Below are 112,061 nucleotides of genomic sequence, written 5' to 3'. Positions count from 1 at the left end.
TCTGCCCCGGCTCCAAGCGCCGCCCAACCATAAGTAGAAGGCAATAAAAAGTTATGGACAAAACAAGTCGGGGCGAATGTCCTCCTCCTTCTTATCAGATGTCAGACCACGCGCGCTCCGGGCAATCATCCCCGGTGAGCGCCTTCAGCCGCGCAGAGAATCTGTATTCTGAAATGTCCAGACGCCACAGTATTTCCAATGAGAAATGGGGACAGGCGGCACAGGCCGCCAAACAGGGTATTGTTATTGTGTATTCCCCCGTGCCCCTGCTGCAGGGGCGGGCTTTGCAACACTGGTGCGACCGCCTGGAAGCTGCCATGCTACCCTGGCTCAGCCCCTTGCAATTCGGGCATCTTCAGTGTTTTGGTTCCGGCGAGGCGGCGCTGAAGGCCAGATGCAGCCGCTTGCTTGCGCGCGCCCTGCTGGTGCGGCTGGTCATGGCTGCGGCCCATATGTCACAGGACACGCAAGGAGCCGACGAAACTGACGCAACGAAGCAAAAATCTCACGATCCGCAGCTGGCATGGTTAAGTCTTGAAGGTCTGGACATGGACTATCTGGGGCGTCCCGTTTTGCCGGGCTGGCGTGCGGCATTCAGCCACAGCGGCCAGGTGGCTTTTTGCGCAGTTCGCTACATGGGGTGCGAAAACAAATCTCACCAATGCCAGCAATCCCGCAACGTGCAGGAAAGTCAGGTACAGCAAGATTTTCGTCCTTGTCTTGCTGTTGACGCCGAATCTTTGACCAGCCTGCCTCCTGACCCGCGCGCATTTTCCAGCAAAGAACTCAACGCCCCCATTGCAAAAAATTTTCAGGATCGTGACGCGCTGCGGCGCTGGACCATCAAGGAAGCCCTGCTCAAATCTGCCGGGCTTGGCCTGTCGCGCGATCCGGCTCTGGTGCACAGCGGATTTTCCGGGCAGCGGCGCGGGCTTATGCAGTTTTGCCGTGAGGGCAGCACGTTTTTCTCCTCTGGAAAAAATTACCCCGGCGCGGCTGAACCATGTAGACAGATCGGCTGGCAGCTTGTGCCCTGTGCCGGGCACTGGCTGTGCGTCGCGGCCCCGGTACACCCTGGCAGTGCCCTTGTTGTGTCAGGCCGCCCGTTGCGCGCGCACTGGCGTTGCATTTTTCAAGGGCTGGTAGAGTCAGCCGGAGCAGATTAGCCCTGTTTTGGCGCATCGAAGCTGGCATTGCATCAAGGATAAGGATGTGGTTTCCAAAAAAGTTCACAGCATAGTATGAAGCGCGCCCGGCCCTTTTGCGCCGGGCGCGCTTCATTCAGCCCAGGCGAACATTTTTTACAACCCGCGCACTGCGGACCCCCTTGGTCAAAAGCGGCTTTACCAACCGGACGCGAATCCAGCGCGGGCAGACTTCCAGCTTTGCTAGGTAATAAAAAATAAGGGACTGCTGAATAACCAGCTCACACTGCCTGCTGATGTTAGTTGCAAACCTCTTCTTGCAAGGCGCGACGTTTTACGGCACTCTCCGCCCATGCCGAGTTTTCACCTGGTTTCGCTTTTTCCCGATTTTTTTCAGTCGCCCCTGTCCACCGCTCTTATGGGCCGTGCGCGGGAGGCTGGACTTGTAAATTTTTCCTTTCATGATCCACGTGATTTCAGTACCAGCAAACATCGGCATGTAGACGACCGCCCTTACGGCGGCGGTCCCGGCATGGTCATGCAGGGCGAACCTCTGGCTGCGGCCCTGCGCTCTATTGAGCAACCTGGGCGCATCCTGCTTATGGCTCCCGGGGGGCGTCCCTTAACGCAAGATATGGCGCGTGAACTGGCGCAGGAAGAAAACCTGACCATCGTTTGCGGCCGTTATGAGGGCATCGACGCCCGCCTGCTGGATCTTTTTTCCATTGAACCCGTAAGTGTGGGTGATGTGGTGCTTAATGGCGGCGAAACGGCGGCTCTGGCCGTTATCGAAGCGGTTTCGCGCCTCATGCCCGGCTTTATGGGTAAAGAAGAATCGGGGGAAGACGAAAGTTTTTCACACGGGCTTCTGGAATATCCGCACTATACGCGCCCGGAAGTTCTGGAAGGCCTGCCCGTACCCGAAGTGTTGCGAGGCGGCGACCATGCGCTTATCGCGCAGTGGCGGCGGCAGCAATCTGTGCAGGCAACCCTGCGCATGCGCCCCGACCTGCTCAATGCAGCGCCGCTGACAAAAGAAGACGTGCAGACCCTGGCTGAAATCCCGCGCGAAAGGCCGGGACGCAACCTTTCGTTCTGCCTGATGCACTATCCTGTGCAGCTGGATGCAAAAAAATCCGGCGCTTCCTCTTTGACAAACCTCGACATTCACGATATAGCCCGAATTTCCCGCAGCTATGCTATGGGTTCATTCCATGTAGTGACCCCCTTGCAGGACCAACTGCGGGTGCTGGATGAAATTTTGCGCCATTGGACGCGGGGCCCGGGCGGTTCAGGCAATGCCGACCGTGCGCAGGCTCTCGGTCTGGTTTGTCCCGCGGCTTCCCTGGACGAGGCGGTGGCGCATATGACCGCACGGCACGGCATCCGGCCCAGGCTGGTGGCAAGTTCCGCCGTCTGGCCCGGCAAAGGCAAGGGGCAGGCCCATAAAGGCCCGCTCATGACGCCACAGGAAGTGCGGCACTGGTGCAGTCAAGGACCAGTCATGCTTTGCCTCGGCACCGCCAAGGGGCTTGCCCCCGAAGTGCTGGAGCAATGTGATGGTCTTATTCGCCCTGTGCGGTTTTTGGGGTATAATCACCTTTCGGTGCGCAGCGCCGCCGCTATTCTGGCAGACAGAATTTTAGGCGACTATTGCTGACAAACAGGCGGCCTGAACGCATCGGCGCCGCTACGCAACGACGCAACAATCCGCCCGGATTTGCAAGGAGTTTACGATGGATATCATCAAAAAAATTGAACGGGAAAACATGCGCATGGATGTGCCCGCGTTTCGCTCCGGCGACACGGTGAAAGTACATCTGCGTATCGTGGAAGGCGAAAAACAGCGCATCCAGGTTTTCCAGGGCAACGTCATCCGCATCAAACGCGGCACCACCAATGCCACCTTCACGGTGCGCAAGGTTTCTGACGGCGTGGGTGTGGAACGTATCTTCCCCATCAACTCGCCCTTCATCGACCGTGTGGAGCTGGTGACTCAGGGCCGCGTGCGCCGCAGCCGTCTGTACTACCTGCGCGCCCTCAAGGGCAAAGCGGCGCGTATCAAGCCGCGTGGCCGCTTCTGATAGCCTGCTGAGGCATCAGAACACATACAGCGCCTTTTTGACGGCGCGCTGTGAGATGGCGGGCAACCGCCCTCATGGCGCGCCTCTTGTATGTTTGTCGCCCGATTTCGGAGAATGTGCGTGAAAAACCACCACTCCAAGCAGTCGCACCTGTCCAGCATGCAAGGCAGCCTGCTCTTTTCTGCTGCAGACATGATGGACTCGCGCACAATTGCGGGAATTGACGAAGCCGGGCGCGGCTGTCTGGCTGGCCCGGTGGTGGCATGCGCCGTCATTCTGCCCGCTGCCTATGATCTGCCTGGCCTTACGGACTCCAAAGCCTGCACTGCCAAGCAGCGTGATGCGCTTGCCCCCTGCATCAAGGCCTGCGCAGTGGGCTGGGGTTTGGGCGTCATCTGGCCGCGCCGCATCGACAGCATAAATATTCTTCAGGCCACCTTTGAGGCAATGAGCCTCGCTGTGCGTCACCTGCGCACAGCGCCGAACCTGCTGCTTGTGGACGGCAACAAGACCGTGCCGGAAGCTGTGCTGGCCCGCCTGTGGACGCAGAAGACCTCCGGGGCATTGCCGCCACAGCGTGCCATCGTAAACGGTGACGCCACTGAGCCTGCCATTTCGGCAGCGTCCATTCTGGCCAAGACTTTTCGTGACAAGCTCATGACCAGCCTGAACAAACGCTGGCCCGGTTACGGATTCGCAATCCACAAGGGATACGGCACCAAGGACCACTATGAGGCTTTACGCCGCCTTGGTCCTTGCCCGCAGCATCGGCTGACCTTCCGGGGAGTGTGCGGCGAAAAACCCACGGCTGCGCAACAAGGCAGTTTGCTGTGAAACTGCGCCGCCTGTTCTCAGGATTTTTTGACAAAAAAATCCATAAAGACCACCATGAGCAGAGCGGCTCTGGCGGCAATACAGACAAAAAGCCCGCAACAGCCTCTCACCTGCGGTTGGGCAAAGAAGGCGAGGACGCAGCAGCAGCCCTGCTGAAGCGTAAGGGCTATACGTTGCTTGACCGCAACTGGCGTCAGGCCCGCCTGGAACTGGACATGGTCTGCCGTGATGGCGACACGATTGTTTTTGTTGAAGTAAAAACTCGCGGCAGCGACAAGCACGGCGGCCCGGCCTATGCTATAAGCCAGACCAAGCAGCGAACCCTGTGCCGTGCGGCCCGCGCATGGCTGGCGGCCCACGAAGCGTGGGACCAACCCTGCCGTTTTGATGTCATCTGCGCCCTGCGCAATGGCTCTACCCTGCACCTGGAGCATTTTTGCCATGCCTTCGACTGCCCCCCGGCTCTGGATAGTAGCCACACCTCTTGGCAACCCTGGTGACCTCTCCCCCAGAGCGCGCGCCGTATTGACCGAAGCAGATCTTGTGCTTGCAGAAGACACGCGCCGCACAGCCCGCCTTTTTCGCGATTGCGGCATTGAAGCGCGCCGCCTGCAGAGCTTCCACGACCATAATGAAGCCGAACGGCAGGAAAGTGTGCTGCGCGCCCTGCGCGAAGGGCAAAACGTGGCTCTTGTTTCTGATGCGGGCACCCCTCTGCTGGCCGACCCCGGCTATCGCCTGGTGCGTGCCTGCCGCAAGGAAGGGCTAAGTGTTTCTCCGCTGCCCGGCCCTTCGGCCCCGGTCACGGCGCTTTCTGCAGCCGGCATACCGCCCCTGCCGCACAGTTTTCTGGGTTTTCTGCCACGAGACGCCTCGGGCCGCGATGCTCTTTTTGCCGCCTTTGCGCATGTGCCGGGATCTCTCATTTTTTTTGAGCGAAAAGACCGCCTGAAAGAAAGCCTCGCGCAGGCAGCTCGCCTGCTTGGCCCGCGCGAAGTGGCAGTTTGCCGAGAATTGACCAAGGAGCATGAGGAATTTATACTGACCCGGCTGGAAAACAGTGCGGATCTGCCCGACGACCTGCTTGGTGAAATCACTGTAATCATCGGGCCTCCTGAACAGGTGAGCCGCAGCCCTGAAAACGAAGTTATGGCCCTGCTGGAGCAGGAGATGGAAACAGACGGCCCGCAGGGCAAACCTCGCCAGGTCGCCCGCAGGGTTCAGGATATGGTGCGCGGCTGGAGCGGCAAAGAAATATACGCCCTGCTTACAGCCACAGACCGTCCCGGCAACCTCTAACCACCGCAACGCCGCCATTCGCCGCCATTTGGCCCGGCTGCCGCAGGGCACGCGCAAAAAATGCCCCGCGCGGCTTGAGACTGATTGGCAATACCTTCACACGGCGCGAGCGGGCAGGATTCGCAGATGTATCCCACGCTCGTAGCACTCAACTGCCTTGCCCGCACCTGCTGCATCAATGCGGCCACTACAGCCAGAGGCATGCAGCAAATAGGCCTGCTTTTTGTGCTGAGCCCAGCCTTGTGCTGGCTCTATCCCGAAGGCGAGGCCCGCGCCCGTGCCTTTGCCCGCTACAGCGGGCACAGCAATACCCACCCCTTCATGATCCCGCTCTTTGTGGGCATTCTGCTTTCTCTTGAAGAAGAAATAGCCAAGGGCGCTCTGCCCGAACACGCCGTAAGCTCGGTGCGCGAAACCCTGGCCACGACTCTTTCAGCCTTGGGCGATTCATTTTTCAGCGGAACCCTGCTGCCTTTGTGGGCGCTTGTGAGTGTATCCCTGCTGCTCTCCGGCTATGTGGCGCTGACAGGCATTATTGCTGTGGGATTTTTTCTTGCCCTGCTGATTTTCAGGGCGGGCAGTTTTTTTTCAGGCCTGCGCCACGGCATGCCCGTGCTGGTGCGCCTGAAACGCCTCAACCTCATCAACTGGGTAGACAGGCTCAAAATGGTCAATGCCGCGCTGGTGGCCCAGGTCATCTGGCACCTGCCCCTGAGCCGCATGAAGCCTTTTCCGTGGGATGTTTACCTGCTGGGGGCGCTGGCCGTACTGGCCGCATCCTGGCTCGTGGCAAGGCTTCGCCTGCCGCGCATTCTATTGTGGGGCATGACCCTTGGAGCGCTGATTCTCATGGACGTTGGCCTCATTGGTATGTAATATATATCGGACTGGCAAATTGATGGAGAGCGGATTGACGAGGCCCGGGCAGATATTTGGCGCTGTTGCGCCCGCCCTGATTGGCCTGACGGTGCTAAAAGGTGAGGAAATGGAAGAAACCATTGAAGAAACGTCACGCGGGCTGGCACTGCGGCTTTGCCTGAATTTGCGCAATGGCCTGCACGCCCGACCCGCAGCGCGACTGGCGCAGGAAGCCCAGCGCTACTCTGCGGCTATTCAGCTTGTCAGCGATACTGGCGAGGTTGACGCCAAAAGCATGCTCGATGTTCTTTCCCTTGCTCCGCCCTTCAATGCGGAACTGACTCTTCTGGCTCAGGGGCATGACGCCCGCGAGGCCCTCTGTGGCCTGGCCCGCCTTCTCAGCACCATGCAGGATTAACATGGCCCGCGCGGTACTTTTTGGATCTCCCGTTTCTCCCGGCATAGCCATTGGCCGGGTGCGCTTCATGCACAAGTTGCAGCAGGATGAAGAACGGCGCATCACGCCTTCTGAAGTGGAGGCTGAACAGGCCGCCCTGCGCCTTGCCGCCGAAGATGTGCGCGCATCACTGCAAACGACAATGGAAAACGTGCCCGAAGATCTGGCCGAATATCGTGATGTCATTGCCGCACAAATGGAAATGGCCCGCGATGCCAAGCTGCTCAACGCTACCCTCGCGCGCATTGAACAAAAACTCATTGCCGCGCCCTGGGCTTTGCGTCTGACGGTTGAAGAATTGTGCGCCCTGTTCAGGGGAATGGACGACCCCTATCTGCGAGACCGCGCGCAAGACATCCGCGCCGTGGGGCTGCGCCTGCGCGAACGGCTGTTCGCAGACCCCACTGAAACTCCCGGTTCGGCTGAACCCGCAGTGCTGGTAGCTGAAGATCTTTCCCCGGCTGACGTTATGGAATTGAATCTGGACTGCGTGCTGGGCATTCTGACTACCGAGGGTGGCCCAACCTCGCACACAGCCATTCTTTCACGCAGCCTGCATATTCCCTGCTTGTCCGGCGTTACCGGACTTGTGAGTGTGGCCAGAGAAAACGAACTGGTCATTATTGACGGCCTTGGCGGCAGCGTGCTGCTGGAACCGGACGAGGCGGATCTGGCCCGGTATGAAGCCCGCCGCCTCGAATACACCGGATGGGAAGAGCTGACCTTGCTGACGGCACGCTGGCCCGCAGAAATGTGCGACGGCGTGCGCGTGGTGGTTCAGGCCAACCTGGAGAGCAACGAAGAACTTGCCGCAATACCACGCAGCGGAGCAGACGGCGTTGGCCTGTACCGTACGGAATTCGCCTACCTCAAAGGCCGCCTGCCCGATGAAGAAGAACTGCTGGCCGAATACTCCGTTGTGGCCCAAAAGATTTCTCCTGAGCGCGTTGTTTTTCGCACACTTGACGTAGGTGCGGATAAAATGCTGCATGCCCAGGCTGCCCTCAAGGAACCCAATCCCGCCCTCGGGCTGCGCGGCATACGTTTTTGCCTGCGCCATCAGGGTCTTTTTCGCACCCAGTTGCGCGCGCTGATGCGGGCCGGAGTTCACGGCAACGTGGCCATCATGCTGCCTATGGTTTCAGGCCTGGACGAAGTGCAGCAGGTGCGCCGTATTATACAGGAAATGCATCAGGAGCTGACCGCGCAAAACCTGCCGCACGCGCCAGTGCTTCCCTTGGGCGTCATGATAGAAACTCCGGCGGCGGCCCTCATTTGCGATGCCCTTGCCAGGGAATGCGATTTTTTCAGCATTGGCACCAATGACCTCATACACTACATTATGGGCATAGACCGCAACAACCGCCATGTGGCATATCTTAATGAACCCCTGCACCCCGCTGTGGTACGCTCGCTCAAACATATTGTTGACGCAGCCCACCGCGAAGGCATAGGAGTTTCCGTCTGCGGCGAACTGGCCTCGGACCCCCTGGGCATGGCCTTGTTGCTGGGCATGGGGGTAGATACGATATCTGCGGCTCCACGCTTTGTGCCGGGCTTGAAGCACCTTATCCGCCAGCTCAGTGCCGAAACCTGCATGGAACTGGCCCACAGCGTGCTCCTGAGCACTGATGTTGCCGCGTCCCGCCGCATGGTTCGCGAGCAATTACACCAATCTCTTGGGCCGGAACTGGCCTTTCACACCACCAGCCTTTTGACACACAGCCAGCCATGAGCCAAAAAACATCACCTTCCACTATTGCCGTTAATAAAAAGGCCCGCCACCTCTATGAACTTTCTGAGTTTACAGAGGCTGGCATTATACTTACCGGCCCTGAAGTCAAAAGCATTCGCGCGGGCAAGGTCAACTTTATCGATAGCTATGTAGATTTTCGCCGGGGTGAAGCCTGGCTGGTCTCTCTGCATGTGGCTCCTTACTCCAATGCGGGCTACGCGCCGCAAGAGCCGGACCGCGCCAGAAAACTGCTGCTGCACCAGCGTGAAATTGCCAAGCTGGCAGGTCTTGTGGCCCAGAAAGGCCTGACGGTTGTGCCTGTTCGCCTGTACCTCAAACGGGGCAAAGTCAAGGTAGAAGTAGCCATAGGCCGGGGCAAGAAATTGCACGACCATCGCGAAAGCCTTAAAAAACGCGCTGAAGAGCGGGACATGGCCCGCGAACTGTCGTAAAGCATTTTAAGTTTAGGGAGGCACTGATTTAAAGAGCCTCCTGGAAACACGCAGTTATTTCGTTTGGCAAGGCGCGATCTTTTTTTGAAGCAGGAGTGGACTCTTTCGTCTTCCACTGTTTCAAAAAGAGTGCAACAACGCCGCCAAACGGGATAAATCAGCGGTTCCTTAGAAAAGCTTACATGTTCCAGTCAGCGTTGCGCCAAGCTTTCTTGCGCCGTCTAACGAGCCTTCGTGTAGTGGCCTGACCGGCAAGGCAGCAATACAAGGGCAGCCCCGGCAGCGGTGGAACAAAAAGATTTGTGCACAAAAAGCGCACAACACCTGTTTGAACAGAACATGATGGCAGAAGCTAGGCAATTGCGCTGATACCGTCGGTGCAGCCGACACAGCCAATGTATGACCCGCCGAACGGCAACCGATCGGCGGTTTTTTACGGGCACGAAAAGGTATGCGCTACCCGCCCCTGCAAGCCCCTTTGTTCTGGCAGACCTGCCTTTGCTTCTGGATAGGCGGCATTGCCTCTGCTGTGTGGCCGCAACAGACCCTTCTTTGCCTTTTTCTCCTGATTCTGGCTGACAGACGCCTGTGGCGGATAACCCGCCTTGCTTTCTGCTCAATGCTGGCTGTTGCCGGGCTGCTGACCGCACAGTGGCAATTGTTCGGCAGTCCGTGGCAACAGGGGCTTTCCAACCCGGAACAACTACTCTGGCTGGCGCAAGGGAGCAAAAACTTGCGCGTTTGCGGCACAGTCACTGACAGCCAGGGCTTGCCTGACCAGAGGTTACGGTTACTGCTCTCTGGCCTGATGCCTGAAATGGCAGAACAGGCAAAAGTTATCCCCGTCGGCCACGAGCAGAGCGAGCAAACAGCAGTTCCCGCTGAACAGGGTCCGGCCCCAGCGCCGCTGACCAGCCTTGCCGCGCTCACATGGGAAAATCCGCCTTTGCGGCCCCTGCCGGGGCAAAACCTCTGCCTCAATCTGCGGCCCATCCCCATGCAGGGGTTCGCCAACGTTGGGCAATTGCCGTGGGAACTCTGGTGGGCGGCACAGGGCGTACACTGGCGCATGTGGACGCAGGGCGAGCGCGCTGAACCTCTTTTGCAAGGCGAACCCGGACGTTCTGCCCATTGGCGTGAAATCCTGCGTTCGGATTTTCTGACGGCCCTGAAGGCCCCCCTGATGCAGCCTCCACTGCTTCATCCCAATGATGTTGCGCCTGACGTTTCAAATCCCCAATATGCCTCCGCTGGTTTCACTTCACAGTCTGGCGGCTCTGAACTGAGCCAGGGCAAGGCTATTCTTCTGGCCCTGCTTTTCGGAGACAGACAGTATCTGGATCAGGCAACCCTGAACAATTTCGCGGCCGCCACTCTTGTGCACAGTCTGGCTCTTTCAGGCCAGCATCTGGTTATTGCGGGTATGCTTGGGCTGGCCTGTGTGTTGACTCTGGCTCGCCTGCGTCCTGGCATCTACCTGCACCACCCCAAAACGCTGTGGGTCATACTGGCGTCCCTGCCTCCGGCACTGGCCTACTTATGGCTGGGAAACGCTCCGGCATCTCTGCTGCGGGCTACGGTCATGCTTTTTGTGGTAGCGCTATGGCTCACTATAGGCCGCCCGCGCACAACGCTGGACGCTTTGTGCGCGGCGCTTCTGTGCATCACCGTGGCCGCTCCGTTGAATGTTTTTGATACAGGGTTGCAACTCTCGGCCCTGTGCGTGGGAGCCATCGGATTGAGCCTGCCCTGGCTGCGGCAATTAACGCCGGAAGCAGATACTTTTTCTGCAAGAGGGTTGCGTGCACGCCTGTTCTGGTGGGGCCGTACGCTGCTGCGCATTTTTCTAGTCTCGCTCTGTGTGCAGGTGGTTCTGCTGCCGCTCAACATGCTTCTTTTCGGCAACGCCGGATTCTGGTTTCCTCTCAATGTGGCATGGCTGCCTGTGGCTGATCTTTTTGTATTGCCAGCCTCTGTTCTGGGTTTGTTATGCGCGGCAACGGGTATGGAGCCCGCTGCCCGCCTGATATTGGACGTGGCAGCTTTGCCGTGTCAGTGGCTGGTAGATATGCTGGACTGGCTGGCTGAAAGCGGCTTTTTGTCAGCTCCATCCATGCTGCGCCCGCACTGGACAGCCCTGCCCGCCTTTGCCGCCCTGCTTACGGCACTGGCTTTCAAGGCAGGACGCCCCACCCTGCCCAAAGCGGCACTTCGCCTCTTGCTGGCAGGGGGACTGCTGCTTTTTGCTGGCCCCATATTGCGGCTGTCAGAACGCCTGTCGCCAGAGATACGTCTGGACGTGCTGGATGTCGGCCAAAGTCAGGCCGTGGTTCTTCGCCTGCCGGGGCATGTGCGCATGATGTTGGACGGCGGCGGCAGCGCGTCACCACGGTTTGATCCCGGCCAGAACATCGTAGCCCCGGTCTTGCTCTACAACGATGCGCCACGCGTGAACGCGGTGCTGAACAGCCATCCCGATCTGGACCACATGGGCGGCTTGGTGCATATTTTACGGCAGTTTGGTGTAAGCGCCCTGTTTGACAACGGACGCAACAGCAGTGACGCCAGAAATGGCTGGGGAGAAATCTGGGCCAAGGTACGGCAAGAGCATATGGCCCAGCCTCTTGCGCAAGGCGACATTATACTTCTTGGCAATCCAGCCAATGGCCTGCAACTGGAAATTCTGCATCCGCCGCGCGCCAACAAGATCAGCCCCGTGACGAACAGCGCCGTCAACGCCGCATGGGAGGGCAATAACGCGTCCCTGGTGGCAAAGCTGACCCAGCATGGCAAGGGGCTGGCTATCATTCCCGGCGACGCCGAACGTAAAAGCCTGCGGCATATGCTGGATAAGGGGATGGACCTTCGGGCCGAAGTGCTGGTGCTGCCCCATCACGGTTCAGACAGCAGCTACCTGCCCGATTTTTATGAGGCTGTGCAGCCCAGAATAGTAGTTGCGGCCTGCGGATTTGAAAACCGCTACGGCTACCCAGGCAAAAAGGTGCGGGCTTGGTTGGACAACGCGGCGATACCCCTGTTGTTCACAGGGCGGGACGGGCAGGTAAGCCTGATCTGGCCAAGGGACAAAGGGCAGGATGCCAGCGTGCATGTTGAGACCCAGAGAGCGAGCCATGAGGAAGCAAAAGGCGGCAGAAAGGAAGCCAGCCGGGGCGGATCCCCAAGCCGCAAAGAACTTGCAGAAGATACAGACAAAATTAAAGATTAACAGATCGCAAGGTGAGAGCGCCAGGCAGCGTCGCCACGAGCTGGCCGAGTATCACTACTTCTGCTGGGCTGCGAATTCAATTTCCAGATGCTCTTTGCCCCACTGGTAAAGCCCTTTCAGTGTGGGAAGCAGTCGCCAGCCTTGCGCAGTCAGGGCATATTGCACACGGCGCACTTTGCCTTCAAGCTCTGTTCTACTGATCAGACCGTCAGCCTCCAGCTCTTTAAGGCATTTTCCAAGCATCATATTGGTGATTCCGGTCACTTCCCGGCCAAGGGCATTGAAGCCGCAACAGCCTGTATCTGCCAGATGCCAGAGAATAGGAAGTTTCCACTTGCCGCCAATGAGATTCAGTGCATGAATCAAGGGACAGGGAACTTCATAAACACTTTCTCGCGGTAAAACCGTGCTATAGCCAACCGCCACTTTTGCCTGCATAAGCTGGTGCTCCTTGAAATGCCTTCCTGGGCAGACATATTCTCTGCCTCTTTTGCCACGAACAAAGCCCGCATCTCAGGTTAGAAAAAACTGCGTACTTGTTTTTTAACCTGCGCTTCCTTTAGAATAGACGAACTTTGAGAATATACGTTCTCAAAGTTTAAGATACGCTAGCTGCGGCGCTTAGCAGCGCATAAATAGCGCTTACGCCTCCACGGCGAGCGTTTGCTCACGCAGCCACCTGAGCATTTTAAAGGTAAAATGCTTTAAAGTATGTTTGTCGATACAACGCACGGCGCAGATGTGCAAGAATGCCTCACGGCACTTTTTATTAGGAGAAAACCATGAAATTTTACGCTATTAACGGAAGCCCGAGAAAGAAACACAATACAGCCACGGTGTTGGCCAAAGCCCTTGAAGGCGTGTCGGCTGTTCTTCCTGATGCGCAGACAGAAATGCTGCACCTTTACGACTATTCGTACAAAGGCTGTATAAGCTGCTTCGAGTGCAAGCGCCTGGGCGGAAAATCGTACGGCAAGTGCGCGGTACGAGACGAGCTGGCCCCTGTGCTGGAAAAACTTTCTCTCGCCGACGGCATTATCTTTGGCTCGCCTATATACTTCAAAGGCATCACTGGCGAAATGCGTTCTTTCTTTGAGCGCTTTCTTTTCCCCTATCTCGTGTACGATGCCACCTATTCTTCCATCGCCCCCAAGAAAATGAAAACAGCCTTTATCTACACGATGAACGTCACAGACGCTGCCATGAGAGACATGAACTATCCTGAACATCTTGGCGGTATGGAGTATTTTACGGGCAGAATGCTGACGCCGCCTTCCGTACTTTATGTGAATGATACATATCAGTTTATGGACTACAGCAAATACAAGGTGGAATGCTTCTCTGAAGAAGCCAAACTGAAGCGGAAAAATGAGGAGTTTCCCAAGGATTGCCAAAAGGCCTTTGAACTGGGCATGGCAATGGCTCGCTCGTAAATATTTTACGCTGAAATATTTGTTTAACAGCCAAGTAGCATTGCTGTCTTCGTTATAATGAGCGAAACTGAAACTCAGAGCGGATAAGCATTACCTATGCTTATCTGCTCTGATCGTTTTAATGACCGCCTGTGCTCCGGGCGGCAGGTTGAGCCTGTTAGGCAGTGTCGCCACAAGCAGTGTCGCCACAAGATGAATTTTATTGCCGAGATGTCACAGACACTAGCCAGAACCGATGCTTCGGCAACAGCCTGATGGTCCGCTGAACCACCTTGTATAATGTCAGAACGATTTTTAAAACTGCTAACTCTGACAGTGTGAGCAGTAAACCGTGCTGCGTCCCGACACTTTGGCTTTTTCAAGGAGCCTACCGCATTTTTTGCATGGCTGGCCGCCGCGGCCATACACCGCAAAAGTATTTTGAAAAGCTCCTGCATCGCCGTTGGCGTCCCTGTAGTCGCGTATGGAGCTGCCGCACTGGGATATGGACAAATTCAGCACGTCCTGCAAGCACTTCAGCAGACATTTCGCCTGTTCGGCCGTAAGATCTGCGGCCTTGTGACGCGGATCAATGCCTGCGGCAAACAAGCTTTCGTCTGCATAGATGTTGCCGACCCCCGCCAGAATTTTTTGATCCAGCAGCACGCCCTTAATGGCTGATTTTCTGCCGGAAATAGCCCTGATAAAATCTTTTTTCGTCATGCCCAATGGCTCGGGGCCAAGCCCACTCCAGAAGGGCCAGCGCTCAAAAATATCGGAGGGTCCCGCCAGCATGAGACCGAAAGCGCGCACATCGTCAAAAAATAAACGGCGCGGCCCTTCATGCACAATACCAGCCTTACCCTCACGCTGCTCCAGCTCGTCTTTCGCCTGCTCTGAAGGGGTTTCTCCAGCGCACAAAACATCTTTACTTGTCTGCCCTTGCGCCGGGGGCATATCCAGATCAAGTATGCACCGGGTGTGGGTACCGGGCTCAGTGTGGGCAGCATAGGGCATAAGCCGCCCGGTCATACGCAGGTGCACGGCTAGCCGCAGGTCTTTATATTTGCGCACAGCTGCATTTTCAGCCTGCGTGGCGTCCAGATGCATAAGTAGCAGTTTTCCGCGCCGCCCTACTTCTACAATGCGGCATCCACGCAAATCTTCCAGCGGAACACTCAAAGGGTGCTGGCTGGTGGCGCGTAACACCTGCGCATTTGTGATAATGCATCCCTGCACATGAGGCCGCAGCGTTCTGACAATTGTTTCAACTTCTGGCAATTCAGGCATGATTTTCCTCGTGTTACCCAAAGAGATAAGGCATCTTGTGAGCGTGGCAAGCTGCCACAAGCTATTACTTGCAGTGCACACGTCATTGTCACCAAACGCATGCCCGACCACACGAAAAACATCAGCCCCTTGCTCAGGACGTAAACCAAAAGAAAAGGGCTGCCGCGCCTACAGGCAACAGCAGCCAATAAAATTTCGGTGTAAGGCGATAGCGCCCCAACAGCCATTACTTTTTCTCTGAAGTATCCGAGAGATAAATATCCAATAATCCTTCCGGTGGATCAATGACCACTGCCGGGGCATCCACATCAAAGCCCACGATGAATTCCGGTCTTGCAGGAAAAAGTACTTCCTTGCCGTCATCCGTCATGATGACCCACATTTCAAGATCAGCGGGATACTCGAAATGGTCAAGCGTACCAATGCGTTGCCCGTCGGGCAACAGCACATCGCCGCCAAGCAGGTCTTCCAGATAGACTTCGTCGTCTTCCGGCTCTGGCAGGGAATCTCGCTTGGTGAGCAGCTTATATCCACGAAAGTTTTCAGCAGCGGTGCGGTCTGCCACGCCCTCAAGCAAGAGCAGGGGACGCCCCTTGTGACTGCGAACGGCCAAAGGCCGGATACGACGCGGTTCAGCATCGCCCGCCTGAATCCAGAGAGGGGTAGTCAAAAGCAGGGGAGAGTCTGCATACCAGTCGATGCAGATCTCCCCTTTAATGCCGTGGGGCCTCGCAAGCGTGCCCATATGAATCCATGAATCCGCCATAGTACTCGGCGCTATTCCAGAATTTCCAGCACAGTGCGTTTTTTGCACTTGATGGATGCGGCGCTCAGAATGGTGCGCATGGCTCGTGCCGTGCGCCCCTGCTTGCCAATGACCTTGCCCAGATCTTCCTTGGCAACTTTGAGTTCCAGAACTGTAGTCTGTTCGCCTTCCACTTCGCTGACCTGCACTTCGTCGGGATGATCTACCAGGGACCGGGCAATATATTCGATCAGGGCCTTCATTGAGTACCTCCAAAGGGGTCTGCGCCGGAAAAGCCGGAGCAGTAAAGGCCGCGCGCAGTGCCGATATTGCCCAAAACGGCCTGTCCCAATATGCGTTAACATATTTGGGAGGCCGCAGGGCGTCTGCCGCCGTGGCGGAAGCTTAGCGGAATGCGCTAGGCCATGTGTTTCTTGATCAGGGAGCGCACGGTGTCCGTGGGTTCAGCGCCACGGGCCAGCCATTCCTTGATTTTATCCGCATCAAGCTTGACTTCGATCGGATCTTTCATGGGGTTATAGTAGCCCAGGAATTCCAGCGGACGGCCATCACGACGGGTTTCGTCAGTGGCGGCCACAACCCGGTAGAAGGGGTGCTTTTTGCTGCCGAGGCGGGTCAATTTCAACTTTACAGCCATGAGTCCAACTCCCTTTGAGGTGGTATGTTATCGTTGCGCCCGGGAAAGGGCAAGGGCAGAAAAGCCCTGGCGCAAAGAGGTGTTGCCGTTACGACGGCGCTCCTTGCCGCGAAATATTTACTTTTTTTTACGCTTTTGGCGCTCTTTTTTCTTGCGCTTTTTTGCTGCTGCCGATTTTCCGGTGCCAGAACGCCCGCCGGGCAGGCCTTCCATACCGGGCATTCCGCCCATGCCAGGCATTCCACCCATTCCGGGCAGACCACCAAGGCCGGGCATTCCGCCCATGCCGCCGGGCGGCGTCATACCGGGGGGCATACCGCGCATGCGGGGCATTGAGGGCATTTTAGCCCCTTTGCCGCCCATCATCCCCTTCATCATCTGGCGCATCTGCTCAAACTGGCGCACAAGCTGATTTACTTGGGCCACGGTGACACCCGCGCCCTTGGCTATGCGCGCCCTGCGGCTGCCGTTGAGGATGTCGGGGTTACGGCGCTCGGCCATAGTCATCGAACTGATGATGGCTTCGGTGCGCGCCATTTCCTTTTCGGGCATGACGCCGCTGGCTTCAGACAATTTTTCACGCAGGCCGCCAAGCCCGGGAATCATTTTAAGGATGCTGTCCAGCGAGCCGAGTTTTTTGATGCGGCGCATCTGGGTGCGAAAATCTTCAAGGTCAAAGCTGGCCTTCTTCATCTTGCGGGCCAGCTCTTCGGCCTCCTCGGCATTGATGGCCCCCTGTGCTTTCTCCACCAGAGTAAGCACGTCGCCCATGCCCAGGATACGCCCGGCGATACGGTCAGGGTGGAAAACTTCCATCTCCGACAGTTTTTCGCCCATACCCACAAATTTTACGGGGGCGCCCGTCACCGCGCGGATGGAAAGGGCCGCGCCGCCGCGCGCATCGCCGTCCATCTTGGTAAGCACAACGCCAGTGATGCCAAGGCGCTCGTTGAAGCTTTCAGCCACGGTCACGGCGTCCTGACCGGTCATGGCGTCAGCCACAAACAAAATTTCCTGCGGCTGCACAGCAGCCTTGATGGCCTCAAGCTCCTGCATGAGGGGCTCGTCCACATGCAGACGGCCCGCCGTATCCAGCAGCAGCACAGTGGCCTGCTCGCGCCGCGCCTCTTCCAGGGCGGCCTTGGCAATGTCCACGGGATTCATATCCACGGTGGAGGGATAGCAAGGCATGTCCAGCTGCTTGGCAAGTACGGTCAGCTGGTCAATGGCTGCGGGGCGGTACACGTCGGCGGGCACAAGGTAGGGGCGCATCTTTTGCTTGCGCAAAATATTTGCTATCTTGCCAGCAGAAGTTGTTTTACCCGAACCCTGCAAGCCCACAAGCATGATTACTGCGGGTTCGCGGCCCTGAAGGTCAAGCCCGGCGGTTTCGCCGCCAAGCAGGTTGACCAATTCGTCATTGACGATCTTGACCACCTGCTGCGCAGGACTTACTCCTTTGAGCACTTCCTGGCCAAGACATTTTTCGCGCACGTTTTCAACAAAGTCTTTGACGACCTTGAAGTTAACGTCCGCTTCCAGCAAGGCCAGCCGCACTTCGCGCAGGCCCGCCTGCACGTTTTCTTCGGTAAGCTGGCCGCGTCCGCTGAATGAGCGGAATACGCCGGAAAGTCTGTCTGAAAGGCTCTCGAACATGTAATCTCCACGGGGCCGCAGGGCGGCAAAAAGCAGTGCAGTCGCCCATTTCGCGCAGCTTTTACGCGAGGTGGCCGCACGGCGCACATGCCCCATAGGGGGCGAAGTGGTGATTCATAGGATGTTTGCCGCCTCACGTCAAGTCTTGGACGAAAAAGGCACGGCGGTACTTGCCAAGCACAGCTAAAAACTGTACGCGCATGCACCCGCTCAAAACTATGCTTGGCTGCTCTTTTTTCGCCAGACAGAACATTGATGATTTTGGCGGACGGTGTTTCCTTATTATAAGGAGATCAGGTCGCAAAGGCGCGGCCCGCATTGACATACGGCCCACAAGGGGATACCCTGTTAGACTACAATTTGAACAATTATTCCAGCACATTACGAGGAAGTCATGTTCACCAATCGCGGCAAGGCGCTGACCTTTGACGATATTTTGCTCATTCCCGGCTATTCGGACATCACCCCTGACGCCGTGGACATAGCCACCTGGCTCACCCCTTCCATCCCCCTGCGCATCCCCCTGCTTTCTGCCGCCATGGACACCGTGACGGAATCCGCCATGGCTATTTCTATGGCACGCATGGGCGGCATCGGCATCATTCACAAGAATATGACCGTGGCACAGCAGCGCCTGGAGGTCGAGAGGGTTAAAAAGAGCGAGAGCGGCATGATCCTCGACCCTGTGACCATTTCACCCAACAATACGGTGCAGGAAGCCCTTGACCTTATGTCGGACTTCCGCGTTTCGGGCCTGCCCGTTGTGGCGGATGGCCGTCTGGTGGGCATTCTTACCAACCGTGACGTTCGCTTCATTGAAGATGGACACGCTGTGCGCGTGGCCGACGTCATGACCAGCCAGAAGCTCGTTACCGTGCCCATGGGCACTTCGCTTGAAGAAGCCAAGCAGCATCTGCACGAACACCGCATTGAAAAACTGCTTGTTGTTGATGAAGAAGGCCATTTGCGCGGCCTCATCACCATGAAAGACATCGACAAAGTGCAAAAGTACCCCAATGCCTGCAAGGACACCGCCGGACGCCTGCGCGTTGGCGCTGCCATCGGCATTGGCAAAGACTGCGAAGCCCGCGCCGAGCAGCTGCTTGAAGCCGGAGCCGACGTTCTGGTGCTCGACTCTGCCCACGGGCATTCGGTCAATGTCATCAACGCCATCCGCATGGTCAAATCTGCCTTCCCCAACTGCCAGCTTGTGGCGGGCAACGTGGCCACCTATGAAGGCGCCAAGGCCATTCTTGAAGCCGGAGCAGACTCCGTCAAAGTAGGCATCGGTCCCGGCTCCATCTGCACCACCCGCATCGTTGCGGGCGTGGGCGTGCCCCAGGTGACCGCTGTTATGGACGGCGGCCGCGCCGCACGCGAAATGGACCGCTGCTGCATCGCTGACGGCGGCATCAAGTTTTCGGGCGACATCGTCAAGGCTCTGGTAGTGGGCGCGCACTCCGTCATGATCGGCTCGCTTTTCGCGGGCACGGAAGAAAGCCCCGGCGAAACCATCCTGTATCAGGGCCGTACCTACAAGATCTACCGTGGCATGGGTTCCATTGACGCCATGAAGGAAGGCAGCTCTGACCGCTACTTCCAGGAAAAGAGCAAAAAGCTCGTTCCTGAAGGCATTGTGGGCCGCGTGCCTTACCGTGGCCCCGTGATGGAAGCCGTGTACCAGCTTATGGGCGGCCTGCGCTCCGGCATGGGTTATGTGGGCGCACATAACCTCAAGCAACTGTTCGAAAATACCACTTTCTGCGAAATATCCCCGGCGGGCCTGCGCGAAAGCCATGTGCACGACGTGGTTATCACCAAGGAAGCTCCCAACTACCGTATCGAGAACTAGCCGGCGGCGCGCCTGCGCCGCATGCCTCTGCACACAGGAACCGTGCGCCCCCACTGGACGCACACAGATCATGAGGACGATATGCCCAGCAAGGTCATTATTATAGACTACGGTTCACAAGTTACCCAGCTTATCGCACGCCGCGTGCGCGAGGCCGGGGTATATTCTGAAATTCACTCCTGCGTGACCACCGCCGAACAGGTAGCGGCCATGAAGCCCCAGGCCGTTATTCTTTCGGGCGGCCCTGCCAGTGTTGGCGAAGCTGACGCGCCCGCACTGGACCCCGGCTTTCTGGAGCTGGGCGTACCCGTGCTTGGCATCTGCTACGGCATGCAGCTGCTGGCCCAGAATCTTGGCGGCAAGCTGGCCCAATCCCTCACCCGGGAATACGGTCCTGCCGACCTCAATCTGACCGCGCCCTGCGCCCTGTGGGAAGGCATCACCTCCCCCTCCCGCGTGTGGATGAGCCACGGCGACAAGGTTATGGTTCCGCCGTCCGGCTTTGCCGTCACGGCCAGCACCAGCACCCTTGAAGTGGCGGCCATGGCCGACGAAAGCCGCAAGATCTACGCTGTGCAGTTCCACCCCGAAGTGCACCACAGTGTGGACGGCGAGCGCATGCTGCACAACTTCCTGTTCAAGGTCGTGGGCATCAAGCCCGACTGGACCATGTCGTCCTTCGTGGAACGCGTGGTCAAGGAAATGGCCGAACAGGTGGGCGACAAACATGTGGTCTGCGCCCTTTCCGGCGGCATCGACTCCACGGTTGTGGCCGTACTGCTGCACAGGGCCATCGGCAGGCGCCTGCACTGCATCTTTGTGGATAACGGCCTGCTGCGCCTCGGCGAGGGCGACGAAGTGGTCAGCTACCTGCGTGAACACTTTGACCTCAACCTCAATTTTGTTCAGGCGCAAGAGCGTTTTCTCTCCAAGCTCAAGGGCGTGGAAGATCCGGAAAAGAAGCGCAAAATCATTGGTCATACCTTCATTGAAATTTTTGACGAAGAAGCCAAAAAACTCTCTGAAGTTGATTTTCTGGCCCAGGGCACCCTTTACCCCGACGTTATTGAATCCGTCTCGCACAAGGGCCCCAGTGCCGTTATCAAAAGCCACCACAATGTGGGCGGCCTGCCCGATACGATGAAGCTCAAGCTCATCGAACCCCTGCGTGAGCTCTTCAAGGACGAAGTGCGCAAAGTCGCTGCCGAACTGGGCATGCCCGACTCAATCGTGTGGCGTCACCCCTTCCCTGGTCCCGGCCTTGCCATTCGCGTGCTTGGCGAAGTGACGGAAGAACGCCTTGCCATTCTGCGTCAGGCAGACAAGATCGTGCAGCAAGAGCTGCGCGAGTCTGGCTGGTATCGCAAAGTGTGGCAGGGATTTGCCGTATTGCTGCCCCTCAAGACCGTGGGCGTGATGGGCGATGGCCGCACCTATGAGCATGTTATCGCCCTGCGCGTGGTGGACAGTGTGGACGCAATGACCGCTGACTGGGCCCGCCTGCCCGCCGAGCTCATTGAGCGCATGTCTGGACGCATCATCAATGAAGTCAAAGGCGTCAACCGCGTGGTTTACGACGTGTCCTCCAAGCCGCCCAGCACCATTGAATGGGAATAGGAGAACCCTATGTTCGGTATAGGCAGCACTGAACTTCTGGTCATCCTTGTGGTGGCCCTGATTGTGCTTGGTCCCAAGAGTATGGCCAACGTATCGCGCACTCTGGGCAAGGCCCTGGGCGAATTCCGCCGGGTCTCCACCGACTTCCAGCGCACCCTCAATGCCGAGGCTGAAGAGGAAGAGCAGAAAAAACGTAAAAAAGAAGCTGCCAAAGCTGCCAGAGAAGCCGCTGAAGCAGAAGCTGCAAAGGCCGCCACGCAAGCGGCTGAGGCAGCGGCTGCGACCTCGGCTGTGGCAGACGGGCAACAAGCTCCTGGCGAAGGCACGGCAACATCCCCGCAGGAAACTCCTGCGGCGGAAGCTGTGCTGGACACCACGGCTGTGCATCCCGGCGAGGCTACGGCGCAGGCTCCGGTTGAAGGGCAAGCTGCCGTGCAAGATTCGCCGGAAACCGCACCAGCCGCAGAGCAGCCACAGGCTCCCACTGCTTCCGGGGCGGCAACGCCTTCGGTTGAAGCTGGCGTGCCTGTTCCGCCTGCAGGCAGCCCGCTGGCCGAAGCCCTTGCCCGAACTGAAGCCGAAGTTCGTGAGGCGGAGGCCCGTCTGGCCCAGACCGCAACAGTTTCTGACAACGGCGGCAAGGCATGACCGAAGAGAAAAAAGCACCACTCGAACAGGCATCTACTGACAGCACGACTGCTACACACCAGGAGTCTGATCAGACGGCGGAAGCATCCGCCGCCCTGTCTGTCATCAACCATATCGACCTTGAGGCCGCCAGTCAGATGGCGGCCTCTGCCGCGTCTTCCGAACAACAATCCGTGCAACCCGCTGAAGCGGATTCCGGCGCTGTTACGGAAAATGCCACAACAGAACCTGTAAAAGCCACGGCAGCAGACGCATCGGCAAATGTTGCGCCAGACATTTCGTCAAATGCATCACCTAGCGCATCACCTGAAGAGCAGCAGGAATCCCCTGCGTCTCAGCCCGCCGACGGCGCAGCCACGCAAGAATCTTCTGGAACGGCTGATGCTGCTTCTGGCGTAAATGCACCAGCCCCCGCTTCGGGCGGCCAGCCCCCCCTGCCTCCGGCGAGTCCTTTTCCGCCCACAGGCACGTCTGGGGATGATCTTCCCATTCCCGCAGCACCGGGCGGCCAGCTTCCTGCGCCCACTGATGACGATGAAGATGACGACGAGGACGAGCAAGGCAAGTCAATGGGCCTTATGGACCACCTTGGTGAACTGCGCGGGCGCATTGTTCGCTGCTGTATTGCCATCGCTGTTGGCTTTTTTGCTTGCTGGGCCGTTGTTGATCCCATCTTTGACGCTCTGGTGAACCCCTTGCTGGCTGTTTTGCCCAAGGGTTCGCACGCAATTTACACCACCCTGCCCGAAGGCTTTTTCACGCGCATGTATATCGCTGTGGTGGCAGGCGTATTTGTGTCCAGCCCGGTGATTTTCTATCAAATATGGTCCTTTATTGCGCCAGGGCTGTACGAAGAAGAAAAAAAATACATTATTCCCATAGCGGTCATGTCGGCTGTATTTTTCGTGTGCGGCGGGGCATTCTGCTACTTTGTGGTATTTCCCTACGCGTTCAGCTTCTTTGTGAGCTTTGCCACTGAAGAAATTGTGGCCATGCCCAAGGTCAGCGATTACCTGAGTTTTGTGCTCAAGTTAATTCTGGCTTTTGGCATTATCTTTGAAATGCCGCTGTTCGCCTTCTTTTTAGCGCGCATGGGCGTCATTACCGCAACGATGATGCGCAAAGCGCGGCGCTACGCCGTTTTGGGTATTTTTATCGTGGCCGCCGTTCTTACGCCGCCGGACGTGGTTTCACAGCTGCTCATGGCTTGCCCCATGCTTGTATTGTATGAAATAAGCATATGGGTGGCTGCCGCCTTTGGGCGCAAGCCCAAAAAGAGCGAAGACGAAAAAGAAGACGGCGAAGCGGCTTCAGGTGAAGCATCTGAAAGTTCGCAAAAAGCCAAGGCAGCCCATCCTTCGGAGGAAGCATGACCAAAGCTCCGCGCATGTCCACCCAGACACGCACCAGCGCCGAAACTGACATCCGCCTTGAACTGACCCTGGACGGTCAGGGCAAAACGGAAATCAGAACGGGCTTTGGCCTGCTGGACCACATGCTGACCCTCACTGCTTTCTGGGCGGGCATGGATCTCACCCTGATTTGCGAAGGCGATATGGAAGTGGACGCCCACCACACAGCCGAAGACGTTGGCCTGACCCTGGGCAAAGCGTTACTTGAGGCTCTGGGCGACCGTGTAGGAATTGCCCGCGTTGGTTACGGGCGGGTGCCTATGGACGAGGCCCTGACCGAAGTGACAGTGGATATTTCAGGTCGTCCCTGGCTTGAATGGCGCGGCGACGAACTGCTGCCCCCAGTACTTGCCGGTGAGGAAAAAGACCTCTGGCGTGAATACTACAAAGCCCTTGCAAGTGGCGCACGCTGCAATCTGCATGTGGACATGCGCTACGGCAAGAATGGGCATCATCTGCTGGAATCCGCAGCCAAAGGCCTGGGGCTTGCCCTGGCTCAGGCAGTGCGGCGGCACGGCACAACCATACGCAGCACCAAGGGAGGCCTTGATTGATGCATACTCGCCTGAATATACTGCTACTCATCGTACTGAGTCTTGTTCTGGCTTTGGGTGCCTGCTCCAAACGCCCCCGCAGCACGGCTGACGTGCCGCGCAACCTTTCTGGCACCTACACCGTAACGGTTGCTCCCTTTACCCAGCCCATCAACGCCAGCCAGCTTATTATGGGGCGCATTCCTGAAAATCAGGGGCGCACTCCCGAAGATATGCTGATGGCTCTGGACATGCGCCTGCGCCACGTCCTCACCACCGACACCAATCGGCAGTACAAGTTCATCAGCCTGCGCACCCTGCCCAAAGACCTGACAACGTTCCACAGTTCAGAACAGCCCCAGGCCCTGCCCCGCTGGATCGAATACGGCAAAAAGCAGGGCGCACAGGTGCTGCTCATTCCTCAGGTGCTTGACTGGCATGAACGCGAAGGCTCCACGGCTGGCGTGACCCAGTCAGCCCATGTGCGGGTAGAGTTCTTTTTGTTGCGCGTTGATACGGGCAGCATAATGGACCGCTCTGTCTTCGAAGAAAAGCAGCTGGGTCTGACGGAAAACCTGCTCAATATGGGCTCCTTCTTGAAGCGTAAGGGCCAGTGGGTCAGCGCTGAGGACCTCACGGTAGAAGGTATGCGCAAGGCAGTGAAGGATTTGGGATTATGATTCTTTTTCCCGCGGTAGACATTCAAAACGGCAAAGCCGTGCGCCTCAAGCAGGGCCGCGCCCACGAGAGCACGGTTTTTGCCGAAAGCCCGGTTGACGCAGCCAAGGCATGGGAAGAAGCCGGCGCCCGCTGGCTGCATGTGGTGGACCTCGACGGCGCTTTTGACGGCGCTGCCCAAAGCCGCCACATCGTACGTGATATCTGCACCGCCCTTGCCATTCCCGTGCAACTTGGCGGCGGTATCCGCGATATGAAAACTGCTGAAGCCTACCTTGAAGCCGGAGTCAGCCGCCTTATTATCGGCACTCTCGCGCTTGAACAGCCCGAGCTTTTTGCCGCAATGTGCAAGGCCTTTCCCGGTCAGATCGGTGTTTCGCTTGATGCTGAAGGCGGCCGCCTCAAAAGCCGTGGATGGGTGGAAGATACTGGAATGACCGTAGATTCGGCCCTGCCCCGCCTGCTTGAAGACGGTGCGGCCTTTGTTATCTATACAGACATTGAACGCGACGGCATGCAGTGTGGCGTTAATGTGGCTGCTCTGGAACATCTGGCGCGGCTTTCCACCGTGCCCGTCATTGCGGCGGGTGGCGTGGCCACGCTTAAAGATGTGCAGAATCTCTATCCCCTTACCCGCACCACCAGCCTTGCTGGCGCGGTGAGCGGGCGCGCCCTTTATGAGGGAACGCTTAATCTGGCGGAAGCCAATGCCTGGATAGATGCCCAGGCTGGCGCACAAAAATAGCTATAGAATATCAGCAACTATTTACCCCCGGCTTCATTTGAAGCCGGGGGTTTTCTTTCAAATGCTGTGAGCAGATGCGCAAAATCGCAGTAACCGTTCAATTGGCGGCTGGTTTGCTTTTAGGGAGTGGATATACGCCTGAGCGTAAGCCTGCTCTTTCAATACCGCCCTCGCAACATACCATCGTTTGTTGACGCATGATCTGTAAACCAGAGCATTTTAACGTTGAAAAAGCCCACATGTTCAAAAACTACACAAGAGTATTATGCGCCGTAATATGCGAGGATTCTGCCTGAACTTGCAGCCTTTGGCAGAATGGTAACGTTAAAGTATAAAACGCTTTCCAATCAATCTGCTCCAGATCTCAAAATATCTGCACTTGAAATTCGCTGCCACAGTACGCCCTTGCCAAGCTATCTGGCAGTACATATACTATAAATATGAAGCCAATTTTTGATCACCAGTATAACCAAGGCCGCTCGTTTTGCGGCTACCCTGAAGAACGCTATTGGCGGTCCTTTCTCTAATTCCTCGCAGGCAAAACTTCCCTTGGCGTGATGCCACAACAGGTGGCCAGCGCCTTTTCTGCTTTCGGTCTCGGGTAAAATTCAGTGCAGAACAACTGCCCGGGAAATTTACCTGAGAATCTGCTTAAAAAAATCCCCAATTTGCCAAATTTGCGAGGACACAATGCTTGTGACCAAACCTTATCACTGGTTCTGCCTTATGGGAGCCATTGTTTTTGAAGTAGCCGGAACCACAGTTATGAAAATGGCCCAGGGCTGGAGCTTTGCCCACGCCGCCCTGCTGGGGCTGGCGCTCATGTGGCTGGCCATCGGCCTGTCGTACTATATGTTGGCCAAGGCCACCACGGGCCTGCCTGTAGGCGTGGCATTCGCCTTTTGGGAAGGGCTAGGGCTGACCCTCATCACCTTGTGCAGCGTGGCCCTGCTTGGCGAAAGCATGACGCTGAAGCGCGCCCTTGGCCTCGCCTGCGTGCTGGCCGGGGCCCTGCTGGTTCACCACGGTACCGGGCATGGAAAGGAAGACAAGAACGATGGCATTCACCCGGCGGCACGGCCCACTTCCGCCGCAGGGAGCATGCATAGTCAATCCAGAGCCGGGGGGGACGCATAATGCAAGCCGTCACCTCGTTTTTCAATCTTTCTCTGCTGCTGGTTGTGCTGGCTGCCGCTCTGGACGTGCTGGCAAATCTTCTGCTGGCAAAATCCGGCGGGTTTCGCCGCCGCTGGCTGGGTTTTTTTTCTCTGGCCCTGGTGGGTCTGGCTTTTTACTGTCTGTCGCTGGCTGTGCGCAATATGGACCTGGCCGTGGCGTATGCCATGTGGGGCAGCTTCGGCATCCTGGGCACATCCCTTGGGGGCTGGCTGTTTTTCAGCCAAAAGCTTCGGCCCTGCGCCTTCGCAGGTATGGGCCTGCTCATGACAGGTATGGTGCTTTTGCATATGAGTTGAGGCGGGGAAACCTGCCGGGAGGCAATTGTGGGTAAAAGATTCTGGGATTATCTTGAGAAATGGCGGGGGCTTTTTCCGCGCCGCAAGAACTTGCGCTGGCGAGACGGCTGGCTGCAAAACGGCTACTGCGGCGGTTGCCGCTACTGCTGCGGGCCTCAGGATTCCAACGAACCCTTTCCTATGGCTTTGCTGCCCCGGCAACTGCACCCCAGAATAGAAAAAGACTTTTGCATGCTCAACGCCGACACGGCCTATATGGATGGCCGCGGCTGCAAGTCCTGCACATCAAAGGGTTGTGGGCTGCCCCGCGAAGGGCGGCCCGTGGCCTGCGGCCTCTTCCCCTTTGTGCTCATCAACGGCAACCTGTACGTCTACAAAACCTGCCCGGCGATTCTTTTCACCCCGCTGGCGCAACTGGCCCCGCTGGGGCTTGAGGCTGCACGCTGGCTCACCAGTTTCAGCCATGAAGAATTGCGCCATTTGTCCCTTGATATGTCCCCTGCCGTATTGGCAGAAAAGTATATTTCATTGGGCATTCAGATTTTTGACGAAAACGGCGTGAATTTGCAATTGCGGTAAGAGCAAAGCATTTTATTCGTGAAATACCCCCCGGGATTTGTTCTCAAATTCCGGCAGCAAAACAGGCGCAGGCGAGATTCACTCGCCTGCGCCTGTTCTAATCAATTACCCTTGCTCAACTCTAGAGCGGGTTAACTTTAAAAATATATCCAAAGTTTAAGACACGCTGGCTGTGGCGTTTAACCACGCCAATAGCTAGCAATACTGTCTTACTCCGTAGCAGTGCTGTCCTGCCCCATAATACGGTCCCGTCTAGGGTCCAGCCAAGCCCTTATAGGCCAACGGCTGAAGCTGCACTTACGTCTCCACGGCGGGCATCTGCTTACGCAGTAGCCTGAGCATTTCAAAGTAAAAGTGCTCTAAAATATCAAACGAAGCAGGCAGGCTCGCCAGCGCTTACCATTCAGGCACAAAGGTCTGGCATGCGTATTCTTGCGGGATGCGCAGCACATCGTTGAGCGGTAGCGCCATGTAGTAGGCCAGCAAGCTGCGAATAACGCCCGCATGCGCCACAACCAGCAGCGTACCTGTGGGGTAATGCCGCCGCCAGCGGTTTACGGCATCAAGTGCGCGGTTTTGCAACTGCGCGAAACTCTCGCCGCCTTCGGGGCAATAATGGGGGAAATTCCGGCCACGAGCGTCGTATTGACCGGGAAAGCGCTGTTCAATTTCGGCTTTGGTGAGGCCCTGCCACTGGCCCAGATTCAGCTCGCGCAGGTCTGGTTCCAGATGTATCGGGGGCGGGCTGGCGGCCCATTCATTTCCGGTCAGAAGAATGGACGCGGTTTCACGGCAACGCCCCAGGTCCGAGGACACCACTGCCGCCAGTCTTCCCGCCAATATGGGCATGAAGTCGCGGGCCAGAACGCGTATCTGCTCCCGCCCGGCTGGACTGAGAGGGATATCACGATTCCCCACGATACGCCGCTCCGGGTTGGGCGGCAAAGCACCGTGGCGCACAAACCACATGCCGTTCATTAAAAATCTCCAGCATTTTTTCTGTAGCACGGCCCGCAAATTTGAGGCAAGACTTGACAGCTTTTTTCCATCATCGACTAAAATCCATATTACCTCGCCAGTGCCTGCTGGCCGGGGTATGCAAAACTATCACCTGAACGCAGATTCGCAGATTACCCTTGAAATACCCTCAAGGACTTATTTCTCAAACCATTTCTGACAATGGTACTTGGCGGCCTTTGCCCACCGTAAGAGAAGAGGCCAAGAGTTACGCGCTTCAACTGCTCTGAGCTGCCATCTCTGCCAAGGCACTGCGCGCAATGTCAGCCGGATGAACCGGATATGCGGGATAAAGGGAATGCAGGCTCTCAGCAGAAGCAGCTTCTCGCCCACAATCTGCGGCCTGAGTGTGCAGCGGCCCGTCAGCGATGCAGCCCAGTTCACGGGCAAGCCGGGCCTCCAGAGTCAAGGCGCGCGCCATGCGCCCCTTGATGGCTTCTGCCGCGTCACTGCCAAAAATTTCCAGCTTTTGTTCAAACCGTTGGCGCACAGGCACATAGCTTGAACCGTAACAATATTTATCAGCCAAAAAAATCAGTTCACGTTCTGTAATGGGCTGCTCGGCGGGCAAAGTCAGGTCACGGTGATCTTCCACCAGATGCGCCATTACGGGCAGATGCAGGCTGCGCAACAGGCGTCCGGCGGCGGCTTCATGCCTTTTTTCACCCTTGCATATGTCGTGTAGCAGGCCTCCTGCAAGAGCAAAGTCTGGAACAAGCTCTGGAGTAAGACCCGGGGCAAGGCCAGCGGCCTTAGCAGCATGGGTATTTCGGGCAGAGCGTGCGCGCTGTAACGCCCTTGCCAGGGCCGCAGCCACAGTGCCCACAGCGCGGCCGTGACGCAGCCCCTTTTCAGGCACGTCGTGCAGATGCAGCAATTCCACAGCTTCATCAGGCAGCAACACATCCCGGTATTGCGCCAAAAGCCTGATGTTTTCATAGTCTTCGGGCCTGTCCATATCCAGCAGCATCAGCTTGTCTGCTACGGGTATTCTGCGCACAGGCAGCCCTTCCAGAGCTCCCCGCAAGCCGTTTTCACCATTGGACTGCGCATGCCGCAGTATGTGCTCCATATGGCAGGCGGGCAAAAGCGGCGGATGCCCTTCTGCACCGGCAAAAACAGGCACAAAAACATGTTCAGAATCAGCCTCATGAGCTTCAAGCAATGCCTGTACTGTCATTGGCCGCACCAGTGGCACATCCACAGGCAGCACCAGCACAGGGGCTTGGGGCAATGCGCTATTGGCGTCGGCCAGCGCCCGTAGCCCCGCGCAGACCGATGAAAACATACCGTCTTCCGGCCTGGGATTACGCACGACAGCAAGGCCAATATCCTGCGCCGCCAGCTCCACACTGTCCGCATGCCAGCCTGTGACAACAGAAATATGCTCAATACCCACAGAGCGAAAAAGACACGCCAGACCTTCCAGGGCCGAGCACTCGTGCCCCGCCTCGCCTAGAGGAAGAGGCAGAAGCCCCTTGACCTTGCCCATGCGCGAAGCCTGCCCCGCCGCCAGTATCAGAACACGCGCGTTCACATCCAGTCTCCCCAGCCGCCAGTAGCGCAGTGTGGGCCTTTGTGAGCAGTCACTCCAATTTGATTGCCATTGGCAGGCGTGTTGCCGCCGCCCTTGGGCATCTGCACCACACGCACACGGCTTCCGCACCGTTCAAGCCTGCCCCGCACCGGGCCAAGGCGTGGCAAAGGACTGCCACAGGCGCACGGCCCAGGCAAAATGCTGGCCACGTCGCCTGTGCGGTAGCGAATAAGCGGCATGGCCTCGCGTCCCAAAGTGGTAATGACTACCTCGCCCGCTTCGCCCGGAGGCAGGGGTTCATCACCGCAAAAATCCACAATTTCCACAATCATATCCAGCAGACGCATATGATAGCCATCGTGAGCGGCGCATTCCACCGCTCCGCCGTAGCCAGTTTCCGTCAGGCCGTAGTGGTCAAGCACAGTGCAGTTCCATACAGTAGCCAGTACATGACTCAGCACAGAGTCAAGACGGTCTGCACTGCTGAGCAGACCGCAAAGCCCGGGAGGCCCACTTTTGGGGTAATAGCGCAACAAGCCTTCAAGCTGACCGGGCGCGGCAACCAGACAATGGGGCTGTACTTCCGTCAGCCATTGGGCCAGCTCTGGACGTACCTCAATCGATGAAGCCGTAAACGCGTGAACATCTACAGACGGGCATTGCCCACATGCGCGGGCAGGCGAAACATCCTCTGGCGTAGATCCAATAACCTCCGGCGTGGATTCAACCACAGGCAAGGCTTCCGGCCTCTCACCCACCAGAGTTTTCTGTGGCGCATCTGGGGGAGCCAGCAATTCCGGCGGTGGCGCGCACACCTCCACACCTTCTGAACGCAGCGACTGGCGCAGCAGATCTGCCACACCATCAGGCCGTGCGGCTCCCGGCAGCAGCACGGCCAGCTTTTGCCCTGCGCCGACCAGTTGCGACATGCCCACACGAAAAAAATCCACAGTGCGGGCAAGGTCGGCCTCGGTAAACGCCAGCCGCTTGGGGCCGCCAGTGGTGCCCGACGTATGCAGCGTCACCATGCGCTGCACGTCACCGCGCGAAACACAAAGAAAATCCTCCCACCGGGCCAGATCTTCCGCCGTGGTAAAAGGCAGGCTGTGCAGATTTTCCAGGGTGATGCGGCTCAGATTGCACCCGGCCAGCCTGTGGGCATAAAAAGCACTGCGCGTTGCCGCGTACTCCAGACACTGCGCTAAAGCGCGTGTGCGGGCTTCACGCAGTGCACGCACAAAACTGGCGGCATCCGCCCCCTGTGCGCCACACTGCTCGGCCAGCCAGTTATCCAGGGGGTTGCCAAAGCCGGATGCCCGCCTGACCCCCTTGGAAGAAGGGGAGCGTGAAGCACCGCGCGATGCAGAACGGGGACGCGCGCTCATGAAGGGTCCTCCGCGTACAGCCGCGTGCCGTCTTGTGCCGTAAGATTATGCAGGCAAAAGGGTATCATGCGCCCGTCACGGCGCAGCACATGAATGCAGCAGCCCCGCACACGCTCAAGATCCAGACTCAAGGCGTCCTGAAAAGCCATGCCAGACAGCGTAAATCTGCGCTCGGCCCCGGCCTGGCTCAAAAAACGGCTGAAGCCGTCCACTTCCGCACTGGCAGCGCCAAAACCCTGCGTTCCTGTTGCTTCCTCCGGCGCAGCGCCGCCATTGCCCCGCCAGTGCAGGGCCACAAACTGCTTTGCCTTGCGCGCGCCCTCTTCTGCTGACAGCGGCAGGCCAGCAGCAGCCAGAGAAGCTTCGTGAGAGACCGCTGATGAAGCTTTTTGTTGATCCGCCGTCCCGCTTGCACCTGTTGCGCCCATTACAGATGGGGCCGCACCGCCAGCACTCTGGGAGCGTGGAGAACAGCAGGACTGCCCTGCGTCCGCCAGCCATTGCAGTGTGGTCTGAGCGTCTTTTTCGGCCGCAGCATTTCCGTTTGGTATACGCGCGGCATCAACGCGGCGGTATACGGCGCTGAAAGAGCACAGTTCGTTTTCGCAGCCCGGCGGGTGCATATGCTCGGGGCGCACAAATTCGGGTGCCTGCCGGGTGAAACAGGACATAACCTCTGGCAGGGTGAGCCGTGGCGCTTCGTCCAGACGCCAGGGGTAACGCCCGAAAAACGCCGCAGGCTGAACATGCAGCCCCCGCACCGCTGGCCCCAATTGCAAGGCCAGCCGCAACAAATCGCCGGCTTCGCCATCATTGACGCCCCGCACAAGGGTAGCCACCAGCACCACGCCAAGTCCGGCCTTGGCACAGGCTGCCACGGCACGGCGCTTGAAATCCATACACGGGCGGCCCCGCAGTGTTGTGAACGTTTCGTCGCTCACGCCGTCCCACTGCAGATAAACGGAATCCAGCCCGGCTTGCCGCAACTTGGCGGCATAGCCCTCTTCTTCGGCCAGCCGCAGGCCATTGGTATTGACCTGCACAAGACCGAAGGCCCGTTCGCGCGCAAGCCGGATGATTTGCGGCAAATCTTCACGCACCGTGGGCTCGCCACCGGAAATCTGCACATTGCACGGGCCAGACGCAGTTCTGAGCGCGTCCATCTGGCTGGCAATGCAGGCAAGGTCAGGATCGCCGCCAGTTTTCCGCCCTGTTCCGCCCGCGCTTGCGTAACAGATGGGGCAGGCCATATTGCAGCGCATGGTCACTTCCACAAGGCCCGTACAGGTATGCTGCACATGGGACGGGCACAGGCCGCAGTCGAAAGGACAGCCCTGGTCTATGGCAGTTCGTGGATGCAATGGGTAGGAAGGACTTTTGGGCCGCGACCAGGACTCAAACGCGGGCACAGGCGCGTTGCCCGGTTCGCCTGTTTTCGGCTGGCCCGCAACTTCTGTTGCGGTTGATGGAAGCGTACGCCATACAGGCACGCTGAACTGGCCGTGATCCGGGCATGTTTTGCGCAACTCCACGCAGTTTGGATCGTTCTGCGCCAGCGCGTATACTGCGTCCAGGCGACGCAGACAGACCGGGCATAAACTCTGGGTGCGGCGCAAAATCATGACGCAGGCATGATGTCCAGATCATAACTCTGGACCAGTTCAATAATCTTTTCCCAGCTTTCAGCCAGCAAATCGCCACAGGCCACGGGGTTGGGAACCTCGCCCGGCGCGCCCGAAGTAGCGCCAAGCCCGGCGGCAATCTGGCTGCAGCTTTGCCCGCCATAAAGATTTGTGCGCTCGTAAAACCAGGTGGCGTAGTCGTTAAGCAGGGGACTAAGCATGGCGTGCGGCGTTTCGCTGGCCGCGCCCTTGCCCGCCACCAACGCCAGAGCGCAAGCGCCGCCCGTGAGCAGGCCGCAAGGCCCGTCCGACTGGCCGATACCGTGGCAAAGGCCGTTAATCGCCCTCACCAGATCAGGATTTTCCTGATCGCGGGCCTGAAGCATAAGCAATACCAGCAACTGGCTGCAACAATAGCCCTCGTGCACCAGAGGCAGAAGCTCCATCATCATTGGATTCATGCTTTCTCCTTTTGTGCTATCCACAATCCATAGCCGTACTTGCGCCCGCCGCCAGAAGCGATGCAGGAGCAGCCGCCCGAACCCCCTTTGCTCTCTGAACCGGAATCTCCATACCAGACCATGCGGGCTGCCAGCTCGACCAGCGCCCTGCTATGGTCTTCGTAATGCACTATCTTGAATCCGGCCTGCTGCAGATGCTGCGCCCACAAATCTGCCGGGCGTGCGCCGTCCATGCAGGATGAACCTTTTTCCTGCTGGTCTGAAAAAACTTGGCGTTCTTCTGACGGAGCTTTTTTACAAGCTGCAAGCCCGCCGGAATTGCAAGGGACGGCTGAGTTTGCGCGCAAACCCGGTTCCCGCCGCGTGAGATCGCTGAACAGCAGCACCCCGCCGGGACGCAGCACACGCAGGCATTGCAGCAGAAAGGCCACAGGATCTGCCAATAGCGAGAGCACGCATTCGCACACAAGGCCCCCGGCGCAGTTTGCAGCCAAGGGCAGGCGCGCCATATCCGCCTGAATGATCTGGCTGTTGCACTGGCCCGCTAAAGATACGGCGTCCGGCTGCACTTGCCTGTCCAGCCCCAGAACACGATAGCCAGCCTTGTGCAGCAGCTCCACAGTGGCCCCGCAGCCGCAGCCCAAATCCAGCACCAGCTGGCCGGGCGCAAGACCACAACGCTCGCGGCATACCTCAAGCGCCCTGGCAGTCAGGGCCGTGCCGCCGGGCCGCCATACGTTGCCAGCCACACGGCGGAATGATTCACTTTCCCACAAAGCGCTCATTTGTCTTCCAGCAGTGACTCCACTTCAACCATCTTGCCTTCGGCCAGAGATTTTGGCACCTGCGTCAGCCCGCACTTGGGACAACGCGGCAAGGTAACGTCAAAAGCGCTGTTGAGGTAAAAAACCGGAACCTTGCCCTGCTCCAGAGGCACACGGCAACGTCCGCACACCCATTGGCCGCCGTCTGGTCCATAATTGGGTCCCATGCTCATGACTGAACCCCTCCTTGGCCACCGCGCTGCCCGTCAGTGCAACACTGATGGCTGTTGATGACATCCACGGCTTCGTGTCCGCCGGAACCGGGCACCACCATGCGGTGGCACCATGCGTCGTGGAGAATGAAATTTTCGCCCTGCGGTTGATACTCTACCCAGAATGTTACCTGACGGGGACGCCAGGAGCCGAGAATGTGACCGTTTTCAAGATTTTCAAAGCGATGACCGCTGGCTTCGGCTCCAACCACCGCCGATTCAATGTCTCCCAGCAGAATGTGCCTCTCTTCCAGCCGGGTCAACATTTCCTGGCTCATGAGCACCCGCCCCTTGCCGGGTTCTGGCGCGTCCTGGCCCAGCCATTCCCTCAGCAGACGGCGGCGCAGGGCCGCACGGTTGGCACGCCGGGCCGACAGGCCGGGACCTTTTTCCGCCCCGGTGCCTGCATGGGCGCAGTCAGGAAAAAGCAGGTCGAGCAAATGCCAGCATTCTTTGCCGCTTGCAGCCATTCTGTCGCGGCACATGATGCAGGAGGCAAGGCCCGCGTGGGGCAACTCTGCGGAGCGATGCGCGGCCATTTCGTCAGCAAGTTCTGGCTGAGCGCACCACACAAGGCCGCCATAGCCACAGCAGGCAGTGGACGCTCCGCTGAGGCGCGGCTCTTCAATGCGCGCTCCCGCCCGCCGGGACAGGCTGCGCACAGCCGCGAGCCACGCGCTGTCGTGCCGTGCCGTGCAGGGATCCTGAATGGAAAAAACTTCAGGCAGGTTGATGGCCGTACCTTGCCCGGTCACAGGCTGGCCGTTGCCGGACTTATCAACTTCATCAACTGACGGAGCCAAAGAAACCAGAGGCCCGTCGGGCAGGCCCATCTGGTCCAGAACCTCCCAAAGAGACAGCGCTTCCGCCTCAGGCAAGGCTTCGCGCAAGGCTGTGAGGCAGGAAGAACACGCCGCCATTATGCGCGGTTTACCAAGGTCTATCCAGGCTTGGCGCAATTTTTCCATATGTTCGGCAAAAAGATTGGCCCGCCCCGCCCACCGGGCCGGGATGCCGCAACAGGAAAGCATAAGGGCCACGCCGGGGTCGGCACTTGCGGCCATGCGCTCGCGCAACAGGGCGTAAACCCGCGCCACCTGTTCGCCACGCGAGGCAGCAAGCTGGCAACCGGGAAAGAACAGCCATGACGGGCTAGCACCAGACGGCAAGGAAGTGTCGGGCAATACAAGGACGCATTCCGCGCCAGAGGCGTTTTCCATATCCTCCAGAGCGAATTCGTGGGCCGATGGCGGCATGTAGCCGTTTTCCACCATATCTTCGCGGGCGGAAAGGCAAAGCTCGGCCATAGAAAAATTCTCGGGGCACAGCTCTTCGCACTGGCCGCAGAGGGCGCAGCCGTTAATCAGGGCGTTGGCAGTATGCAGCCCTTTGACTATGGAGGCGTTGTTGTGCACCTGCCGCGCGTACACCCGCGGATAGCCCTTGTATTTTTGCAAATACACGCATTCGCGCACACAGATCATACACTGGCATTGCAGACAACGGGCGGCCTCAGCCACGGCCTCGTCGGCAGCATATACGGCTTCGGCTGGCTCCACACGAGGCACGGGGGCAATGCCCTTCACATCGGTATGCAAGGCTCCCTGTTCCTTGTTGCGCGCGGCGGTAAGCGACACGCCACTGGTCACGCGCTCCAGCGTCTGGGCTGCGCGCCTTCCCTGCCCAGCCTGCCGTGATGACGAGGCAAAAGCATGCCCTGTGGGCGTTTGATTACACCAGCCCGCGCAGCAGATATTATCCCGCCAGTGCAGGATTTCTTCGTCCAAATCAGCCAGAACAGGCACCAGAGACGGAACCACGCCAGCATCCACAAGTACGCCAGCATATTCCGCCGCCACCTTGTCCAGCAGGGACTGGTCCAGTGCAGCTTCAACAAACTGCACCTTCTGGCGGGCCAGAAGCTCCATATCCTCGGCAAGAAAATCCTTGGGGCAAGCCGCGTCGCCGTGGCTGCCGAGCTGCGGATAGGTTTCCAGCACTGCCTGACTGGGCGTTCCGGCATAAAATACCGTTACAGGATAAGCCTTGCGTGAAAGATCCCAGGCCGCCGCCAGGCCAGCCAAGCCAGCGCCCATAACCGCTATGCTGAAACGCTTGGGCGGCAAGGGCAAGGGACGGCCCTGCGGCCCCACCGCCAGCATACAGGCAAGCTCAAGGCCATGCATGGCCACGCTGCCGCCAAGATCGCGCCGCAGACAGACGTTTTCGCAGGGGGCGTCGCAAATGCGCGCCATAATGCCCGGCAGGGGCAGGTGGCGCTCCATCAGCTTGCGGGCTTCCCCGGGTTTGCCCTCGGCCATGCGCGCCATAAAGGTGCGTACGTCCAGATCAAAAGGACAAGCTTCACGGCAACGCGGAGGGCTCTCCTGCGTGCAACGGGCTTCAATCTCGTGCAGGCGCTTCTGATCCATCATGGCGTAAACTCACTGAAAACCGATTGAAAGTGCTGAAAAACATAAAAAGACGTTTTATCGCCGCCCGCCAGCATTTTTCACGGCAAGCCAGCAACCGCTTTTTTCTCGCTCCATCGTATCAGCGGGGTTTTCAGGCTACCCCCGAAAACCCCGCTGCCGGAAAATTCGCAGTACGGGCCTGTGGCCCCTGCGCCTTGAAAAAACAGTGAACTTTGCGGGTGAAGGCCCGGAAGGAGGGATTTTCTTGCAGCGGCCTCAACAATGTGAGCCATTCTGCAGGTCCCCCTTCCGGGTTTCTTTGGCTATAAACCTACCCTACTTGGGCATGGCCTCCAAGACCTTTTCGGGACGCGCGGGCAGGTGCCGGATGCGCGCACCGCAGGCATTGTAGATGCCGTTGATGATGGCCGCATGCGGCGCGGTGAGGGGCATTTCGCCCACGCCGGATGCGCCGAAGGGACCGTCCTTGCGGTGGGTCTGCACATAGATGATTTCCATATCGTCGGGAATCACCTTGATGCTGGGAACGCCCGAGCCGCCCATGGTGCTGTGCTTCTTGAGGTCTTCGTAGTCTTCGGTAAGCGCAAGGCCAACGCCCTGGGCGAGACCGCCGTAGATCTGACCATCCACCACAAGCTTGTTGCAGAGGGTGCCGATATCGGCCACGCAGACGATCTTTTCAACGGTGGTTTTGCCCGTAGCCTTTTCAACAGCCACTTCCGTAAGGAAAAGACCGTACATGTAGCAGGCAAAAGGCGAACCCTGACCCTTGAGGTCGCAGTCTTTGGCAGGGGCGGTCCACTTGCCTTCATAGCGCAACGGACGGCCTTCAGCCTTCATTTCGTCAGCCGTAAAGAAGCCGCCGCCGGGTTTACGCATGCCCTCAATGAGCATTTCGCAAGCCACGCGAATGGCGTTGCCAGTGACCACTTGCGAACGTGAACCGCCAGCAGGGCCGGAGTTGGGGGTCTTGCTGGTGTCGTTCATGACAAGGTGAATATTTTCAGGCGCAATATTCAGGGGACGCAGCGCTTCGTGGGCCGTGCCCAGCGAACCGGCGTCCGCACCCTGGCCGTGGTCTTCCCAGGAGTTGCCCAGGGTCACACTGCCATCCATATTAAGCTCTACCCAGGCTTCGGAAGTATCCGGCCCGTCAAGACCCGCACCGTACACGCCAAGGGCCACGCCCACGCCGCGCTTTACTTCGGCAGTGGAACGTTCCTTCACGCGCTTTTTGGATTCTTCGTAGTAAGGACGCATTTTGCTAAACATTTCAGGCAGGCTCATGACTTCAGGAACCTGACCCGTAGGCGTGGTGTCGCCTTCTTTATAGCAGTTGAGGGCGCGCAGCTCGAAGGGATCCATGCCGAGCTTTTCTGCCAGTTCGTCCATCAGCACTTCAGAGGGGAACTCGGATTCCGGCGCGCCGTAACCGCGGAAAGCCGCGCCCCAGCAGTGGTTGGTGGCAACCGTGCGGCCTACGCCACGAATATTGGCAATGCCGTAACCAGCGCCGATGTACTGCGCACCGCGCAGGGTCAGCAGGTCGCCGAATTCGGAGTAAGGACCGTGGTCAACGCTCCAGTCCGTATCCATAGCGAGAATCTTGCCCTGCTTGGTGGCCGCGTAACGCAGCGTGGTCCAGAAAGGCGAACGCTTGCCGGTGTAGTTCTGCTGCTGCTCGTAGTTGTAGCGCAGATGGCAGGGACGGCCAGTGGCCATGACGGCTACGCCGATCAGGGCTTCCATAGTGGGGCTGAACTTGTAGCCAAAGGTGCCGCCAGCAGTGTTCTGCACCAGCACGAGATCCTTGGGGAACTCCAGACCAAGACCGGGGGCGATCATGAGCGCGTGCAGATGAAGGCCGATGGATTTGGAGTGGATGACCACCTGGCCCTGCTCGTTGATGTAGCCGTAACCCACGTCGGGCTCGATGGGCAGATGCGGCTGACGCTGGGTGTAGTAGCTGCCTTCGATCACCACATTATTGGGATCGTTGAAGAAGGGGGCAGTATCTTCGCCCTTTTCTTCAAGCTGGTCATAATAGACGTTGGGCGTGCCGGGGTGAATTTCAATGGCGTCAGGAGCCATAGCTTCAGGGGCGCTCATGTATTCTGGCAGCAGTTCCAGATCAAATTTTACCTTTTCGGCGGCAGCGCGCGCATTGGCTTCGGAGTCAGCGCAAACGATGGCCAGAGCGTCGCCGTACTGGAAGATCTTGCTGTCGTTCAAAATGGGGCGTTCCCAACCGTCACCCTTGTTGGTAGGGAAGGTGATGAGGCCCGTGATGCGATTTTTGCCCTTCACGTCATTATGGGTCAGTACCTTGAACACGCCGGGCATTTTTTCGGCTTCGGAGGTGTCAATGCCCTTGATGAGCGCGTGGGAAACCTTGGCCTGGGCCAAAGCCAGGTGCAGCGTGTCTTCAGGCATACGCACAACGGCGTCGGCGCCGTATTCAGCCACGCCTGTAACCTTGGCTACGGCGCTGGGACGAGGAATGCTGGTACCCCAGATGCGGCCGTCGGCGGGCATCTTGAAGCTGATATCTTCAACGGTTTTTTCGCCGCGCATAATGGCGGCAGCGTCCATAACGGCGTCCACAAGAGGCTTGTAGCCCGTGCAACGACAGATGTTGTGGTGCTTCTGGAACCAGTCGCGCACGTCTTCACGGCTGGGCTTGATATTTTCGTCCAGCAGGGCCTTGGCCGACACGATGAAGCCGGGAGTGCAAAAACCGCACTGCGCCGCGCCGTGCTGTATCCAGGCGTGCTGCAGGGGATGCAGGCAGGCGGGGGTGCCAATGCCTTCAAGGGTGGTCACGGCTGCGTTTTCTGCTACGCGGCTCATCTTGATGATGCAGGCGCGCGACACTTTGCCGTCCAAAAGAACGGTACAAGCGCCGCACTGCCCCTTGCCGCAACCCACTTTTACGCTGGTGAGCTGCAACTGGCTGCGCAGCACGTCCACCAGCGTGTCATTGGGGCTGACCAGCAAACGCCGGGGAATGCCATTGACTACAAGAGTTTTAGGTTCCATGCGCGACTCCTTTGTTGATGGATGCCTGTGTATATGCCGACGCGGGGTATCCGCGCTCAAGGCCGTAGCTGGACGGCGTATGCGCCGCTCTGCTCCATCTGATAAAAAGTGAAAGCTTGATTGTGATACCAGAGCACCCGCACCTTTACTTGCCGAAAGGGCAAATGGGGTAGGTACATTCGGGGCAACTGGCGCAAAAGCCGCCATGCCCCATGCCCGCCACATCTTCAGCGGTAACCTCCAGGCCAGCCAAAAGACGCGGCACCACCAGATCAAAAATACTGGCCTTGTGGTACATGACGCAGCCTGGCAGCCCCAGCACAGGTACACGCCCTCGCGGGCCTGTGGCGTGAGCAAGAAGAAACATGGCCCCCGGATATACCGGAGCGCCATAACTGACAATTTCTGCGCCGGAAGCGCGAATGGCGGTAGGCGTGCGGTCGTCGGGGTCAACGGACATACCGCCAGTAACCACAATCATGTCCGCACCCTGATGCAGAAAATCCACAATGGCGGCGGCTGTCATGTCCACTTCATCGCTGGTGAGGGTCTGGCCCATAACACTGCTGCCCAGTTTGGCGAATTTTTTTCGCAGCACCGGGCCAAAAGCGTCTTGAATGCGGCCATAGTAGACTTCGCTGCCTGTGGTCACCACGCCCACTTTGGCGTGGGCGAGGGGCAGCACCTCCACAACGGGATGGCTGACCATCTCTTCCATACTGCGCAGCTTTTCCTCTTCAATCATAAGGGGAACAACGCGCATACCAGCCACAGGCCGCCCTTTGGTCACAAATTGCAGGCTGTGCAGGGTGGCTACGGTAATTTCGCCCAGACCATTGATTCTTGCGAGTGTGGGCACATCAATTTTCAACAGGCCGTCACATGCGGCAGAAAGGTTGATGCGCCCTTCTTTGGGCTTTCCGGCAGTAAGGTTGCTTCCTGCCGTGGCAGCCACAATGCGGGCAGCTGCGTCATTTTCGTGCACCATGCCTGGCAGTGGCTCGAAAACATAAAGATGCTCCTTGCCTACTTCGAGCAGCACCTTGATATCTTCGGGGCGCACCACATGGCCCTTGCTAAAAACCGGCCCTTTGCTCTCGCCGGGCACAATCCGTGTTATATCGTGACAAAGAACACTACCAACTGCCTCATGAACATGTATGGTTTTCATACAGGCTTTTGTCATGGATTCTCCTGAAACGATGCATGACCTGATGCTCAGATTGTGCGAATAATAGCACCCTCACAACAAAATGCAAAATAAAATTCAGGATTTATAAAGTGTGGACACCATAAGCTTATGGTATCTTATGTGTTTGGTTTTAATTTTCCCTATTTTAACAAAAAGCGTGACTATTACCTCAAACTTGAAAGGTATTGCCCGCTACGGCAATTGACAGAGGGCGCGTTCTCTGCGACAGGGAGTGAAAGAAAATGATCCGCATTCACGTCAGATGATCATGGCGCAACGGTTCGCCGCCGCCAGGAGTCCGTATGAACACATCCCTCTGTACTACGCGCGCATCGCGCCTCAGCCGTCTGGCTACTCTGGCCGCCGCACTTTTTCTTACCTTACCTTTGGCCGCCTGCGGCCTTGGCGAAACCCCGCAAAGGGAAGAAACGCCCCCTGGCCCCGTAGAAAGCTTCATGATAGTTTCCACTCCCGGCCAGACCACTGTTGTAGATGACATACAGTTTGGCCAGGGCGTAAGCGTGAGCGTTGACGAAGTTTTCACCTCGGCCAAGGGCGAAAACTGCAAACGGGGCACAGTACTGGCCGGGCAAAAGGAAGCCGAAGTGGTGGTTCTTTGCCAGGACGGAACGGGGCGCTGGGTCATGGCTCCCAGAGTATGGGGCCAGGGCATCTCCAAGCCATAATTTCAGCGGGGCGCTGCCCCGTAACTATTGCAGGCGCGCGGCGCGGCTTGGCCGCGAAACCGCGCGTCTCATCCTTTGGAATACCATGCTGCAAAAAAACTATTTTTTCGTCATTCTGGCCTTGCTGACCCTTTGCGGCACAGCCCAGGCCGAAGACAATGTGCGGCCGTACGCGGCCAATCTTTTTCAGGGTAATTTTGCCCAAAACAAAGAAGGCTCGGTGATCGCCCCCGGCGACCGGGTGGTGGTGCGTTTATGGGGCGGCGACCTTAATGTGGACCGCACCCTGACCGTGGGCCCAGACGGGCACATGAACCTGCCTGAAGTGGGCGACATGCCCGTGGCCGGGCTTGCCTACGACAAGCTGATCGACGCGCTGCGCAGCAAACTGGCCGCCAACGGCCACCCCAACGCGCAGATCTACGCTGCCCCTCTGGATGCCCGCCCCGTGGCCATTTTTGTGACGGGCGGCGTGACCCGCCCCGGAAGCTACACTGGCGGCCCCAATGACCCGCTGCTGAGCTTTCTGGACAAGGCAGGCGGCCTTGACCCTGTGCGCGGCAGTTACCGCGATATACACCTAATGCGCGACGGCAAGTCGGTAGCGAACCTTGATCTCTACCCCTTTGCCCGCAAGGGCGTGCTGCCCGCAGTGCGCTTGCAGGACGGCGACACGCTGGTGGTGGGCGAAAAGGGCCCCACAATTACAGCCACTGGAACCGTACGCAATTCGGCGCTTTTTGAATTCCCCAAAAATCAGGCAACGGGCGCGGCTTTGATCGAACTGGCCGACCCCGAGGGCCGCACATCGCACATTGCCCTCAACGGCACGCGCAACGGAGCGCCTTACAGCACCTACCTGCCCCTCAAGGATCTGCGCAGCCTGCGCCTTGAAGACGGCGATAAAATACAGTTTATCGCTGACGCGTCCGGCAACACCATAATGATTGAAGTGCAGGGCGCAGTACGCGGCGCTTCGCGCTTTCCAGTACGCCAGGGCGCACGCCTGCGCGACGTGAAAAACTTTATTGCCGTGGAGCCCGAGCGCGCCAATCTTGATGCTATGTACATCAAGCGCAAAAGCGTGGCCGCCCGGCAGAAAAAGGCCATAGCCGACTCATTGCGCCGTCTGGAAGAAACTGCCCTCACCGCCTCTTCGGCCAGTACTGAAGAAGCGCAAATTCGCGCCAAGGAAGCCGAAATGGTTTCCAAGTTTGTGGAGCGCGCCAAGGCTGTGGAACCCGAAGGCGTGGTTGTTCTGGACGGCGGCACCAACAAGGCCGACCTGAGTCTGGAAGAAGGCGATATTATCGTCATTCCCACCAAGAGCGATGTCGTTCTGGTAAGCGGTGAAGTTATGGTGCCCCAGGCCATGCTTTGGGCCAAAAAGAAAGACTCCAGCGACTACATCAAGGGCGCGGGCGGCCTGACCAACCGTGCAGACAGCGACAAGATTCTGGTCATGCACCAGAACGGTTCTGTGACGCAGGGCGGGGACGACATCATGCCCGGCGACCAGATACTCGTGCTGCCAAAGGTTGAATCCAAAAATATGCAGGCCATCAAGGACATCTCTCAGGTGCTCATGCAGGTGGCGGTGTCTGCCCGTGTGCTGCTGGGGCTGCCTTCGCTATAATATTGAGGACGCACCACGAATCATGTTTGACGTAAAAAAGCCCGGAAACGGGCTTTTTTACGTCATTACGACCTCGTTAATTCCTGCCCGTCTCGAAAAGACGGCATTATCCCACATTGCTCATAATCCTTCGTTTGCCTTTGGCCCAACCGCATCGCCCCCAATGCCAACCATATCTGCCAATCAAAAAACCGATGGTGCGCCAGTTCTCTGAAGCCTGAAAAGCTTTTTACTTTGGGTGCATGCGATTTGGGTAAAGCCAAACTTAGTGATGTGCATTTTATCCCCTTTTGTGTATACTGACTTCAAACGCGTCATAATCGGCACTGGTCTTTGGTGTCGATTTTCTCCAATAATGGATGGAAGGAATATGGATCAGGCCCTGAAAAACTGTGACCTTTTTGCCCATATGAGCTCGGATGACGCCAGGCTATGCCTGGGATGCAGCGGAGCTGTTGAAAAAAAATATGGCAAGGGCGGCATGGTTTTTTGCGAAACTGATTCCCCCAACCGGCTGTTTGTCTTGCTTGAAGGGTCTGTCACTGTTGGACGTGACGGCGCAGACGGCAGGCGCGCGGTCATGGCCCGCATCGACCGGCCCGGCGACCTCTTTGGCGAGGTATATGTTTTTCTGGACCAATCCACCTACGGCTGTAGCGTGCAGGCTGAAAGCCCGGTGCGCGTTCTGGCCATACCCGCCAAATTTTTTTATTCCACCTGTGAAAAGCGTTGTGCCATGCACGCGCAGATCATCCGCAACATGCTTTCTGTCTTTGCGCGCAAAGCCTTTTTTTTGACCCGCCGGGTGTCGCTGCTCTCATCGGGCAGTCTGCGCCGCAAAATCGCCGCCCTGCTGCTTGAGCACCGCTCCCCGGACGGTTCGCTGGTTCTGGGAATGAACCGTGAACAGATGGCAGACTTTCTGGGCGTAACGCGCCCCTCGCTCTCGCGCGAGCTGGCAGCCATGCGCGACGAGGGTTTGCTGGACATACACGGAAAAGCCATCGCCCTGCCCCACCCTGAACGGCTAAAAGAATTTTACGATTATTTTGTTCCGTAACATTTGTTACGGACGCAGATACTCCCCCTTGCTATACAGGAATCGTCAAAGCCAAGGAGGACCCCATGCAACACTTCCTCAGAAATCTCGATTACGCCACCGCTCTGCCCCTTGCAGCGCAGGTGGAGTACCAGCCCGGCCAGATAGCCAGCAAGACGCTGATTCAAAATGCTGCTGTGGGAATGACACTCTTCGCTTTTGACAAGGGAGAGGAAATCAGCGCCCACACCTCCACGGGCGACGCCTTTGTACTGGCCCTGGATGGTCAGGCTCAGGTCAACATCAGCGGACAGGCCACCTCCATCAAGGCGGGCGAAGCCATCGTGATGCCCGCAGGGCAGCCTCACTCCGTCAGCGCGCTGGAGCGCTTCAAGATGTTGCTGGTTGTCGTTTTTCCCACTGAAATTCAATAGATTCCAATGCTGCCGTGCCCGCCAGGTGCGGGTTCACCCTAGCCTCCGCCGCAACGGAGCTGCAATAAGGATACTACCATGAGTAATGCCATGTTCTGCTATCAGTGTCAGGAAACCGTAGGCAACAAGGGTTGCACCCAGGTTGGCGTGTGCGGCAAAAAACCTGAAACCGCCGCTCTTCAAGACGTGCTGGTGTATGTGAGCAAGGGCCTTGGCCAGATCACCACCCGCCTTCGCGCCGAAGGCAAGGCCATTGACCACAAGATCGACCAGCTGGTTGTGGGCAACCTTTTTGCCACCATCACCAACGCCAACTTTGACGACGATATTCTGGCCCAGCGCATCCGCATGACCTGTAGCGCCAAAAAAGAACTGGCCGCCACTCTTGGCAACAAGGCCGGACTCAGCGACGCCGCCCTGTGGGAAGCCGACGACAAAACCGCCATGCTCGCCAAGGCCGGAACCGTGGGCGTTATGGCTACCACTGACGACGACATGCGCTCCCTGCGCTGGCTCATCACCTTTGGCCTCAAGGGCATGGCTGCCTACGCCAAGCACGCCGACGTGCTTGGCAAGCATGAAGACAGCCTTGACGCCTTTATGCAGGAAACCCTTGCCAAAACGCTGGACGACAGCCTGAGCGTCGGCGATCTCGTAGGCCTGACCCTTGAAACCGGCAAGTTCGGCGTGTCTGCAATGGCCCTGCTGGATGCCGCCAACACCGGCACCTACGGCCACCCCGAAATCACCAAGGTCAACATTGGCGTGGGCACCAACCCCGGCATCCTGATCTCTGGCCACGACCTGCGGGACCTGGAAATGCTGTTGCAGCAGACCGAAGGCACGGGCGTTGACGTGTACACCCACTCTGAAATGCTGCCCGCCCACTACTACCCCGCATTCAAGAAGTACGCCCACTTCAAGGGCAACTACGGCAACGCGTGGTGGAAGCAGAAGGAAGAATTTGAAAGCTTCAACGGCCCCCTCCTGCTGACCACCAACTGCCTTGTGCCCCCCAAGGAAAGCTACAAGGACCGCGTGTACACCACGGGCATCGTGGGCTTCACGGGCTGCAAGCACATCCCCGGTGAAATCGGCGAACACAAAGACTTCAGCGCCATCATCGCTCACGCCAAGACCTGCCCCGCGCCCACGGAAATTGAAACCGGCGAAATCATCGGCGGCTTCGCGCACAATCAGGTGCTGGCCCTGGCCGACAAGGTTATTGACGCCGTGAAGTCCGGCGCTATCAAGAAGTTTGTGGTCATGGCCGGCTGCGATGGCCGCGCCAAGTCCCGCGACTACTACACTGAATTCGCTGCAGGCCTGCCCAAGGATACGGTCATCCTTACCGCTGGCTGCGCCAAATACCGCTACAACAAGCTCAACCTCGGCGACATCGGCGGCATCCCCCGCGTGCTGGACGCCGGGCAGTGCAACGACTCGTACTCCCTGGCCGTCATCGCACTCAAGCTCAAGGAAGTTTTCGGCCTTGAGGACGTGAACGACCTGCCCATCGTTTACAACATCGCCTGGTACGAACAGAAGGCAGTTATCGTGCTGCTGGCCCTGCTCAGCCTTGGCGTAAAGAATATCCATCTTGGACCCACCCTGCCTGCCTTCCTTTCGCCCAATGTGGTCAAGGTACTGGTTGAGCAGTTCAAGATCGGCGGCGTCTCCAATCCGCAGGACGACCTCAAGGCCTTCCTCGGCTAGGTAGCTCACCACGGCATACCCAAACACGCAGAAAGGCGCGCCCCTCAGGGGGCGCGCCTTGTCTTTTTACGCAATTATCCTTCGACAACATCCGGGGCCAATGGCGCCCTGCGTATTGCAAAATCCGTAGGCCCTGATCTGGATTAGATCATGTAACCTTTTTCAAGGTTACTCTGCTCCAGGGGCTGTCTCTATAGTCAGGCTTTGTACCTATTTTGCCAGAAGAACCCAGGCTGGTCCCTTGGCGTCCAGATGGCTGGCCACAAAGTTACCGCGCTCTTCGCCGCCACAAAAGACGTCGATACGGTTTTTCTTGATGGCCCCGCCCACGTCCTGCGCAAAGCCAATACCGCGCAGGGGCACTTTGCCGCGCTGCTGGTCAGGAATGTTCACGCCATAGGCCACGATGGAGCCAAGGGGAATAAAGGTGCGGTCTGTGGCCAGGGAAAGCCAGTCGTCAACCACATGGCCCATAGCCCCCGTGGGGCCACGGCTGCCGTATTTGAAAAAGACATAGCTCGGGTTATCGTTAAGGATTTCGCGCACACGGTGCGGGTTGTCCTTGAACCATTGCCGCTGCTCAAAAATGTCGCCCTGTTTGAGCAGCCCTTTTTCGCGCATGATGCGGCCCGAACTTTTGTATTTGTGCCCATTTTGTCCGGCATAGTTGATGTATGCCTGGGTGCCGTCGTCAAAAACCAGCCTGCCGGACCCCTGTATCTCCAAAAAGAACACGTCCACAGGGTCAGCGGCCCAGGCCAGTTCAAGCCCCTTGCCCGCAAGCACCTGCTTTTCTTCAATGGTCCTGCGGTCATGATAGCGGCCACGTTTGGCAACCACAGACTTGAGATCCGGCGGCAAACCGTAAATCGCCTGGGTATAACCCGGCTTGCGTGTACGACTGGCGCGAACCATAGGTTCATAGTAGCCCGAGTATTTTATACCGTCAGGCACCTGCACCCATGTAAAGTTGGCAAGAAAAAGCTCCGGCTCCTTGTCCAGGCGGGGCAGCAACTCTTGCAGACGCGTAAGTGTGCGCGAAAGTTCACCCCAGGTAACGGTAAGGCCGGGCCTTTGCACTGCAATAGCGCCCTGGGGCTTGCTGTTGACATAGCGCAAAGACTTTCGCACGGTAGGGGCCATGTCCTTCCAACTGGTCAAATCCTGGTTGCGGGGTACCAGACAGCTCACAAAAAATTCTGGGCTTTCAAAGCCCACAGGCGGCCCCACAGGCTCCGGCGCGGGCGGGGTTACTGTTTTGGCGCAAGCGCCCAACACCAGGCACATAAGCAGCAGTAACGCCAGGCCAGACCTTTGGCCACGCTGGCTCCAGGCCGAATCAGAGCTGCAAGATACATATAAACAAGGAGCTTTTTCGTGCATGACACTTTCCCCATTCCTAATATCTGGATGCCCCACCGCGTTTCTTACGGAGAAACGGACACGATGGGTGTTCTTTATTACGCTGAATATCTGCACCTCTTTGAACGCGCCCGTGGCGAATACATCCGCCGCTGCGGCATGAGCTACGCCGAGGTGGAAAAAAAGGGCATCATTCTGCCCGTTCGTGAGGCGCAGTGCCGCTACCGTTCGCCAGCCCATTACGACGACCTTTTACAGGTGCGCGCTGGCATCAGCGAATGGACACGTGCCTCCTTGCGCTTTGTATATGAGTTATGGAACGAGGACAAGACGCGCCTGCTGGCCACGGGTATGACTCAGCATGCGCTGGTGAATAAGGAAGGCCGCCCTGTGGCGGTGCCGGACTGGTTCAGAAATCTCACCTTTTCAGATTAATAATGTTCTTCCGGCGCAATGCCTTTCAAGGGGGATTTCAGCGGCCTTGATTCTTTTTTTAAATGGCAGCTGTGGCAGCCCTTGCGGCCACGCTGAACGGCCAGTGACTGGCCTTGCTGTTCTGAAAAAACATCTACGCTGAATATCGCCTGCCTGCCGCACACAAATAAGCATATGTGCGCCCTTCTCTAGTAATGCTTGCGCAACCAAAGTGACGGCCCCGGAGAAAACTCCGGGGCCGTACTATCTCGCAGTCAGGTGAGGCACGGCAACACCAGACTGCGAGCGGAGGGGCGATGATAAAGAAAAAACTTTGCCGGATTACCGGAGCGGGAGCAAACCATATGCTTGAAAACACAGTAGCAACCAGCCGGATGGAGACCAGAAGACGTTTCAAGCAAGGCATGGCCGACAAAAATCTTCCTTGCCTCTTTTAAGAGCAGATTAACAAAGCTAAAAGCCTAGCTGTCAGCCTTGCGTCCTGAATCAATACGCGAAGCTTCCAGGCGTTGAGCGTCAGCGTCTGTAGTCTTGCCCGAGCAGCAGCAAGACATTTCTTTTGGTTTGTCAGGGCTTCCGCAGCCACCGTCGCAGCCGCAACCGCACTGGCCTTTATTTACGGCCCGCACCATACGTCGAATAATAAAAAAAGCCGCGCCTGCAATACAAAGTGCTACGACAATCAGTTGTGTGTCCATGTGAATCACCTCATGAAAATATTTTGCTCTTGACGAAAATGAAAGTCAAGTTCGCAAGCAAAAGACTCGACAACGCCTTTGGGCGTTGATCGAGTTTCTGTGTATTAGTGGGGAGAATGTTATCCAGATTTGCCCCATATGCGGCAAATCAACTGGGAAGACAGATGCTCAAAACCTGAACATGCCCACGCATGGCTGAACAACGCAAAAACCGTTTGTGTCTTTGGCGTAAACCCCAGACAAACACGGTAATTTCACACCGCTACGGTTTTTGATGCATAGAGCACAGGAAGGGTAATGCAGCCCCGCCTGACGGAAGCGAAAACCTAAATATCTTCCGCGGCGGCCTCAGCCCGGCAGGATTCGCACAGCCCATAAAGATTATGCACGTGCCCGCGAAGCTTGAACCCATACTTTTCAGCCATTTCACGCTGAAGCTTTTCAATGCGCGGATCGCAGATTTCCACAATCTTGCCGCACTGCAGGCAGACAAGGTGGTCATGATGGCTGTCCGGCTTGGCGACTTCGTAGCGGGTGATGCCGTCACTGAAATGGATTTCCATAGCCATTCCGGCGTCACAAAGCAGTTTCAGGGTACGGTATACCGTGGTCCGCCCGATACCCGGATCGCGTTGCAGAATGTGCTGATAAAACTCTTCAAGAGAATGGTGGCCCGGCAGCTCAAAAAAGGCTTCGGCTATGATACGCCGTTGCGACGTGGTGTTCAGTCCCTTATGGTTCATGAACTCCAAAAAGTCCGCCAGGCAGGCGTTGCGCTGTTTTGCTGTCATAATTTGCCTACCCCCGGTTGCATAATAAAATATTTTTCCGTCTCGCGCCATGTAAAAACAGAAGATGCTTTTGGGGCGGATTCAGCTTGAGTTTCAATATACACAGCATTACTTGTGACGTACTTTCAGGTAAAAAGCAATGGATTACAAATGCCTGATTCAGCCGAATATCCCGAAAGCGCAAACACCGTGAGCACATTGCCCCATTGCCGTGAGCCGCATAGCCTGTGCAGAGGGATGAAAAAACAAAGGATTCATAACGGGCTTCAATTTAGAGCGCATTTCAAATACCATTTGTCCTGACTCTGCTGATTCACTTGACAGACATATTGAGACTGAATACTGTTTTCAAAAAAGAGCAAACCTCACCTTTGCCGGACATTGAAACCGTCCGCAGAAAAAAAGGAAAACATCATGTCCAATCTGATCAACACAAAGGTAGAACCCTTTTCTGTGCAGGCCTATCAGGCTGGCGATCTGAAAACTGTCTGCGACCTCGACCTGCTCGGACACTGGTCTGTATTTTTTTTCTATCCGGCGGACTTTACCTTTGTGTGCCCCACGGAACTCGAAGACATTGCTGAAATGTACGACGATTTTAAAAAGCTTAACTGCGAAATCTACTCTGTTTCATGCGATAGCGCCTTCGTACACAAAGCGTGGGCAGACGCTTCACCCAGTATCGCCAAAATCAAATACCCAATGCTTGCCGACTGCGCAGGCACTCTTGCCCGTTCGTTCCATGTTCTGATTGAAGAAGCGGGCCAAGCCCTGCGCGGCAGCTTTATTGTTAATCCTGAAGGCGTCATCAAAGCCTATGAAGTGCACGATCTGGGCATTGGCCGCAATGCCGAGGAACTGCTGCGCAAGCTCGAAGCCGCCCAGTTTGTTGCAGAACACGGCGACCAGGTGTGCCCCGCCCGCTGGAAGCCCGGCAAAGCCACCCTGAAACCGGGCCTGGACCTGGTGGGCAAGCTATAGCCCCTGTTTTTCTCAGCCCCATAAAACCGTACACTCCTCCTCTTGCTTGACCTTCTGACAGAGACCACCCGCACTGGCGGGTGGTCTCTTTTTATACATAGAGTGACTTGCGCAGTTAAACGCCGTAACGAGCGCGGCTTGACGTTTGGGAATGTATATCCGCAAAATTAATCTGTCCTAGGGGCTGTTTCTAAATAACTTTGTGCCAAGGGCAAGGAAAAAGGTCGTTTCTACGGAAGAAGTGTACTCTCACGGTACATGACTGGAGTAAAAATGGCCTTTTGACGCAGACAGTTGGACAAAAGAATTATTTAGGGACAGGCCCTAGCTGACGCGCCGTTTAACCCGGTCCAACCTTTCCTGCATAAGAAAGCTCCCGGTGACGGAGTTGGGGTCGGCCACAATGGCCTCAGGCGTTCCGGCAGAGACGATCAACCCGCCGTTCTCACCACCGCCCGGCCCCATATCCAGCACATGGTCAGAAGCCAGAATCATGTCTGTATTATGCTCAATGACCACCACACTGGCACCCTTGTCCACCAGGGCGTGCAGCACCTTGATGAGCTTGCCCACCTCATGCATGTGCAGGCCGGTTGTGGGTTCGTCCAGAATATACATGGTGCCCGGCAGTGAACGCTTGCCCAGTTCACGCGAAATCTTGATGCGCTGCGCCTCCCCGCCCGAAAGTGTGGTGGCGGGCTGACCAAGCCGCAGATACTCCAGCCCCACTTCTTCCAGCACGGCAAGACGGCGTTCCAGCGTCGGATAATTCTCGAACAGCTCTCTGGCCTGCCGCACCGTCAGATTGAGCACCTCGGCGATGTTCAGGCCCTTGTAGCGCACCTCAAGGGTTTCGTGGTTGTAGCGTTTGCCCTTGCACACATCGCAGGTTACGTAAACGTCAGGTAAAAAATGCATTTCTACCCGAATCTGACCGTCGCCGCCGCAGGCTTCACACCTGCCGCCGCGCACGTTGAAGCTGAACCGCCCCGGCTTGTAACCGCGCTTGCGGGCGTCCTGCGTCATAGCGAAAATATTACGAATTTCGTCAAATATCTTGGTGTAGGTGGCCGGGTTTGAGCGCGGCGTGCGCCCGATGGGCGTCTGGTCAATGGCCACTATGCGCTCAACGGGAACAGCACCGTTCTCATAGGCCAAACCGCCGATGGTGCCGGGCTGATCCACGCGCAGGCCAAGGTTCAAGGCCAGATGCTTGTAAAGCGTGTCCACTACCAGCGAGCTTTTGCCGGAACCGGAAACCCCGGTCACGCAAGTCAGCACGCCCAGGGGAATACGGCAGTCCACATTTCGCAGGTTGTTGGTGGTCACATTGTGCAGCACCAGCTCGCCCTGCGGCTCACGCCGGGCGTCGGGCAAAGCGATGGTGTCGTCACCGCGCAAATAGCGGGCCGTGAGGGTGTCTGCCTTTGACAGCAGGTCGTCCACGTTGCCCTGAAACATGATATCACCGCCGTGCGCGCCGGAACCCGGACCAAGTTCAATAACCGTGTCTGCTTCGCAGATGGTGGCTTCGTCGTGTTCCACCACCAGAACGGTATTGCCGCGCGCCTGCAACGACCGCAAGGTGCCCAAAAGGCGCTCGTTGTCACGCGGATGCAGACCGATGGAGGGTTCGTCCAGAACATAGGTCACCCCCACAAGGCCGGAACCCAGCTGGCTTGCCAGACGGATGCGCTGCGCTTCGCCGCCGGAAAGGGTGGACATGGACCGCCCAAGGGAAAGATATTCCAATCCCACACTGCGCATGAAGGACAGACGGTGGGTCAGTTCCTTCATAAGCGGTTCAGCGATGACCACATGGCGGCCCGTAAATTCACGTTTTTCCAACCACTCCAGAGCACGCTCGACAGACAGGCTACAGAAGGACGCAATGTTGAGATCGTCCACACGCACGGAAAGCGCGTTTACATTGAGCCGTGCCCCCTTGCAGTCGGGGCAGTCCATTGTCTGGCGGTAGCGCGAAAGAGCCTCGCGCCAAGCGTCGCCATACTGCATGCCGCTTTCCAGCAAGGGCACAACGCCCGGCCAGCGCTTGTCATTAACGCTCACATCACCCGTGCTTCTGGCTGCGGTGAAGTGCTCGCTTTGATAGTCGCCCCCGGCTCCGAGAGCCACGTTGCCGCCCATCCAGTTACGGCGCAGTCCCAGAGAAGACCGCGCGGGCTTTCCCTTTTCGTCCTCGCCATAAAAAAGCGCGGCCAGTGCGTCTTCAGAAAAATCTTCCAGCGGAGTGGACAGCGTGAACTTGAAGCGCTTGCCCAATGCCTTGAGTGCGTCTTCGTAACGGCTGAACATTTTGTCCGTTGCCCAGGGCAGAAGCACGCCAGTATTGAGCGAAAGCCCCACATTGGGAGCAATGAGGCGGGGCTCAAAGTAATCGACCCCGCCAAGGCCCACGCAACGCGGGCAGGCCCCCTGCGGCCCGTTGAAGGAAAAAAGCTGTGGGCTGGGCGCTGGCAGCGAAATACGGCAGTGCGTGCATACCGAAGACGTGGAGTGCACGGTATCGGCATCCTCGCCCGCTGCGGCCTTGTCGGGCATGTGCACCACAAGACGGCCTTCACCGTAGCGCAGGGCCAGCTCTACCGAATCCGCCAGGCGTCCCCGGATGCCTTCCTTATTGACCAGACGGTCTACCACAAGGTCGATGCTGTGCTTTTTGTTTTTGTCCAGAACAGGCACATCATCCAGCGTATAAAAAACGCCGTTGACGCGCACCCGGGCAAAACCTTCGGCCTTGAGTTTTTTAAACTTGTCCTGATGGGTGCCCTTTTGCAGTTCTACCAGCGGAGCCAGCACCATAAATTTGGAACCCTGCGGCAAGGCAAGGATGTCAGAAATAATTTCGTCTGCGGCGCGGGCTTCAATGGGGCGTCCGCACTGGGGGCAGTACATGCGGCCAAGCCGGGCAAAAAAGACGCGCAAAAAGTCGTAAATTTCTGTAACCGTGCCCACTGTGGAGCGCGGGTTGCGCGACACGCTCTGCTGCTCAAGAGAAATGGCAGGCGAAAGACCTTCAATTTTTTCCACATCAGGCTTGTCCATCTGGGGCAAAAACTGGCGGGCGTAGGCCGAAAGGGATTCCACATAGCGTCGCTGGCCTTCAGCGTACACAATGTCAAAAGCCAGTGTGGATTTTCCCGAGCCAGAAGGCCCGCAAATGACCACCAGTTCATCACGCGGGATGTCCAGGCTGATATTTTTGAGGTTGTGTTGGCGGGCCTTTTCGATGTGAATGCAGGGCTTGTTGGTGCTGGTGTTCATGAGGGCATATGTAAGCGTGCCGAGGCCGATTGGCAAGATGGCCCGGCTCTTTTGCCCCTGGCCGTGGGATGAAGACTGATCCAACACGCCGATTTTGATAGAAAAACAAAACTGAATAACTCCTGCCGCCCTTGCATGGACAATAAATGGCAAAAGCGGTATAAAAATTTTTACGAGCGCGGGCCCATCAAACTGACCCGTGCAGGGAGTATATTATGATTTGCCAGCGCGCACGCACTCTTCTTTTTGTTTTGGCGCTTGCCGTCATTTCGGCTCTGGCCCTCGCCCCCGCTGAATCCGGGGCTACCGGGCAAGAACGTAATGCGCGGGAGGTTTTTGCCAGCCTGCCCGAAAGCATTTTTGAAAACACCCCTGAAGGCCTGAGTTCACAGGAAAAACAAAAGTTGCTGGCTAAAGGTCAGTCCGATTTTTGGGAAGTGGCCGGTGAAACCGAAGACATCATGGTTTTCGCCAATCTGCCCTTTCATGACGTGGCAGTAGCCCTGCGCCTTTTCCGGCACAGCAATGACGAATCTCTGGACGCTGCCATAGGCACTCTGGGGGGTACCGTCTGCACGGTGGAGCTGTGGCGCATGGACGCTTCCGGCCGCCTTGTGCCTGTAGATACGCCCGCTGAACCCGCCATTGAAGAATTTTTGGCCAAGGATCAAAAATTGCCGCCAGATGTGCAGGCGACGGTTATGATCTGCCTTGGCCTTGGCGGTCTGCGTGCGCAGCCCCTGTTCTGGACCAGCACTGGCATGGCCCATGTGCCTGTGGCCTATGACATTGGCTACCAGTGGAACGGCAAACTTTTTGAAAAGCATGTGCAGCCGAGCAGCGACGCGCAATAGAGTATTTTAGCTTTTTCAAAGTTAAAATGCTCAATTGGCTGTTTCCAGATAAATGATTTTGCGCCAAGGGCAAGAAAAAAAGGCCTTTTTTACGGAAGAAGTGTACTCTCACGGTACATGACTGGAGTAAAAACGGCCTTTTGACGCAGCCAGTTGGACAAAAGAATTATCTAGAACTGCGGCGGCGCAAGGTCTTGGGGCCTTGCGCCTAACCGTCTGCAACTCTGCTTTTGCCCCAGCGACAGCACGAACAGCGGCAGGAGCAAGCGCCAATACTGCCCACCAGCATTGTTCGGGCATGACTTCTATCAGCCTGCCCTCTGCCATGCCTGTCTTGTTCCGCCTGCCCCCGCCAGCTCTGATCTGGTTTACGCGCCGACCCCATCAGCTTTTATCTGTTCCGTCTGTTACGGCGGAACGTGCCGCCAGCAAGGCTGTCGCATTTATGCGAACCTGCCTGTTGGCCTCGCCCAGCGCGTCGGACGTGCGCGCCAGCATGTGTGCAAAGCGCTCCAGATCTTCTTGCGGGCTGGCCTTCAGCCTTTCCCACAACATATCTTCCGTCAGGTCATGCAGAGTGCGGCGCAAACCCGCCGCCCGCTGCCCTTTATCCGTAAGAGCATAGAGCTGGCTCTTTTTGTCACCGGGCATTTTACGAGGTTCCACAAGTCCCGCCACCTGCAATCTGGCAGCTATTTTAGATATTCCGCCCCGAGGCATGCCCAGTTTTCTGGCTGCGGTAGCGCCGTTCAGCGGCCCTTCATCGGCAATAAGGGTCAGAAAATCCATTTCTGGCTGAGTCAACTTCCCAAGTTCCGCCTCGCCAAGGCTGGCCCCGGCCTTGTCAAACAGCCCGTTTACCTCTTCCATACGCTGCGCGATGCTTAAAATGCCGCCAATGACACGCTGCCGCAGTTGCTCTTTATCTGACATGAGATTTCACCTGTTTTTCCTGGCGCAAGCGTAGCAAATTTTTTGGGTCCAAAAACAACATATTTTTGTTCCTGACCTGATTTCACGGCACATGCACAAGCGCCGCCTTCCTGTATGGAAAGCGGCGCGTATGAACCAATATCAGGACCTGTGGGCTATTTTTCAAGCCATTCCTGTAATTTTTCTTCCAGAGCCGCCGCTTCCATATGCGGGGCGTCGTACATGCCCGCATTGCCACGCTGGCGCGCGGCCTCGGACAGAATGATGGCCGCAGCCACCGAAACGTTAAAACTCTGGATCATGCCGTACATGGGGATGTAAAGCTCGCCGTCAGCCTGCTCAAGCAGGTCCTGCTCCACTCCGCTGTGCTCGTTGCCCATAATGATCGCCGTGGGCTTGGTAAAATCCCATTCCCTCAAGGGCCGTGCCGTGGGAGAGCAGGAAGTGGCGAGCACCTGCATGCCCTGGTCGCGCAAGTTTTCCATAAGGGCGGCACTGTCTTTGTGGCGCACGCTTTCTACCCATTTACGGGCGGAAGCCGAAGTTTTGCGTCCAAGCACGGGAAAGGGCGTGTTGGTGTAGTACAGGTTTACCCGGCTGACGCCAAAGGCATCGCACGAACGATAGATGGCCGACACATTGTGCGGATCATGAATATTCGCCAAAACCAGCGTCAGGTCAGGCTGGCGATGGCTCAACACTTCAAGCAGGCGGGCCTTGCGCCTTGCCGTGGGTTCCTTGGGCATGTGGTATTCCTTTGCTGTTCTGTTCTGGCCTTGTTATGTCTCAAAAAAAACAGCTCCAGGCAAGCGCATTGTCTACATGGCCTGTCCAATATATACTGCCGCGAAACTGCAATCCCCAAAATACATGCCGGAGCCTTATAATGAAAATTCTAGCGCAGCTTATGGCGCTACTGCTGGCCCTTTGCCTACCCGCTGCCGCACTGGCAGCTCAAGGACACCCTAATCTGCCCGGAGCCGGGCTGGACATCCGCTGGGCCATTCCTTTCGCCTGCATGCTGTTATCCATAGCCATCATGCCTCTTGCGGCCCCGCACTTCTGGGAGCAGCATTTCGGCAAGATTTCCGTATTCTGGGGGTTAGCTTTTCTGTTACCCTGTGTTCTTGTTTTCGGCCCTTCAGTGGCGCTGTACGAGTTTTTGCACATTATCATTCTTGACTACATCCCGTTCATTATTTTGCTTTTTTCTCTTTTTACAGTGGCAGGCGGCGTGCGCCTGACGGGCTCGCTAACGGGTACGCCTCTGGTCAACACGGCTCTTTTGGCCGTGGGTACGGTTCTCGCCAGCTGGATGGGCACCACAGGAGCGGCCATGCTGCTCATCCGTCCATTGCTGCGTGCCAATGCCCACCGCCGTTACAAAGTACACAGTGTTGTGTTTTTTATCTTTCTTGTGGCCAACATTGGCGGATCACTCACGCCATTGGGCGACCCGCCGCTCTTTCTGGGCTTTTTAAAGGGCGTCAGCTTTTTCTGGACCACAACCAACCTCTTTTTAAAAACACTGCTGCTCTCTGCGGCTTTGCTGCTCATCTATCTGGCGCTTGATGCAATACTGTTCGCCAGGGAAGGCAAACCCGCTCCTGTTCAGTCCCACACGGAACACACGAAAAAGCTGGGGCTAGAAGGCAAAGTCAATCTGCTGCTTCTGCTTGGAATTGTAGTGGCTGTGCTGTTGTCCGGCCTGTACCCGCTGGGCACTGTTGCCGAGGTATATGGAGTGCCAGTTGAAGGGCAAAATTTCTTGCGTGATCTGACGCTGCTTATCCTGGCAGGGCTTTCCTTGCGCCTTACCAGCAAAGCCAGCCGGGAAGCCAACGGATTTTCCTGGGCACCCATTGAAGAAGTAGCCAAGCTTTTTCTGGGCATTTTTGTGAGTATGATTCCGGCCATAGCCATTTTGAAATCCGGTACGGACGGCGCACTTTCCGGCCTCATACAGCTTGTCTCCAAAAACGGACAGCCCGATAACGCCATGTATTTCTGGCTCACGGGCGTGCTTTCTAGTTTTCTGGATAACGCGCCCACCTATGTGGTCTTTTTCAATACCGCCGGGGGCGACGCTCAAAATCTCATGTATAATGCGCCGGCCACCCTGGCCGCCATATCAGCAGGGGCCGTATTTATGGGTGCCAATACCTATATCGGTAACGCGCCCAACTTTATGGTGCGCGCCATTGCCGAAAACCAGGGAGTGCGCATGCCGAGCTTTTTCGGCTATATGATGTGGTCTGGCTGCATTTTGCTGCCGCTCTTTTTGCTGCTCACTTGGCTATTTTTCTAAGGAAACATTGCTTAAAGAGCCTCCTGGAAACGCGCAGTTATTTCGTCTACAAGGCGCGATCTTTTTTGGAGCAGGAGTGGACTCTTCCGTCCTCAACTGTTTCAAAAAAAATGAAGTAACGCCGCCAAACGGAATAAATCAGAGTTCCCCTAAAACAACCTGCACTACAGCTACGCAACATGCCCCTAAAGTTTTTGCTTTAGGGGCATGTTGCGTTATGAAAAAAACAAATCAATCAAAAACAATTGCGGCAACTTACACATAGTTAGGCAGCAGCATCCTTTCGTTTTTTTTTGATAGATAGCACTGGCGTAAAAACTGCCTAGAAAGCCTTGGACTTGAACATGTCTGTCCACGAAGACTCCTTGGGTGCCGGATGGCTGGGATCAACCCAACCCAGCACCTGACGGCCCATATCCCAGGCAAGGGCGCGGGCAATAAGGCTTGAAGGATCTTCGGGATTCACTTCCGTTACGGAGAAAAGGTAGAAGTCGTGCACCTGACGCGCATCCATAAGGCCACCCTGCGCCATTGACCACAAAAGCGTGCCCGTCTTGGCGTCATATACTTCCATTGCCAGCGAAAGCGAACTGGTGCCGCCAGAACCACCGTCCATATAATGATTTATGTATCCGCCCACCAGCATGTCCGCTCCCCGCGACCGGGCAATGGCAAGGGCACGCTGCGGCTCAAAAGGCCCGGCATTGGCATCGTACTCAAGAGTGGAAAAAGCATTAAGCGACAGCCATACCTGCCATATCTGGCGTGAAAACATGTTGCTGAAGGTAACGGCGTTGGACATCTGCTGCACTGTTCGCAAAGGCACAAAAAGCGCCGTGGGCCTGTAGCCCAGAGGCTGCGTGGGGCGAACATAAATGGCAGGCGGCTGACGGCGCACAAAATTGTTCACCTGTACCTGTATGGGCGTTTTTAAATCGCCCGTGAGCGAATACGATGTGCGGCTGTCGTCCGGTGCTCTGGAACACCCCAAGAGCAAAAAAAGCAGCAGAAAAAATGCTGCGGTGCTAAAAAGGCGCAGCAAAGACCAGGCGATATCTGCCGGGTTTTGGCCGCGCCATGTGCCTGAAACAGATGGGCAGGTGTACATATTTTTCTCCTGGCTTAAGGCCAGCCTAGCTGGGTGTCCTCAGTGCAGAGCAACATTGAAATATTCGCCCGGTCAGCGCAAACCTTTCAATAACGCGCCATAAAGCTGTATAAAGCGTTCCCGGCTTGCGGACGTGCGCTTGGCTCGTGACGATTCAAAAAAACAGCGTGTGGCGCAATCACGGTTTCGCAATCAGCAAATGCTCAAAAAAATTCTATCAACAGGCGCTGTGTAGTACAAATATCGCCAAGAATCCGGTGTGTATCGGAACAGTGCCAGTATATTGGCATTTGCTAAAAACGTGCCAGAGCGCAAAATAGCCGTTCCATACCCCTGCGGGTTGCTGGAACGGCTATGACACGTTCATGCGGAACGAACGCAGGTGTCAGCTCACTGTTACATGCTCGCAGCCTGAAAAATCTGGAGAACCAGAGGCGCAATCAACAGAATCACCGGGGCCAGTCCCATAAGGGTCTGTGGCCAGGTAAGCCTGAGCGCCGCACGGCAGCCTATCAGCACACAAGCCACCATCCAGACAAAGCCCACCAGCGAACCCAGCAAGGGCACCACGCACAGCAGGGTGGGCGCAGCGGAATAGGCCAGCACCTGAAAAACCTGACCGAAATCAGTACGGCTGCCACGCACAAAGCCATAGGTAAAGTTGATAAGCGCGCTGAGCACATAAAGCTGAATAACGGACATGCCCGTTTTGATCAGCAGGATCATTGGCAGGCTCATTTGCGGCGAAAGCATAATGAGCATTTTTTCCAGTTGCGGGTCAGAAGCCGCACTGGGCGCGATGAGGGACATGAACACCCCAGACCATATGCGCTCAACAATGACCTGAACTACACTCACCAGCAGGTAGAAAATCAGGGCACGCATTTGTGAGCCGTCGGGCTGCACCTGGCTGAAAACACGTTGTGCCCCAAACATGACGCGCATGCAGGTATGGTAAAAGGCCGCAAGCCAGCCGTCCGGCTCCGGGGCTGTTTCCCAGGGAATAGCCCCCTCGGCATGTTCGTCATAATGCTCGTCATCGTCGTGATGGTCATCGCTGTTGCGGTCATCCGCATCTGCGGCACGGCGCTTGCGATCATACGAATGGTCATCGTCTTCGTAACGACGGTTTTTCTCACGCTCATAGGCGCGGCTGGCTTCTACACGCGGGTCTTCATCGGAATCATCAGGGTTTTCAATTCCGGCCCTGTCAGAGCTGCGCCATTTCTCCTGAACACTAGGCCGGGCATTGCCCGTATCCCGATCGCGGCTTTCTTTTTCGTGCTGCGGGGCATCTTCTTGCGCAGCCTTGTCACGCGACCATGTAGGGCTGCCGGGCACAATTGCACCGGGAGGCAGGGGATCGTCCTCACCCGGATCGCGCGAAACCTCTGCTGTGGAGTCCCGAGAGTCGTCGGCATTCGTATAGTCTTGAGAAGCAGGGCCCGCGGCCTGGCCCTGTGCCGTATCCCGATCCCCGGCCTGAGGCGCATCCGGCAGAACTTCCTGCACGCCAGTATCTGGCGCGAAGCGGAAACGGCAGGAGCATTGGGGGCAGGTGGCGATAACCGCACGCGCAGGCAGGCGGTTGGCGGGCACTTGGCGGCTGAAGCCGCAACGCGGACACGTAATATTCACAAAGATTCTCCTGGTAGGCTCATCTGCAGTGCGAAAAATTCAGTATATACTATCCACAGGCCCGAACGCTGGCAAGAGCCACCTGTGCAGCCAGGCGCAACATAGCCCTTCAAGCTCGAATACCGCACGCACAAATGCTTCCCGCGTAGTGCCGCCACAAGCGCTTTTCCAGTTATCTCTGGAGCAGACTAACTTTGAAATGTACGGCATTTCAAAGTTGTCATTCTGCAAAAAATACGATTTTCTGCGAAATCCACGCCGTATTGCGTCGCGCTGCACAAGAATGCAGCGTTAGAACATTTAAATTTCTCCAAAGTTAAAATGCTCTAGGGGCTGTTCCCCAATAAATGACTTTGCGCCAAGGGCAAGAAAAAAGGCCTTTTTTATGAAAGAAATGCACTCTTACGGTACATGACCGGAGTAAAAAAAGGCCTTCTGACACAGCCAGTTGGACAAAAGGATTATTTAGAGACAGCCCCTAGGCGCACATCACCCTTTATTCTGTCGCGTAGCCTAAAAACGCCCCTCGTGAAACTGGCTTGTTCTTCCTGATATAACAAAGAATTTCATGCCGTGCCGCCCCGGCCCGAGAACAAATTATTCTGCCTCAATGACTACCAGCTATTATTCCTGTTCGCATAGCCCATACGGTTGACATCCCCTGCGGTGGACTATACCTTGACGGCACAAGGGGAGTAACTGGGTTCTTGAAACCCGGGCGGCATCAACAGCATGGCTTAGGCCTGGTGCCGTCGTCGGTTCCGCCGATTAGTGAGACCTTGGCGTCAACGCCAAGGTCTTTTTTTATTTTTAAGGAGACAACATGACCATTCGTGCCTTGCGGCCTTATATTCTGGCTGTGCTTATGACCATTCCCGGTCTGGCGCTTCACCTTGCTCCATCTGACATCTCTCCTCTGCTTGTAACGGCACTTGCCGGGATGGCCATCCTGGGAGCGTCGTTTCTGCTCACCTGGGCCTGTGAAGTGGCGCAGATGGACATGCCACAAGCGGTAGCTGTGGCAGTGGTCGCCTTTATTGCTGTGCTGCCCGAATACGCAGTGGATATGTACTTTACCTGGATGGCCGGCCAGCAGCCAGACAGCCCCTATTCACACTATGCCATCGCCAACATGACCGGAGCCAACAGGCTCCTTATCGGCGTGGGCTGGTCGGCAATTGTGCTTATCTTCGCCGGACGCTTCCACTCCGCCGTCACCCTGAACAGCGACAAACGGACGGACGTGCTGTTTCTGGCAATTGCAACAATCTACGCGCTGTTCATTCCCCTCAAAGGTTCCCTCACATGGGTAGACGGTCTGGTGCTTTTGGGCATTTACGTCTGGTACATACTCATCATCATGCGCCGCCCCGTTGAAGAGGAAGAACTTGAAGGGCCAGCCGCCACTCTTGCCAAGCTGGCCAAAAAAATTCGCCTGCGCAGCGTAGGCGCTATTTTTGTTTTTTCTGCCCTGGTAATATTGGGCAATGCCGAATCTTTCAGCGAAGGCCTGGTTGCCAGCGGCAAGATGCTGAATATCAACGAGTTTTTACTGGTACAGTGGATCGCCCCCCTGGCCTCGGAAGCTCCTGAGTTCATCGTGGCCCTCATGTTCGCTTCACGGGGCAATGCCGGATTGGCTCTTGGATGTTTACTTTCTTCCAAACTTAATCAATGGACACTGCTGGTTGGCATGATACCTGGGGTTTACGCGGTGTCTTCCGGTGGGCTTACGCCTCCCATAAACCTTGACACACACCAGTTTCAGGAAATATTACTCACAGCCGGGCAGTCTCTTTTTGCCGTAGCTTTGCTGCTGGACTTGCGCCTGCATGTGCGTGAGGCTATATGGCTGCTTCTGCTCTTCAGCTTGCAGTTGCTTTCTCCCTTGTATGACGTGCAGCTGGAAACCATGCTGGGCCTGCCCCACGATCCCCTGCGTCTGCATTTGTTCTATGCCAAGGTATATCTGGTACTGGCGGTTGTGCTGCTTATCAAGAACTGGCGGCAAGCCTGGGAGCTTCGCAAGGGATTCAAAGTTTAAAGCGTTTCAAAGTTGAAGTGCTCAAACGGCTGGCGAGCAGACGCCCGCCGTGGAGACGTAAGCGCTGTTTATTTGCGCTGTTAAACGACGCAGCCATCATGTTTTGAACTTTGAAAATATATATTGCCAAAGTTCATCTGCTCTAAAAAAAGTGTGTATACTGTAAAGCAACGGCAAACAGGGCTTAAAAGAGGAAAAAACATGCAGCTTCCTATTCAGGCTTTGCGAATTTTTCACTTTTCTGCCCTGTTGCTTTCGCTTTCTGCATTTATCCGTACGCTCCGTGAATCAGGAACGCCGCGCCGTCTGACCCGCAGTCTGAACAAGGCCACCACGCCGTCAGGGCGTATGTGTGGCAACTCCGCCCCTGAGTCCAAGGGGGCATGTAAGGAACAGTACCTCTGGCAAGATGCTTCGCCTTCACCCCTTACTGGTTATCAAGGTATCATATCCATGCCGCGCCTTTTGTCCTTTCTGTTGCTGGCGCTGCTGCTCGGTGAACGGGCGGCAGAAGCAGCACGCATGCCGGACCAGCAGACACTTTCTCCCGCCCTTTCGCAGGAATTTACAGCCACCGCTGACCTGACGGAAACTGGCACAAGCCACGAACACGCGCCCGCGGAACCTGTGGAGCATGCCAAGCCGGAAGGCGCGGCAAAACCAGACACGTCATCTCATGAAAATGCAGGAAAGCAAGAACAGACCACTCCTGCCGACCAGTCTGCCCGGGACAGCGCCGCCGCCATTATTTCCGGCTCACGCAAACCCGGCATCATAGAACACCAGTATGTCAGGGATGAAGGCGGCAATCCGGTCATCAGCATCAGCTACCCTTCTGTGGGCAGCAAAGAAATTGACAGCGATATACGTCAATGGGTCACGGGCATTGCCACGGCTTTTGAACAAAGCTGTAGTAATGGAAGCTTCGCGGCTGGCTCCAGCCTTGACGGAGATCGGCCCCCCTTTGAGCTGTGGGGTTCATACAGCGTTACGGCGCCCTCGCCCGCAGGACTTAGCGTCACGTTTGAAGTATGGACGTACACAGGCGGAGCTCACGGCAACCTTGACGTCATGACCTTGAACTACAGCCTGCTTACCGGGCAACGGCTCGGGCTGGTGGACCTTTTTGAAGATCCGGATATGGCCCTGAACCTCATGTCCACATGGTCATACAAAGAGCTTTCGCGCCGCCTGGGCGGCATGAGGCAAGAGCAGATGTTGCGAACCGGGCTTACGCCTGTGCCGGAGAACTTTGCCAGCCTGACCCTGACGCCACAGGGCGTGCGCATCAACTTTCAACCCTATCAGGTTGCGCCGTGGGCGGCTGGAGCACAAAAAGTAGATATGCCTCTGGACCAGCTGCTGCCAGCCAATCCGCTGTTGCGCCTCTGGGGCCGTTAATCCGGCATCCTCATCTCATTATTGCTAAAGCCCCGTACAAACATTGGTCTGTACGGGGCTTTTCTTTTACATAACGCCAGTCAACAGCATCAAGCTGGCGATTTGAAGGCAGAGCGCTTTTGTTCAGATAAAAGCTAGTCCTGAAATGCTTCTCGTTTCACAGTTGTCATTCTGCAAAAAAACGCTCCCCGGCAGGATCGGCGGTGGATTGCCAGCCTATTTTGCTGCCCCACAAAAGCCGCGAATATGTGCGGCCATACACGCGGACTATGCTGTGGCGCAGCGCGAAAGCATGTAAATTTTTTCAGCGGTTAAATGCTCTATTCCATAAAATCCACAATGCCAGCGGCCAGAACGCGGCCTGAAGCGTCATAGACAGCGGCGACTTGGCCAGGAGCAGATGGAAATTGCGGGATCGCGAATTCAATTTCAAGAAGGCCATCTGCATTCAGGGTCACTTTGGCGGGTGCGGGCTTCTGGCGATGACGCAGGCGCACCAGCGTTTCTTCAGGCCAGTATTGCGGCGCCAGGGAAACATTGGCCAAAGACGTAACGCAACGGCTGACGCCCAACAACGCGCGCGGCCCCACGACAAGAGCATTGCCCGAGCCGTCCTTGGCAAGTACATACAGAGGCTCGCTGTGCGCAATGCCCAAGCCCTTGCGCTGACCTTCAGTATAGCGCCAAAGCCCTTTGTGACGGGAGATTTCTCGCTGTGCGCCATCCGCACTGCGTAAAAAAACGGGTCCAGGGCCAGGAGGAACAATGGCCGCTGCCTGCCAATGGCGTTCAAGGAATGGCCTATACGCTTCCGCAGAGGAGCCAGCTCCATCTTGGGCAGAAGAAGCGCCTGAAGCCGGAGCAAAGCAGATGTCCTGACTCTCATGTGGCAAGGGCACATTCAGGCCAGCCTGCGCCACAATTTCACGAGTGCGGGCTTTGTCCTGGCCTGCCAGGGGAAACCAGGCTTGCGCCAATCGCGCCCGTGGCACGAGACTCAAAAAATAGCTCTGATCCTTGGCCGTGTCATGGGCCGCGGCCAGCAACGGCAAGTGGAACGTGTTTGCGCCATGCGTCTGCACTGCTGCGTTTTCGTGCCTAGCACCCTCTTCTTCCGGCGCGCTCACAAGCCGTGCGTAATGCCCGGTGGCAAGTTTATGCGCGCCGAGCTCTTGCGCGGCGTCAAGCAACGCGCCAAATTTAACGGCCCGGTTGCACAGGGCACAGGGATTGGGAGTGCGCCCCTCTGCGTAGGCCGCTGCAAACGGGGCCAGCACTTCTCGCTGAAAAACTGGCCGCAGGTCTGCTACATGCAAGGGTATGCCAAGAGATGCGCACGCCTCTTCAAGGCCGGGGGGTGGCGCAAGTTCTGCCTCTGGTAAAAAAAGGCCGTGCAGGGCCAGCACGTTGTGCCCGGCCTGCTGCAGCATTACAAGAGCGCAAAGACTGTCCACCCCTCCGCTGACGGCAACTGCCACTGTACAAGGAGAAGTTGTTTTGCTCATGGTCATAGTGCAGTCCTCAATGCAACCCGCGATTTTCCTTAGGGGCTGTCTCTAAATAATTTTTTTGTCCAACTGGCTGCGTCAAAAGGCCGTTTTTTACTCCAGTCATGTACCGAAAGAGTACACTTCTTCCGTAACAAAGGCCTTTTTCCTTGCCCCTGGCGCAAATTATTTATTTAGAAACAGCCCCTAGCGCTCACACGCAGGCGTGGGGGGCGTTTGGCACCAATATAGAAGTGATTACTAGAGGATTTACATTTTAAAAAAGCTTAAATCCTCTTGAGACAAGGGTGGGGAAAGAACGCCCTTGCCTGCAAGAACCTTCTTTCCCCACTAAAAGAAAATCTTACGGCAGTTACAATATCTGATTAAGGAACTGGCGCAGACGGGGATGGCGGGGAGTCGTGAACAGGGTTTCTGGCCTGCCCTGCTCCACAATCTGTCCCTGATCCATAAAAATAAGCCTGTCGGCCACGGTTCGGGCAAAGCCCATTTCGTGGGTGACGCACACCATAGTCATGCCTTCTTCAGCCAGTTTGACCATAACGTCCAGCACTTCGCCCACCATTTCGGGGTCAAGGGCTGACGTCGGCTCGTCAAATAGCATGATGGCGGGCTGCATGGCGAGAGCACGGGCAATGGCCACACGTTGCTGCTGGCCGCCTGACAACATGGCGGGATAGACATTGGCCTTTTCGCTGATGCCCACTTTTTTGAGCAGCCCCAATGCGCGGGACTCAGCTTCTTCGCGCGTGAGTTTACGCAACGTGATAGGCGCCATTGTCAGATTTTCCAGCACAGTCTTGTGCGGAAACAGGTTGAACTGCTGAAAGACCATGCCCAGATTCTGGCGAATCAGGTTGATATCATTATCCGGGCTCATGATGTTCTCGCCCTTGACTATGATACTGCCCTGATCAATCTCTTCCAGCCGGTTGATTGAACGCAGCAGGGTCGATTTGCCAGATCCCGAGGGGCCGATGATAACCACGCGCTCGCCGGGAGCGATATCCAGACTCACATCCTGCAAGGCAGGCAGCGAACCAAAATACTTCCAGACATTGCTTATGGTAATAATTGGGGCGGTGGTGCTACTTTCCGTCATAATAATTCAGCCTGGATTCCATAATGCTCACGGTTTTGGAAAGCATAAGCGTGATGACAAGATACATCAAAGCCACCACGGTATAAGTTTCAAAATACAGGTAGGTGGTACCCACAAAGCTTCTGGCCCGCTGCATGATATCAGGCACAGCCATGATGGACACAAGCGACGTGTCTTTTAGCATGGCAATGCACTCATTGCCCACAGGCGGCAAAATGGTCCGCATGGCCTGGGGAAGAACAACGTAGCGCATGGTCTGAAAGCCATTGAAGCCCAACGAGCGTGCGGCTTCACTTTGTCCCTTGTTGATGGCGGTGATGCCTGCGCGAAAAACTTCGCCCATATACGCGCCATAACAAAAACTGATGGCAACAACAGCGGAAGTGACGCCGCCCACCTGCACAAAACGTGAAAGGGCATAGTAGATATAAAAAATCTGCACCAGCAGGGGAATACCGCGAATCACTTCCACATAGGTGGAGGCAATGAGATTGATAATGCGGTTGTTTGAAATGCGCCCGAGACCAGTAAGCAGCCCCAGGGGTACAGCACAGCATATGGAAAGAACAGTAATCTTGAAAGTAACTAAAACGCCATCAGGCAAATAGAGCAAAATACGTAAATAAGGGTCGGGCCAGAAGAGGCATAGTGCAAACAAGGCAGAAATTGCCCCGACCAGAGCAATAGACCAGGCGTTTATCAGGCGCCATTCACGAGGATCAGGGATGGAGGCTCCATCCGTGACCATAATGATATTGCCCTTGCTTCCGTCTTTTTTATCGTGCATCTCAATCCTTCAGATCAGTACGGCTGCGGCGTCCGGGCAAGAGCCCGGACGCCCATAAAGTCATGCAGGAAAGCGGGTCTACTTGGACGCGCCCATCCACTTGTCGAGCAACTTGGCTTCAACGCCGGAAGCTTTCACTTCCTTGATGCCCTTGTTCAGCTTTTCAACAAGATCCTTGCGGCCCTTGCGAACGGTAAAACCGTAGTATTCCTTTTCGTCCGTCTTGAACGAAAGATTCAGTTTGCCCGCTGTATCGGCCTTTTTATTGGCATAGTACATGGCAACCGGATCGTCGCAGATGACAGCGTCAAGACGGCCGCCAAGCATATCCTGAATGGCCAGGCCTACGTCATCATATTCCTTGAGGTCCACGGGAACGCCAGACTTGCGAATGACGAAAACGCCGGTAGTGCCAATCTGACCGCCGACCTTCTTGCCCTTGAGGTCTTCAAGACTCTTGATGCTCTGTCCCGCAGGCAGCACCACAGACTGAGCCACTTCATAGTAAGGGTCAGAGAAGTCAAACTGCTTCTGGCGTTCAGGCGTAATGGTGGTGGCAGACGCAACTATGTCGTACTGGCCGGTAGCCACACCACCGAAAATGCCGTCCCATGCAATATTGCGAACATCAACTTCAAAACCGGCGGCCTTGCCCACTGCGGTAATGAAATCAATGTCAAAGCCCACGGGCTGCTTGTTTTCGTCAAGAAGTTCCATAGGGGGCCAGGTGCAGTCTGTGGCCACAACATATTTTTCAGCGGCAACAGCCTGACCGCAAAGCAGAGCCAGGGCCAACAGGGTGAGAGTAAGACGACGGATCATGAAACCTCCTTGCATAACGGCAAACGCCGCCGGCATACGCCAGCAGCGTTCCCTTGAGGGCTAATTGGATTTGCCCATCCATTTTTCAATAATTTTGGCTTCTTCTCCAGAAGCCTTCACTTCCTTGATACCCTTGTTCAGCTTTTCAAGAAGATCCTTGCGGCCCTTGCGTACGGTGAAACCGTAGTATTCTTTTTCATCCGTCTTGTACGAAAGGTTCAGCTTGCCGGCGGTATCGGCTTTCTTGTTGGCATAGTACATGGCAACGGGATCATCGCAGATGACAGCGTCAATACGGCCATTCACAAGATCCTGCATGGCCAGACCCACATCGTCATATTCCTTGATGTCCGCGCCCACATCAGCCTTGCGCAGCACGAATATGCCGGTGGTGCCGATCTGGCCGCCCACTTTTTTGCCCTTCAGGCCGGCAAGATCCTTGATGCTCTGCCCTTCGGGCAGCACCACGGCCTGCACCACTTCGTAGTACGGGTCAGTAAAATCAAACTGCTTCTGGCGCTCGGGCGTAATGGTGACTGAAGAGGCCACCACATCGTACTGCCCTGTGGCAATACCGCTGAAAATGCCGTCCCAGGCCACATTGCGAACATCCATATCCAGGCCAACGGCCTTGCCAATGGCGCGCAGATAGTCCGTGGAATAGCCTTCGGGTTTTTTGTTGGCGTCAAGCATTTCCATTGGCGGCCAGGTACAGTCGCTGGCAACCACAATTTTCTCAGCCGCCAAAGCCGGGCTGCACATAAGAACGAGACCAATCATGGCGAGGGTAATTCGGCGAAGCATGGGACCTCCTAAAATGGTTTCCTTCAAAGCCCGCCGCCCACGGCGTCTGTGGGGGGACGCCTGCTCCGCAACGCCGCTCGAGCGGCAAACAGACCGCAGTTGGACCGTTTTTACCGGATTGCGCAGTGCCACCAGTGCGGGGCGGGCAGCCAGAAAAGAGCGTGTTCTTCTTTAGCGTCGAGCGCACGTCGCGTCAAGCGCCGAAGCCGTTCAAACACACTACTGCAAGAACAAGTTTACCAGGTGTTGCCGGGGGAAGGTTCGTTGCCATCAGGAACGTCTGACGGGATATCCTCTGTTTTATTGCCGTACCCGTTACTGTCGCCAGCATCAATTTTCCGGGCATGCGGTAATATATGAGGTACCGATTTTCCTACTGTGTCCACGCCGTCGCCATCCAGGTCGTCACGGTCATCGCGCAGAGCCTGTTGCAAAAACCAGTCTTCGCGGATGCGCCACGATGCGGCGGCGGTATACGCCGGAGAAGAATACCCCACCGACAGCACCAGGGTGCGGCGGGCATGCTCCTGAAGGCGGATAAGTAGGGGAGTAAAATCGGCATCGCCAGAAAGGATGATAAATTCGTCAAACTTGGTGGAATGCGAAAGGTCATCCATACAGTCCATGACCAGATGGATGTCAGTGCTGGTCTTGCCACGCGATGTAAGCGGAGGGCAGTCCACAACCTGAAAGGCGCTACGGATGAAGAAGTTACGAAACTCCTGATATCTCTGTGGATTAAGATAACACATGCGCTTCAGGATGCGGCGGCGTACGCCTTCGCCATAAAGAATGCGCAAGGCATGATTTTCTATCCAGCGCACCCAGCGGTAGGGTGCGGAACCAAAGGCGCGGGCGGCCTCGGGATCAATTTCAAGAAATCGGGTAAAAATATTGTCGAAATCAACGTAAAGAGCGCTGTAAACCTCATCAAAACCTGTAAATCGTGCCATATTATCCTCATAGTAAGCTCACGTATTAGCTTAGTATATTTTGCCTGCCTTCAGATGGCAAGGTTTTTGCCCTACTTGAATTACCATAGCTCACAAGGTATTATGCAATGTCATACAAGCAAATATCATATTTTTCGGTGCGGAGGGACAGTGTACAACCTGCTGAAATGCGTAAAAACCCGTCTGATCGCCGTATGGGCATTGGGTGAAGCTTTCCGGCAATCTCCTCCGGCCGAACGCTGGTATTCCTGCCTGTTCTGGTCCTTCTGGATGACGCTGGCCACTTTTCCCATGGGCTATGCCCTTCGCGACATAATGCCCCTGGTCTGTCTGCTTTTTCTTGGCCTCTACTACCGCCATAACTGGCAAAAAAGCGTGCTGCGGCGGCTTGGGGCCTGGCCTCTGTTCGTTTGCTTGGGGGTTATGGTTGTTATTGGAGTTGTCTTTTCCAACAATATCGGCTCATCACTGTTGCACGCTGCCTCTGGTCTTAACAAGGGCTTCATTCTGCCCTTTATCGCCATGGAATGCGTCCGTAATGAAAAGGACCTGCACCGCCTGGCGTGGGCCGCTATTTTGGCCGTATTCTGGCAAGGCCTGGACGGCGTATGGCAGGCTCTGACCGGCAAAGATTTTATTATGGGTTACCCGATGTCCAGTGGCCGCCTCACAGGCAGCTTTGACACCTATGAGGTGGGTAACTACATCGCCCTGGCTCTGATTCCCGCCTTCAGTCTGTGGTGCATCTTGCGCCAGAGTTTTTCGCGCCTGCCCTCACTGTTGCTCTGTGCAGCAACCCTATGGCCCGCTTTTTTTCTTCTTGCAGGCGCTGGCAGCCGCAGTGGCGCGCTGGCCATTGCAGCCGCCTTTGGCCTGTGGTTTTTGCTGGCAAGTTCTTCAGCCCGCTGGAAAAGCATACTCTTCGCTGCTGTGGCCTTGCTTTTGATTCTTCTGTCCCAAGGACGCGCCCGCATGGACGCGGTGGTAGATGACGGCAGGTGGAGCTTGTGGAAGCTGGGTTGGCGCGTTTTTCTTGAACACCCATGGCTCGGTTCCGGTGCCGGCCAGTACAACACTGCTTTCCGTTCCCTTGGCCTCACACCGGAAAAAGATCTCATTACCATAAGCCATCCGCACAACCTCTACCTCGATATGTTGTACGCGCACGGCCTGATTGGTTTTATCTTCGGCATGATTTTTCTACTGGGCTTTTGCTGGTGGGGCTATCAACGCATCCGGCCGCGCCTTTTGGCCGAGCGCGCTTCTGGAAAAACGAGTATCTACTGGCATGTAACTGCATGGTTCTGGATAGGATTTGTGGCATGGCTGTGCAACGGCATTTTCGGGCATGATTTCTATCGTACTTGGTGGCTGGCCCTTGCCATGGCGCACATGGGTGTCATGATCGGCGCTGTCGTCAATGGCCCCAAAGGTGATGAAGCCACCCGGCATGCCGCTCAAGGATATTGCGGACCAGCTGAAAACAACATGCGGGCGCAACCATTTTCCTAGAATGAAGAGCGGTGAGCCGCTGTAGCAAAAGAGATAACAGGGCCAGAACGTAACGTTCCGGCCCTGTTTTATTCAGTCAGCTTGAGGCGTCTTGCCAAAGCGCTCCTGCTACCGACGAGCACGGCTGGTAGCATGCTGCCACTTTCACAGGGGCTGGCAGTTTCAACATGAACTGCCCCACCGTATCAGATTCACCCAGCCCATAGCCAGCACTACAGACATCACGAAAAAAAGAGCAATTGTCAGCCGCGCAACGGCAGACCATATTCAAAAAAATACCGAAAATTTCTGCCAGAAAGCAGACGAAACTATTCTCCGGCAAACTCGTCAGCAACGGGCGGCGCTCCCGCGCTGGCGTTTCTGTTAGCGCGCAGCAGGGCCATGGCCTCATCCTTGGTGATGATGCGGCCCTTACAGCGGGCGTTCTGAAGCCCGTTTTCGGGACAGTACCCCATCTGCACGCAGTTGGGGCCCGCGCCAGCAAAAAGATCGGGAGCTGCCTTGCGGCACAGCCGCAACATCTGCCATGCGAGGTGCCTGATCTCATACTGCGCGTTGCGGCAACAGCGTATGGAAAACCAGTCCAGCAGCGCATGGGCGTTCATGCCCACGATGGCTTTGAATTCTGTGGCCTGGGGCTTCAAATAGCGCAAATCTTCTTCAGGCAGCCCGGCATCAAGTCCCGCGTCATACCACTGACGTCCCAGATCGGCCAGATCACGCCCGCTCAGATTGACGCTTCCCCCGCCAGGCAAGTTCACCTGAGCCGTAAATTCCGCCGCTTTCTGCGGATACACTACAGAATAGCGACGCTTTCCGCCCAATTCTGCCCTGCCTGATTTGATCAGATAAGAAGCCAGACGCTTGCGCACCAGCTGCGTTTCGGTAACGCGCGAATATCCCTCAAGCCCGAAGATAAAAAAATCAAATTCCAGAGCAGCCCTGTGCCCGGAAGACAAAATGTTCTCTACTATTTTTTTCGAGTAAGGCGAGGCCACGATGTCTTCAAGGTCACGCTCACTCCGCACAAAGCGGGCCGCTATGTCCGTATAGACTTTCCCACCGCCGGCCAGCAATACCACCCTGCCGTTACCTGTAAATTTTTCGTCCAACATTACAACTCCTTGGCGCGCAGTGGCGCTGACCTAAGCAGCATATGCGAAACCTCGCCATGCAGCAAGATGAGCTACCAAAATCACAAACCGCATGCCTTTGGGATGAAAGGCCCAAGCATACGCGAACCACCCATATCTTGACACAACAGGGCCAAAAAGCCAGAGTGAGAACCGTTTTCCAGCACCTACGCATTTCAGGTTTGCCATGCCCGCAACTGACCTTTATCTGACCGGGCACTGTACGGCGGCCCTGCCACAATTCGCGGCAGCGTGGCGTGCGAGACGCACCCCCAAAGTACCTATTGAGTTTATCAGCAAGGAGATCATATGAGCCAGCATTCCGCCCCCAATAACAAGCCGGACAGCAACGGTTTTTTCGGCGCTTACGGCGGCCAGTTTGTTCCTGAATCCGTTAAAGCCCGCCTGGAAGAACTGGCTGCGGCAATGGAGGCGGCCCTGGCCGATCCCGATTTCTTGCGTGAACTGGACGACCTCTTTCTCCATTATACAGGACGGCCAAGTCCGGTCTTTCACTGTGCCAACCTGAGCCGCAAACTTGGCGGCGCGCAGATTTGGCTCAAGCGTGAAGATCTCAACCACCTTGGCGCGCACAAGATCAATAACACCCTTGGGCAATGCCTGCTGGCCAAACGCATGGGCAAAACCCGTGTCATTGCTGAAACCGGCGCCGGGCAGCACGGCGTAGCCACGGCGGCCACGGCGGCTCTTATGGGCCTCAAGTGCACTATCTGCATGGGTGAAGTGGACATGGAGCGCCAGCGCCTCAACGTCATTCGCATGCGTATGCTTGGAGCCGAAGTGGTGGCCGCCACGTCGGGACAGCGCACCCTCAAGGAAGCCGTGGACGAAGCTCTGGGGCTGTGGGTGGCTGATGATGAAATGTTCTATGTGCTTGGCTCTGCCGTGGGACCGCACCCCTATCCCTATATGGTACGCCAGTTCCAGGCCATAGTGGGCAGCGAAGCCCGTGCCCAGATGCTTGAAGCCTGCGGTCGCCTGCCTGATGCAACCCTGGCCTGCGTGGGCGGCGGCTCCAATGCAATAGGCATTTTTTCCGGCTTTTTGAATGACGCCAACGTACGCCTTATCGGCGTGGAACCGGGCGGACATGGCAACGAGTACGGGCAACACGCCGCATCTCTCTGCCTGGGTGAACCGGGCGTGCTGCACGGCTTCAATTCATACATGCTCAAGGATGAAAAGGGTGAAGCCGGAGCCGTGTACTCCATTTCAGCCGGGCTGGACTACCCCTCTGTGGGGCCTGAGCACTCCATGCTCAAAGACGCGGGCCGTGCTGAATATGTCAGCATCACTGACAAGGAAGCTCTGGAGGCATTCTTCGCGCTGTCCCGTCATGAAGGCATTATTCCGGCTCTGGAGTCTTCACACGCGCTGGCACATGCTATGAAAATGGCTCCTGCCATGCCCGCTGACGCCATTCTGCTGGTCAACCTGTCTGGCCGTGGCGATAAAGATGTGGCGCAAGTGGCTGAGATGATGGAAAAAGGCGAAATATAAGGCCTAGCCATTAAGGATATTTGCCGAAACGTAAAAGCCCCCGTCTTTTGACGGGGGCTTTGTGGTCCTTTTGGCGGGCACACGCCGGAGGTCCAAGAACTGGCGTAGATTGCCTTATTATATGCTTTTCGCGGGTGAGCGCCAGCACGCCTGACAAGACAGACATACGGCGCGGGCTGCATCAGAACTGGCGTTCCTGGTCAGTACCCGCTGATTCAGAACAAAATCCCTAAATAACTTCATTCAGGGCAGAAAGCTGTTCCTGCGCCCTGAATTTCTGTTGCAACATAATAGGCAGAGCTTCGGGGTCAGCCGGATCATATTCAAACATGACCGCGGTGCCGAAGCAGGAAAAGTATTTGCTGCCGTCCGGATGGAAGGCCACATTTTCGCTGTACCCAACAATGGCTTGCGCGCCTTTATTCATGGCACGTCCGGCCATGCCAAAAAAAGCTTCTTCAGAGTCAAAACCCCGGCAGCAGACAAGGCCCAAGACCTTGGCAATGCGTCGTCCTTCGACCTGATGCGTAGTCACCACGGGAAAACGCCCAGCCAGAAAAACCTCACGCACACGAGATGTGGCATCTGATACGCGTGCCTGTTTTTCGGCTTTGCGAGCCTTTTTTTCCTGACCGCCCAGTAAGAAGAACATGCCTGACCTCCAAAAGCAAAGGGATGGACAGCGCTGAGCGCCATCATATGCCAAGCAATTGCAAAGGGCTTGCCAATAATTTTTTTAGTTATAATTCAAGTATGTTATAAAAATATTCCTGCTTTTGGTCAAAGCCTTGACGCCCGCACCAGCACAACCGGCAAGCCTTGTGCTGCTCCGTCACAACGCGTTCCCTCATCCTCACACTTTCGGCACGGGCACACTCTCTTGAAGGTGCAGAACAAAGCCTTTCAGCTTCGTGAGGTTCTATACAACAGTAAAACCCGCCAATTGGCGGGTTTTACTGTTGTATACTGCTGTCCGGCGTTATTGCGCAGGTTGCTTTTTACCCTCTGCTTCATTCTTCTCCGGGCGCAAGATGCGGCAGATAGGCTGGGCTGTTGCCCGGCCGGAGAATATTTCCTCTGCGGTGGCGTCCAGAGCCTGAGGCAGAACCTCATCCACATGATCCACAAAAACAATCTCAAGATCTTTCAATACCTCGTCGGGCACTTCCTTGAGATCCTTTTCATTGTCGCGGGGCATGAGCACTTTTTTAATGCCGCTGCGGCGGGCCGCCAGCAATTTTTCACGCAGGCCGCCAATGGGCAGCACACGCCCGCGCAGGGATATTTCACCCGTCATGGCCACATCATTACGCACAGGTATGCCAAGCAGCGCCGAGGTAATGGAGGTCGCCAGGGTGATGCCAGCCGAAGGGCCGTCCTTGGGCGTTGCTCCTGAAGGCACATGAACGTGAATGTCCACCTTGCGGTAGAAGCGGGGGTCAAGCCCAAGCACTTCAGCCCGTGAGCGAACGTAGGAAAGTGCGGCCTTGGCCGATTCTGTCATGACTTCACCCAGTTTGCCCGTGGTGACCACCTGACCGGAACCGGCCATAAGGGTGGTTTCCACCAGCAGGATTTCACCACCGCGCTGGTTATAGGCAAGCCCGGCGCACACACCGATCTGGGGTTCTGCTTCTCGCTCGTCATGACGGTATTTTTTGACGCCAAGTGTAGAAGCCAGACTTTGGCGCGAAATATTCACGCACTTGTCCAAATTATCCTCTTCCACAAGCTTGATGGCAGTTTTGCGGCACAAAGCGGCAATTTCGCGCTCAAGGTTGCGTACGCCGGCTTCACGGGTATAGGAGCGGATAACTTCAAGAATGGCATTGTCCGACACGCGGATATTGCTTTCCTTGAGACCGTGCTCCTCGATCTGGCGAGGCAAGAGAAAATGCCGTGCTATGTGACGTTTTTCTGTCTCAAGGTAGCTGTTAAGTTCAATGATCTCCATGCGGTCCAGCAGGGGCACGGGAATGCTGTGCAGCGAGTTGGCCGTGGTGATGAAGAGGATCTTGGACAGGTCGTATTCCAGATCCAGATAGTGGTCCATAAAGGTATGGTTCTGTTCCGGGTCCAGCACTTCCAGCAGGGCCGAGGACGGATCCCCCCGGTAGTCGGAGGTCATCTTGTCTACTTCATCCAGGCAGAACAGCGGGTTGTTATACTTCACCCTTTTGAGGGACTGAATGATCTTGCCCGGCAACGCGCCCACATAGGTACGGCGATGACCGCGAATCTCAGCCTCGTCGCGCACACCGCCCAAAGACAGGCGCACAAAATCGCGCCCGGTGGCCTTGGCTACAGATTTGGCCAAAGAAGTTTTGCCAACACCGGGAGGCCCGACAAAACAAAGGATAGGCCCTTTGAGGCCCTGCGAAAGTTTTTGCACGGCCAGATACTCAAGAATGCGTTCCTTGGGCTTTTCCAGCCCATAGTGGTCGCCGTCCAGAATACTGCGTGCTTTTTCAATATCAATATCAATCTGCTTCAGATCATTCCAGGGCAGATCAAGAATCCAGTCCACATAGTTGCGCACAACCGTGTACTCGGCAGCCGAGGGCGGCATACTGCGCAGTTTTTTGGCTTCCGAAAGAGCCTTTTGACGTGCCTCTTCGGGCATGTCGCGGGCTTTCAGTTTCTGTTCAAGCTCATCCACCTCGGCCAGGGGGTCGTCGTCGCGCCCCATTTCCTTGTTGATGGCCTTGATCTGCTCATTAAGATAATATTCGCGCTGATTGCGCTCCATCTGAACCTTGACGCGGTTCTTGATGCGCTTTTCTACTGAAGCCAACGCCACTTCACCGTGCAGCATTTCGTAGGCCAATTCCAGGCGCTCGGTCACGTCATCCATCTCAAGGGCTTCCTGCTTCTTGCGGTAGTCCACCTTGAGGTTGGGGATGATGGCGTCGGCCAGCGGGCCGGAATCGTGCAAAGCCATCATGGAAAGCACAGATTCCTGCGAAAGCTTTTTATTGTTCTTTGAAAAATCTTCCAGAGCCTCATGTACGGCACGCACCAGGGCTTCCCTTTCATCAGAGCGGCTCTGGTGTTCACTGCGGCGGCTTACCCGCACCACGGCGCACTGCTCATCTTCGCGCAAGTCTTCCCAGTTGGCGCGGTACATGCCCTCAAAGAGCACCTTGATGGTGCCGTCGGGCAGGCGCAACATCTGAAGGACCTTGCTCACAACGCCCACGGGGGCAAGATCGGAGGCTTCGGGTTTTTCCAGCTCCGGTTCGCGCTGGGCTACCAGAAAGATCTGTTTGCTGTAGCTGGACTGCGCAGCTTCTATGGCCTTGATCGAGGCTTCGCGCCCCACAAAGAGCGGCATGATGGAACGCGGAAACATGACCACCTCGCGCAGAGGCATGATGGGCAAATCCACGTATTTAACAGTACCGCGTTCGGATTCAGTCATAGTTTTCCCCTGAAAGACCAGATGGAGCCGCTTTGATGCGGCGTATACGCTTGGGAGATTAGAGCAGTTTTATCTGTAATGGTAAACTGCTCTGCGCGAATTGAAAAATTCGCGCAGAGCGTTTATTGCCGGGGCAGCGTTGTTCCGCCACTCCCGCTAAAACATATCACCAAGCCCAGGACAGGCTTTAGGCGGAATCTCCACTCGCCTGCGCCTGCCCGCCCTTCGCGGTCGAGTTCTCGCCTGCTTCGCCGAACAGCAGCACAGGGTCCTTGCCTTTATCAATAACAGCCTGATTGATGAGGCACTCGCGCACATTGGGCATGGAAGGCAGCTTGAACATGATATCCAGCATGGTGCGTTCCATCACGTTGCGCAAACCCCGCGCCCCGGTCTTGCGCTCAATGGCCTTGACCGCAATAGCCTTGAGGGCATTGGGCGTAAAGCGCAGGGTCACGTCTTCGAAGCCGAAAAGCTTCTGGTACTGGCGCACCAGGGCGTTCTTGGGCTCGGTGAGAATACGTACCAGATCTGCTTCGTCCAGTTCGTCCACATGCGTGATGATGGGTATGCGGCCTACAAATTCGGGGATAAGGCCAAACTTCACCAGATCCTGCGGATGAATTCTGTCCAGCAATTCACTCAGGGGCATTTCTTTGCTGGCGCGCACTTTTGCGCCAAAGCCCATGGCCCCGCCGCTCATGCGCGATTCAACGATCTTGTCCAGGCCCACAAAAGCTCCGCCCACGATGAACAGAATATTACTCGTGTCCATGCGGATGAATTCCTGCTGCGGGTGCTTGCGGCCCCCCTTGGGAGGAATGTTGGCTTCGGTGCCTTCAATAATTTTCAGCAAAGCCTGCTGCACACCCTCGCCCGACACGTCGCGGGTGATGGAGGGGCCGTCGCCCTTGCGTGAAATCTTGTCGATTTCGTCAACGTAGATGATGCCCTTGCTGGCGGCTTCCAGGTCATAATCTGCATTTTGCAGCAGCTGAACCAGAATGTTTTCCACATCTTCGCCAACATACCCGGCTTCCGTCAGGGTTGTGGCGTCGGCAATGGCAAAGGGCACGCGCAGCACGCGGGCCAGGGTTTTGGCCAGCAAGGTTTTGCCGCTGCCCGAAGGGCCAACCAGCAGGATATTGCTTTTTTCAAGCTCAACGTCATCGTCACCCGTAGCGTTTGCGTAGAACACACGCTTGTAATGGTTGTGCACGGCCACTGAAAGAATTTTTTTGGCCTCGTGCTGACCAATGACGTACTGGTCAAGCCTGTCTTTTATTTCTTGAGGTGAAAGCAGACGCTCGTCGCCCTCGGTGTTTTCCACCTGGTCGCGGGCGATGATGTCGTTGCAGGCCTTTACGCACCTGTCGCAGATGCTGGCACCGTCCTGCACGATAAGGTTGCGTACCTCAAGCTCGCTGCGCCCGCAAAAGGAGCACGCCAAAGGTTCGCTGACCGTGGGTTTGTCGTTCTTGGCCATATTTATTCACTCTTTTCCTGAGCCATTTCATGGCGCGAAGTCAGTACGCGGTCGATGATGCCCAGCTCTCTGGCTTCTTCAGGAGTCAAAAAGTTATCTCGTTCGGTCGCCTTGACGATGTCCTTGAAGGGGCGTCCGGTGTTTTCGGCAAGCATGCGGTTGAGGCGTTCTTTGAGGCGCAACACCTCGCGGGCATGAATTTCAATATCCGTAGCCTGCCCCTGATACCCTGCCGAAGGCTGGTGAATCATGATCTGGCTGTTGGGCAGCGCATAACGCATACCCGGCTTGCCCGCTGCCAGCAGGAAAGCGCCCATGCTGGCGGCCCGCCCCATGCACACCGTGGAAACAGGCGCGGAAATAAAGCGCATGGTGTCATAAATGGCAAGACCGGCCGTTACAGAGCCGCCGGGAGAATTGATGTAAAGATAGATTTCCTTTTCAGGATCCTGAGACTCAAGGAAAAGCAGCTGGGCGCAGATGAGCGAGGCCACGGTGTCGTTGACCTCGGAACCCAGAAGAACGATACGGTCCTTGAGCAGGCGCGAGTAAATATCATAGGCGCGTTCAGAACGGCCAGTGGTTTCGATAACCATAGGAACTAGCGACATGTGAGCCTCACTACATGACCCAAATGGGCCGGATATGGCGGCCCAGAGAGTATCCGGGCCGCAAAAAAAGCAAAAGGCGGCCTTAGGGGCCGCCTTCCCTTAATCTTATTTGCCTTCCTTGTCGCCGGGCTGGGCGCTGGCGCCCGGCGCGGCTTCGCCCTCAGCCCCGGCTTCGGGAGCTTTGGGTTCCACTTCCTTCACGTTGGCCTTGGCGTAAATGAGATCCATGGCCTTGTCAGCCAGCATGCGGTCACGCAGAACAAAGATCATGCCGGAGCGCTCATACTGTTCGCGCAGCGACTTGAAATCTTCTCCAGTGCGCATGGCAAGCTGGTAAATCTGGGTGTTGACTTCCTGATCGGTGACGTCCAGGCCTTCTTTCTTGGCGATGGAAAGAAGCAGAACCTGCGAACGGGCCAACTCGTCGGCCTGGGGCTGCATTTCTTTGCGCAGCTCTTCCATGCTCTTGCCCAGGCTTTCCAGGCTGCGGCCCTGGCGTTCAAGACGCGCAGCCATATCGCCCAGCAGCGTGTTCATCTGAACTTCCACAAGGCTGGGGGGCAATTCAAATTCCACCATTTTCAGCAGGGCGTCCAGCAGTGTCTTCTGCGCCACGCTCTTGTTCAGATTGCCGCGGCTCTGGGTGTAGCTGTTGCCGATGGTTTCCTTCAGCTTTTCCACGCTTTCAAGACCAAGGGTCTTGGCAAGTTCGTCGTCGAGCTCGGGCAGCTTGCGTTCCTTGATGGCATGAACCTTGACCTTCATGGTCACAGTTTTACCAGCCAGATCCTTGGCAAGAAAATCTTCAGGGAAGCGGATTTCGCCCTCGCCTTCTTCACCGTATTTCACGGTCTTGACCAGAGCTTCAAAGTCTTCCAGAGCCTGACGCTCGCCAAGGGCCAGGTCAAAGCTTTCAGCTTTTACGCCTTCAACAGGTTCGCCGTTTTCAAACGCGGCAAAGTCAACAGTGGCGATCTGGCCGTCAACAGCAGGGCCCGCGCCATCTACAGGCACGAGCTGGGCGCGGTCGCGCAGAATGCGGTCCAGCACTTCCTGCACTTCTTTCTGGTCAACCTCGACCTTTTCCTGCTCCACGTCCATACCTTCATAAGGAGGCAGGGTAAAAGCGGGCAGAACTTCAAACTCAATGGTATAGGCAAAGCCCTTGCCGCGCTCAAAGGAGTCCGGCGTATCCACATCAAGGCCGGAAAGAGGCATAACGTCAAGCTTCTGCATCACATCATTGATATGCACATTGATGAGGTCCTGACGGGCTTCTTCATAAATTTTGTCGCGGAAGCGCTGCTCGATAACCGAGGCCGGAACCTTGCCCTTACGGAAACCATCAACCTGCACGGAGGTTTTGTACAGGGCGACTGCGCCCATAATGGCGGCTTCGACTTCCTGGGGTTCCGTGGTGATGACGACCTTTTTTCTTACGGGCGAAATGTCTTCAGCGCTATATTCCACGTGGGGCTCCTTTTCTGGGTGGGCGTGATGGTGCGAGAGGGGGGAGTTGAACCCCCATACCTATGGTGCTGGATTCTAAGTCCAGTGCGTCTACCAATTCCGCCACTCTCGCAAAGCGTGTTTCCATAGCACACTTGCGCTCGGCCCGCAAGCCAGGACATGGTCAACCATAGCTGCTGGCAGCACGGCGGCAAAAAACGGAACGGGCAACAAAACCGCAACTCTTCTAAACTAACACCGCAAAAGCCAATGGCAACCAGCAAGTCTAAAAAAACAGTAATAAACCCGCCAAGCCTTGCCATCAGGCAAAAATAGCACGCTGCCGTAACCACTGCCGCACGGACAGTTTCAAGCAGCGTATATTCCGATAATTTATTGCTTCAGGCAGCCTATCGTAAGACCAGCGCCCTTCCGTCTGAACGGGCTTCGGCTACTTCGCCAACCAGACAGGCCAAATCGCCGCCAGCCAGCAACATTCGCCGGGCTTCTTCAACCTGATGGGGATGAACAGACAGAAGCAGCCCGCCAGATGTTTGCGCATCAAAAGCCAGACTTTCAACGGCCTCATCCACACCCTCTTCTACCAGGGTTGAACAAGCGCAGTGCTTTCGGTTCAGATGACTGCCCGCTGGTATGAGGCCGTCGCGTGCATACTCGAGGGCGCGCGGCAACAGCGGTAAGGCTTCTGCATGAAGAACAACGCAAACGCCGGAAGCAACAGCCATTTCAAGCGTATGTCCCCCAAGACCAAAGCCCGTGATATCAGTGGCCGCAGTAAGTTTTAGCGTACGAATAACCTCGCCACCCACCTTGTTCAAACGTGAACACCACCGGGTGATCTCTGCCTCACTTTCGTCGGCTCCGTCCCAGCGTGCTTTTACGCCTGTGGCCAGCACCCCCGTTCCCAAGGGCTTGGTCAACAAAAGCTGTTGTCCTTTTTCAAGACCGTCATTTCGGGCCATATGCGAGGAATCGATAATCCCTGTCACAGCAAGACCGTACTTGAGTTCGTCATCCTGAACCGTATGGCCCCCAGCCAGCACCGCTCCTGCTTCATTCATGGCATCCAGGCCACCACGCAAGATGGCGGCAAGAATCCCCTGGGGATCATCCTCGGCCAGAGCCTGTGGGAAAAAGGCCACATTCATGGCGCTCCACGGCTCACCGCCCATGGCGTATACGTCCGAAAGGGCGTTGGCCGCAGCAATGCGCCCAAAGCTGAAGGCATCATTTACAATGGGCGCAAGAATGTCCACCGTCTGTACAAGAGCGTACCCAGGCGGAACTGTTAAGACAACAGCATCTTCGTTGCGGGCACGGCCAGCCAGCACACGGGATTCAAGGTCAGGCCGGGTGTCGGAGGGCAGGCCGCGCAAAAGTCGCTCCAGGGCCCCTGGAGCAAGTTTTGCCGCTCAGCCAGCAGCGCGGGCTTTTTCCAAAAGCTTCATGCGCGTCTCCTCACAAAAAAATTAGATGAACCCAAGGCCTTGTTATAGTATGCGCTCTTGTCAGCCAAAGGTCAAAAGTCAGTTCAAAGCAATGCAGCATTGTCATACGAAACGTACAATTACTATATCTGTATTTGACAATTCCATCCAGACAAATGAATCTGTCTTTATAGCAGTCCAGGCATCCAAAGAGTATGCATATGACAAGACACTAACAGTCAGAACAATATTACAAGCAAGAAATTACATACATTTTTACACTTAAAGCAACGCTTTAAAGGAGGACAATTATGAACATTGATAGCCAAACGATATTGGTGACCGGTGCCAATGGGGGCATTGGGAGAGCACTGGTCAAGACGTTTCTGGCAGCGGGCGCAAAAAAAATCTATGCCTGCGCGCGAAACACTGATTCTCTCAGCCCCTTGTTGCAAGATGATCGGGTCTGCTCGGTTGAACTTGATGTCTGCAATTTCGCCAGCGTCGCCAATGCTGCCGCCTTGTGCGGAGATGTCACAATACTTGTAAACAACGCAGGCACTGGCGGAGGCGGTTTGCTGGGGTCTCAGGAAAACGCGAGAAGAGAGATGGAGGTCAACTACTTTGGTACACACGCAATGTGCACCGCCTTTGCACCGATTCTTGGCAAGAACGGAGGTGGATGCATTGTAAACATCATTTCCGTCATTGGCCTTGTAAATATGCCTTCCATCGGCACATACTGTGCTTCAAAAGCGGCTCTGCATTCCCTGACGCAGGGACTAAGAGGCGTTTTGGCCGCACAAAAAACTAAGGTCGTAGGTGTTTATCCTGGCCCGGTTGATACCCGCATGGCAGACGGGGTCGCTATGCCCAAGGCCAGCCCCGAGTCAGTGGCTGAAGAGATTCTGACAGGTTTGCAGGCAGAACTTGATGAGATTTATCCAGACGAATTTGCCAAAAATATTCAAAAGGAGTTGGCCTCCAGCCCCAAGGACGTCGAGCGGCAACTGGCGAACTATTAGCAATGTTTTAAGTATTAAACTTTAAAAAGGTTTCAATGCTTACCGTCGCACGAGAATGCAGCACGACGAACACGCCGTTGATTCAAGTGAAAATTGCATCTTAATAGACTGACAAGACAAAATGACAAATGCGGAATGCCAACTTTGGAATGTTTCATATTTCAAGGTTGATCTCTTCCGAAAAAACAAAGGGGGCGCAGTGCGCCCCCTTCGAATATACCTATAGACCCAGAAAGTGCTTACCTAGTTGGCTTCGCCTTCTTCCTTGGCGGATTCAGCCGTAGCTTCGTCTGCCTTGGGCTTGCGAGCACGCTTGGGTTTGGCCGCAGCTTCATCAGCAACCTTGGCAGCAGGAGCAGCCTTAGGAGCTTCAGTGGCAGCGGCTTCGCTGCTGCGGGTCAATTCAATAAAAGCCATAGGGGCGTTATCGCCCTTACGGGGCATGGCCAATTTGAGAATACGGGTGTAACCGCCGGGCACGCCAGCGAAAACAGGACCGATTTCATCAAACAGACGCTTGACCAGGGCATGATCATTAAGCACACGGTAGGCCTGACGACGGGCGTGCAGGTCGTTGCGCTTGGCAAGGGTGATCAGGGGCTCAACAACTCGGCGAAGCTCCTTAGCCTTGATTTCCGTGGTGCAGATTTTGCCGTGGATCAGCAGCGCCTTGGCGAGATTGTGCAACAGCGCCTTACGGTGCGCAGGAGTACGCGAAAGTTTCCTGCCGGAATTGCTATGCCTCATTTTGCTGCTTCCTTTTCCATTCCTGATATTTCTTGTCGAAAGAGTCGACCTTGATGCCGAAGTCGAGGCCCATGCTCAAAAGCATACTCTTGATTTCGTCCAGCGATTTGCGGCCGAAATTCTTGGTCTTGAGCATTTCAGCTTCCGTACGCTGCACCAGTTCACCCACAAGCGCTATATTGGCGCTACGCAAACAGTTGGTGGCACGAACGGAAAGCTCAAGATCGTCAATGCTTTTGAAAAGATGCTCATTGACTTCGCCGCTTTCGCCGCTGCCATTGCGCATGTCGCCTGATACACGTTCATCAAAGTTGATGAATACGGATATCTGATCCTTAATGATCTTGGCGCTGTAAGCAATGGCATCTTCAGGCGTAAGGGAGCCATCAGTCCACACTTCCAACAGAAGACGGTCATAGTTGGTCATCTGGCCAACGCGGGCCTGCTCCACCGTGTACGCAACTTTGCGAACAGGGGAAAAGCTGGAATCCAGCTTGATGACACCGATTTCTTCGGTCAGACCTTCGTGCATGTCCGCAGGCTCGTAGCCCTTGCCCATGCGGGCCTCCAACTCCATCTCCAGCACGACGTCCTCGGTGAGGGTCGCTATGTGCAAATCAGGGTTAAGTACTTCAACGTGCTGATTGGCCATAATGTCGGCAGCGGTCACCGCGCCCTTGCGTTCAACCCGAAGGGTCAGACGCTGGGGCTCTTCCGTGTCCATACGCAGCCGCACCTGCTTGAGGTTCAGAATGACATCAGTGATGTCTTCCTGAACGCCATGAATGCTGCTGAATTCGTGCTGAACACCGATGATTTTTACCGACACAAAGGCCGCCCCCTGAAGGGAGGCCAGAAGGACGCGGCGCATGGCATTACCAATGGTGGTGCCATAGCCCCTTTCCAGAGGTTCACAGACAAACTTGCCGTGTGTGCCGCTGGCGGTCTCTTCTTCGCGCATGATCTGATCAGGCTTAACAAGCTCCGACCAGTTGCGCGCATTGATAAGGCGTTCGCCCTGTTTAATAAGCATGCGAACCCCCGGTTATTTCGAGTAAAGTTCGACGATAAGCTGCTCGTTGACGGGGAACTGGATGTCGTCACGCTGCGGCATGGCCTTGACTGTGCCTTTGAAGGCAGCGCCGTCGGCTTCAAGCCAGGCGGGGCAGCCACGGCGGGCAATAACTTCCTGGGCTTCTGCAAGCACGGGAATCTTGCGATTCTTTTCAGGCACTTCAATGCTGTCGCCCACACGCACCTGCAAGGAAGGAATGTCCACCTTGCGGCCGTTGAGGGTGAACACGCCGTGACGCACGAGCTGGCGGGCCTGGTTGCGCGAGTTGGCAAAGCCAAGACGGAAAACAACGTTATCCAGGCGGCGTTCAAGAATCACAAGCAGGTTGGTACCAGTGACACCCTTCTGCATATCGGCTTTAACAAAGTACCCGTGAAACTGGCGTTCCAGGATACCGTAAATACGGCGCGTCTTCTGCTTTTCACGCAGCTGAACGGCGTATTCGCTCACCTTCTTGCGGGCACGGCCATGCTGGCCGGGAGCGTAGGGGCGGCGATCATAAGCGCATTTGTCGGTGAAGCAGCGGTCGCCCTTCAAAAAGAGCTTGCAGCCTTCGCGGCGACACATGCGGCACTTTGCTTCAGTATATTTGGCCATTTATTAATCCTCTTACGTTACAGGCACGACCCAGGCGGGCCGACTAGACGCGGCGGCGCTTGGGCGGCCGGCAGCCATTGTGCGGAATGGGCGTGACATCACGAATGAAGGCAACCTTCAAGCCAGCGGCCGAAATGGCGCGCATGGCAGCTTCACGGCCGGAGCCGGGGCCTTTCACATAGATGCCAACTGTACGCATGCCGTTGTCCTGCGCCTTGCGGGCGGCCGTTTCAGCAGCAACCTGGGCTGCGAAAGGCGTGGACTTACGTGAGCCCTTAAAGCCGCTCTGGCCCGAAGATGCCCAGGAAACGGCGTTTCCGCGCGTATCCGTAAAGGTAATAATGGTATTATTAAACGAAGCCTGAATATGGGCTATGCCCACCGGCACGTTTTTCTTTTCCTTTTTCTTGACCGCTTTTTTGGGTCTGGCCATATCTATCCCTCTGGATGGAGCTTGTCAGATTTATGCTCCGCGCACGGCGGAAAATCCGTTCGTCCTCACGGCAGCACGAATGCTGCGTCCGCTTTACAAACTGCGACAAGCGCAGCCCGCACGCCTACTTCTTCTTGCCCACTGCACCACGGCGGGGTCCCTTGCGGGTACGCGCATTGGTGTGCGTGCGCTGGCCGTGCACGGGCAGGCCGCGACGATGACGAAGGCCGCGGTAGCAGCCAATGTCCATAAGACGTTTAATGTTACCGGACACTTCACGGCGAAGATCGCCTTCCACCTTGTAGTGCTGTTCGAGTTCCTTACGGATCTCGTTCACTTCGTCAGCGGAGAGGTCGTCAATACCACGCTCCCAGTTGACTCCGGTGGTGTCCAGAATTTTCATGGCCGTTGCGCGGCCAATGCCATAAATATAGGTGAGCGCAATGTCCACCCTTTTGCCTCGCGGCAAATCAACACCTGCTATTCTCGCCACAATACGTCTCCTGCCCTAGCCCTGGCGCTGTTTGTGCCGGGGGTTTTCGCAGATAACTCGAAGCACTCCCTTGCGCCGGATAACCTTACACTTGGGGCATATTTTCTTGACGGAAGGTCTTACTTTCATTCCATTTCTCCAATAAGAGCCTTAGCTTTGACAAATAAAGTCTCCGGCAACCGGCACATGCCGCACAGACGGCAGACCGACGTCCTCTTAAAAAAGAGGACATGAACGGAGATGATTATCTGGCTTTATGTGTTCTGTCAACCTTCAATGGTGTGCCGGTTGAGTCCACGGTCCGAGATGCTGAGGATTTGCGGTCCGGACGGAGTAATGGCCACACTGTGCTCAAAATGCGCGGCCCATTGGCCGTCTCGAGTTACCGCAGTCCACTGATCGTCAAGGATGTCGACTTCGTAGGTGCCTATGGTCACCATAGGTTCAATCGCAATGACCATACCATTTTGCAGGGTCAGGCCGCGCATTCCTGGCCGAAAGTTTGGCACTTCCGGCTTTTCATGCATTTTGGCGCCAACGCCATGCCCCACAAAACGCCTAACCACTCCGAACCCGGCTGCTTCCACATAATCCTGCACAGCGGCGCCAATGTTATACACATCATTGCCAGCCCGTGCCTGCTCAATGCCGACGTAGAGGCTTTCCTCAGTAATCCGCATGAGCTTGCGGGCTTCGTCACTCACCTTGCCTACAGGGAAGGTGCGCGCGGCGTCGCCCACAAAGCCTTCAAAGACTACACCCATATCCACACTGACAATATCCCCTTCCTCAAGCAGCCGCGTGGAGGGGAAGCCGTGCACCACCTGCTCGTTAACCGAGCAGCACAGTGCAAAAGGATAGCCGCAGTAGCCCAAAAAGGCTGGTTTTACCTTGTAATCAGCGCACATGTCGCGCGCCAATTCTTCAAGGCGCATGGTTGGAAGGCCCGGAGCCACCATGTCGCCCACGGCATCAAGAACATTGGCAACCATACGGTTGGCTTCACGCAGGCAGCCGATCTCACGATCGTTCTTGATGTACGCGCCTTGATACTTCTTCATACCAAATCCCCTGTCGGTCTACAGTCGGCCGCTTTTACGAGCCTTGGCCATAAGGCCCTGGTACTGACTTGAGATCATGTGAGATTCCACCTGATTCATGAAGTCCATCGCTACACCCACAAGAATCAGCAAGCTCGTGCCGCCAAAGAAGAACGGAACGTTGAAGTTGCTGATAAGCAGCATGGGCAGAAGGCAAACCAGTGAAATATAGGTGGCCCCCGAAAGGGTCAACCGCGTGAGCACAGTATCAATGTACTCTTGCGTCTTGTCGCCGGGACGAATTCCGGGAATAAACCCGCCGTTCTTCTTGAGATTCTCCGCCATATCCTTGGGATCAAAAATAATGGCAGTGTAGAAGTAACAGAAGAAGAACATGAGGCCCACGTAAAGCACGTTGTAGGCAATACCGTGGGGCGAAAAGAGCTCCGCCGCATGCTTCACATATTCATTGCTGGAGAACTGGCCAATGGTGGCCGGGAAAAGCAGCAGAGAAGATGCGAAAATGGGGGGAATAACGCCCGCAGTGTTAAGACGCAAAGGCAGGTGAGAATTCTGCCCACCGTACATTTTGCGACCAACCTGACGCTTGGCATAACTGATAGGTATGCGGCGCTGCGCCCTTTCAACAAAAACAATGACTACAAGCACAGCGGCCATGAAGACCACAATGACGGCAGCCATGAAAATGCTCATGTCCCCAGCCTGGATAAGCGCCAGAGACTGGATGATGCCACGCGGGATACCAACCACAATACCGCAGAAAATGATGAGCGATATGCCGTTACCAATGCCGCGTTCAGTAATCTGTTCACCGAGCCACATGACCAGTACCGAACCAGCAGTAAACGTGGTCATGGTGACCATGCGGAACTGCCAGCCGGGATTGAGCACGATGGAAGTTCCCGCAGGGCTCGTCATATTTTCAAGCCCCACAGCGATACCCAATCCCTGCACCAGGGCGATAAGCACGGTGAGGTAGCGGGTGTACTGGGTGAGCTTGCGACGCCCGGCCTGTCCTTCTTCCTTGGCCATACGCTTCACGTCAGGGCTGATAACCTGGAGCAGCTGCATAATGATGCTACCCGAGATATACGGCATGACGCCCAGAGCAAAGACGGAAACGTTGGACAGACCGCCTCCGGAAAACATGTCAAAAAGGCTGAACAGCGTCCCCTGCATACTTTGGAAAAAGGATGCGAGAGCGGCGGCGTCCACACCCGGAATGGGCACATGCACACCGATGCGGTAGCAGCACAAAATCAGGAAGGTCCAGCCAAGCCTTTTAACAAGCGAAGGCTGACCTGCCATTGTATTTGCCGTTCCTACTGCCATGTAAGACTCTTTGCGTTTATGCGCCGATGGCGCAGTATGTGCATAGCCACACTGTTCTCCGCAAAACGGGAACAGTGCGGCAAATGCCTGGCACTAACAGTATCTCGCCCTGAAAGCGCGTGCTGGAAGCCGAAGCTTCACAGCATAAGCTCTCACCGCTCCGCCCGGCTTTCACCGGCAGCGGAAGAAACCGGCTGGTGGTTAAACCAGCCGGTTTTGAGTCAACTATTAGACCGAGGGAACTGCTTCAAGTTCGGTCACGTCGCCGCCAGCGTTACGGATCTTCTCCGCAGCAGCCTGGCTGAACTTGTGAGCTTCGACCTTGAGAGCGCTTTTGACTTCGCCACGTGAAAGGATTTTCACAGGCGAGCCCATACGGGCCAGGCCGCGGGCGTAGATGTCGTCCAGCGTGATGTCGCTTTTGCCTTCAAAGGCTTCCAGCAGACGGTCAAGATTGATCACGTTGTAGGTAACCCTGAACGGAGCATTCTTGAAGCCGTGCTTGGGCAGACGGCGCTGCAGGGGCATCTGGCCGCCTTCGAAACCGGGGGCTACACCGCCACCGGCACGGGCATTCTGGCCTTTGTGGCCTTTGCCCGCCGTGCAACCCAGGCCGGAACCAGAGCCACGGCCCACCCGACGGCGGGTCTTGCGCTCTTCCGGAAAGGGAAAGAGATTGTGCAGTTGCATGGTATATGTCCTCCGACCGTTATTCGATAACGGTCACCATATGCGGAACTTTGGCGATGATGCCCCGGATAGCCGGGGTGTCCTTGAACGTCTTGACCATCTCGCGGCGCTTGAGGCCAAGGGAGTCCAGCAGCTTGCGCTGCGCGGGCGTGGAGCCGATACGCGAACGCACGAGTTTAACCTTGATTTCTGCCATGACTACTTCCTCGGAGCTTCGAGCTTCTTGCCGCGCAGGGCCGAAACATCGTCGGCGCTGCGCAGGGCGACAAGACCCTGCATGGTGGCGCGAAGCACGTTGTGCGGGTTGTTGGTGCCGATGGCCTTGGCAAGCACGTCGCGCACGCCAGCAGCTTCCATAATGGCGCGCACTGCACCACCAGCGATGATGCCCGTACCTTCAGAGGCCGGCTTGAGCATCACACGTCCGGCGCCGAAGCGGCCCAGAATTTCATAAGGAAGGGTGCCATCCACAAGGGCCACCTGAACACGGTTCTTACGAGCGCGCTCGGTTGCCTTACGCAGGGCTTCGGGCACTTCCTGGGCCTTGCCCAGGCCAAAGCCCACGCCGCCCTTGCCGTCGCCTACCACCACAAGGGCGCTGAAGCTGAACCGACGGCCACCCTTGACCACCTTGGCCACGCGGTTGAGGGAAACGATCTTTTCGATTTCGCCCAACTCGTTCTGCTGAGTTTCGGTATTTTCCTGACGCATATTAGAACTCCAGGCCGCCTTCGCGGGCGCCATCGGCTACAGCTTTGACGCGACCGTGATAAAGATACCCGTTGCGATCAAATACCACCTTGTCGATATTCTTTTCCTTGGCCATGCGGGCAATCTCCATGCCCACCTTCTCGGCACCGCTCTTGTTGCAGTGCATTCCCGCTTCGTTCTTGGCGAGCGAAAGGGTCGAAGCAGCCGCCAGAGTGGCTCCGTCCAGATCGTTAACAATCTGGGCGTAGACATGCAGGTTGGACCTGTAAATAACCAGACGCGGGCGCTCAGAGGTGCCGCTGATCTTTTTGCGAATGCGAATCTTACGGCGTTGCCGTGACTCATTCTTGCTGTATTTCATGACGCGCCCCCTACTTCTTGCCGCCGGACTTACCGACCTTGCGGCGAATCGTCTCGGTGGTGTACTTGATGCCCTTGCCTTTGTAAGGCTCAGGCTTGCGGATGCGGCGGATCTTGGCAGCCATTTCGCCAACAAGTTCCTTATCAATGCCGCTGATGGTCAGGATCTGACCTTCCACAACAGCCTTGAGACCCTCAGGCAATTCCACCAGCACAGGATGGGAATAACCAACCTGCAGCTCGATGATATTACCCTTAACCGCCACGCGGTAACCAACGCCGATGACTTCCAGAGCCTTGGAAAAGCCCTTGGTTACGCCATCAATGCAGTTGGAAAGCAGGGTACGACGCAGGCCGTGCTGGGCGCGGGTGATGCGGTCATCTTCAATGCGGCTCAGAGTCACGTGGCCCTCGGCCTGTTCATACGTGAGCAGGGAGCAGACAGGAGTGCTCAGCGAGCCCTTAGGGCCTTTCACTTCCACAACATCCGCTCCGATCTTGACTTCAACGCCATTAGGAACGGGAATGGGCAGTTTACCTATTCTGGACATGCTCGCACCGCCTACCAGATTTCACACAAAAGTTCGCCGCCCACCTTCTTCTCATGGGCAGTCATACCGTCCAACACACCGCTGGACGTGGACAAAATGCAAATACCGAGGCCGTTCTGTACCCTGGGGATTTTGTGAGCGCCCACGTACACCCGGCGACCGGGGGTACTGATACGCTTCAGACCGCTGATAACGGCCTTGCCCATCTGGTACTTCAAAGTGATGGTGATGTTACTGTCGGCCACGGCCACGTCCTCGACGTAACCTTCCTGCTTGAGGATGGCGGCTAACGCTTCCTTCATCTTCGAGCGCGGCACATTTACTTCCTTGTGCAGGGCCAAATGTGCGTTGCGGATACGGGTCAGCATATCCGCAATGGGATCTGTCAACATCGAAAGCTCCTGAAAGTTTGGGTGCGGGGTTGACGGCCCAATGCCGCCACTTCCCACAGGTGCGCAAAAACGCACCATCCGGGCGCTTTCGCGCCCGGAAATTTACCAGCTCGACTTGCGAACGCCGGGCAACTCGCCACGAAGGGCCATGTTGCGGAAGCAGATACGGCAGATGCCGAACTGACGCAGAAAGGCCCGGGGCCGACCGCAAAGCGGGCAGCGATTGTAAGCACGAGCACTGAATTTGGGCTTGCGCTTAGCCTTTACTTCCAAAGAAGTACGGGACATAGCTTAACTCCTACTTGCGGAACGGCATGCCCAGCTGGTCAAGAAGGAACTTGCCTTCTTTGTCCGTGGACGCCGTGGTGACAATGGTGATGTTCATGCCCTTGGGATTTTCCACACGATCCGCCTCAAGTTCGGGGAAGATGGTGTGTTCCTTGATACCCAGGGTGAAGTTGCCGCGTCCGTCAAAGCCACGATCCGGAATACCCCGGAAGTCGCGAACCCGGGGCAGGGCGAAGTTCATGAGCTTGTCAAGAAAGTCCCACATGCGTTCCTTGCGCAAGGTAACGCGGGCGCCGATGGGCATGCCTTCGCGCAGCTTGAAAGCAGCGATGGATTTTTTGGCGCGAGTCACCACGGCCTTCTGGCCTGCGATGGCCGAAAGTTCGGCCATTGCTTCTTCCATCAGCTTGTTGTTCTGGCTGGCGGCGCCAAGGCCGATGTTCAGAGAGATCTTTTCAATCCCGGGCAGTTGCATTGAAGAGGAGTAGCTAAACTCCTTCTGCATTACCGGAACTACTTTCTCTCTATATATCTTTTCAAGGCGTGTCATCGTATCACCTTATTCCATGACTTCGTTGCACTTTTTGCAGAAGCGCACTTTCTTTTCCTTGCCCTCGGACTCAATGGTCTTGTAGCCTACGCGGGTGGCTTTGCCACAAGCGGAGCAGACAACCATGACGTTGGAGACGTGGATAGGCATTTCCTTTTCCACAATACCACCGGGCTGCTGGGCATAGGGGTTGGGGCGCATATGGCGCTTGACCATATTGGTCTTTTCCACCAGCACACGATCCTTCTTGCGCAGGATCTTGAGCACTTTACCAATCTTGCCCGCGTCTTTGCCGGCGATTACCATCACCTTGTCGTCCTTGCGGATACGAAACATTTTCATGACGGTCTCCTACAGCACTTCCGGGGCCAGCGAAATAATTTTCATGAAGTTCATGGCGCGCAGCTCACGGGCCACGGGGCCGAAGATGCGGGTGCCGAGGGGTTCGCCCTGGCTTGAAAGCAGCACAGCGGCGTTGCCGTCGAACTTGATGTAGCTGCCGTCCATGCGACGCACTTCTTTAGCGGTGCGCACGATAACAGCCTTCATAACGTCGCCCTTCTTCACCTTACTATGGGGTATGGCTTCCTTGACGGAAACCACTACAATGTCACCGACCGAGGCGTAGCGGCGGTGTGAACCGCCCAGCACCTTGATGCAGGCAACCTTTTTGGCGCCGGAATTGTCGGCGACCTGAAGCGTGGATTCTACCTGAATCATGGTACTACCCTACACGGCTTTTTCAATGATGGAGACCAGGTGCCAGCGCTTGTTGCGCGACAGCGGACGGAACTCCACAATCTTGACCTTATCGCCCATACCGCATTCGTTCATAGGATCATGAGCCGTGAACTTTTTGCGGCGCCTCACATACTTTTTGAGCAGAGGGTGCTTGACCAGGGTCTCAACGCGCACGACAATGGTCTTGTCGTTCTTGTCGCTCACCACAATGCCGGTCAGCGTTCTGCCCTTACGATCTTCCAGAGCTTGCATTTTAGACCCTCTGTTCCTTTTCGTTCAGTACAGTCTCGATGCGCGCCACCTGCTTCCGCATGGCTTTCAGCTCGGAAGTCTTTTCAAGCTGCGCAGCGGCGTGCTTGAACCGGACGGTCATCAATTCCTCGCGCTGCTCGACCAGTTTGCCGCGCAATTCTTCAACGCTCAGGGCGCGAAGTTCGGCGGTAGCGGGCCGGACGCTCTTGTCAGTTTTCTTCTTGGCAGCCATTTAGATGCCCTCCCTCACCACGATGACGGTCTTCACGGGCAGCTTGTGCGCGGCGCGGGTGAGCGCTTCGCGGGCAAGGTCAAGGCTGACGCCCTTGATTTCATACAGAACACGACCGGGCTTCACCGGAGCGCACCAGCCCACCGGAGCGCCTTTACCGGAACCCTGACGGGTTTCCAGAGGCTTCGCGGTCACGGGGCGGTCGGGGAACACGCGGATCCAAACTTTACCACCACGTTTGATGTGGCGCATCATGGCGATACGCGCAGCTTCAATCTGCTGGCTGGTAAGCTGTCCGTGCTGCACGGTCTTCAAACCAATGTCGCCAAAGGCAACGGTAGCGCCGCGGGTGGCAAGGCCGCGAAGGCGGCCCTTCTGCCATTTGCGGAATTTTACTTTTTTAGGCGCAAGCATTACTGATCAACCTCTTTGTCAAGGATTTCACCCTTGTATATCCACACCTTGACGCCAATGATGCCGTAGGTGGTGCGCGCTTCAGCAAAACCGTAGTCGATATCGGCGCGCAGGGTCTGCAAGGGCACCCGGCCATCGCGGTACCATTCGGTACGGGCGATTTCAGCACCGGCCAGACGTCCGGAGCATGTCACCTTGATGCCTTCGCCGCCAAACTTGCGAGCCATAGACACGGTGCGCTTCATAGCGCGCCGGAAGGCTACACGGCGCTCCAGCTGCTGGGCGATGTTTTCGGCCACAAGCTGGGCGTCCACTTCAGGACGGCGAATTTCGTTTACTTCAAGAGAAAACTCACGGCCGAACTTCTGACGAAGATCGTTGCGCAGCTTTTCAATTTCCACACCCTTGCGCCCAATAACAATACCGGGGCGGGCAGTGGACAGGATAAGCCGTACCTTGCCGCCAGCACGTTCGATTTCAATTTTGGAAACGCCAGCATGAAACAGGAGTTTCTTCACGAACGCGCGGATCTTGCTATCTTCATAGACAAAGGCGGGGTATTCCTTTTTGCTGAACCAGCGAGACAGCCAATTCTTATTATACCCAAGCCGGAACCCGAACGGATGTACTTTCTGACCCATAGCCTATTCCTGCCCTTCTGCGAGTATAACGGTAACGTGGCTCGTGCGCTTATGAATCTTGGTTGCCCGGCCTTGAGCACGGGGCATGAAGCGCTTCCAGGTGGGGCCTTCGTTGACCACGACTTCCTTCACCACCATGGCGTCCACATCAACGCCGCCCAGCTGAGAGGCATTCGCCAGCGCGCTTTTCAACACACCGTAAATAACCCCAGCGGGCTTATTGGGCGTAAAGCGCAGAAGGTTCATTGCCTCCTCCACTCCAAGACCCTGCACGTTTTTGGCCACAAGACGGGTCTTGCGCGGCGAAACGCGCTGGAACTTCGCAATAGCTTTAGATTCCATATCGCTACCCTATTTCCTGCCGGCCTTAGCCTTTTTGTCGGCGGCATGCCCATGGTAGGTACGGGTGGGCGAGAATTCACCCAGCTTGTGGCCAACCATGTTTTCGGTGACGAACACCGGCACGAACTTTTTGCCATTATGCACCGCAAAGGTCAGTCCCACCATTTCGGGCAGGATGGTCGAGCGGCGCGACCAGGTCTTGAGCACACGCCGATCGCTGTTAGCCGCGGCGGTGTCGACCTTCTTCATCAAATGACCGTCAACAAACGGCCCTTTTTTCAATGATCTCGGCATGAGCTACTCCTACTTCTGGCCGCGGCGTTTAACAATAAGCCTGGAAGAGGCTTTCTTCTTGTCGCGGGTCTTGTAACCCTTGGCGGGCATGCCCCAGGGCGACACAGGATGACGGCCGCCAGAGCTTCTGCCTTCGCCACCGCCCAAGGGATGGTCGATGGGGTTCATGGCCACGCCACGAACCTTGGGGCGACGACCGAGCCAACGGTTACGACCAGCCTTGCCCAGAGAAATGCTTTCGTGGTGCACGTTGCCTACCTGGCCAACAGTGGCCACGCAGGTGACCAGCACCTTACGAACTTCACCGGAGGGCAAGCGCAGCAGAGCGTGCTTGCCTTCCTTGGCAACAAGCTGGGCGTAGGTGCCAGCGGCGCGGCAGAGCTGGCCACCCTTACCGGGGTACAGCTCGATGTTGTGGATGACGGTACCCACGGGAATGCGCTGCATGGGCAGAGCATTGCCGGGCATGATGTCAGCCACGACGCCGTTGCGTTCATTCACGCCGGACATTACCACATCACCCTGTTTCAGACCCACAGGGGCCAGAATGTAACGCTTTTCGCCATCAGAATAGTGCAGCAGGGCGATACGGGCGGTACGATTGGGATCGTACTCAATGTGAGCCACACGGGCTTCAATACCGGTCTTGTCGCGCTTGAAGTCAATGATGCGGTACAGACGCTTCACACCACCACCGCGACGGCGGCTGGTGATACGGCCCAAGTTATTGCGGCCGGCCTTTTTGGTCAGACCGACAGTAAGGGACTTCTCAGGGCGCGTCCGGGTGATTTCCTCAAAATCGGAAACCGTCTGGAAACGACGCCCAGCGGAAGTCGGTTTCAGCTTGCGGACAGCCATGCTTATACTCCCTCGAAGAACTCGATTTTATCGCCCTGGCGAAGCGTCACATACGCTTTTTTCCAGCCGGGCTTACGGCCAACCACACGACCCTGGCGCTCCCTGTTGAGGGGCGCGCGGCGGATCACGTTGACCGCTTCCACTTTAACATCAAAAGCCTTTTCCACGGCCTGCTTGATTTCAAGCTTGTTGGCCTGGGTGTGGACCAAAAAGGCCACCTGCTGCGCTTCGTCCTTGATCAGGGTCGTTTTTTCGGTCAGCAGGGGCTTGAGCAGAACAGAAGTGATTTCCATAACTACGCTCCCTTCTTCGCGAAACGCGCCTGCACAGATTCCACAGCACCTTCAAGCAGCACGAGCTGCTTGTGCTTCAGGATTTCAAGCACGCTCAGGCGGTCCACCGTGGTCAGGGTGAGGCCGGGGATATTGCGAACTGAGCGGGTCAGCTCTGCACTTTCCTCGTGCGCCACGATGAGGGCCTTGTTAAGGCCCAGGGTGGAGGCCACCTTGGCAAAATGTTTGGTTTTGGCTTCGGGCAGTTCGATGCCCTTAACCACCATCAAGGTTTCAGCGGCCAACCGGCTGGACAGAGCCATCCTGAGAGCCAGAGCACGAACCTTGCTGTTAACTTTAAAGCTATAGTCGCGGGGGCTGGGTCCGAAGATGACAGCGCCGCCACGCCAGATGGGTGAACGGTTTGAACCGGCGCGAGCGCGGCCCGTACCCTTCTGCTTCCAAGGCTTAACGCCGCCGCCCGAAACAAAAGCACGGGTTTTGGCATTATGCGTTCCGGCGCGTTTGGCCGCCATTTGGGCGCGCGCCACGAGGTTGAGGATTTCGGGCCTCACCTCGATTTCGAACACATCGGAAGCCAGCGTAATTTCACCGCTTTCCTGCTTGTTCTGATCGAATACTTTCACGGTAGCCATTGCTGCTTCCTCTACTGCTTGCGGATCAGCACCAGCCCGTTCTTGGGGCCGGGCACGGAACCTTTAACCAGAATAACGTTGTCTTCAGGACGAACGTCAACAATGGTCAGGCCCATTTCCGTAACGGTTTCATTGCCCCAGTGGCCAGCCATCTTCCGGCCCTTGAACACGCGGCCTGGGAAGGTGTTGTTACCGATGGAGCCGTTGTTGCGGTGCACCTTTTCGCAGCCGTGCGTATCCTTAGAACCTGCGAAGTTCCAACGGCGCATGCGGCCCTGGTAGCCCTTACCAACGCTCTTGCCAGTCACCTTTACGGTGTCGCCGGCGGCGAACATTTCAACGGTAAGTTCCTGGCCCAACTCCTGCTCGGGAGCAGCCGAAAGGCGGATTTCGCGCAGATGGCGGAAGAGACCCTTGCCAGCCTTGGCAAAGTGGCCCTGCATGGCCTTGCCTACGTGTTTTTCCTTAGCGGCGGTCAGAGCGATCTGCACGGCATTGTAGCCGTCAGAATTCGCGTTCTTGACCTGGGTGACAGGGCAAGGTCCTGCCTCAATCACCGTAACGGGCACAGCGGCGCCGCTGCCGTCAAATATGCGGGTCATACCGAGTTTGCGACCCAAAATTCCCATTTTCTCAGCCATGACTGCCTCTCGCTAGAGCTTGATTTCCACGTCCACACCGGCGGGCAAGGAAAGCTTGCCCAGCGCGTCGACGGTCTGCTGGGTGGGTTCCAGAATATCCATAAGCCGCTTGTGAATGCGCATCTCAAACTGCTCACGGGACTTCTTGTCCACATGCACGGAACGCTGAACGGTATACTTATGAATGTTGGTGGGCAGAGGAATGGGCCCCGCCACACCGGCACCCGTATTGCGCGCCGTATCCACGATTTCCGCAACGGCTTTATCCAGAATGCGGTAATCGTAGGCTTTGAGCTTGATCCGAATGCGATCGCTGCTAACTGTCGTCATTGTTGCCTACTCCGTTTGCATAAACATCCCACGCGTCGACCACCGACTGCGCAGGCTTCTTCACAGCATTCGCGGGCCATGAAGCATGGCCCGAAGGCCGACCTCACCCTGGAATGGGACGGACGGAGCAACGTAAGGGGCTGCGCTAATGCGCGTATCATGCCTGATATTCAGGAAAATTCGGAAGATTTTGGACGCCTGAACGCGCCTGTATCATCCGCATGATACTCCCCGGCGTCGCCCAGGCCAGGCCACCAAGAAAGGTGGCAAGGCGGTCCCGCAGGGTCACCAAATGAGGGGAATACTCCCCCCTACCTTACAGCCCCGGGTCACGCGCGCCTCCGGGGCTGCGGTGGGATCCGTCGTTGGGCTGGAACGGCTCGACATTGTCCGGCATCTGGTAACGCCTGCACATGTCAAAACCTGTTGGACCCACACTGGGGCCGTTTCAGGTACAGCAGGGCAGACTCAATCTGCCCTTCCCTGCCGTCCAGGGAACACCCATTGAAGACACCTGTCCCAATGGGCAAGGCATGTTCTAGCTAACACTTGCCCCGGCGTCAAGGCTTTTTGCGATTTTTTTTGTTCTGCGTCACCAGAACGTCACTTGACAATATAGCATTTTACTAAGTATATGAAAAAATCGAGAAATAAAGTATTTCTTATTTTGAAAAACACATGATGCTATACTATATTGGCATCCACAATATGTGACGCCCAGCGCCACCCACATTTCCCGAATTCTTCGAGAGAGGAGAATGCATGGCATTTGATATGGCCCCGCAGGCCAAGCACATTTCCTATCAGGACACCGTCATCAACTATATGAAAAAAGATGGCGGACACGTTATAGTTCTTACGGACGATCAGGCTTTCAGCACGCAACTGCGCCTCACGCTTGCCAAGGATCTCGGACTGACAGCGCCCGGCCTTTTCACTGCCCTGACCGACCCGCGCCAGTTGCTGCGCGAGTTGCGTGAACTGCTCCCCAACCATCCTTCTCCCATACTTTTTCTTGAGCGGATAATGGGCGGCCAGGATCTGAGTTTTTTGGTCGGCCAGATAAAGCAGGCATATAGCGGCCTCAAGATCGTCATACTCACCAATGACGTGCAGCGTGACCGGCTTATGCTGCTGCACGAGGTGGGTGCAGACAATTTTATTGCCAAACCCGTTTCCATCAACACGCTTATTGAAAAGATGGCCTTTACCATCAAGCCGCAAAGCAAACTCGGGCAGGCTATCGACTTCGCCAAAGGCTTGCTGACCCGCAAGCAGTTTGCGCAGGCCTTGTCTGCCAGTCAGAAAATACTTGAAATAAAGCCCGGCAGCGCTGCGGCCTATCTGGTGATGGGCGACGCCTACCGTGGCCTCAAAGAGTATGAACAGGCCCGTGTAGCCTACGAAGCGGCGGCCGCGGCGGCTGATCTCTATCTGGCGCCTTTGCAAAGACTGGCGGAAATGTATGGCGAAATGGACGACAAAGAAAACCAGTTGCGCTACCTGCAAAAGCTCGACAACATTTCACCGCTCAACGTCAACCGCAAGGTCAGCCTGGGCGAAGTCCACCTGGCCCTGGGGCATGTGGACCAGGCTGAGGACTTTTTTGACAAAGCCCTCACCCAGATGAACCGTGAGGCAGTCGAGGGACTCAGTGCCCTTTCGAGCCGCATTGCCGACGTTTATGCCGAGCGTGACCCGCAAAAAGCTGAGAAATTCTTGCGCAACAGCCTTGAAGTTAAAGGCAAATATCTTTCTAAAAGCGATATTGTGGTGTTCAACCAGCTTGGCATCAGCCTGCGCCGGCAGGGCCGCTGGCAGGATTCCATCATAGAATACAAACGAGCCATCAAGATTGCGCCTGACGACGCCAATCTCTACTATAATATGGGCATGGCTTTTGCCGAAGGCCAGGATTTCATTCAGGCCAAGGCCAATCTGCTCAAGGCTCTGGATCTGGATGCCGAACTGTTCAAGGCCAGCGCCCCCATTGCCTTCAACTATGGCGCGGTTTTTCTTCAATCACGCGACAAGCAGCGTGCAGCGCAGTTTTTCCAGACCACACTCGATCTGGATCCAAGCCACAAGGCTGCCCGGCAGGGCCTGGAGCGCAGCATGGCTTAAGGTTCACTTTCAGTGTTCATTATAAATAAGGGGGCGTTTCCGCAGGAAACGCCCCCTTTGTCAAAGCCGCTAAAAAGCGCTGGCAGATTCATACTTGTACAGGCCGCGTTCGACCCGCGGCACAGCTTTCGATCAGGCCGCTCCGCTCTCTTTCTGTCCAAGCAGAGCGCGGGCGTAATCTTCGCCATTGAAAGGCCGGAGATCTTCCAGTTTTTCGCCTAGACCCACAAAGGTAATGGGCAGGTGGTGCTGCATGGCAACGGCGATGGCAACGCCGCCTTTGGCGGTGCCGTCAAGCTTGGTCAGAATGAGTTCATCCACCCCTGCGGCCTCTTTGAACAGCTTGGTCTGCGACAGGGCATTCTGCCCCGTAGTGGCGTCAATGACCAAAATGCTGCGATGTGGCGCGCCGGGATGCTTTTTGCCCAGCACCTGACGAATCTTGGTCAGCTCTTCCATAAGATTGACCTTGGTTTGCAGGCGGCCAGCCGTATCCACAAAAAGCACATCAACGCCTTCTTTAACAGCCCGGTCCATAGCTTCGTAAGCCACAGAGGCCGGATCGGCCCCCGGGGCCTTGGCATGAAAGGTCGCGCCAACGCGTCCGGCCCATACCTGCAACTGCTCGATGGCGGCAGCGCGAAAAGTGTCGGCGGCGGCAATCATGACTTTTTTGCCCTGCATGCGGGCACGATGGGCCAGCTTGGCAATGGTAGTGGTTTTGCCCACGCCGTTAACGCCGATCATAAGAACGACTTCAGGGGGATTGATGGCGGCAATGCGACGCGGCGCGCGGAAGATTTCTTCCACCTCGGCCATGAGCAGAGCGCGCATGCCAGAAGCCTCAGTGACTTTTTCCTTGCGGGCGCGCTCCTTGAGGCGCTCCACAAGTTCCATTGAAGGCTCGTAGCCAAGGTCGGCCATAATAAACAGCTCTTCAAGCTCTTCCCAAAAGGCGTCATCAAGTTCGCCGTGACTGGAGAACAGAGAATCCAGACCACGCGCGAACTGTTCGCGAGTGCGGGCCAGCCCCTCGGTTATCTTGATAAACAGACGGCTGCGTTCGTCCTCTTCATCTTCCAGATCAAGAGCCAGAGCCAGACGATACTGCAGTTCTGAACGGAATTCCTCCACCTGGCGGTATTCCATACGCTGCGTCCAGGCGCGAAAATCATCAACAAACGCCTGCGTTTCCTGCGGCGGGGCTTCCAGCGCACCGAGCAGAAAGGACAAACGCTGCCACAGCAGGTCGCCCGTTTCATCCACGCCTTCCAGCACGATGCCAAGCCATACAGAAAGGCGCGGCTCAGCTTCGCGCAGGCGCAGGGTAAGCACTTCTTCCTCGGAACCAGCAACAAGAGAGATTGAGGCAGGCGCTGACGGTGCAGCAGCTGGCTCAGTGGCAGCGCCAGAAGCCGCAGGGGCTGCCACAGGCGCGGCTGTAGTTGCGGTGGCAACTGCGATTTCGGAAGCTGGCTGCGTGATGGACTCTTGCAGCTCGGTGGGAGCAGGTTCTTCCGCCGTGCGCTCCACGCCACCCGGCGCGGCAGGCGCGTTCGGCGTTGTAGCGGGCGCGGCTGGCGCAACGTCCAAGGGGGCATCCGCGCTGGTGACAGCTACGGCAGGTCCGCCAGATGTGGCAGGCGGGGCAGACTCAGAACTTTCGCCCGCAGGCATTTTCTCAGGCTGTGCGAGAGGCTGGTCCGACGTCTGCTCTTGCTGCAACGCAGAAGCATCGCCTTGTTCTGGAGTCTTCGGTTCTTGCCCTTCAACTGATTCAGAGCCGAACATCTTCTTAATGGCTGAAAAAAATCCCATTCCTTCTCCTTGTTGCTCATGTTCGGCACAAAGCCTTTACGCAACAGCTATATCCAGAGTAGATTAACGTTGAAATTTTCAGTCTTTCAAATTTAGAACAGGGTAACGTTGAAATGCTTCACATTTCAACGTTGTCATTCTGTCAAAAAATGCAATTTTCGGCAAAAGTTGTACCGTACAGGAAACGCGGCTCGCCCCGCACGCCGCCGACATCCCGATTTCCACCATCAAGAATGCCCGCAGTTTAGCGCACCTCAAAAAGTAGCACGCCGTGCGCGCCAAGACCATCGCCTTGTTGCCACAGTGAAAATTCAGCCCTGACGGCACATACAGATCAACCGAAATTTCAGGCGGCTCCAGTATCCTCAGCGCAGGGAATCCAGCACTTCGTCCAGAGCCAGAATGCATTCTTCAACCGCAAGTGTTCTGCGCAACCCGTCAGGGCCGTGCAGGGCCGTCTGCATGTCTCTGGCCGCGACGGTCAGGCGCTCGGCTCCCAGACAAGGAGCAGCTCTTTCCAGCAGGTCGCCCAAACGGCACAGCGATGCGCTGTCGCCAGCTTCATACAAACGGCACATAAGACCGGGCGCACGGCCAAAACTATGGCGGAACAGGCCAGCCGTCACCTGCCAGGCATGGTCATGACGGCGCAGGAAGGCCAGGCCCAAGACAGGGCTGACAACTTCCCCTGCGGTCAGGGACGTTACCAGCGACGCAAGGGCCTCATCGTCGGAGGAGCTTTCGTCGCCCTTGGGCAAAGAGCCGCCAAGAGAATCACCAGACGCGGTCTGGGCATCCCCAGATTGCACGGGCAGGCCCGTCAGCGCAGCCGCTCTTGCCGAAGATGCCGCCGCTGCTTTTTCCCCCTGCGTACTGCCAAGCTGCGCATCGCCTTCAGCCGTGGCATCGCGCCTGAATCGCACGCGCCAGACAAAGCACAAAGCCGCCGTCCAGCACAGAACGCTGATCGCAAACCGCCATACTTCGCGCCGGGCAGTGAGAGCGCTGCCTTCCTGGCTTACCCGTGGGGACATATATACTTCCACAGTGCCCACAGGCCGGCCTTCCATGCGCAGAGGACTCAGGCCAGCCACGGCCTCTTCATCCATTTCATCGTCCCAGGGTACAGGCTCCCACTGATAATTGCGGCGCTGGCCTTCCAGCATTCCTTTTGGCGTCTGTACCTTGATGCCATAAATGCTTTCGTCTTCCATTGCGGCCATAACAATGGTGCGCGCCGCAAGTTCGTCCACATCCCATGCAGGCACGGCCAGCAAGGCCGAAAGCTGCACTGCAGTGTTACGCGCGTCAACGGCAAGATGTTCCCGCGAGGCTTCACGCTCTTCCCACACTGACCAGAGGGCAAGCAGCAGAAAAAGCAGCAGGCCAGCGCACCATATGGCAATCAGCAGACGCCCAGGTGTAATTTTTATATGCTGCGATAGTGTTTTTTCCACAAAAGCCGCCTTCGCGCCGTATCAGGCGTTGCCATCAGTTATATGAGGGCGCGGCTTCCTGCGCAAGCGGCCCGTCATAAGGGCCATATCCGGATCGCGCAATATCCGCAAACACAAGCCCCAAACCAATACGCCACCTAAAATTGCCAGACCAAGAGACGCCCACAAGCCCCACGGCGCTGCAAGGCGCACAAGAACCTGGGCCACAATACCAGTGAGCGCTCCGGCCAGAGCGTGCCGCCCCAAATCCTTCCAGCCGGGCAGCCAGGACGGCAAAAAAAACAGTTTGCCTCGCAATGCTGGCACAGGCGCGCTGTCTTTTTGTTCCGGCAGGGTTCGCCGCAGCAGACAAAATAACAGGGCGCACTGCAACCAAAGGCCAAGGCTAACGGCCAGGGCCGGGGCCATAACACTGTACTGCGGTTCAAAAAAACGGGCCAGAGCCAGTCCTGTCACCACTGTGCCCCCAACAGCCCAAAGCGAGCTTTGCGCCGTGTGCCGCACAAGCCCCAAGGCATTACAAGCAGCCAGCAATGAACGAATACAGGCAAAGGCAGGCAATCCTGGCACATAGGCCAACAAGGCGAGGCCAGTCTCACGCGACGCCTGACTGTCAAAAGCTCCGTGGCCCAGCAGCCCATCAACAAGCTGCGGCCCCACTGCCCACAGTCCCGCCGCTGCGGGTAGACTGAGCATGACAGTCAGCCGCAGTGATGTGGACAGATGTGTTCCAAACAAAACGAAATCTTTTTTCGCCGCCAGACGGCTCAAGGTCGGCAGGCTGGCCATCCCAAGGCAGACGCCGACCAGCCCCAGAGGCAATTCCAGCAGGCGCTCGGCATAGTAAAGAGCCGCAACCTGCCCCCGCCCCAGTTCTGAAGCCAGGGCCATTGCCGCCAGCATGGCAAGCTGGGGCGCGGCGGCTCCAAGAACGCCGCCGGGCAGCAACGCCAAACAGCGCCAGGCAGCGCCATTGACCGCCTTGGCATCAACGGCGGCACTGCTGTCACCAGAGCATTTCACGCAAGTGCCATTGGAGTGACCGCCAGATGCGCGGGATCCTCCACTTGGTAAAAGACGGCGCACCGCAAGCCACTGGGCCAGCCATTGCGCCAAACCGCCGCAAAGCATGCCAAGGGCCAATGCTTCCGCAGGCGGGCAAAGATGCAGCGCCGCCGCGGCTGCCGCAATCAACATCACCAGATTAAACAAGGCCGGAGAAAGCGCGGGCAGCCAAAACACGCCCATGCTGTGCAAAAGGGCCATGCCCAGCGCAGCCATGCCTGCCGCCAGCACATAGGGCAAACAGATACGCAGGAGCACAACGGTGTGCTCCAATTCCGGCCCGCTGAAGCCAGGGGCCAGGAACCGGGCCAGCCAGGAGGCAGCAGCCAGCCCCAGCAGGGTCAACAGCAAAAGCACCATGCCCAATCTGAGGGACAAGGCGCGGCCCAACAGGCGTAAGCCGAATCCCCAGGGTTCTCTGGCCGAAGCGCTGCCCGCGTCAGTGTGCCTTCCGGCATGAAGCCCATAGCCTTGCCGCAGATGCACAAGGCTGGCCGTGAGCGTCATTGACAGGGAGCCTTCGCCAAGCAGCCGCCGCAGCACATGCGGCAGGCGCATGGCCGCCACCAGAGCGTCAGCCGCTGCCCCGCCGCCCAAAAGCCACGCCATGCTCATATCACGCGCAAGACCCAGCAGACGGGAAAAAAGGGCAAAGCCTCCCAGAAGCGCCGCTGTACGGGCCAAACCGGAGCTTGATGTTTTTTTCTGCTGACCTTGCATGGGCATGGCTTACAAACCGTGGATTAAGAGCGTCATTTCAGGCTGTTCGCTATAATACACCACATGACAAAAACCGCTTGTGCGACAAAGTTTTTCTGCGTTGATCTTTTCAGACAGCGCCCGGAAGGCATTTTATGGATCTGGGCGATTCTGCACCGCAAAAACCACCTTGCCGCGCCATGCGATCCTAAAATCTTTATCTGCAATGCCCCCTCGCACTTGGCCTTGCTGTTGTCGCAAGGAACCCGGCGAAGAGATTTGCAACGGAGCCGCCAGATATTTCCATACCTGACAGCCCCGAATGTAATCTTGAGCAGAGTAAGTTTAAAAAATTAACATGCTCTACGGAAGGTGCGGGTCCGGCTCAGACTTCCACGAGCGCACAACTTCGCGCACAAGGGCATTCTGCTCTTCGGGCATATCCTTGAAGGATTCTGCAAAGACGTGAATGCGCGTTCCGCCGCGAGGCGCAAACAAACCTTTGACGCGGCACCAGCACGGGTTCAGCAGCGTGCGCAGGTCGTCCAGCACGTTATTGGTGATAGTTTCCATAAAAGACTGATGATTGCGAAAAGCGAACATATAGAGCTTAAAACTCTTTGATTCCACGCAAAATTCATCCGGGATGTATTCAACGGTGATGGTGCCGCAATCGGGCTGCCCCGTCACCGGGCAAAGCGATGTGAATTCGGGAAAACTGATGCTGATAACATAGGGGCGCTGCGGAAAACAGTTGGGAAAGGCCTCCAGCAGGGCCACACTTGGGCCTCCTTCCGGGGATTCAAGACGGCCTGTGCCCAGCACTTTCAGGTCTTGGGTCTGATCCTGGCTGCGAGTAGTCATAACTTCAAACTCCTTGAAAATAATGCCCTGCGCCCTCCGAAACCTGAAGGGCACGGGCGCGTATTGGACTTGTAACCCATCGCGCTTGCGGCTACAATATTCTATTATTCACATGAATCCGATACCTGCCATACGGATTTTTTCGGAGTATCCCATGAATATTCTGATGCACATACACGCCTGCCAGCGGGGCCAATGCCTGCCGCTTTTGCCCGTGGGCGTTCTGGTTGACGAGTATCTTGCCAGGCACGGCCTTATGGCTCCCGAGCAGTGGGCCCTGCCTGCCCTTACTGTGGGCACCACCCTTTGCGGCGCCTGTGGCACCCCCCTGCTCAAGGTGACAGGAAGGGCATGGCTGGCTGTGCAAGGCTGCCTGGGCGGCGCGGCTCACGGTTGCGGCATCGGGGCTGCCCGCCATTCGGCGCACAGTCTGTTGCTCACGGCCCTTACTGACCTGCCCGAAGGCCCGCTGGAGCTGACGCCCCGTAAAAACGGGCACAGCCTGGCCTGGATAACCCTTTCAGACAAGGGTTCACGCGGCATGCGCGAGGATTTGAGCGGCCCGGCCATAGCCGAAACCATTGCCGCCGCCATGCCCCTGTGCCACAGCCAGGGTTTTATGCTGCCGGATGAAGCCGTTGAGTTGCGTGCCCTGCTGACGGAACTGGCCCTGAGCCACGGGTATGACATCATCTGCACCACTGGCGGCACCGGACTGTCGCCGCGCGACATAACGCCCCAGGTGACAGAAGCCCTGCTGGACGCGAACCTGCCCGGCTTTACCCAGGCAATGCTTGCCGCCAGTATGGCAAAAACGCCGCATGCCGTCATATCCCGCGCGGCAGCGGGAATACTTGGTCAAAGTATCATCATCAACCTGCCGGGCAGCCGCAAGGCAGTTGTTGAAAATCTGTCTGCCGTGCTGCCCGCCCTGCCCCACGCCCTGAACAAGTTGCAGGGAGATCCCGGCGACTGCGGCGGCTAGAGCGCTGCGCAAGCGTGCAGCGCGCCGCAACGCGGCGTGGATTCTGCCGAGAATCGCATCCTTCGGCAGAATGACAACTTTGAAATGCGATCATTTCAAGGTTAATCAGCTCTAGGGCGAACGCGCGAAAAGCAACTGGCGGCCTTGTGCCGCGCAGCGTGACTTGACCTGAAAACAACGCTGGCTTGGCAGAATAGCACTATCGGAGTACCGCACACTCCCGCGCCGATCTGGTTCAGGCGACGCAAAACCGGAATATTTGTCCCTTCCGCAGGCTGTTCGGCAGCCCCGGAATATTTTTGTCCTGTAGCCCAGCCACGCGCAAACACGCCATCGTGAGTGATTGGGCAGACATCAGGAATGCGCATCCTGCTTACGAAACGCTCCAAGGAGAAACCATGCGCTTCAAAAATCCTTTCGGCCAGATGTCACTGTCCATGGACAGTATGGCCGCGCCCTTCGGCAGGTTTACAGACATCTGCCGCATGATCAAGATCGAGCATTCCGTCTTTGCCCTGCCCTATGCCTGGGCCGGGGCCGTGCTGGCGGCTCGCGGGCTGCCCCCCTTATGGAGCATGGTGTTTCTGACCATCGCGATGGTTGCGGCGCGCTCCTTCGCTATGGCCTTCAACCGCCTTGTGGACCTGCCCTTTGACCGCGACAATCCGCGCACGCAAAGCCGTCCTCTGGTCTCCGGGGCCATTACCACCAAACAGACCTGGGCTTTTTGCGCATTTATGGCCATTATTTTTGTGGCTGCCTGTGCCTGCATCAACGAGGTCTGCTTGTGGCTGTCAGTGCCTGCGCTCATTTTTTCCGCAATTTACAGCATTCTCAAGCGGTTTACGCCCCTGTGCCATTTCTGGCTGGGAGCAACCCTAGGGCTGGCTCCGTTGGCCGGATGGCTTTCAGTAAGCCCGTACAGCCTGACCATGCCCCCCCTGCTGCTGTTTCTGGCCGTTACTTTTTGGGTAGCCGCCTTTGACATTTACTATGCCTTTCAGGACATGGACTTCGACGTGGCCTTCGGGCTACACTCCATTCCGGCCACCTACGGCCCCAGCACAGCACTGGTTCTGGCCGCCTTCTCACACACGATGACATCGGTGTTTCTGCTGCTTGCCGGCTTTGCCGCCGGGTTGCACTGGCCCTGGTACCTCGTGTGGTTTGGCATTACGGTTATGCTTTTTGTTGAACACAGAATTATGAAACCGCAGGATCTGCGGTATGTGAACACAGCCTTTTTCACGCTTAACGGCATCATTTCGCCCGTGGTGCTGGTTGGCGTGATATTGGGCATCTACCTGTAGGATATTTCATGCCTCGTAAAAAACAGTATCAATGGCACGCCAAGGACGAAAACGGAGATCAGGATTTTTCTCCGCCCAGCCGCTCGGCCAAAAAACGTGAAAGCCTGGCCCTGCAAGCTATGGGCGAAGAACTTTCCCGCCTTTCGCCTCAGGAAGTGCAGGCTCTGGACCTGCCGCCTGACCTTGCCGAAGCCCTGGCCCTGTATGCCCGCCTGCGCGATCATGAAGGTCGCCGCCGTCAGATGCAGTTCATTGGCCGTCTTATGCGTGAAGCCGATACGGCCCCCATCCGCGCCGCCCTCGACCAGCGCAAGGAAACCTCAGCCGCTGCCACCGCCGCTTTGCACAGGGCTGAACAATGGCGCGAGCGCCTGCTTGAAGCGCCTGAAGCCGAGCTGGACGATTTGCTGCGTAGCCTGCCCCGTCCCGGTGCAACTGACAGCAATGCAGAAGCCGACACGGATCAGACTGAAGAGAAGCCACGGCAAGGCAAAAAAGCACCCAGTACGGACGACCTGCGCAAGCTTGTACTCCAGGCCCGCAAAGAAGTTGTCGACAAGGCATCACCACATGCCCGCCGGGCGCTGTTTCGCGCCTTGCACAGCCTGTTGACCGCATAGATTGCCGTCTTCTACGCCAACGCAGAGAGAAAATTACATAACAGCAGGAAAATGCTTGACGATGAAACAAGCTTAGGCTAAAAGCATTCTTCGTTACAACGCCCTTGTAGCTCAGTCGGTAGAGTGCATCCTTGGTAAGGATGAGGTCAGCAGTTCAATCCTGCTCAAGGGCTCCACGAAATCAAAAGGTCACTGTTTGCGCAGTGACCTTTTTTCGTTGGTACGCACGATTCTGTGCATATTTTTTTCCAGTACTACGCCCGGGCCCAGCGTGCTACGCAGGATTCATATTGCGCTTGTGAGTAGCATTTCCACAGTGGCAGGCGATTGCCAGAGTTATGACTGCCCATTTTAGCGAACCTGTTTTGAATCTTGAAGAGACTATAAAGGCGGCTTCACGTGCACCAATTATTTTCCTAAAGAAATACTTTCCTCAGTATCAAGATCTGCAAAAAGGCATGATCTATCAACATACCATACTCTTTTACTAGAAATATTTCCACACCTAACCAGCTGTCCACACTGGATATGATATTCCACTTCGGTTGACGCGCACTAAAGTATCCGCTACAAACTGCAAATCAACATTCAAATTCAATTTCTTTTTATCCCGTATTGGCCAGACAGGCATTCGGCGTCGGGACGGCATTAAGGGTTCTGGGGGGGGACTCATGGACTCCATGATTCAGGCCATTTTGCAGGCTACGCTTGTTTCCAAATTTGTTCTTGTTCTCCTGCTGGGCATGTCTGTGTCCAGCTGGGCTTATATGTGCGGCAAGTGGCTGACCTTACGCACGGCCCAGCGTCGTGCCGCAGAAGGCTTGGCGGCTTTTGACGAGGCCGGCCCCCTGCGAGCTTCGCTGCCTATCATGGCTGCCGACGAGCACTCTCCCCTTTTCAGCGTCACCTGGCGCGGTGTGCGCGAGTTTAATCGCTTGGCGCGTACAGGCGACACTGAACGCCTGCTTACCGATAATGTGCGCCGCGCGCTCCACTTTGGCATTGCCGAAGAAATTGCCAGCCTCAAGTCGTCCCTGGCCCTTCTTGCCACTGCGGCCAACACCGCGCCTTTTATTGGCCTTTTCGGCACAGTATGGGGCATCATGCACTCTTTCACGGCAATCGCCCAGATGAAGAGCGTGTCTCTGGCAACGGTGGCTCCGGGCATTGCCGAAGCCCTTATTGCCACGGCTGTAGGGCTTTTTGTGGCCATTCCCGCAGTCTGTGGCTACAACATTTTTCGAGCCAGACTAAGATCCATAGAAGGCGTGTGCATCAACTACGCGGGGCAACTGCTCAACCGCCTGCAGCATGAAGCTGCAGACCACGGCAAAGGACTTGGATTTGCAGGAGAAATCTAGCGATGGCACGCGCAAACGGATGACCATCTTGTAGCGGAAATCAGCGTCACGCCCTTTGTGAATGTGATGCTGGCTTTGCTCATTATCTTTATGATTACAGCCCCTATGATGACAGAAGGGCTTGATGTGAGTCAGCCCAAGGTTGAAATATCCGAAGTGCTGTCCTCTGATGACGGCAATACTCTGCTTACGGGCAAAGCCAAAGGCCGTGATTTTTCTGCATCAGCACAAGACAGTGGTTGCCCCCTGGCGAAAGCAATCGCCTGTCTGGGATACGGGGACAAGCATATATTTGTACGTGCTGACAAGGATGCTCCCTATGGAAACGTTATGGACAGATTGCGAGAGGCGGGCATGACCAGGGGGGACCTTGCGGCAGTTTTCTCCGGGTTGGATCAGAATAGCGAATCCTCCTCGGCAGGCCCGTAGCCCAAAATACTCCGGCAGGCCTTTTACCGGGTTCGCTGCCTTGTGGAGACTGACTGTGGTTCGGTATTTTTTCGAACACCCTGCCTGCACTCCTGCAAGCAGCACGTTTGATGGCAACAGACACGCTAAAATAGCTGTATGCCGTCATCTATATGGAACAAGTATTCATTTTCATTTTCAAATAATGTGACCTGCATCTGCTCGGTCGGGCGCATGCTGTCGCACGCAAAAGGTGATGATATGCCCATATTTCGCTTTATGGCGGCATCAGTAGCACTTGCTGGCTGTCTGGTTGGAAGCCCCGTGAACCTGTATGCGGGGCCAACGCAAA

General features: G+C 56.4%; 116 protein-coding genes and 2 tRNA genes (2 of these 118 cut by a window edge). 47 read left to right on the top strand and 71 right to left on the bottom strand.

Annotated elements, in window-relative coordinates; all coding sequences use genetic code 11:
• From HNQ38_RS00795 to HNQ38_RS00740, 12 genes are all read left to right on the top strand, one after another.
• On the top strand, positions 1-33 hold the 3' portion of the coding sequence (locus HNQ38_RS00795; RefSeq protein ID WP_183717313.1) for an ABC transporter permease. It extends 2,730 nt beyond the left edge of the window; the window shows 33 of its 2,763 coding nt (coding positions 2,731-2,763); its start codon lies beyond the left edge, outside the window; the stop codon is at positions 31-33.
• Between the two features lie 20 nt (positions 34-53).
• A complete protein-coding gene (locus HNQ38_RS00790) occupies positions 54-1,166 on the top strand; it encodes a 4'-phosphopantetheinyl transferase superfamily protein (protein ID WP_183717311.1) in 1,113 nt (370 codons plus the stop codon).
• Positions 1,167-1,497: 331 nt separating this feature from the next.
• Positions 1,498-2,805 carry a tRNA (guanosine(37)-N1)-methyltransferase TrmD gene (gene trmD, locus HNQ38_RS00785; RefSeq protein WP_183717309.1) on the top strand — a complete coding sequence of 436 codons (1,308 nt, stop codon included), beginning with the start codon at positions 1,498-1,500 and terminating at the stop codon, positions 2,803-2,805.
• Between the two features lie 76 nt (positions 2,806-2,881).
• Positions 2,882-3,229, top strand: coding sequence for a 50S ribosomal protein L19 (gene rplS / locus HNQ38_RS00780; protein WP_183717307.1), 348 nt, complete (start codon positions 2,882-2,884; stop codon positions 3,227-3,229).
• A 159-nt stretch (positions 3,230-3,388) separates the two neighbouring features.
• On the top strand, positions 3,389-4,063 hold the full coding sequence (locus tag HNQ38_RS00775; protein WP_246387947.1) for a ribonuclease HII: 675 nt from the start codon (positions 3,389-3,391) through the stop codon (positions 4,061-4,063).
• A gap of 110 nt (positions 4,064-4,173) precedes the next feature.
• Complete coding sequence (locus tag HNQ38_RS00770) at positions 4,174-4,563, top strand: YraN family protein (RefSeq protein WP_183717882.1); 390 nt, start codon at positions 4,174-4,176, stop codon at positions 4,561-4,563.
• On the top strand, positions 4,505-5,362 hold the full coding sequence (rsmI, locus tag HNQ38_RS00765; protein WP_183717305.1) for a 16S rRNA (cytidine(1402)-2'-O)-methyltransferase: 858 nt from the start codon (positions 4,505-4,507) through the stop codon (positions 5,360-5,362). Before HNQ38_RS00770 ends, rsmI begins: the two co-directional genes overlap by 59 nt.
• Before the next feature lie 126 nt (positions 5,363-5,488).
• On the top strand, positions 5,489-6,238 hold the full coding sequence (locus HNQ38_RS00760; RefSeq protein ID WP_183717303.1) for a PTS system mannose/fructose/sorbose family transporter subunit IID: 750 nt from the start codon (positions 5,489-5,491) through the stop codon (positions 6,236-6,238).
• A gap of 109 nt (positions 6,239-6,347) precedes the next feature.
• On the top strand, positions 6,348-6,638 hold the full coding sequence (locus HNQ38_RS00755; protein ID WP_183717301.1) for an HPr family phosphocarrier protein: 291 nt from the start codon (positions 6,348-6,350) through the stop codon (positions 6,636-6,638).
• Between the two features lies 1 nt (position 6,639).
• The gene (ptsP, locus tag HNQ38_RS00750) at positions 6,640-8,412 is read left to right on the top strand and encodes a phosphoenolpyruvate--protein phosphotransferase (protein ID WP_183717299.1); all 1,773 of its coding nucleotides are present in this window, start codon (positions 6,640-6,642) and stop codon (positions 8,410-8,412) included.
• Positions 8,409-8,864, top strand: coding sequence for an SsrA-binding protein SmpB (gene smpB, locus HNQ38_RS00745; RefSeq protein ID WP_183717297.1), 456 nt, complete (start codon positions 8,409-8,411; stop codon positions 8,862-8,864). Before ptsP ends, smpB begins: the two co-directional genes overlap by 4 nt.
• 451 nt (positions 8,865-9,315) lie before the next feature.
• Positions 9,316-12,090 carry a ComEC/Rec2 family competence protein gene (locus HNQ38_RS00740; protein ID WP_183717295.1) on the top strand — a complete coding sequence of 925 codons (2,775 nt, stop codon included), beginning with the start codon at positions 9,316-9,318 and terminating at the stop codon, positions 12,088-12,090.
• A gap of 54 nt (positions 12,091-12,144) precedes the next feature.
• On the opposite strand, the gene HNQ38_RS00735 is transcribed toward HNQ38_RS00740, so the two are convergent.
• The gene (locus tag HNQ38_RS00735) at positions 12,145-12,528 is read right to left on the bottom strand and encodes a winged helix-turn-helix transcriptional regulator (protein ID WP_183717293.1); all 384 of its coding nucleotides are present in this window, start codon (positions 12,526-12,528) and stop codon (positions 12,145-12,147) included.
• A 344-nt stretch (positions 12,529-12,872) separates the two neighbouring features.
• Between HNQ38_RS00735 and HNQ38_RS00730 the strand changes: the two genes are divergently transcribed.
• Positions 12,873-13,523, top strand: coding sequence for a flavodoxin family protein (locus tag HNQ38_RS00730; protein ID WP_183717292.1), 651 nt, complete (start codon positions 12,873-12,875; stop codon positions 13,521-13,523).
• A gap of 303 nt (positions 13,524-13,826) precedes the next feature.
• Here the strand turns inward: HNQ38_RS00730 and mutM are convergent, their stop codons facing one another.
• The 5 genes from mutM to ffh all read right to left on the bottom strand — a co-directional run bounded on the left by mutM (position 13,827) and on the right by ffh (position 17,851).
• Positions 13,827-14,792 carry a bifunctional DNA-formamidopyrimidine glycosylase/DNA-(apurinic or apyrimidinic site) lyase gene (gene mutM, locus HNQ38_RS00725; RefSeq protein ID WP_183717290.1) on the bottom strand — a complete coding sequence of 322 codons (966 nt, stop codon included), beginning with the start codon at positions 14,790-14,792 and terminating at the stop codon, positions 13,827-13,829.
• A 226-nt stretch (positions 14,793-15,018) separates the two neighbouring features.
• The gene (gene rimM / locus HNQ38_RS00720; protein WP_246387918.1) at positions 15,019-15,558 is read right to left on the bottom strand and encodes a ribosome maturation factor RimM; all 540 of its coding nucleotides are present in this window, start codon (positions 15,556-15,558) and stop codon (positions 15,019-15,021) included.
• A gap of 11 nt (positions 15,559-15,569) precedes the next feature.
• On the bottom strand, positions 15,570-15,800 hold the full coding sequence (locus HNQ38_RS00715; protein ID WP_012625423.1) for a KH domain-containing protein: 231 nt from the start codon (positions 15,798-15,800) through the stop codon (positions 15,570-15,572).
• Between the two features lie 155 nt (positions 15,801-15,955).
• On the bottom strand, positions 15,956-16,195 hold the full coding sequence (rpsP, locus tag HNQ38_RS00710) for a 30S ribosomal protein S16 (RefSeq protein WP_179979665.1): 240 nt from the start codon (positions 16,193-16,195) through the stop codon (positions 15,956-15,958).
• Positions 16,196-16,312: 117 nt separating this feature from the next.
• A complete protein-coding gene (ffh, locus tag HNQ38_RS00705) occupies positions 16,313-17,851 on the bottom strand; it encodes a signal recognition particle protein (RefSeq protein ID WP_183717288.1) in 1,539 nt (512 codons plus the stop codon).
• Positions 17,852-18,245: 394 nt separating this feature from the next.
• Between ffh and guaB the strand changes: the two genes are divergently transcribed.
• From guaB to HNQ38_RS00655, 10 genes are all read left to right on the top strand, one after another.
• Positions 18,246-19,703, top strand: coding sequence for an IMP dehydrogenase (gene guaB, locus HNQ38_RS00700; protein ID WP_183717286.1), 1,458 nt, complete (start codon positions 18,246-18,248; stop codon positions 19,701-19,703).
• 81 nt (positions 19,704-19,784) lie between these two features.
• Positions 19,785-21,320, top strand: a complete 1,536-nt coding sequence (gene guaA / locus HNQ38_RS00695) for a glutamine-hydrolyzing GMP synthase (RefSeq protein ID WP_183717880.1) — start codon at positions 19,785-19,787, stop codon at positions 21,318-21,320.
• Positions 21,321-21,329: 9 nt separating this feature from the next.
• Positions 21,330-21,968 carry a Sec-independent protein translocase protein TatB gene (tatB, locus tag HNQ38_RS00690; RefSeq protein WP_183717284.1) on the top strand — a complete coding sequence of 213 codons (639 nt, stop codon included), beginning with the start codon at positions 21,330-21,332 and terminating at the stop codon, positions 21,966-21,968.
• Between the two features lie 569 nt (positions 21,969-22,537).
• A complete protein-coding gene (gene tatC, locus HNQ38_RS14510; protein WP_183717879.1) occupies positions 22,538-23,341 on the top strand; it encodes a twin-arginine translocase subunit TatC in 804 nt (267 codons plus the stop codon).
• Entirely contained in the window at positions 23,338-23,934 is a 597-nt protein-coding gene (locus tag HNQ38_RS00680; RefSeq protein ID WP_183717282.1) for an imidazoleglycerol-phosphate dehydratase, read from the top strand. The genes tatC and HNQ38_RS00680 overlap by 4 nt, the downstream gene beginning before the upstream one ends.
• A complete protein-coding gene (locus HNQ38_RS00675; protein WP_183717280.1) occupies positions 23,934-24,593 on the top strand; it encodes a hypothetical protein in 660 nt (219 codons plus the stop codon). Before HNQ38_RS00680 ends, HNQ38_RS00675 begins: the two co-directional genes overlap by 1 nt.
• Positions 24,590-25,336, top strand: a complete 747-nt coding sequence (gene hisA / locus HNQ38_RS00670) for a 1-(5-phosphoribosyl)-5-[(5-phosphoribosylamino)methylideneamino]imidazole-4-carboxamide isomerase (RefSeq protein ID WP_183717278.1) — start codon at positions 24,590-24,592, stop codon at positions 25,334-25,336. The genes HNQ38_RS00675 and hisA overlap by 4 nt, the downstream gene beginning before the upstream one ends.
• Positions 25,337-26,026: 690 nt before the next feature.
• A complete protein-coding gene (locus HNQ38_RS00665) occupies positions 26,027-26,473 on the top strand; it encodes a DMT family transporter (protein ID WP_183717276.1) in 447 nt (148 codons plus the stop codon).
• Positions 26,473-26,811, top strand: coding sequence for an SMR family transporter (locus tag HNQ38_RS00660; protein WP_183717275.1), 339 nt, complete (start codon positions 26,473-26,475; stop codon positions 26,809-26,811). The genes HNQ38_RS00665 and HNQ38_RS00660 overlap by 1 nt, the downstream gene beginning before the upstream one ends.
• Positions 26,812-26,838: 27 nt before the next feature.
• The gene (locus tag HNQ38_RS00655) at positions 26,839-27,390 is read left to right on the top strand and encodes a hypothetical protein (protein WP_183717273.1); all 552 of its coding nucleotides are present in this window, start codon (positions 26,839-26,841) and stop codon (positions 27,388-27,390) included.
• A 396-nt stretch (positions 27,391-27,786) separates the two neighbouring features.
• On the opposite strand, the gene HNQ38_RS00650 is transcribed toward HNQ38_RS00655, so the two are convergent.
• From HNQ38_RS00650 to HNQ38_RS00605, 10 genes are all read right to left on the bottom strand, one after another.
• A complete protein-coding gene (locus HNQ38_RS00650; RefSeq protein WP_183717271.1) occupies positions 27,787-28,368 on the bottom strand; it encodes a histidine phosphatase family protein in 582 nt (193 codons plus the stop codon).
• Between the two features lie 256 nt (positions 28,369-28,624).
• Complete coding sequence (locus HNQ38_RS00645; RefSeq protein WP_183717269.1) at positions 28,625-29,944, bottom strand: DVU_1551 family NTP transferase; 1,320 nt, start codon at positions 29,942-29,944, stop codon at positions 28,625-28,627.
• Positions 29,941-31,329, bottom strand: coding sequence for a phenylacetate--CoA ligase family protein (locus HNQ38_RS00640; RefSeq protein WP_183717267.1), 1,389 nt, complete (start codon positions 31,327-31,329; stop codon positions 29,941-29,943). Before HNQ38_RS00640 ends, HNQ38_RS00645 begins: the two co-directional genes overlap by 4 nt.
• On the bottom strand, positions 31,326-32,951 hold the full coding sequence (locus HNQ38_RS00635; RefSeq protein ID WP_183717265.1) for a radical SAM protein: 1,626 nt from the start codon (positions 32,949-32,951) through the stop codon (positions 31,326-31,328). Before HNQ38_RS00635 ends, HNQ38_RS00640 begins: the two co-directional genes overlap by 4 nt.
• Positions 32,948-33,412 carry a DVU_1555 family C-GCAxxG-C-C protein gene (locus HNQ38_RS00630; RefSeq protein ID WP_183717262.1) on the bottom strand — a complete coding sequence of 155 codons (465 nt, stop codon included), beginning with the start codon at positions 33,410-33,412 and terminating at the stop codon, positions 32,948-32,950. The genes HNQ38_RS00635 and HNQ38_RS00630 overlap by 4 nt, the downstream gene beginning before the upstream one ends.
• Positions 33,409-34,197 carry a DVU_1556 family methyltransferase gene (gene trsM / locus HNQ38_RS00625; protein ID WP_183717260.1) on the bottom strand — a complete coding sequence of 263 codons (789 nt, stop codon included), beginning with the start codon at positions 34,195-34,197 and terminating at the stop codon, positions 33,409-33,411. The genes HNQ38_RS00630 and trsM overlap by 4 nt, the downstream gene beginning before the upstream one ends.
• On the bottom strand, positions 34,194-34,409 hold the full coding sequence (locus HNQ38_RS00620; protein WP_183717258.1) for a DVU_1557 family redox protein: 216 nt from the start codon (positions 34,407-34,409) through the stop codon (positions 34,194-34,196). Before HNQ38_RS00620 ends, trsM begins: the two co-directional genes overlap by 4 nt.
• Positions 34,406-36,883, bottom strand: a complete 2,478-nt coding sequence (locus HNQ38_RS00615; protein WP_246387916.1) for a pyridine nucleotide-disulfide oxidoreductase/dicluster-binding protein — start codon at positions 36,881-36,883, stop codon at positions 34,406-34,408. The genes HNQ38_RS00620 and HNQ38_RS00615 overlap by 4 nt, the downstream gene beginning before the upstream one ends.
• Positions 36,884-37,198: 315 nt before the next feature.
• Positions 37,199-39,922 (bottom strand): molybdopterin-dependent aldehyde oxidoreductase, encoded by a 2,724-nt coding sequence (locus HNQ38_RS00610; protein WP_183717256.1) that lies wholly within the window; start codon positions 39,920-39,922, stop codon positions 37,199-37,201.
• 145 nt (positions 39,923-40,067) lie between these two features.
• Entirely contained in the window at positions 40,068-41,093 is a 1,026-nt protein-coding gene (locus tag HNQ38_RS00605; protein WP_343060070.1) for a molybdopterin-binding protein, read from the bottom strand.
• A gap of 323 nt (positions 41,094-41,416) precedes the next feature.
• Here HNQ38_RS00605 and HNQ38_RS00600 point away from each other — a divergent pair, with 323 nt between their 5' ends.
• The 5 genes from HNQ38_RS00600 (at position 41,417) to hcp (ending at position 46,625) form a co-directional block, all read left to right on the top strand.
• Positions 41,417-41,800 carry a DVU3141 family protein gene (locus tag HNQ38_RS00600; protein ID WP_183717252.1) on the top strand — a complete coding sequence of 128 codons (384 nt, stop codon included), beginning with the start codon at positions 41,417-41,419 and terminating at the stop codon, positions 41,798-41,800.
• 85 nt (positions 41,801-41,885) lie between these two features.
• A complete protein-coding gene (locus HNQ38_RS00595; RefSeq protein ID WP_183717250.1) occupies positions 41,886-43,436 on the top strand; it encodes a polysaccharide biosynthesis/export family protein in 1,551 nt (516 codons plus the stop codon).
• A gap of 370 nt (positions 43,437-43,806) precedes the next feature.
• Entirely contained in the window at positions 43,807-44,496 is a 690-nt protein-coding gene (locus HNQ38_RS00590) for a Crp/Fnr family transcriptional regulator (RefSeq protein ID WP_183717248.1), read from the top strand.
• Between the two features lie 65 nt (positions 44,497-44,561).
• On the top strand, positions 44,562-44,909 hold the full coding sequence (locus HNQ38_RS00585) for a cupin domain-containing protein (RefSeq protein ID WP_183717246.1): 348 nt from the start codon (positions 44,562-44,564) through the stop codon (positions 44,907-44,909).
• Positions 44,910-44,999: 90 nt separating this feature from the next.
• Positions 45,000-46,625 (top strand): hydroxylamine reductase, encoded by a 1,626-nt coding sequence (gene hcp, locus HNQ38_RS00580; RefSeq protein WP_221277776.1) that lies wholly within the window; start codon positions 45,000-45,002, stop codon positions 46,623-46,625.
• 210 nt (positions 46,626-46,835) lie between these two features.
• On the opposite strand, the gene HNQ38_RS00575 is transcribed toward hcp, so the two are convergent.
• The gene (locus HNQ38_RS00575; protein WP_246387915.1) at positions 46,836-48,008 is read right to left on the bottom strand and encodes an MltA domain-containing protein; all 1,173 of its coding nucleotides are present in this window, start codon (positions 48,006-48,008) and stop codon (positions 46,836-46,838) included.
• Between the two features lie 27 nt (positions 48,009-48,035).
• Between HNQ38_RS00575 and HNQ38_RS00570 the strand changes: the two genes are divergently transcribed.
• Entirely contained in the window at positions 48,036-48,422 is a 387-nt protein-coding gene (locus HNQ38_RS00570; RefSeq protein ID WP_183717876.1) for an acyl-CoA thioesterase, read from the top strand.
• A 461-nt stretch (positions 48,423-48,883) separates the two neighbouring features.
• Here HNQ38_RS00570 and HNQ38_RS00565 read toward each other — a convergent pair whose 3' ends face one another.
• Both HNQ38_RS00565 and HNQ38_RS00560 read right to left on the bottom strand, forming a co-directional pair.
• Entirely contained in the window at positions 48,884-49,120 is a 237-nt protein-coding gene (locus HNQ38_RS00565; protein WP_183717242.1) for a FeoB-associated Cys-rich membrane protein, read from the bottom strand.
• 326 nt (positions 49,121-49,446) lie between these two features.
• Entirely contained in the window at positions 49,447-49,911 is a 465-nt protein-coding gene (locus tag HNQ38_RS00560) for a Fur family transcriptional regulator (RefSeq protein ID WP_183717240.1), read from the bottom strand.
• 414 nt (positions 49,912-50,325) lie between these two features.
• Here HNQ38_RS00560 and ahpC point away from each other — a divergent pair, with 414 nt between their 5' ends.
• Positions 50,326-50,892 carry an alkyl hydroperoxide reductase subunit C gene (ahpC, locus tag HNQ38_RS00555; RefSeq protein ID WP_183717238.1) on the top strand — a complete coding sequence of 189 codons (567 nt, stop codon included), beginning with the start codon at positions 50,326-50,328 and terminating at the stop codon, positions 50,890-50,892.
• A gap of 324 nt (positions 50,893-51,216) precedes the next feature.
• On the opposite strand, the gene uvrA is transcribed toward ahpC, so the two are convergent.
• A complete protein-coding gene (uvrA, locus tag HNQ38_RS00550; RefSeq protein WP_183717875.1) occupies positions 51,217-54,177 on the bottom strand; it encodes an excinuclease ABC subunit UvrA in 2,961 nt (986 codons plus the stop codon).
• Between the two features lie 215 nt (positions 54,178-54,392).
• On the opposite strand from uvrA, the gene HNQ38_RS00545 reads away from it, so the two are divergent.
• On the top strand, positions 54,393-55,031 hold the full coding sequence (locus HNQ38_RS00545) for a hypothetical protein (RefSeq protein WP_183717236.1): 639 nt from the start codon (positions 54,393-54,395) through the stop codon (positions 55,029-55,031).
• A 384-nt stretch (positions 55,032-55,415) separates the two neighbouring features.
• Here the strand turns inward: HNQ38_RS00545 and HNQ38_RS00540 are convergent, their stop codons facing one another.
• On the bottom strand, positions 55,416-55,964 hold the full coding sequence (locus HNQ38_RS00540; protein ID WP_183717234.1) for a MarR family winged helix-turn-helix transcriptional regulator: 549 nt from the start codon (positions 55,962-55,964) through the stop codon (positions 55,416-55,418).
• Between the two features lie 155 nt (positions 55,965-56,119).
• Positions 56,120-56,710, bottom strand: a complete 591-nt coding sequence (locus HNQ38_RS00535; protein WP_183717232.1) for a TrmH family RNA methyltransferase — start codon at positions 56,708-56,710, stop codon at positions 56,120-56,122.
• 140 nt (positions 56,711-56,850) lie between these two features.
• On the opposite strand from HNQ38_RS00535, the gene HNQ38_RS00530 reads away from it, so the two are divergent.
• Positions 56,851-58,272 carry a sodium:proton antiporter gene (locus HNQ38_RS00530; RefSeq protein WP_183717230.1) on the top strand — a complete coding sequence of 474 codons (1,422 nt, stop codon included), beginning with the start codon at positions 56,851-56,853 and terminating at the stop codon, positions 58,270-58,272.
• Positions 58,273-58,594: 322 nt separating this feature from the next.
• Here HNQ38_RS00530 and HNQ38_RS00525 read toward each other — a convergent pair whose 3' ends face one another.
• Both HNQ38_RS00525 and HNQ38_RS00520 read right to left on the bottom strand, forming a co-directional pair.
• On the bottom strand, positions 58,595-59,380 hold the full coding sequence (locus HNQ38_RS00525) for a hypothetical protein (RefSeq protein ID WP_183717228.1): 786 nt from the start codon (positions 59,378-59,380) through the stop codon (positions 58,595-58,597).
• 396 nt (positions 59,381-59,776) lie between these two features.
• Positions 59,777-61,018: a YIP1 family protein gene (locus HNQ38_RS00520; RefSeq protein WP_183717226.1), complete on the bottom strand. Its 1,242-nt coding sequence runs from the start codon at positions 61,016-61,018 to the stop codon at positions 59,777-59,779.
• Between the two features lie 823 nt (positions 61,019-61,841).
• On the opposite strand from HNQ38_RS00520, the gene HNQ38_RS00515 reads away from it, so the two are divergent.
• Together HNQ38_RS00515 and HNQ38_RS00510 are read left to right on the top strand one after the other, a co-directional pair.
• Positions 61,842-63,062, top strand: coding sequence for a sodium:calcium antiporter (locus HNQ38_RS00515; RefSeq protein ID WP_183717225.1), 1,221 nt, complete (start codon positions 61,842-61,844; stop codon positions 63,060-63,062).
• Between the two features lie 201 nt (positions 63,063-63,263).
• Entirely contained in the window at positions 63,264-64,463 is a 1,200-nt protein-coding gene (locus HNQ38_RS00510) for a DUF3298 and DUF4163 domain-containing protein (protein WP_246387914.1), read from the top strand.
• 320 nt (positions 64,464-64,783) lie between these two features.
• Here the strand turns inward: HNQ38_RS00510 and HNQ38_RS00505 are convergent, their stop codons facing one another.
• From HNQ38_RS00505 to HNQ38_RS00480, 6 genes are all read right to left on the bottom strand, one after another.
• Entirely contained in the window at positions 64,784-65,974 is a 1,191-nt protein-coding gene (locus HNQ38_RS00505; protein ID WP_246387913.1) for a tRNA-specific 2-thiouridylase, read from the bottom strand.
• Between the two features lie 349 nt (positions 65,975-66,323).
• On the bottom strand, positions 66,324-67,073 hold the full coding sequence (locus HNQ38_RS00500; RefSeq protein WP_221277755.1) for an amino acid ABC transporter ATP-binding protein: 750 nt from the start codon (positions 67,071-67,073) through the stop codon (positions 66,324-66,326).
• Positions 67,060-67,860 carry an amino acid ABC transporter permease gene (locus HNQ38_RS00495; protein ID WP_183717223.1) on the bottom strand — a complete coding sequence of 267 codons (801 nt, stop codon included), beginning with the start codon at positions 67,858-67,860 and terminating at the stop codon, positions 67,060-67,062. The genes HNQ38_RS00500 and HNQ38_RS00495 overlap by 14 nt, the downstream gene beginning before the upstream one ends.
• A gap of 78 nt (positions 67,861-67,938) precedes the next feature.
• The gene (locus HNQ38_RS00490; protein ID WP_183717221.1) at positions 67,939-68,682 is read right to left on the bottom strand and encodes a basic amino acid ABC transporter substrate-binding protein; all 744 of its coding nucleotides are present in this window, start codon (positions 68,680-68,682) and stop codon (positions 67,939-67,941) included.
• 60 nt (positions 68,683-68,742) lie between these two features.
• Positions 68,743-69,486 carry a basic amino acid ABC transporter substrate-binding protein gene (locus HNQ38_RS00485; protein WP_183717219.1) on the bottom strand — a complete coding sequence of 248 codons (744 nt, stop codon included), beginning with the start codon at positions 69,484-69,486 and terminating at the stop codon, positions 68,743-68,745.
• Between the two features lie 236 nt (positions 69,487-69,722).
• Positions 69,723-70,439 carry an NYN domain-containing protein gene (locus tag HNQ38_RS00480; protein WP_183717217.1) on the bottom strand — a complete coding sequence of 239 codons (717 nt, stop codon included), beginning with the start codon at positions 70,437-70,439 and terminating at the stop codon, positions 69,723-69,725.
• Positions 70,440-70,589: 150 nt separating this feature from the next.
• On the opposite strand from HNQ38_RS00480, the gene HNQ38_RS00475 reads away from it, so the two are divergent.
• On the top strand, positions 70,590-71,951 hold the full coding sequence (locus HNQ38_RS00475) for an O-antigen ligase family protein (RefSeq protein WP_343060062.1): 1,362 nt from the start codon (positions 70,590-70,592) through the stop codon (positions 71,949-71,951).
• A gap of 308 nt (positions 71,952-72,259) precedes the next feature.
• On the opposite strand, the gene HNQ38_RS00470 is transcribed toward HNQ38_RS00475, so the two are convergent.
• Positions 72,260-73,066, bottom strand: coding sequence for an FAD-dependent thymidylate synthase (locus HNQ38_RS00470; RefSeq protein WP_183717212.1), 807 nt, complete (start codon positions 73,064-73,066; stop codon positions 72,260-72,262).
• Positions 73,067-73,393: 327 nt separating this feature from the next.
• Between HNQ38_RS00470 and trpB the strand changes: the two genes are divergently transcribed.
• Entirely contained in the window at positions 73,394-74,605 is a 1,212-nt protein-coding gene (gene trpB, locus HNQ38_RS00465; protein ID WP_183717210.1) for a tryptophan synthase subunit beta, read from the top strand.
• A 229-nt stretch (positions 74,606-74,834) separates the two neighbouring features.
• Here the strand turns inward: trpB and HNQ38_RS00460 are convergent, their stop codons facing one another.
• The 7 genes from HNQ38_RS00460 to selD all read right to left on the bottom strand — a co-directional run bounded on the left by HNQ38_RS00460 (position 74,835) and on the right by selD (position 83,041).
• A complete protein-coding gene (locus HNQ38_RS00460) occupies positions 74,835-75,257 on the bottom strand; it encodes a YbjQ family protein (protein ID WP_183717208.1) in 423 nt (140 codons plus the stop codon).
• A 327-nt stretch (positions 75,258-75,584) separates the two neighbouring features.
• On the bottom strand, positions 75,585-78,026 hold the full coding sequence (gene lon, locus HNQ38_RS00455; protein ID WP_183717206.1) for an endopeptidase La: 2,442 nt from the start codon (positions 78,024-78,026) through the stop codon (positions 75,585-75,587).
• A gap of 187 nt (positions 78,027-78,213) precedes the next feature.
• Positions 78,214-79,512 carry an ATP-dependent Clp protease ATP-binding subunit ClpX gene (gene clpX / locus HNQ38_RS00450; protein WP_183717204.1) on the bottom strand — a complete coding sequence of 433 codons (1,299 nt, stop codon included), beginning with the start codon at positions 79,510-79,512 and terminating at the stop codon, positions 78,214-78,216.
• 2 nt (positions 79,513-79,514) lie between these two features.
• Positions 79,515-80,123: an ATP-dependent Clp endopeptidase proteolytic subunit ClpP gene (gene clpP, locus HNQ38_RS00445; protein WP_183717202.1), complete on the bottom strand. Its 609-nt coding sequence runs from the start codon at positions 80,121-80,123 to the stop codon at positions 79,515-79,517.
• A 105-nt stretch (positions 80,124-80,228) separates the two neighbouring features.
• The gene (gene tig / locus HNQ38_RS00440) at positions 80,229-81,593 is read right to left on the bottom strand and encodes a trigger factor (RefSeq protein WP_183717200.1); all 1,365 of its coding nucleotides are present in this window, start codon (positions 81,591-81,593) and stop codon (positions 80,229-80,231) included.
• A 28-nt stretch (positions 81,594-81,621) separates the two neighbouring features.
• Positions 81,622-81,705, bottom strand: a tRNA-Leu gene (locus HNQ38_RS00435).
• Positions 81,706-81,982: 277 nt separating this feature from the next.
• The gene (gene selD / locus HNQ38_RS00430; protein WP_183717198.1) at positions 81,983-83,041 is read right to left on the bottom strand and encodes a selenide, water dikinase SelD; all 1,059 of its coding nucleotides are present in this window, start codon (positions 83,039-83,041) and stop codon (positions 81,983-81,985) included.
• Positions 83,042-83,331: 290 nt separating this feature from the next.
• Here selD and HNQ38_RS00425 point away from each other — a divergent pair, with 290 nt between their 5' ends.
• Complete coding sequence (locus HNQ38_RS00425) at positions 83,332-84,045, top strand: SDR family oxidoreductase (protein WP_183717196.1); 714 nt, start codon at positions 83,332-83,334, stop codon at positions 84,043-84,045.
• A 243-nt stretch (positions 84,046-84,288) separates the two neighbouring features.
• On the opposite strand, the gene rplQ is transcribed toward HNQ38_RS00425, so the two are convergent.
• The 29 genes from rplQ to rpsJ form a co-directional block, all read right to left on the bottom strand.
• A complete protein-coding gene (gene rplQ / locus HNQ38_RS00420; RefSeq protein ID WP_183717194.1) occupies positions 84,289-84,792 on the bottom strand; it encodes a 50S ribosomal protein L17 in 504 nt (167 codons plus the stop codon).
• A complete protein-coding gene (locus HNQ38_RS00415) occupies positions 84,782-85,825 on the bottom strand; it encodes a DNA-directed RNA polymerase subunit alpha (RefSeq protein ID WP_183717192.1) in 1,044 nt (347 codons plus the stop codon). The genes rplQ and HNQ38_RS00415 overlap by 11 nt, the downstream gene beginning before the upstream one ends.
• A 12-nt stretch (positions 85,826-85,837) precedes the next feature.
• The gene (gene rpsD / locus HNQ38_RS00410) at positions 85,838-86,464 is read right to left on the bottom strand and encodes a 30S ribosomal protein S4 (RefSeq protein ID WP_183717189.1); all 627 of its coding nucleotides are present in this window, start codon (positions 86,462-86,464) and stop codon (positions 85,838-85,840) included.
• Positions 86,465-86,507: 43 nt separating this feature from the next.
• Positions 86,508-86,897, bottom strand: a complete 390-nt coding sequence (gene rpsK / locus HNQ38_RS00405; RefSeq protein WP_183717181.1) for a 30S ribosomal protein S11 — start codon at positions 86,895-86,897, stop codon at positions 86,508-86,510.
• Between the two features lie 124 nt (positions 86,898-87,021).
• Positions 87,022-87,390: a 30S ribosomal protein S13 gene (gene rpsM / locus HNQ38_RS00400; RefSeq protein WP_183717179.1), complete on the bottom strand. Its 369-nt coding sequence runs from the start codon at positions 87,388-87,390 to the stop codon at positions 87,022-87,024.
• Between the two features lie 15 nt (positions 87,391-87,405).
• Positions 87,406-87,519, bottom strand: coding sequence for a 50S ribosomal protein L36 (gene rpmJ / locus HNQ38_RS00395; protein WP_005027799.1), 114 nt, complete (start codon positions 87,517-87,519; stop codon positions 87,406-87,408).
• Between the two features lie 137 nt (positions 87,520-87,656).
• A complete protein-coding gene (gene map / locus HNQ38_RS00390; RefSeq protein ID WP_183717177.1) occupies positions 87,657-88,451 on the bottom strand; it encodes a type I methionyl aminopeptidase in 795 nt (264 codons plus the stop codon).
• 18 nt (positions 88,452-88,469) lie between these two features.
• Positions 88,470-89,783 (bottom strand): preprotein translocase subunit SecY, encoded by a 1,314-nt coding sequence (gene secY / locus HNQ38_RS00385; RefSeq protein WP_183717175.1) that lies wholly within the window; start codon positions 89,781-89,783, stop codon positions 88,470-88,472.
• A 228-nt stretch (positions 89,784-90,011) separates the two neighbouring features.
• The gene (rplO, locus tag HNQ38_RS00380; protein WP_183717173.1) at positions 90,012-90,473 is read right to left on the bottom strand and encodes a 50S ribosomal protein L15; all 462 of its coding nucleotides are present in this window, start codon (positions 90,471-90,473) and stop codon (positions 90,012-90,014) included.
• Between the two features lie 19 nt (positions 90,474-90,492).
• Positions 90,493-90,669: a 50S ribosomal protein L30 gene (gene rpmD, locus HNQ38_RS00375; RefSeq protein WP_183717171.1), complete on the bottom strand. Its 177-nt coding sequence runs from the start codon at positions 90,667-90,669 to the stop codon at positions 90,493-90,495.
• A gap of 2 nt (positions 90,670-90,671) precedes the next feature.
• Positions 90,672-91,184, bottom strand: a complete 513-nt coding sequence (gene rpsE, locus HNQ38_RS00370) for a 30S ribosomal protein S5 (protein ID WP_183717169.1) — start codon at positions 91,182-91,184, stop codon at positions 90,672-90,674.
• Between the two features lies 1 nt (position 91,185).
• The gene (rplR, locus tag HNQ38_RS00365; protein ID WP_183717167.1) at positions 91,186-91,545 is read right to left on the bottom strand and encodes a 50S ribosomal protein L18; all 360 of its coding nucleotides are present in this window, start codon (positions 91,543-91,545) and stop codon (positions 91,186-91,188) included.
• 10 nt (positions 91,546-91,555) lie between these two features.
• Positions 91,556-92,095, bottom strand: a complete 540-nt coding sequence (gene rplF, locus HNQ38_RS00360; protein WP_183717165.1) for a 50S ribosomal protein L6 — start codon at positions 92,093-92,095, stop codon at positions 91,556-91,558.
• A gap of 11 nt (positions 92,096-92,106) precedes the next feature.
• The gene (rpsH, locus tag HNQ38_RS00355) at positions 92,107-92,487 is read right to left on the bottom strand and encodes a 30S ribosomal protein S8 (RefSeq protein ID WP_183717163.1); all 381 of its coding nucleotides are present in this window, start codon (positions 92,485-92,487) and stop codon (positions 92,107-92,109) included.
• 102 nt (positions 92,488-92,589) lie between these two features.
• Complete coding sequence (locus HNQ38_RS00350; RefSeq protein ID WP_012624307.1) at positions 92,590-92,775, bottom strand: type Z 30S ribosomal protein S14; 186 nt, start codon at positions 92,773-92,775, stop codon at positions 92,590-92,592.
• 10 nt (positions 92,776-92,785) lie between these two features.
• Positions 92,786-93,325 (bottom strand): 50S ribosomal protein L5, encoded by a 540-nt coding sequence (gene rplE / locus HNQ38_RS00345; protein WP_183717161.1) that lies wholly within the window; start codon positions 93,323-93,325, stop codon positions 92,786-92,788.
• A gap of 9 nt (positions 93,326-93,334) precedes the next feature.
• Positions 93,335-93,667, bottom strand: a complete 333-nt coding sequence (rplX, locus tag HNQ38_RS00340) for a 50S ribosomal protein L24 (RefSeq protein ID WP_183717159.1) — start codon at positions 93,665-93,667, stop codon at positions 93,335-93,337.
• Positions 93,668-93,676: 9 nt separating this feature from the next.
• Entirely contained in the window at positions 93,677-94,045 is a 369-nt protein-coding gene (gene rplN, locus HNQ38_RS00335) for a 50S ribosomal protein L14 (RefSeq protein ID WP_183717157.1), read from the bottom strand.
• A 9-nt stretch (positions 94,046-94,054) separates the two neighbouring features.
• Entirely contained in the window at positions 94,055-94,318 is a 264-nt protein-coding gene (gene rpsQ, locus HNQ38_RS00330) for a 30S ribosomal protein S17 (RefSeq protein WP_012624303.1), read from the bottom strand.
• A 1-nt stretch (position 94,319) separates the two neighbouring features.
• Positions 94,320-94,550: a 50S ribosomal protein L29 gene (gene rpmC / locus HNQ38_RS00325; RefSeq protein ID WP_183717155.1), complete on the bottom strand. Its 231-nt coding sequence runs from the start codon at positions 94,548-94,550 to the stop codon at positions 94,320-94,322.
• Positions 94,551-94,964, bottom strand: coding sequence for a 50S ribosomal protein L16 (gene rplP, locus HNQ38_RS00320; protein ID WP_183717153.1), 414 nt, complete (start codon positions 94,962-94,964; stop codon positions 94,551-94,553).
• Positions 94,964-95,605, bottom strand: coding sequence for a 30S ribosomal protein S3 (gene rpsC / locus HNQ38_RS00315; protein WP_183717151.1), 642 nt, complete (start codon positions 95,603-95,605; stop codon positions 94,964-94,966). Before rpsC ends, rplP begins: the two co-directional genes overlap by 1 nt.
• Before the next feature lie 3 nt (positions 95,606-95,608).
• The gene (rplV, locus tag HNQ38_RS00310; RefSeq protein ID WP_179979729.1) at positions 95,609-95,947 is read right to left on the bottom strand and encodes a 50S ribosomal protein L22; all 339 of its coding nucleotides are present in this window, start codon (positions 95,945-95,947) and stop codon (positions 95,609-95,611) included.
• 9 nt (positions 95,948-95,956) lie between these two features.
• Positions 95,957-96,241 carry a 30S ribosomal protein S19 gene (gene rpsS / locus HNQ38_RS00305; protein ID WP_183717149.1) on the bottom strand — a complete coding sequence of 95 codons (285 nt, stop codon included), beginning with the start codon at positions 96,239-96,241 and terminating at the stop codon, positions 95,957-95,959.
• Between the two features lie 9 nt (positions 96,242-96,250).
• Complete coding sequence (gene rplB, locus HNQ38_RS00300) at positions 96,251-97,099, bottom strand: 50S ribosomal protein L2 (RefSeq protein ID WP_183717147.1); 849 nt, start codon at positions 97,097-97,099, stop codon at positions 96,251-96,253.
• A 2-nt stretch (positions 97,100-97,101) separates the two neighbouring features.
• On the bottom strand, positions 97,102-97,392 hold the full coding sequence (gene rplW / locus HNQ38_RS00295; RefSeq protein WP_183717145.1) for a 50S ribosomal protein L23: 291 nt from the start codon (positions 97,390-97,392) through the stop codon (positions 97,102-97,104).
• Positions 97,393-97,394: 2 nt separating this feature from the next.
• Positions 97,395-98,027, bottom strand: coding sequence for a 50S ribosomal protein L4 (gene rplD, locus HNQ38_RS00290; protein ID WP_183717143.1), 633 nt, complete (start codon positions 98,025-98,027; stop codon positions 97,395-97,397).
• Between the two features lie 11 nt (positions 98,028-98,038).
• Entirely contained in the window at positions 98,039-98,668 is a 630-nt protein-coding gene (rplC, locus tag HNQ38_RS00285; RefSeq protein ID WP_183717141.1) for a 50S ribosomal protein L3, read from the bottom strand.
• Between the two features lie 12 nt (positions 98,669-98,680).
• Positions 98,681-98,998 carry a 30S ribosomal protein S10 gene (rpsJ, locus tag HNQ38_RS00280; RefSeq protein WP_022658146.1) on the bottom strand — a complete coding sequence of 106 codons (318 nt, stop codon included), beginning with the start codon at positions 98,996-98,998 and terminating at the stop codon, positions 98,681-98,683.
• 78 nt (positions 98,999-99,076) lie between these two features.
• Between rpsJ and HNQ38_RS00275 the strand changes: the two genes are divergently transcribed.
• From HNQ38_RS00275 to HNQ38_RS00270, 3 genes are all read left to right on the top strand, one after another.
• Positions 99,077-99,223, top strand: coding sequence for a hypothetical protein (locus tag HNQ38_RS00275; protein ID WP_183717139.1), 147 nt, complete (start codon positions 99,077-99,079; stop codon positions 99,221-99,223).
• A 188-nt stretch (positions 99,224-99,411) separates the two neighbouring features.
• A complete protein-coding gene (locus tag HNQ38_RS14325) occupies positions 99,412-99,540 on the top strand; it encodes a hypothetical protein (RefSeq protein ID WP_281377774.1) in 129 nt (42 codons plus the stop codon).
• A 220-nt stretch (positions 99,541-99,760) separates the two neighbouring features.
• Positions 99,761-101,122: a response regulator gene (locus HNQ38_RS00270; RefSeq protein ID WP_183717137.1), complete on the top strand. Its 1,362-nt coding sequence runs from the start codon at positions 99,761-99,763 to the stop codon at positions 101,120-101,122.
• Between the two features lie 132 nt (positions 101,123-101,254).
• Here HNQ38_RS00270 and ftsY read toward each other — a convergent pair whose 3' ends face one another.
• The 4 genes from ftsY to queF form a co-directional block, all read right to left on the bottom strand.
• On the bottom strand, positions 101,255-102,940 hold the full coding sequence (gene ftsY / locus HNQ38_RS00265) for a signal recognition particle-docking protein FtsY (RefSeq protein WP_183717135.1): 1,686 nt from the start codon (positions 102,938-102,940) through the stop codon (positions 101,255-101,257).
• 365 nt (positions 102,941-103,305) lie between these two features.
• Positions 103,306-104,397, bottom strand: coding sequence for a hypothetical protein (locus HNQ38_RS00260; protein ID WP_343060060.1), 1,092 nt, complete (start codon positions 104,395-104,397; stop codon positions 103,306-103,308).
• Between the two features lie 21 nt (positions 104,398-104,418).
• Complete coding sequence (gene murJ / locus HNQ38_RS00255) at positions 104,419-106,188, bottom strand: murein biosynthesis integral membrane protein MurJ (protein ID WP_183717133.1); 1,770 nt, start codon at positions 106,186-106,188, stop codon at positions 104,419-104,421.
• Between the two features lie 336 nt (positions 106,189-106,524).
• On the bottom strand, positions 106,525-107,025 hold the full coding sequence (gene queF / locus HNQ38_RS00250) for a preQ(1) synthase (protein ID WP_183717131.1): 501 nt from the start codon (positions 107,023-107,025) through the stop codon (positions 106,525-106,527).
• 154 nt (positions 107,026-107,179) lie between these two features.
• On the opposite strand from queF, the gene HNQ38_RS00245 reads away from it, so the two are divergent.
• The 7 genes from HNQ38_RS00245 to HNQ38_RS00215 all read left to right on the top strand — a co-directional run.
• Positions 107,180-108,010 carry a MogA/MoaB family molybdenum cofactor biosynthesis protein gene (locus HNQ38_RS00245; protein WP_183717129.1) on the top strand — a complete coding sequence of 277 codons (831 nt, stop codon included), beginning with the start codon at positions 107,180-107,182 and terminating at the stop codon, positions 108,008-108,010.
• 398 nt (positions 108,011-108,408) lie between these two features.
• On the top strand, positions 108,409-109,320 hold the full coding sequence (locus HNQ38_RS00240) for a 4-hydroxybenzoate octaprenyltransferase (protein ID WP_183717127.1): 912 nt from the start codon (positions 108,409-108,411) through the stop codon (positions 109,318-109,320).
• An 8-nt stretch (positions 109,321-109,328) separates the two neighbouring features.
• On the top strand, positions 109,329-109,940 hold the full coding sequence (gene yjgA, locus HNQ38_RS00235; RefSeq protein ID WP_183717125.1) for a ribosome biogenesis factor YjgA: 612 nt from the start codon (positions 109,329-109,331) through the stop codon (positions 109,938-109,940).
• Between the two features lie 100 nt (positions 109,941-110,040).
• Positions 110,041-110,116 (top strand) — tRNA-Thr (locus HNQ38_RS00230).
• Between the two features lie 495 nt (positions 110,117-110,611).
• Positions 110,612-111,301 carry a MotA/TolQ/ExbB proton channel family protein gene (locus tag HNQ38_RS00225; RefSeq protein WP_183717123.1) on the top strand — a complete coding sequence of 230 codons (690 nt, stop codon included), beginning with the start codon at positions 110,612-110,614 and terminating at the stop codon, positions 111,299-111,301.
• 66 nt (positions 111,302-111,367) lie between these two features.
• Positions 111,368-111,730, top strand: coding sequence for an ExbD/TolR family protein (locus HNQ38_RS00220; protein ID WP_183717121.1), 363 nt, complete (start codon positions 111,368-111,370; stop codon positions 111,728-111,730).
• A gap of 240 nt (positions 111,731-111,970) precedes the next feature.
• Positions 111,971-112,061, top strand: partial view of a M16 family metallopeptidase gene (locus tag HNQ38_RS00215; protein WP_183717119.1) — the 5' portion only. It continues 2,810 nt past the right edge of the window; only the first 91 of its 2,901 coding nucleotides appear in the window; its start codon is at positions 111,971-111,973; the stop codon falls past the right edge of the window.

It is taken from the genome of Desulfovibrio intestinalis, from assembly GCF_014202345.1.
In the GTDB taxonomy this organism is placed as follows: domain Bacteria; phylum Desulfobacterota; class Desulfovibrionia; order Desulfovibrionales; family Desulfovibrionaceae; genus Desulfovibrio; species Desulfovibrio intestinalis.
This window is presented reverse-complemented; position numbering and strand designations above follow the sequence as displayed.

Coding starts and splice junctions, on each gene's coding strand:
- HNQ38_RS00515 (WP_183717225.1), top strand. CDS start 61,842: ATGACCATTCGTGCCTTGCGGCCTTATATTCTGGCTGTGCTTATGACC.
- rplQ (WP_183717194.1), bottom strand. CDS start 84,792: ATGAGGCATAGCAATTCCGGCAGGAAACTTTCGCGTACTCCTGCGCAC.
- HNQ38_RS00530 (WP_183717230.1), top strand. CDS start 56,851: ATGAAAATTCTAGCGCAGCTTATGGCGCTACTGCTGGCCCTTTGCCTA.
- HNQ38_RS00755 (WP_183717301.1), top strand. CDS start 6,348: ATGGAAGAAACCATTGAAGAAACGTCACGCGGGCTGGCACTGCGGCTT.
- HNQ38_RS00480 (WP_183717217.1), bottom strand. CDS start 70,439: ATGGCACGATTTACAGGTTTTGATGAGGTTTACAGCGCTCTTTACGTT.
- HNQ38_RS00560 (WP_183717240.1), bottom strand. CDS start 49,911: ATGACAGCAAAACAGCGCAACGCCTGCCTGGCGGACTTTTTGGAGTTC.
- tatC (WP_183717879.1), top strand. CDS start 22,538: ATGGGCCTTATGGACCACCTTGGTGAACTGCGCGGGCGCATTGTTCGC.
- smpB (WP_183717297.1), top strand. CDS start 8,409: ATGAGCCAAAAAACATCACCTTCCACTATTGCCGTTAATAAAAAGGCC.
- HNQ38_RS00245 (WP_183717129.1), top strand. CDS start 107,180: ATGAATATTCTGATGCACATACACGCCTGCCAGCGGGGCCAATGCCTG.
- HNQ38_RS00525 (WP_183717228.1), bottom strand. CDS start 59,380: ATGTACACCTGCCCATCTGTTTCAGGCACATGGCGCGGCCAAAACCCG.
- HNQ38_RS00650 (WP_183717271.1), bottom strand. CDS start 28,368: ATGAACGGCATGTGGTTTGTGCGCCACGGTGCTTTGCCGCCCAACCCG.
- HNQ38_RS00730 (WP_183717292.1), top strand. CDS start 12,873: ATGAAATTTTACGCTATTAACGGAAGCCCGAGAAAGAAACACAATACA.
- rpsK (WP_183717181.1), bottom strand. CDS start 86,897: ATGGCCAGACCCAAAAAAGCGGTCAAGAAAAAGGAAAAGAAAAACGTG.
- HNQ38_RS00495 (WP_183717223.1), bottom strand. CDS start 67,860: ATGCACGATAAAAAAGACGGAAGCAAGGGCAATATCATTATGGTCACG.
- rplF (WP_183717165.1), bottom strand. CDS start 92,095: ATGTCCAGAATAGGTAAACTGCCCATTCCCGTTCCTAATGGCGTTGAA.
- HNQ38_RS00595 (WP_183717250.1), top strand. CDS start 41,886: ATGCTGCAAAAAAACTATTTTTTCGTCATTCTGGCCTTGCTGACCCTT.
- guaA (WP_183717880.1), top strand. CDS start 19,785: ATGCCCAGCAAGGTCATTATTATAGACTACGGTTCACAAGTTACCCAG.
- HNQ38_RS00775 (WP_246387947.1), top strand. CDS start 3,389: ATGCAAGGCAGCCTGCTCTTTTCTGCTGCAGACATGATGGACTCGCGC.
- rpsH (WP_183717163.1), bottom strand. CDS start 92,487: ATGTTGACAGATCCCATTGCGGATATGCTGACCCGTATCCGCAACGCA.
- HNQ38_RS00610 (WP_183717256.1), bottom strand. CDS start 39,922: ATGGAACCTAAAACTCTTGTAGTCAATGGCATTCCCCGGCGTTTGCTG.
- mutM (WP_183717290.1), bottom strand. CDS start 14,792: ATGCCTGAATTGCCAGAAGTTGAAACAATTGTCAGAACGCTGCGGCCT.
- HNQ38_RS00570 (WP_183717876.1), top strand. CDS start 48,036: ATGCCCCACCGCGTTTCTTACGGAGAAACGGACACGATGGGTGTTCTT.
- HNQ38_RS00485 (WP_183717219.1), bottom strand. CDS start 69,486: ATGCTTCGCCGAATTACCCTCGCCATGATTGGTCTCGTTCTTATGTGC.
- rpsE (WP_183717169.1), bottom strand. CDS start 91,184: ATGCGTCAGGAAAATACCGAAACTCAGCAGAACGAGTTGGGCGAAATC.
- HNQ38_RS00600 (WP_183717252.1), top strand. CDS start 41,417: ATGAACACATCCCTCTGTACTACGCGCGCATCGCGCCTCAGCCGTCTG.
- rimM (WP_246387918.1), bottom strand. CDS start 15,558: ATGGCGGATTCATGGATTCATATGGGCACGCTTGCGAGGCCCCACGGC.
- HNQ38_RS00605 (WP_343060070.1), bottom strand. CDS start 41,093: ATGAAAACCATACATGTTCATGAGGCAGTTGGTAGTGTTCTTTGTCAC.
- HNQ38_RS00620 (WP_183717258.1), bottom strand. CDS start 34,409: ATGAGCATGGGACCCAATTATGGACCAGACGGCGGCCAATGGGTGTGC.
- HNQ38_RS00585 (WP_183717246.1), top strand. CDS start 44,562: ATGCAACACTTCCTCAGAAATCTCGATTACGCCACCGCTCTGCCCCTT.
- HNQ38_RS00505 (WP_246387913.1), bottom strand. CDS start 65,974: ATGACCATGAGCAAAACAACTTCTCCTTGTACAGTGGCAGTTGCCGTC.
- rplR (WP_183717167.1), bottom strand. CDS start 91,545: ATGAAATACAGCAAGAATGAGTCACGGCAACGCCGTAAGATTCGCATT.
- HNQ38_RS00535 (WP_183717232.1), bottom strand. CDS start 56,710: ATGCCCAAGGAACCCACGGCAAGGCGCAAGGCCCGCCTGCTTGAAGTG.
- ptsP (WP_183717299.1), top strand. CDS start 6,640: ATGGCCCGCGCGGTACTTTTTGGATCTCCCGTTTCTCCCGGCATAGCC.
- map (WP_183717177.1), bottom strand. CDS start 88,451: ATGAAGAAGTATCAAGGCGCGTACATCAAGAACGATCGTGAGATCGGC.
- trsM (WP_183717260.1), bottom strand. CDS start 34,197: ATGAGCGCTTTGTGGGAAAGTGAATCATTCCGCCGTGTGGCTGGCAAC.
- HNQ38_RS00665 (WP_183717276.1), top strand. CDS start 26,027: ATGCTTGTGACCAAACCTTATCACTGGTTCTGCCTTATGGGAGCCATT.
- HNQ38_RS00575 (WP_246387915.1), bottom strand. CDS start 48,008: ATGCACGAAAAAGCTCCTTGTTTATATGTATCTTGCAGCTCTGATTCG.
- HNQ38_RS00590 (WP_183717248.1), top strand. CDS start 43,807: ATGGATCAGGCCCTGAAAAACTGTGACCTTTTTGCCCATATGAGCTCG.
- HNQ38_RS00790 (WP_183717311.1), top strand. CDS start 54: ATGGACAAAACAAGTCGGGGCGAATGTCCTCCTCCTTCTTATCAGATG.
- ftsY (WP_183717135.1), bottom strand. CDS start 102,940: ATGGGATTTTTTTCAGCCATTAAGAAGATGTTCGGCTCTGAATCAGTT.
- rplN (WP_183717157.1), bottom strand. CDS start 94,045: ATGATTCAGGTAGAATCCACGCTTCAGGTCGCCGACAATTCCGGCGCC.
- trmD (WP_183717309.1), top strand. CDS start 1,498: ATGCCGAGTTTTCACCTGGTTTCGCTTTTTCCCGATTTTTTTCAGTCG.
- HNQ38_RS00680 (WP_183717282.1), top strand. CDS start 23,338: ATGACCAAAGCTCCGCGCATGTCCACCCAGACACGCACCAGCGCCGAA.
- HNQ38_RS00225 (WP_183717123.1), top strand. CDS start 110,612: ATGGACTCCATGATTCAGGCCATTTTGCAGGCTACGCTTGTTTCCAAA.
- HNQ38_RS00500 (WP_221277755.1), bottom strand. CDS start 67,073: ATGACGGAAAGTAGCACCACCGCCCCAATTATTACCATAAGCAATGTC.
- HNQ38_RS00540 (WP_183717234.1), bottom strand. CDS start 55,964: ATGTCAGATAAAGAGCAACTGCGGCAGCGTGTCATTGGCGGCATTTTA.
- rpsP (WP_179979665.1), bottom strand. CDS start 16,195: ATGGCTGTAAAGTTGAAATTGACCCGCCTCGGCAGCAAAAAGCACCCC.
- rpsS (WP_183717149.1), bottom strand. CDS start 96,241: ATGCCGAGATCATTGAAAAAAGGGCCGTTTGTTGACGGTCATTTGATG.
- HNQ38_RS00545 (WP_183717236.1), top strand. CDS start 54,393: ATGATTTGCCAGCGCGCACGCACTCTTCTTTTTGTTTTGGCGCTTGCC.
- rpmD (WP_183717171.1), bottom strand. CDS start 90,669: ATGGCAGAAATCAAGGTTAAACTCGTGCGTTCGCGTATCGGCTCCACG.
- uvrA (WP_183717875.1), bottom strand. CDS start 54,177: ATGAACACCAGCACCAACAAGCCCTGCATTCACATCGAAAAGGCCCGC.
- HNQ38_RS00415 (WP_183717192.1), bottom strand. CDS start 85,825: ATGCTTATTAAACAGGGCGAACGCCTTATCAATGCGCGCAACTGGTCG.
- HNQ38_RS00640 (WP_183717267.1), bottom strand. CDS start 31,329: ATGAGCGCGCGTCCCCGTTCTGCATCGCGCGGTGCTTCACGCTCCCCT.
- HNQ38_RS00470 (WP_183717212.1), bottom strand. CDS start 73,066: ATGTTGGACGAAAAATTTACAGGTAACGGCAGGGTGGTATTGCTGGCC.
- lon (WP_183717206.1), bottom strand. CDS start 78,026: ATGACTGAATCCGAACGCGGTACTGTTAAATACGTGGATTTGCCCATC.
- rpmJ (WP_005027799.1), bottom strand. CDS start 87,519: ATGAAAGTAAGACCTTCCGTCAAGAAAATATGCCCCAAGTGTAAGGTT.
- rpsD (WP_183717189.1), bottom strand. CDS start 86,464: ATGGCCAAATATACTGAAGCAAAGTGCCGCATGTGTCGCCGCGAAGGC.
- murJ (WP_183717133.1), bottom strand. CDS start 106,188: ATGCCCATGCAAGGTCAGCAGAAAAAAACATCAAGCTCCGGTTTGGCC.
- yjgA (WP_183717125.1), top strand. CDS start 109,329: ATGCCTCGTAAAAAACAGTATCAATGGCACGCCAAGGACGAAAACGGA.
- HNQ38_RS00565 (WP_183717242.1), bottom strand. CDS start 49,120: ATGGACACACAACTGATTGTCGTAGCACTTTGTATTGCAGGCGCGGCT.
- trpB (WP_183717210.1), top strand. CDS start 73,394: ATGAGCCAGCATTCCGCCCCCAATAACAAGCCGGACAGCAACGGTTTT.
- HNQ38_RS00510 (WP_246387914.1), top strand. CDS start 63,264: ATGCAGCTTCCTATTCAGGCTTTGCGAATTTTTCACTTTTCTGCCCTG.
- ffh (WP_183717288.1), bottom strand. CDS start 17,851: ATGTTCGAGAGCCTTTCAGACAGACTTTCCGGCGTATTCCGCTCATTC.
- HNQ38_RS00425 (WP_183717196.1), top strand. CDS start 83,332: ATGAACATTGATAGCCAAACGATATTGGTGACCGGTGCCAATGGGGGC.
- HNQ38_RS00275 (WP_183717139.1), top strand. CDS start 99,077: ATGAAGCATGGCCCGAAGGCCGACCTCACCCTGGAATGGGACGGACGG.
- HNQ38_RS00615 (WP_246387916.1), bottom strand. CDS start 36,883: ATGATGGATCAGAAGCGCCTGCACGAGATTGAAGCCCGTTGCACGCAG.
- rpsQ (WP_012624303.1), bottom strand. CDS start 94,318: ATGCAAGCTCTGGAAGATCGTAAGGGCAGAACGCTGACCGGCATTGTG.
- HNQ38_RS00675 (WP_183717280.1), top strand. CDS start 23,934: ATGCATACTCGCCTGAATATACTGCTACTCATCGTACTGAGTCTTGTT.
- rplW (WP_183717145.1), bottom strand. CDS start 97,392: ATGGAAATCACTTCTGTTCTGCTCAAGCCCCTGCTGACCGAAAAAACG.
- guaB (WP_183717286.1), top strand. CDS start 18,246: ATGTTCACCAATCGCGGCAAGGCGCTGACCTTTGACGATATTTTGCTC.
- HNQ38_RS00740 (WP_183717295.1), top strand. CDS start 9,316: ATGCGCTACCCGCCCCTGCAAGCCCCTTTGTTCTGGCAGACCTGCCTT.
- secY (WP_183717175.1), bottom strand. CDS start 89,783: ATGGCAGTAGGAACGGCAAATACAATGGCAGGTCAGCCTTCGCTTGTT.
- rsmI (WP_183717305.1), top strand. CDS start 4,505: ATGCCTTCGACTGCCCCCCGGCTCTGGATAGTAGCCACACCTCTTGGC.
- HNQ38_RS00635 (WP_183717265.1), bottom strand. CDS start 32,951: ATGATTTTGCGCCGCACCCAGAGTTTATGCCCGGTCTGTCTGCGTCGC.
- HNQ38_RS00490 (WP_183717221.1), bottom strand. CDS start 68,682: ATGATCCGTCGTCTTACTCTCACCCTGTTGGCCCTGGCTCTGCTTTGC.
- queF (WP_183717131.1), bottom strand. CDS start 107,025: ATGACTACTCGCAGCCAGGATCAGACCCAAGACCTGAAAGTGCTGGGC.
- rplB (WP_183717147.1), bottom strand. CDS start 97,099: ATGGCTGTCCGCAAGCTGAAACCGACTTCCGCTGGGCGTCGTTTCCAG.
- HNQ38_RS00270 (WP_183717137.1), top strand. CDS start 99,761: ATGGCATTTGATATGGCCCCGCAGGCCAAGCACATTTCCTATCAGGAC.
- clpX (WP_183717204.1), bottom strand. CDS start 79,512: ATGGCCAAGAACGACAAACCCACGGTCAGCGAACCTTTGGCGTGCTCC.
- HNQ38_RS14325 (WP_281377774.1), top strand. CDS start 99,412: ATGTCAAAACCTGTTGGACCCACACTGGGGCCGTTTCAGGTACAGCAG.
- hcp (WP_221277776.1), top strand. CDS start 45,000: ATGTTCTGCTATCAGTGTCAGGAAACCGTAGGCAACAAGGGTTGCACC.
- ahpC (WP_183717238.1), top strand. CDS start 50,326: ATGTCCAATCTGATCAACACAAAGGTAGAACCCTTTTCTGTGCAGGCC.
- rplS (WP_183717307.1), top strand. CDS start 2,882: ATGGATATCATCAAAAAAATTGAACGGGAAAACATGCGCATGGATGTG.
- rplV (WP_179979729.1), bottom strand. CDS start 95,947: ATGGAATCTAAAGCTATTGCGAAGTTCCAGCGCGTTTCGCCGCGCAAG.
- HNQ38_RS00715 (WP_012625423.1), bottom strand. CDS start 15,800: ATGAAGGCCCTGATCGAATATATTGCCCGGTCCCTGGTAGATCATCCC.
- HNQ38_RS00350 (WP_012624307.1), bottom strand. CDS start 92,775: ATGTCCCGTACTTCTTTGGAAGTAAAGGCTAAGCGCAAGCCCAAATTC.
- clpP (WP_183717202.1), bottom strand. CDS start 80,123: ATGTCGCTAGTTCCTATGGTTATCGAAACCACTGGCCGTTCTGAACGC.
- hisA (WP_183717278.1), top strand. CDS start 24,590: ATGATTCTTTTTCCCGCGGTAGACATTCAAAACGGCAAAGCCGTGCGC.
- rplX (WP_183717159.1), bottom strand. CDS start 93,667: ATGAAAATGTTTCGTATCCGCAAGGACGACAAGGTGATGGTAATCGCC.
- tatB (WP_183717284.1), top strand. CDS start 21,330: ATGTTCGGTATAGGCAGCACTGAACTTCTGGTCATCCTTGTGGTGGCC.
- HNQ38_RS00735 (WP_183717293.1), bottom strand. CDS start 12,528: ATGCAGGCAAAAGTGGCGGTTGGCTATAGCACGGTTTTACCGCGAGAA.
- HNQ38_RS00460 (WP_183717208.1), bottom strand. CDS start 75,257: ATGTTCTTCTTACTGGGCGGTCAGGAAAAAAAGGCTCGCAAAGCCGAA.
- HNQ38_RS00220 (WP_183717121.1), top strand. CDS start 111,368: ATGCTGGCTTTGCTCATTATCTTTATGATTACAGCCCCTATGATGACA.
- HNQ38_RS00760 (WP_183717303.1), top strand. CDS start 5,489: ATGTATCCCACGCTCGTAGCACTCAACTGCCTTGCCCGCACCTGCTGC.
- rpsJ (WP_022658146.1), bottom strand. CDS start 98,998: ATGACGACAGTTAGCAGCGATCGCATTCGGATCAAGCTCAAAGCCTAC.
- HNQ38_RS00630 (WP_183717262.1), bottom strand. CDS start 33,412: ATGAATCCAATGATGATGGAGCTTCTGCCTCTGGTGCACGAGGGCTAT.
- rplO (WP_183717173.1), bottom strand. CDS start 90,473: ATGCAACTGCACAATCTCTTTCCCTTTCCGGAAGAGCGCAAGACCCGC.
- HNQ38_RS00660 (WP_183717275.1), top strand. CDS start 26,473: ATGCAAGCCGTCACCTCGTTTTTCAATCTTTCTCTGCTGCTGGTTGTG.
- rpmC (WP_183717155.1), bottom strand. CDS start 94,550: ATGGCTGCCAAGAAGAAAACTGACAAGAGCGTCCGGCCCGCTACCGCC.
- rplD (WP_183717143.1), bottom strand. CDS start 98,027: ATGGCTACCGTGAAAGTATTCGATCAGAACAAGCAGGAAAGCGGTGAA.
- rpsC (WP_183717151.1), bottom strand. CDS start 95,605: ATGGGTCAGAAAGTACATCCGTTCGGGTTCCGGCTTGGGTATAATAAG.
- HNQ38_RS00240 (WP_183717127.1), top strand. CDS start 108,409: ATGCGCTTCAAAAATCCTTTCGGCCAGATGTCACTGTCCATGGACAGT.
- rplC (WP_183717141.1), bottom strand. CDS start 98,668: ATGGCTGAGAAAATGGGAATTTTGGGTCGCAAACTCGGTATGACCCGC.
- rplE (WP_183717161.1), bottom strand. CDS start 93,325: ATGACACGCCTTGAAAAGATATATAGAGAGAAAGTAGTTCCGGTAATG.
- rplP (WP_183717153.1), bottom strand. CDS start 94,964: ATGCTTGCGCCTAAAAAAGTAAAATTCCGCAAATGGCAGAAGGGCCGC.